Here is a 113,538-nt window from a genome sequence, read left to right as displayed (position 1 = left end):
ATCGACTCCGGCCCCACCCTCATCGGCGAGATCTGGACCCACAAGCCCGGCGACGAGGTCACCCTCACCTACGAGCGGGACGGCAAGGAACGCACCACCGAACTCACCCTGGGCGCCCGCGTCGGCGACAGCTGACCTCACCCCGCCCGCACCGACCCGTTACCCTGGTCCCCGCGCCGCCGATCACCGGCCGGCGCGGGGAGGTGTGCCCGAGCGGCCGAAGGGAACGGTCTTGAAAACCGTCGTGGCAGCGATGTCACCGTGGGTTCAAATCCCACCGCCTCCGCTTGATGAGCAGTGAGAACGGCCCCTGACCTGGGTTGATGGTCGGGGGCCGCTTCTGCATCCGGCTGCCGCGACTTCCTGGTGTTCCCCTCTGTTTCCCGCCCGATCGGGCACGGATAGGGCACGGCCCTCAGGTCTTGGGCCGGGTGCCGACGGCGCCGCAGCTCGGCGAGCGCGGCAAGGAGGGGCGTTGCCATACGTGGCTTCTGTCTGCCTCGTTGACCGATGTTCGGGCACCCTCAACTACCCTTCTCAGGTAGGGTTTTATCCACGTTTGCTGACCTCAGGGGGGCTCCATGATCGAGATTGCTGCCGCCTTAATCGGCGGGGTTTGCCTGCTCGGCGGTGCTGCGATCACTGCTCGATGGACACGCGCTCGATCCACCGCAAACCAGGACTCTGTCTCTTTGCCTCCCGGGAGCAACCCGCAGCCGGACGGTGGCACCAACGCTTCCCACCCTCCTCGCAGTGCGGGGGGAGGCAGCATCACCGTCAACGGGCAATACATTGACACGAACAATGGCACCGTGTCGCAGAACAACTACCGAGATGGAAAGCAGTGAAGCTTCCCTCCGTCAATGATGTGGGATGGCTGGGGATAGCTTATTACGCGTTCGGTGCTGTCCTGGCCGTCCTGCTTACGTTGGCGGGCATCGAAGCGATCAATGAATACTTCCCCTATGTGTTGCCGACTCTTGAATGGTTTCTCGGGCGGCTGGTCCAACTATCCTCCGACGATTACGTCGGGGCATTCGTGCGGGATCGGCTACTTGTATTCGCCGCAATTGGTGCGGTCTTCGTCTTGTGGGTCACACACAAGTGGCCCACCTTGGTCAAGACGGTCGGTCAGGCGCTAAACCCGTTGGCGCGAATTGGAGTGGCCACAGTCTCGGCTGTTGCTGCGGTCTTGATCGCACTCATACTGGCTGGACCGCTCGGTCAGTCCAAAAGCGAAGGGCAGTGCTCCTCATCCTTCCAGCTGAGCCTGGACAGCGCTCCTTCGCTGGTCAGTAAAACGACGTGTGAGGTGGGGAAGCGTGACCGGGACGGCAATTGATCAGTATATTCAGACCAACAATGGCAGCGTTTTTCAGACGATCATCAACAATGAGTCGATCGACGAGGCGACGAAGCAAAACGTAAGAAAACTGGCGGTTGCCTCCCCTCAGATGCTGGCCAAGATCGATGAAATGCTGAAGGAATCGGGTGACGCGAAGGCGGCTGCCGCGCTTGTGCGGGATGCGAGTGACATCCTGTCCGGGAAGACACACTTGGTGACCCAATTCACACACGCGGGCGATGACCCAATGTTTCCCGGAAAGGGTGAACGAGAACTCCGTAAAGCGATTGCCATTCCATTTCTCCTTCTCGTCGTGCTCGTCGCCCTCATCCTCTGGTTGTAAACGGCTCCGGTAGCCACTTGGCCTTACCCGCCATTCACCCCAGCTCCCCTCCCGTCTGCCGTCGGCCCGTACACCGTGGAGCCGGCGTGTTTCAGGGGCCCTGCCGGGCTCCGAGGCGGGCGCCGGCTGGGCTACCCGGCCACCCGGCGCCGTGCGGCTGCTGCGCCCGCCGCTCACCCGGGCCGCGAAACGGCGCGGAACAGCCGCAGTTGGCCGATTTCCGCGACGTTCTTCATCAGCTCCGCGTTGGCCCAGGCGAGCATGTCGGCCACGCTGTGGGCCGGGTCGTCCGGCCAGGGGAACGGGGCCGTGGCGTCGAGGTCGGTGTCGGTGAGGCGGGCGAGGGCGGTCAGCCATTCCGTGCGCAGGGTGCGGAGCCACTGGAGGGTCGGGGCGCCCTCGCCGGGCCAGACGATGTCGGCCCGCTCGCGGGGCGGGCGGCCGTCGAGGTGGTCGAGGGTGACGCTCCACCACCATCCGAGGTGCCAGGTCAGCCAGGCGATGGTGGGTACCGGGACCGGGTCGGGCTCGGTCTCCGCCCAGTCGGGCACCCAGGTTCCGTCGGCCGTGCGGTGCAGGGTCCAGCTGGGGGCGGCAGGCTCCCACAAGAAGTCCTCCGGCTCCAGCCGTTCCAGGTGGTACTCGAACAGGGACCAGGTGAGCTCGAACTGCCCTGTCAGCAGGTCGCGACGAGAGGGAGCGGGGTGGGCGGCGCCGGGGACGGTGGCGTTCATGAGGGGGTTTCGGCTTTCTGTGGGGGCGGGGCGGGGCGGGGCGGGGCGGGGCGCGGGAGAGGGCTGGTCCGGGGCCTCCCAGGTCCTGCGTGCCGCTCCCTTCTGTGGCTTCAGAGTTCCTCGTCCTGCGCCAGCTGCTCCCACGCCATCTCCCGCAGGCCGGACTCCGCCTCGCAGCCCGAGGGCACGAGTGACGTCGGCTGGAACCAGACGACGGTGAGGCGTGAGCGGTGGAGGACGCGGTCCGGGGCGATCGCCTCGGAGCTGAAGGCACCGACGCAGCTGACGGCGGGGAGCACCTCGACCGGGCCGAAGGCTCCCGCGTACTGGTCGGGACGGTCGCGCGGTGGCGTGATCAGGTGGACCGGGGCGCCGGGGAAGGACTGGGCGGCGGAGCGCACCAACCTCTCGATCCGCATGTCGTTGAGCGGTTTGCAGGGGTAGCCCTCGAGCACTCCGCCGTACGTCGACGACAGGTGCAGCTCGGACAGTTCCACGGTGCGGCCGGAGGTGAGGGCGACACGGGCGAGCGACATGGTCGGCACTCTAGAGCGGTGGTGCATCGGGCTCTTCCGGTTTTCGGGCGGCCGGTGCCGGCGGTCGGTGGGGGTCAGGGGAGGTGGCCGGTCATGCGGGCCGCCGAGGCGATGGTCGCGCGGGCCTCCCGTTCGGTCAGGCCCGTGCCGGTGGCGGCGCGGACCAGGGGGTCGACGAGTGCGGGGCCGATGCCGTCCTCGTAGGCGCGGCAGGCCGCCCAGAACAGGCGGGTGTTGCGCTGCCCCTGGTGTGCGGCGAGGACGAACTGCACGAGTCCCTGGCCGTGTCCGCCGGCCGACGGGGGCGTGGGGTGGTGCGCCCTGGGCGGTGGCACGAGGATCCGGAGGAGGGCCGGCGGGCAGGCCGCCGGAGGCAGGTGTGCGGTGCCGGGTGCGGCGGTGTAGGTGCCGCGGTCGGTACGGGAGCCGGGGCCCACGAGGTAACCGCCGGCGCCCCGGATGTCGATGCCGGGGGCGAGCCGGCCCGCGGAGTTGGGGACGACGACGTCGGGCGGGCCGCTCAGCCACAGGTGGCGTCCGCCGCTGGGGGTCAGGACCACCACGGTGGCGGGGATGGTGAACAGGTGGCGCAGTGCCAGCTCGCGCAGGGCGGCCGGGGCGTCGGTCCCGGTCTTGGTGTCCAGGTCGACGCCGATGAGGTGGTGCGGGGGCAGGCCGCAGGCGATGCCGTAGCCGGTGGCGCGGGGCGCGGCGGCGAACATCCGGCGGATGCGGACGGGATCGGTGGACGCGTCGTGGACCCCGTGGCCGAAGCGTCCGCAGGCGCCGTGGCAGCGCGTGGGGGTGGCGGGGTCGTCGCGGTGGGGGGATCGCAGGGCCGGGAGCTTCGTCCGGGACAGGGGGATGACGGCCAGTCCGCGTTCGGCGGCTGACAGGGCGTGTGCGAGGGCCAGGGTCGTGGCCTGCCGGTCGGTGGTGGCCATGGAGCTATTTTCGTATGCGTGTTCGAAAAAGGAAAGAGGGTGTGGGTGCGGTCCGTCGTCCGCGAGGGGGTTGCCGCGGTCATGCCGTAACGCTTCGGCTCTTGCGGGGCTTGGGGTGATGTGCCCGGTCGGAGAAGAGATGGCAGGTGTGTCAGGGAAAAGGGTTTATCGACATGTCCTCACGCTTGCGTGCGAATGAGGGTCTACGGGGTGGTTCCGGCCGAGGTGATGGGCAACTGTGATCACGCGACGTCGTGCACAGCGGATCAGGGCGGTCGGCCGGCCTCCCCGACGGAAGACGTACATCACGCACGGAGGCCATCTTCGGCCGGTGCGTCCTTGGTTCTGGAGGGAACACAACATGGCAAGCATCCGTACCGCCCGCGTCATCGCCGCGGTCTCCGCCCTGCCGCTCGCGGCCGCCCTCTTCACCGGCGTCGCGGCGGCGGACAACGGCGCCGTCGCGGACAACGGATCGAGCGCGACGGCGGCGAGTGCCGCGGCCGGGGTCGTGGGGAGCGGTGTGGGCGGCGACAACTTCGGCAACTCCGCCACCACGCAGCAGCAGGCCGTGGGCTCCGGGGCCTCGAACCAGAGCAACACCGCGCAGGTCAACGGATCCGCCTTCACGGCGCTGAACCAGGGCAACGACAACGTGGCCATCGGCTTCACACCGCTCTGGCGGTGAGGTGACGGGGCCGGCCGCGGCCCCGGACGTGGGGGTGTGCTTCCAAGGGTGCGAGGCGTCTGCGTGACGGTGCTCCGGTGCCGTCGCGCAGACGTGTGCGGGGTGTCCGGACGGGGCGACGGGGGCGGGGCATGGGGAATCGGGGGGACGGGGCTTCGGGTGCGGGTGAGCGCGGGTGCCCACATCGGAGGCTGGGGGCCGGGGGGCGGGGGCCGGGGCGGCAGCATGGGGTGATCGGGGCGAACGGGGCCGGGGGCTCGGGGCTTTCGGGGTGGACGGGGTCGGGACCGGCGTCGGAGTCGGAGGGCGGTCGGAGCCGGTCGTGGTGGTCGACTGCCGGGACGGGGCCGGCCTGTGCGGTCAACTGCCGGGACGAGGCCGACGTCTCCTCAGGAAAGTGGGAGGAGGGAAAGGGGAACCCGTTCGGCGCGAGCGGTGTATCAGAAGTGTCAGGGCAGGACGGGCACGGAACACGAGGAGGTCGGATGAACCCGGCGCAGGAGATGAACCCGGCGCGGCACGTGCGGGAGGAGCCCTCTCGGCCCTCTCGGCCCTCTCGGCTCTGCCCGTCCTCCGGCCCGGGCGCCCGTGACCGCCCCCTCCCGATCATCGGGGGCCCGCCAGGCCGCAGTCCGGTCCCTGCAGCCGGCGCATCACGGCTGCCCGCCCGGCCCGCGCCCAGTGGCCGTCGGGCGCGACCGCCGGCCGACCCGGGAGCTGTCCTCGACCCTCGCCCGGACCCGTGTGGAGGGGCCCCGCCGGGGCAGGGCCCTCCGGGAAGAACCCTCAGGGGCTCTCCTCCTCACGTCCACCTACAGGAGGTGGGGCAGTCCCCACCCCTACAACCTGAGGGGGACGCGGCTTCGGGACCTCCGGGCGATCCGCCGGGCGGCCGTCGCTCATAGCGTTGAGCCATGACCACACCCGTCTGCACCCGCGCTTCGAACGCCGCTGCTCCGCCGGCGCAGACCCTCGTGTATCCGTCGTTCTCGTCGTACATGAGGGCTCGCCAGCCGGCACTGCTGCGGACCGCCCGGTCGCTGACCGGCAATCCGAGCGATGCGGAGGACCTGCTGCAGACCGCCCTCGCCAAGACGTACGTGGCGTGGGAGCGGATCGAGGACCACCGCGCGCTCGACGGATACGTACGCAGAGCGCTGCTGAACACCCGGACGTCCCAGTGGCGCAAGCGCAAGGTCGACGAGTTCGCCTGCGACGAGCTGCCCGAGCCGGACCCGGTGACCGGTGGCGACGATCCGGCCGAACGGCAGGCACTGCGCGACGCCATGTGGCGGGCGATCATGCGGCTGCCGGCCCGGCAGCGGGCGATGGTCGTCCTGCGGTACTACGAGGACCTCAGCGAGGTGCAGACGGCCGAGGTGCTGGGTGTGTCGGTGGGGACCGTGAAGTCGGCCGTCTCGCGGGCGCTCGGGAAGCTGCGCGACGATCCTGAGCTGGGGTTTGTTCGCTTCTGAGACGAAGTGTCGGGTGCTGTGGGGTGATCGATCACCGCTCCCCTAGTGACATACCGCGTGGTATGTGCGCAGAATCAGCGCAACTCTTACCCGCGCGTAGGCAATGTCGCCAGGAGGACTCCGTGCTGAGCACCATGCAGGACGTACCGCTGCTGATCTCGAGGATCCTCGCCCACGGGTCGACGATCCACGGCACATCGCAGGTCATCACCTGGACGGGCGAGGGCGAGCCGCAGCGCCGCTCCTACGCGGAGATCGGCGCCCGTGCGGCCCAGCTGGCGCATGCCCTGCGCGACGATCTCGGGGTCACCGGCGACGAACGCGTCGCGACCCTGATGTGGAACAACGCGGAGCACGTGGAGGCGTACTTCGCGATCCCGTCGATGGGCGCCGTGCTGCACACGCTCAACCTCCGTCTCCCCCCGGAGCAGCTCGCCTGGATCGTCAACCACGCCGCGGACCGGGTGGTCGTCGTCAACGGTTCGCTGATTCCGCTCCTCGCCCCGTTGCTGCCCCACCTGAAGACCGTGGAGCACGTCGTCGTCTCCGGCCCCGGTGACCGTTCCCCGCTGGCGGACGTCTCCGTGCAGGTGCACGAGTACGAGGACCTGCTCGCCGGGAAGCCCGTCGCCTACGACTGGCCCGAGCTGGACGAGCGCTCCGCCGCGGCCATGTGCTACACCTCCGGCACCACCGGCGACCCCAAGGGCGTGGTGTACAGCCACCGTTCGATCTACCTGCACTCGATGCAGGTCAACATGGCCCAGTCGATGGGCCTGACCGACGAGGACACCTCCCTCGTCGTCGTCCCCCAGTTCCACGTCAACGCGTGGGGCCTGCCGCACGCCACCTTCATGACCGGCGTCAACATGCTGATGCCGGACCGTTTCCTCCAGCCCGCACCGCTCGCCCGGATGATCGAGAGCGTGCGGCCGACCCACGCGGCGGCCGTGCCCACCATCTGGCAGGGCCTGCTCGCCGAACTCACCGCCAACCCGCGGGACGTGTCGGCCCTCACCCAGGTCACCATCGGCGGTTCGGCCTGCCCGCCCTCCCTGATGGAGGCGTTCGACCAGCTCGGCATGCGGGTCTGCCACGCCTGGGGAATGACGGAGACCTCACCGCTCGGCACGGTCGCCCGCCCGCCGGCGCACGCCGTGGGCACCGACGAGGAGTTCGCGTACCGGCTGACCCAGGGCCGCTTCCCGGCCGGTGTCGAGGCCCGGCTGACCGGCCCCGGCGGCGAGCGCCTCCCTTGGGACGGCGAGTCCGCGGGTGAGCTGGAGGTGCGCGGCCCGTGGATCGCCGGCGCCTACTACAACGGACCGGGCGAGGAACCGCTGCGCCCCGCCGACAAGTTCAGCGAGGACGGCTGGCTCAAGACCGGCGACGTCGGCATCATCAGCCCCGACGGTTTCCTCACCCTGACCGACCGGGCCAAGGACGTCATCAAGTCCGGCGGCGAGTGGATCTCCTCCGTGGAGCTGGAGAACGCCCTCATGGCCCACCCGGACGTGGCCGAGGCCGCCGTGGTCGCCGTACCGGACGACAAGTGGGGCGAGCGCCCGCTGGCCACCGTCGTCCTCAAGGAGGGGGCCACCGCCGACTTCACCACCCTGCGCGCCTTCCTCCAGGAGGAGGGCGGGATCGCCAAGTGGCAGCTCCCGGAGCGCTGGTCGGTGATCGAGACGGTGCCGAAGACGAGTGTCGGCAAGTTCGACAAGAAGGTGCTGCGCAAGCAGTACGCCGAGGGCTCGCTGGACGTCACGCAGATCTGACGCCCGAGTGACACACCCCCCGTTCTGTGGGGGATCCGCCGAGTCCCGCGGGCAGTCCCAGGCCCGCGGGGGGAGTCCGATTCCCGCGGGGAGAGTCCGCCTCCCGGGGCGTCCGTCCCCCTCCGGTAGTCTGAGTCCCGGCGGGGAATCGACCGTGGGCCGGCCGCGCCGGGCAGGGGACCGGAGAACGGTTTCCTTGCCCGGCGCGGCCGTTGTCGGCCGTTGTCCGGGGGCGTGTGCGACCAACCGAGGGGCGCGGCCGGGCCCCTGGGGCAGTCGGTCCGGTGGGCCCGGCCGCATCCGGGGTTTCTGCCCCGGGGCGGGCTGGCGGGCGGCCGGGCATGGCTCATGCGCAGAGAGCAGCGCCCTGTACCGCACCCGGGCCGCCATCCGGCCCTCGCATGCCCGAAGTGCCCGAAGTGCCCGAAGTGCCCGGAGTGCTCAGGGTGCTCGGCGCTCCCGTCAGGCACCCGCTGCGTCCGGCCTGTCGGCCGGTTCGGCGGTCAGTTCGTGCCGACGCGGGCGAGCAGGTCGACGATGCGTTCCTGCACCTCGGAGCTGGTGGACCGCTCGGCGAGGAACAGCACGGTCTCACCGGAGGCCAGCCGGGGCAGGTCCGCCGGCTCCACGGCGGCGGTGTAGACGACGAGCGGGGTGCGGTTCAGCAGGCCGTTCGCGCGCAGCCAGTCCACGATCCCGGCCTGGCGCCGGTGGACCTGCATCAGGTCCATCACCACCAGGTTGGGCCGGAACTGGCCCGCCAGCGACACCGCGTCGGCGTCGCTCGCGGCCCGCGCCACCTGCATCCCGCGCCGCTCCAGCGTGCCCGTCAGGGCCAGCGCGATCTCCGCGTGCTCCTCGATCAGCAGCACCCGCGGCGGGTGCTGCTCGCTGTCGCGTGGCGCGAGCGCCTTCAACAGCACGGCCGGGTCGGCACCGTATGCGGCGTCGCGCGACGCCTGCCCCAGTCCGGCGGTGACGAGGACGGGAACCTCCGCCGCCACGGCTGCCTGCCGCAGCGACTGCAGCGCCGTGCGGGTGATCGGCCCGGTCAGCGGGTCCACGAACAGGGCCGCCGGGAAGGCGGCGATCTGGGCGTCGACCTCCTCGCGGGAGTTCACGATCACCGGGCGGTAGCCGCGGTCGCTGAGCGCCTGCTGGGTGGAGACGTCCGGCGCCGGCCACACCAGCAGCCGACGGGGGTTGTCCAGCGGCTCCGGCGGCATCTCGTCGTCCATCGGCTGCGGCCGGGGCGGATCGGCCACCTCGACGGCCCCGCCCGGACCGTCCAGCGGCTCCGGGCCCTCGGCGGCGTCCGCGTCCGGCGCGCCTATCGCGTACGAGCGTCCGGTGCCCTCCGCGGCCGGCGCGAGGCGCGACTGACCGGCGAGCGAGTGCTGAGGCTGGGCGGCCTGCGGCTGCCCCGGCGCGGGCGGCTGCGGCCGGGCAGCGGTCGGTTCCGCCTGCGGCGGGTGCGGGCGGGCGGCCTGCTCATCGACGTCGGCGGCGAGGTCGTTGCGCGTTCCCAGCTTGCGCCGGCGGCCCGAACCGCCGGGCTGGTGGGGAGGCGGGGTGGCCGTCGGCAGCGGCTGCTGCACCTGGGCGGCCTGCCGGGTGAACGGCACGCCCTGCCCCAGCGTGCGCACGCTGATGGACCGCCCCTGGGTGGAATGCGGGTCCACGGGCGCGGCGGCCTCCGCGGGCAGCGGCTGGGCGGCCCGCTGTCCGGTCGTCGCGCCCTCGGCGGCGACCTGCCCGGTCTGCCCACCGGCCTGGTCGGGCGGTACGGGTGCTTGGCCGGGCGGTACGGGGGCCTGACCGACCGGGACGGAAGCCGGCGCGGCGGGAGTGCCGACGGCGCCGGTGTCACCGACGGCGGGCCACATCTGGGCGGCCGGTGTGCCCTCCGCCGGGGTGGGCTGCCCCGGGGCGGCTTCGGCGGGCAGCGGCTGGGCGGCGGCAGGCTGCGCCGGACCAGCCTGTGCCGGACCTACTTGCGCCGGACCTGCCTGTGCCGGACCTGCCTGTGCCGGGACTGCCTGCTGCGGCGCGGCCGGAGGCGCAGCGGCCTGCGGCTGCTGCGGCGCGGCGGCGGGCGGAACAACGGAAGGCGAGGCCGCGGAAGCCGGTGCAACGGCAGCCGGTGCAACGGCAGGCGGTGCGAAGGCAGGCGGGGCAGGCTGAGCGGCGGCTTGCGGCATCTCGGCCCGCTGCGGTGTCCCGGCGGCCTGGGCGGTGGCGTCGTCCGGGGGAGGCAGAGGCTGACCGACGGCCTGCGGCTGCACCTGCGGTTGCGGGTGCTGGGCCACCGGGGCGGCCATCTGCGGGGGCACCGGGGGCGCACCCTGCGCCGTGACCGGCATCCCCTGGGGCGGGACGGGGCCGCCCGGGTCAGCCGTGGGAACTGCTCCCTGGACGGGCACCGGCCCACTCCGGGCCGGCACCGGAACCTGGGGGGAGGGCAGCGGAGCGCCCTGGGAGGCGACCGTGCCGCTCGTCGGGTCCACCGGGCCGCCGTGCGGCGGCGCGGCCGGCACCGGAGCGGCGCCCTGCGGCGGCACCGGGGCAGCTTGCTGCGGCGTTCCGGCGGGTCCGGGCAGCTGCCCCCCGGCGACGGCCTGCGGTCCGGCGCCGGTCACCGGCATCGGCTGTCCGGCGGCGGGCTGGGGCGGCACCGGAGCACCCGGCGGAACCGCTCCCTGGGGTGCGCCTCCGTGCTGCGCCACTGCCTGGGGCGGCACCGTCTGCGCGGCGACCTGCCCGGCGTCGGCCGGCAGGGCCGCGGGGTCGGCCGGCGGTGCGGCGACGCGCCTGCGGCGGCCGGTGGGTGCGCTGGTGGGGTGCGGCTGCGGCGGGGTGTGGTCGCCGGACTGGTCGTGGGGAACGGCGTCGTGGCGGCCCTCGTCAGCAGGCACCATCCCCGGAGCCGGAGCCGGAGCCGGAGCCGGAGCCGGAGCCCCTGGAGCCGCCGGAGCCCCTGGAGCCGCCGGAGCCGCCGGGGCAGGCAGCGCCGCCGTGGCGCTCACCGGGGACGGCTGCGGCTGCCCGTCGGGAGCGGCCTGCCCGACCACCTCGGCCTGGTGCGCACCGGCAGCGGTGGCCGTGCCGGCCTCGGCCGCCTGGTCGCCGTCGGCCGGCGGAAGCGCGAACACCGTGCGGGGCGCCGCCTGCTGGGCCGCGGCCCGCTCGGTCGCGGCCGCCAGCGCGCGCCGACGGCGCCCCGTCGGCTGCTGCTGCGGCTGCTGTGGCTGCTGCGGTCCCGCCTGGCCGTCGGCGGTGGCGCCGTCCGGGCCGGTGGAGCCGTGGGCGCCGTGCGGGCTGTCCGGAGCAGGGGGGCCGGACGGCGCGGGCAGCGCCGGGGGCAGCGCGTGCTGCTCGCCGACGGCACGCCGGGCCCGGCGGCCGGAGGGTGCGGGGACGCCCTGGGGCGGCACGGTCCCGCCCAGTCCGGTGTTCGCCGCGGCGGCACCCGCCGCGTGCTCGGCGGCCGTCATCACCGCGCCCTCGGAGACGCCGTCGGCGTCCCCGGCCCTGGCGACCACGGCACCCGTGCCGGCGCCCGTGTCCGTGTCCTCGGCCGGACGGCCGCGCCGCCGGCCTGTCCCCGTGGAGACGGGGCCCTCGCCGGTGGCCTGCGCCGGGAGCGGGGCGGCCTCGGCGGGCGCAGCCCGTCGCCTGCGCCGACCGGTGGGCGGCGCGCTCTCCGGCCCCGGGCCGCCGTCGCCGGCCGCCGCACCGTTCGGGACGTCGGACTCCGGCGTCCCGCTCTCCAGGAAGGCGTCGACGGAGGCCCGGCGCGCCCGCCGGCGTCCGCCGGACGGCCGCCGGCCCGCGACGTCCTGGCCGGTGGCGGCCTCGGCCGGGGGCGGCCCGGCGAGCTCCACCTCGGCGGCCGGGACGGCCCCGGCACCGGCTCCGATCGGCACCTCCAGGACGAACGCGCTGCCGCTCATCCCGGGCACCTCGTGGGTCTGCAGCACACCGCCGTGCGCCCGCACGATGCCCCGCACGATCGGCTCGTGCACCGGGTCGCCCCCGCTGTACGGGCCACGGACCTCGATGCGCACGACCTCGCCGCGCTGCGCGGCGGCGACGACCACGGTGTTGTCCAGGTAACCGCCGGTCGCCACGGGACTGTTGCCGGTCGCGTCCACCCCGGCCACGTCGGCGACGAGGTGCGCGAGGGCGGTGGCGAGCAGTCGGGGATCGACCTCGGCCTCGATGCGCGGCGCGTGCACGGCGAACTGCACCCGGCCCGGCCCGATGAGCTCCACCGCCCCGTCCACGCCGGCCGCGACGACGGCGTCCAGCAGCACCTTGGTGCGGGCCACCTGCTCGGTGCCCGTGTCGAGCCGCTGGTAGCCGAGGACGTTGTCGATGAGGGTGGTGATGCGCGCGTAGCCGGCCGACAGGTGGTGCAGCACCTGGTTCGCCTCGGGCCACAACTGCCCGGCGTCGTCCGCCGCCAGGGCGGACAGCTCGCGGCGGAGTTCGTCCAACGGGCCGCGGAGCGACTGCCCGAGCAGGGTGAGCAGCTGGTCGTAGCGGGCGGTGAGCGCCTCGTAGCGGTCCTTCTCCCGTTCACCGAGCGCCGCGTACCGCTCCTCGTTGGCGGCGAGCTCCTCGGCGTGCCGTTCGGTGAGCTTCTCCAGCTCGGTGACGTGGCTCTGGCGCAGGGCGGTCAGCTCGGAGGCGTGTTCCTCGGCGAGCCGCTCCAGCTCCTCGGCGTGCCGCTGCGCCGCGTCCTCCTTCTCCGTGAGGAGCGCGTCGTACGGGCGCCGGTCGGTGAACGTCATCACCGCGCCGACCAGCTGGTCGCCGTCCCGTACGGGAGCGGTCGTCAGGTCGACCGGCAGCTGGTCCCCGTTCTTGGCGTACAGGACCTGCCCGCGCACCCGGTGCTTGCGTCCGGAGCGCAGGGTGTCGGCCAGCGGCGACTCGTCGTAGGGGAAGGGGGAGCCGTCGGCGCGCGAGTGCAGGACGAGGGTGTGCAGCTCGCGTCCGCCGAGGTCACTGGCCCGGTAGCCCAGTATCTGGGCGGCGGCCGGGTTGACCAGGACGATCCGTCCGTCGGTGTCGGTACCGACGACGCCCTCGGAGGCGGCCCGCAGGATCATCTCGGTCTGCCGCTGCGAGCGCGCCAGCTCCGCCTCGGTGTCCACGGTGCCGGACAGGTCGCGCACGACGAGCATGAGCAGTTCGTCGCCTGTGTAGCCGTACGTGTCGTAGGCCTGCTGACCGGTCTCCAGGTTGGCGCTGGTCACCTCGACGGGGAACTCCGACCCGTCGGTCCGCCGGGCCGTCATCCGGGTCGGCTTGGTGCGGGCCCGCGGGTCGATGTGGTCCGGGCGGCGCATGGAACCGGGGATGAGCTTGGAGTCGAACTCCGGCAGCAGATCCAGCAGTCCGCGCCCCACCAGCGCCGTGCCCGGCGTCTCGAACGCCTCCAGGGCGATGGTGTTCGCGTTGACGACGGTTCCGTTGGCGTTGACCAGGACGAGGGCGTCCGGAAGCGCGTCCAGTATGGCTGCGAGGCGAGCAGCGCCTCGGGATGGCCTGCTGCTCACGAGACGCTTCCTCCCTGTTACCGCGACGTGCCGACCGTTCGGGCCATCTTGCCAACCTGCCCGCAACGTGTCACGCGAGGGAGTCTAAGGGCTGGGGTTGCGGCCGCGGCGCCGGATGAGAGGGAGGTCGCACGACGAAGTGACGGCGATCCGATGCCCGGATCGCGCAGAACACGTGACGGCCTGCGGCGACGCCGCCACGCCCCGCACCGGCCCCTTACGTACCGTGCGCCCCGGTTTCCCGGCTTCGTTATCAAGGTGTCGCGGAACCCGTCGCCGAACCTGTCGCCGAACCTGTCGCGGAACCCGTCGCAGATGCCGCCCAGGGGCGGGCCGCGGGACCCGCCGCGGGCAGCAGCGGCACCAGGGCGTCCCACCGGTCGATCGCGCACCCGTTCCCGCCGGTCGTACGTCGCGTCGACGGGACGCCCGGCCCAGGTGCCGGTGACGCGGGCGGTGGCGGGGCCGCCGTACTGCATGGTGCACAGGGCGTCCTGCCGCGGCGGGGCGAAGGCGTCCCGCCCCCGGTCGGCGTTCCGCTCGACGGCGGCACAGGCCCCCTCCGGGTCGGGGTGGCTGCCGCGGCCCGGTCGGCAGGTCACCTCGTACGTGCCGTCGACGCCGCTGCCCGCACCACTCACGGTGACGGTGAGACGGTCCTCGCCCCGCCGCGCGGACGCCGGGTGCTCGACGGACGCCACGGACGCCACGGATGCCACGGCTGTGACGGGTGTGACCGGTGTGGCGTGCTCGGAGGACGTGGCAGACGCAGCGGCAGGCGCCGCGGACACCGTGGCGAGGACGGCGGAGACGACGACGGCGGCGGTGGCGAGTCCCCGCAGCGCGGTACGGCCGGCCGGGCGAGGGCCGGGGACGGCGGCGCACCCCTGCCCGTGAGCGGGCGGAGTGGGTACCGGCGAGGACGCGGCGGCCGGGACCGGGGCGGGGACCGGGGCGGGGACCGGGGCGGGGACCGGGAAGGGGCCCGGTGCGGACGGGAGCGGGGTGATGCCCCGGGCGACGGTGACCTGCGACATGCCCTGACCAACGCGTGAGCGCGCGGGACGTTGCGCCCGGCGGCGTGCCGTCCGAAAGAGCTTTGCCCTGCGGCCTGCCTGCCTAGTACCGTAGGCCTCGATTGGTGGCAGCCCGCGCGGCTGTGTCATCATCGGCACGCACCACCGGCTCGCGCTCGCGCGCGGAAGGTTGTGCGGGGAGGCGTCGCCTAGTCCGGTCTATGGCGCCGCACTGCTAATGCGGTTTGGGCCTTAAAGCCCATCGAGGGTTCAAATCCCTCCGCCTCCGCCCCATCGAGAAGCCCCGGTCCCCAGCGGCCGGGGCTTCGTCGTGATGGCCGGCCCAAAGTGCTGTTTCCGCACGTCACAAGGGGTGGGGTCAATGGATTTCACATGGCGGCGGCAGTCATGTAATGTTCTTCCTGTCGCCGCGACGGGCCGGAGAGCCCGGAAGCGGCGAGAAAACTGAAGAAGCGCACACGCACTCGTAGCTTAACGGATAGAGCATCTGACTACGGATCAGAAGGTTGCAGGTTCGAATCCTGCCGAGTGCACACAGGTGAGAGGCCCCGGAGAGATCCGGGGCCTCTGACGTTTCCGCTTACAACGTGGGCGAAGTCCGCGCAGTCCTGCCTGCCTACCTACCTGACTGTCACGGACTCAGTGGCCGGCCTACGTCTGACCGTCTACGTCTCACCGCCTACGGCTCGCATCTTCCTGCGGAGGGTGATCGCCCGGTGGGCGGTCTGAGCGGCCAGGAGCGCGAACCAGGTTCTTCCGACGCACGGCCCGAGAAGGGCCCACCAGTCCACGACAGGCTCCGTGACCATGCCAACGACCCACCAGACGTTGTAGATCAGGATGCCGGTCAGCGGCACAGCCAGGAGAGCCGTCGTCGCCGCATCGCTGGTCCAGTCGTATTCTCCGCCAATTCTCTCCAACTCGAGCACTCGGTAGCTCAGCCAGGAACCCGCATACGCGGTCAACGCCGTCGCACTCGGTGTCCGTGACGGGTGCCGTGGTGCGCGAGCACGGACACCTCTGGCGCTCCGACGCGCGGAGAACCGAACACGGGAACTCCCGGGCCGGGGCCGCGACTCTTCGGTTCCCCGGAGGACGGCGCGCGCAGCCCGTGAAGTCTGCGAAGAGACCGGTATCCACGCCGAGGTCGACGGGCTCATCGGGGCCCACGGAACACGACGCGCGGCTTCGTCGCTCTGGTGTCCCGGTGCAAGCCGTCGGGACGCGCTGCGCGGACGTCCTCGGACTCGACAGCCGCCGACTGGCTCACGCCCCGAGGTGGCCGAGCACCTGAGCGGGGTCTTCGCGGTGCGGCGGCTCGATGCCCTGGACGGCCTCGGGCCCCACCTGTGGAGTGGAGCCGTGACCGCCTGATGCCTGAGGTGGGCCCGGACAACAGCGCACGCAGACCTTGTCGGGGGCAGCGCGCTGGTCACCACGACCGGTCGTGCAGTCGGGGAGGACGGTCCGGCGTGAAGCGGACCATCGAGGTTTCGGGGTCGTCCAGCGGGGCCGAGAAGCGGGCCGGCCACCGGTCCTCGGGGCCGAGGTAGCGGGTCAGCTTCCGGATCGCCCTGGCCCGGTCCAGGGGGACGACCTCGGCCTCGCCGCGGCACGTCACGGAGAACACCGCTCCCGCCGCCAGGTCGCACGTGTCGACGACCAGCGCGACGCGCGCGTCCTCGGCGAGCAGTCGCTCCAGGCGGGAGTAGGAGCCGGTGAGCCACCAGAAGGCCCCGTCCTCCCAGAGGAACCACACGGGCCGGACCTCCGGGCCCCTCGTCGCCACGCGGGCGACCAGCGGCTGGGACAGGAACTCGCTGACGTCCATGCGGAGAAGGCTGCTGTACGGCGCCCAAGATCGGCAACCCCCCGCGACCGGTGGCCCTCCTCGCGCGGGTGCCGTGCGGCGGTTCAGCCGTCGCCCGGCACCCGCGGAGGCCGACGGTGTTCGAGGTGGGTGCGCAGGTAGCGGGTCAGGGCGGTGGCCGAGGCGGTGAGGAAGATGAAGGTGTAGAGGATCTGGAGGATGGTCACCAGGCGGGCGGACTGCCCGTGCGGGGTGATGTCGCCGTAGCCGATGGTGGCCAGCGTGACGAGGGTGAAGTAGAGGCTGTCGAGCCGGGTTTCGAGGCCCTCGATCTCTCCCGGGTGCTGCGCCAGGCCCTGGTAGGCGGTCGCGAAGACCAGGATGGACAGGCAGATCAGCAGGGGGATGACGAGCCCCGGCCGGGCCCTGGGGTGGTCGAGCAGGACGTGGACGACCTGTTTGAGCAGCAGGCCGGCCACCAGCGCCAGGGCGAAGCCGAAGAGGAACCAGCTGATCACCGGGCGGCGCGGGCCGAGGCCGTCGAGGGGGAGCAGGAAGAAGGCGGTGAGCATGACGGTCACGGCGACGAGCTGGACGAGCATCGGCCAGAGCGCCTGCCACACCGTGTGCCGCGGAGAGCGCTCGTGCCGCATGCCGGCCGCCGGTGCGGAGCGGTGGGACGGCGGGTGCCCGGCACCCGGCCTTGCGCCCGGCCCTATGCCCTGACCTCGCGGCGCGGAGCGCACAGGGCCCAGATGATGAAGCCGTCGATCACGATGAGGACGATCGACCACACCGGGGCATGGGGCAGCCACACGAAGTTGGCGACCATGCTCAGTCCGGCGAGGGCGACACCCACCACGCGGGCCCAGGTCGCCCCGCGGAACAGCGAGATGCCGGCCAGCATCACCAGGACGCCGAGGACGAGGTGCACCCAGCCCCAGCCGGTGAGGTTGAAGGCGTAGGCGAAGTTGTCGGTGACCACGAAGACGTCGTCGTTGGCGATGGCGGCGGCGCCCTGGAAGATCGCCATGATGCCGCCGAAGGTCATCAGGACCGCCGCTGCTGCGGTCCAGCCGGTTGCCCAGGCGCTCTCCGGTTCCCAAGCGGTCCGGTGGTGCTGCGTGTTGCCGACGTTGGTGGCCATGTGCTCGCCCTTCCGTCTCCCGAATGGTCCCCGAGTGGGCCCCGAGCGGTCCGCCCCCCTCACTCAGGTTGGCACCAGGGGGCGGACGCGGCACCTCGAACGGTCCTTCCCGGCTTGCGGTGACGGTCGGAGCGGGCACGGGGACGGAGCGGGTGGGGAGCGGGGCCGTGCCCAGGGCCGGGTGCCGGGTGACCGGGGAAGCGGGAGCGGGGGTCCGGGGAGCAGGCGGGGGGCGAACCGTGGGGACGCGTGATCAGGGGGCCGCACCGCCGGGGGCGGACGGATCTGCGCGAGGGCCGGACGGTGGAGGGACGGACAGGGAGGCGGGGAGACAGCGCGGCGCGGCGACGGCCGGGCGGCAGGCGCGGGGCGTTGTCAGTGGTGCCCTCTAGTCTCGGCAGAGATGGCACAGGCGTGGAGATGTGCGGGGCTGGGGTGGTCGGCGGACGGTCCCGTGCTGGTCTGGGACGGAGGTCGGCGCAGTGCGCTGACCTGGGGGAAACGGGTGGCCTTCGCGGTCGCGGAAGGAGGTGGGCGGACCTGCGTGGGGGCGCGGGGGCACAGGTGTCCGCGGGGTGCCGCGGTTTCGGCGCGCAGTACGGGGGCGCGGTGCGAGGAGTGCGCGCGGCTGGACCGGGCTCACTCCGTGGCCGCCGACACCCTGGCCGACGACCCGCGGCCGTACCGGGTCTACGTGGCGTGGTTCGGGCCCGGCATGGTCAAGGTGGGGATCACCGCTGCGGCGCGGGGACCGGCGCGTCTTCTGGAGCAGGGGGCGGTCTGCTTCAGCTGGCTGGGCACCGGCCCGTTGATGGCGGCCCGGCGCACCGAGGAACTGCTGCGTGCGGCGCTCCGTGTGCCGGACCGCATCCCCTACGCGGCCAAGCGGGCGGTACGAGGTGCGCTCCCGGCCACGGAGCAGGAGCGGGCGGCCGAGCTGGCCGACCTGCACGGGCGGGCGTCCGGTCTGGCCGGGTGGCCGGAGTCGCTCGACCGTGAGCCGTTCCGTCCGGTCGACCACGCCGGGGTCTTCGGGCTGCCGGGTACGCCGGGTGCGGTCGGCGAGGTGACGGAACTGGTCGCCGGGGGAGCGGTGGCCGGGACGCTGGTGGCCGCTGCCGGGCCGGACCTGCACCTCGCGCCGGCCGACGGGGCGGGCGCGGTGGTGCTGGACACCCGGTTGCTGACGGGCTGGGGGCTGGTGCCGGGCGGAGGGAGGACGTTCGACGTACCGGTACGGGACCTGCGGGGTAACGGGACGGGGGAAGGGGCGGGCATGCAGGACGGGTTGTTCTGAGGCTGGGTGCGGAGGGAGCCGGGGGTGTGGACCCGGGGCGCGGTCCCGGGTGATCGTGGCGGCATGAGCGATCACCTCACCACCGCCGCCGAGGCCGCGAACGTCCGGCGATTCTGGGAAGGGCTGGGGCTGCCCGGGCTGGTCGACGTGCACACGCACTTCATGCCGGAGCGGGTGCTGGCCAAGGTGTGGGCCTACTTCGACGCCCTCGGTCCGCTGACCGGCGGGGTCGAGTGGCCGATCACCTACCGCCAGGAGGAGGGTGAACGGGCCGCGCTGCTGGGTGCCTTCGGGGTGCGGGCCTTCACCTCGATGCTCTACCCGCACAAGCCGGGCATGGCCGCGTGGCTGAACGGCTGGGCGGCCGGCTTCGCCCGCCGCACGCCCGGCTGCCTGCACACCTCCACCTTGTTCCCCGAGCCGGGCGTCGAAGGCTACGTCCGCGAGGCGGTCGAGGCCGGGGCGCGGGTCTTCAAGGCCCACGTGCAGGTGGGGGCGTACGACCCGGCCGACGCCGCGCTCGACGGTGCCTGGGGCCTGCTCGCCGAGGCGGGGGTGCCGGTGGTCATCCACTGCGGTTCCGGACCGGCGCCGGGGAAACACACGGGGCCGGAGCCCGTCGCCCGGGTACTGGCCCGGCATCCCCGGCTGCGGCTGATCGTGGCGCACCTCGGGATGCCGGAGTACGAGGACTTCCTCGACCTGGCCGAGCGGTACGACGAGGTGCGCCTGGACACCACCATGGCGTTCACCGACTTCAGTGAGCGGCTGGCACCGTTCCCTCGGCGGGCCCTGCCCCGGCTGGCCGGACTCGGTGACCGGGTGCTGCTCGGCACGGACTTCCCCAACATCCCGTACCCCTACCTCCACCAGTTGCGGGCGCTGGAACGGCTGGACCTCGGGCCGGACTGGCTGAGGGCGGTCTGCCACGACAACGCGGCCCGGTTGTTCGGGCTGCCGGGGCCGCCCTCCGGGGGGGGTGACGGGGCCGCCCTCCGAGGGGTGACGGGATAGCCCTCCGACGGCTCACCGGGTGGCGTCGCCCTGGTGGCCTGCCTGCCGGTCGGGCCTGCCGGTCGGGCCTGCAGGTCGGGCCGGTCGGCAGACGGACAGGCAGGCCGGTGAAGGCCGTGAGGGACGGTGGAGGACGGCGTGGGACGGTGGAGGACGGTGGAGGCGGCTGCTCGGATGGCCGCCCCGCGGGGACCCGGTCGCCCCGCCGGCCGGTTGAGGAGTCTCGGGCACCGCATGGATGCGGCGAGCCGCGCGGTTTCTCAGGAAAAACACAGAAGGCCGAAAGGGCGCTCTCAGACGCCCCGGACACGCTGTCCGGTATGACCACGACCTCGCCCCAGGGGCGCACCATCGAACCACCGACGACGGACGGGCCGCCCGTCCGCGTGCTCGTGGTGGACGACGAGCAGTCGGTCACCACGTTGCTCTCCACGGCCCTGCGCTGCGAGGGCTGGCACATCCGCAGCGCGGCCGACGGACGGGACGCCGTGCGGGCCGTGCGGGAGTTCCGACCGGACGCCGTCGTGATGGACACGGTGCTGCCGGACATGGACGGCCCGGAGGTCCTCGGGTGGCTGCGCCGGGAACTGCCGGACGTCCCCGTGCTGTTCCTGACCCCCGGGGACGGGGCCGGCCGGCGGGTCGCGGGACTGACCGCGGGCGGGGACGACCACGTCACCAAGCCGTTCGGGGTGGAAGACGTCGTCGCCCGGCTGCGCGGGCTGATCCGGCGCTCCGCGGGGGACGACGGACGGGCGGAGTCGCTGCTGGTCGTCGGTGACCTCACCCTCGACGAGGACAGTCACGAGGTCACGCGGGCGGGCCAGAGCATCCACCTCACGGCGACCGAGTTCGAGCTGCTGCGCTACCTGATGCGCAACCCCCGGCGCGTGCTCAGCAAGGCCCAGATCCTGGACCGGGTGTGGTCGTACGACTTCGGTGGGAAGGCCAACATCGTCGAGCTGTACATCTCCTACCTGCGCCGGAAGATCGACGCCGGCCGCGAGCCGATGATCCACACCCGCCGCGGCGCGGGGTATCTGCTCCGTCCGGCCACGCCCCGAGCGTCCTGAGCACCCCCGGGCGCACTCCTGGCTCTGTGATCGTCCCCGCCGCCTTCCCGACTCGCTCGCTCGTCACGCCCTGCCCGCCTCCTACGCCCACGTCCTCTCCTCCTCCCCCTCCCCTCCCTCCTCTCCTCTCTGTTCACCTTCGTCTTGTACACCGTATGGGAGTGTTCTACGGTGTAGAACATGACCACTTCGTCCTCCCGGGAACCCGGCCACGAGGCCCCCGGTCGGCTCGCGGATCCGGCTGCTGTCCCCGTCTCCGTCGGGGGGCACCCGCAACGCTGGCTGATCCTCGGGGTCATCTGCCTGGCGCAGCTCACCGTGCTGCTCGACAACACCGTCCTGAACGTCGCGATCCCCTCGCTCACCCGCGAGATGGACGCGTCGACCTCGGACATCCAGTGGATGATCAACGCGTACTCCCTGGTGCAGTCGGGCCTGCTGCTGAGCGCGGGCAACGCCGCCGACCTCCCCCACGCCTGAAGGGCGCGGGGGGACCCCCATCGGGCGGAAGAAGATGCTGATCGCGGGCCTCGCCCTGTTCGGCGTCGGCTCGCTCGTGGCCGGACTGGCGGACAGCTCGGGCCGGCTGATCGCCGCGCGGGCCGGAATGGGCGTCGGCGGGGCGCTGCTGCTGACCACGACGCTGGCCGTGGCGATGCAGATCTTCACGCTCGAGGAGCAGCCGAGGGCGATCGGCGTCTGGAGCGCCGTGAACGCCCTCGGCTTCGCGGCCGGGCCCCTGGTCGGCGGTTTCATGCTGGACCACTTCTGGTGGGGGGCGATCTTCCTGATCAACCTGCCGGTCGTGGTCCTCGGCCTGGTCGCCGTGGTCGCCCTGGTGCCGGAGTCCCGGAACCGGCAGGGCGACCGCCCCGACCTGCTCGGGGCCCTGCTGTCCACCATCGGCATGTCGGCCCTGGTGTACGCGATCATCTCCGGACCCGAGTACGGCTGGTCCTCGGGCCGGGTGCTCGCGACGGCGACGGCCGCGGTGCTCGTGCTGGGGGTCTTCGCCTACTGGGAGAGCCGGATCCCGTATCCCATGCTCGATCCGCAGTTCTTCCGCAACCGCCGGTTCACGGGCGCGGTGGCGGGAGCCGTGCTGATCACCTTCGGCATGGGCGGTGCCCTCTTCCTGCTCACCCAGCACCTCCAATTCGTGCTCGGCTACGGGCCGTTGGAGGCCGGGCTGCGCACGGCGCCGCTGGCCCTGACCGTCGTCGCCCTCAACTTCACCGGCCTGTCCGCGAAGTGGACGCTGAAGCTGGGCACGCCGGTCTCGATCGCCCTGGGCATGGTCATGATGGCCGCCGGGCTGGCGTCCATCGCCACCCTCACCGGGCACGGGTACGCCGGCACGCTGCTCGGCCTCGTCCTGATCGGCCTCGGCTGTGCGATCGCCAACCCGGCGATGGCGCACGCCATCATGAGTTCCATCCCCCGGGAGAAGGCGGGTGTGGGCGCCGGGATCAACGGCACGCTGGCCGAGTTCGGCAACGGGCTCGGTGTCGCCGTTCTCGGCGCGGTGCTCAACGCGCGCTTCGCGGCGCTCATCCCGGTGGCGGCGACGTCCCTCCCGGCGGCACTGGCCGCGGCGGACTCCCCGGGCGAACGGGGGAGGATCACCGACGCGTTCTCCTCGGGCCTGGAGACCAGCCAACTGGTGGGCGCCGTCGCCGTCCTGCTCGGCGGGCTGCTCGCCGCGGCCTTGCTGCGGCGAGCGGAGCGGGCGGACGCCACGCAGTCGCCCTGAGCCGCCCCCCGGTCCGCGGGGCAGCGGTGCGCCGCGCAGGGGCCGGGGGCCGGAACCGCACCCCCCGGCCGCGGCCCGGAACGCGGCGCCCCGCGCCCGGTGCCTGCGCCCGGCGCCCGAGCCCGACGGCAGTCGCCGGGTGCGGGCCCGCCGGTCGGGTGTCCGGCACCGCCTAGCATGAGGGGAGCGGTACGTCGAGAAAGGTGCGCCATGGCGAGGGCAGCCCAGCGGTCCGGGCGGGCGGCGCGCCCCAGCGTCTGGCTGGCGGGCGGGGAGCCCCGCCGCAGCGGGCGCGGCGGCGGGGGGCAGCCGTCCGGGCTCGACCGGGAGCGGATCACCGAGGTCACCGTCCGGCTCCTGGACGCCGAGGGCCTGGCCAAGTTCTCCATGCGCCGCCTGGCCGCCGAGCTGAACGTGACGGCGATGTCCGTCTACTGGTACGTGGACACCAAGGACGATCTGCTCGAACTCGCCCTGGACGCCGCCTTCGGCGAACTCGTGCTGCCCGACCCGGCGGCCGACGAGGACTGGCGCGAGCAACTGCGCGCCCTGGCGAAGGAGTACCGCGGGCTGCTGGCCCGGCACCCCTGGCTGTCGCCACTGGCCGGGAGCTTCCTCAACATCGGGCCCAACGCGCTGGCGTTCTCCGGGGCGGTCCAGCAGGTCATCCGCAGGACCGGGCTCCCCGCGGACGGCGTCACCGGCGCGATCGCGGCCGTCTTCCAGTTCGTGTACGGGTTCGGCACGATCGAGGGCCACTTCCTCGACCGGGTCGCCGGTACGGGGATGACCCCGGACGAGTACCACCGCAACGCCCTCAGCGCGGTCACGGAGTCGTCGGACGTCCCCGACGTCATCCAGGAGTCGACGCGCATCATGGACGCCCGGGGCGGCGACACGGTCGAGGAGATGATGGAGCGGGACTTCGCCTTCGCGCTGGATCTGCTGGTCGCGGGGATCGAGGCGATGGTGGCCCGCAGCCGGGGATGACCGCCCGGGCCTCCTCCCGCCCGCGCCGTGCCCGACCTGCACCCACGGCCCGTTCCAGTCGTCGCTGAGGACGATCAGGGAGACCCGCGGGTCCCGCCTGGCGTTGCGCGTCCTGGCGCGCTCCGGGTACGTGGAGACCACGATCCGGCCGGGGCCGTCGACCCCGCAGGTCAGCGGCGAGCCCTGGGGGCCGCTGTCGGCGCGGCGGGTGAGCAGGACCGCTCGGTGCCGGGGACGGACGAACGAATCGCAGCAACTCGGCCGGGGACACACGGGTGTTCGTCGGCACCTGGGGTGCCATGGGCCGACTTCAGGACGGCACCGCCGCTCCCACGGCCTCCGCCGCGTTGTCGTACACGGGCACGTCGCGCCGCAGCCCCGTCAGCTCCAGGAGGCGGCCCACCACGCCGCCGGGGGTGGCGACGAGGTGCAGTCGGACACCGGGAGGCAGCCCGCGGCGGACCTGGTTGATGAGACGGATGCCCTGCGAGTCCATGAAGCGGGTGCGCGTGAGGTCGAGGACGAGGGTTCGCGACGCGTGGGAGAGGGTGCCGGCGCCTGCCATGATCAGCGGCAGGAGTTCGAAGGCGTTGGCGACGTCGACCTCCTCGGGCAGGGGGAGGAGCACGTACTCGGGAGGTCCGGTGGAGGCGGGAGGGTGCGAGGAATAGGACACGGTGCTCACCTGGCAGTCGTTCGTCCGGCTTTCCGTACGGCCACTTCCTGACCCGGACGTCCATTGCACCATGCCCCGGGCGCGGGGCGGAAGCCGTGGTTCACCGCTGTCCTCCGGCTCCGGGGCGCAGGTCCGGGAGTCACCTCCTGGCAACCGAGCAGTTAGAGTTGCCTGCGTCCTGTGCTCGCAGTCAGGAATGTGCTGCGGAGCTCTCCTGCGCACGGCCGGTGGCCGTGCATGCCGAAGAGGTTCGTGGTGGTTGCGTCCCGGTTTCCTGAATTGCCCCGATTTCCGGATGGTTTCGACCTGGCCGAGGCGCTCACCGGCGCGGCTCGGCGACTGCACGAGACCTCCACCCCGCACAGCGCCCTGGACACGGCGGTCCGGCTCGCGGTGGAGCTGATGCCCGGTGCCGAGCACGCGGGGATCTGCGACATGGAACGGGACAGCCGGCGCCGCACCCTCGCCCGGACCGACGACATCGTGCGGCTCGCCGAGGAACAGCCGGACACCGGCCTCTCCGACACCGGGCTCTCGGAGGACGACGGCCTCCCCGAGGGCGAAGTCCCCGAGGTTGGGGTCCCCGGGGAACGGGGACGGCCGCACTGGGACCGGCTGTGGCACGCCCCGGTGGCAGAGGTGACCGACAGCACCCGGGACGCGTCCGGGCGCGTCCTGTCCGACCTGGGTCTGCGGTCCGCGCTGTCCCTGCGGCTGCGCGCCGAACGCCGCCGGCTCACCGTGCTCACCGTCTACGCCCGCAAGCCGCACGCCTTCGACGAGGCCACCCGGCGGGTGGGCCGGCTGCTCACCGCCCACGTGGGCATCGCCCTCGACTCCGCCACCGTGCGCGAGCAGCTCACCGAGGCCATGCGCACCCGTGACCTGATCGGCCAGGCCACCGGCATCCTCATGGAACGCATGGGCATGGACGCGTCCGCCGCCTTCGACAGCCTGGTGCGCGCATCGCAGCGGGAGAACACCAAGCTGCGCGACCTCGCCCGCCGTATCGTCGACTCGCTCAACAGCCCTGAGGGCAGCCGCTGACCCGGCCGGCCCGCACACCGTCCGCCACCGCGCCACCGAGTCGGCACGCACACCGTCGCCCGCCCGCACCGAGTGGGCACGCACACCGTCGCCCGCCCGCACCGAGTGGGCACGCACACCGTCCCCCACCCGCCACCGACCGGGCGGGCGGCCGGCGCTGCCGCCCTGAAAGAGCGCGCCGTTCACGGTCGTCGCCCTTCGCCCGCTCCGCCGGGGATCCTCCGGCACCCGTCCGGACATCCGCCCGACACCACGCCGGGGATGGCGCCCTCGCACGCGGCGTGCCCGCTCCATCGGCGCCCGGCCCCCGCCCGACGGACCGCCGCCCCGCCCGCCACGGCAGCTGATCCCCGCCCGCCGGGACGGCCGTCGCCGTGCGGGAAGGGGTGGAGAGCCGACCAGCCGGGGCCGCCAGCCCTGTTCGCGGACGGCCGCCGACCCTGCTTGGGAACGGCCGTCGGGCCGGTCCCGGGACGGCCGTCGACCGGAACCGGTGGCGTCAACGGCTGCCGACGGGATATCCGTACGGTCATGACATCCGAGACTCCCGACACGCTGGACCACGCGATGGCCCGCAGCAGCGGTCTCGACACTCTGCTGCGCGACCTCACGGACCGCGCGGTGGAGGAGGTACGCGGTACCTCCGCATGCAGCATCACGGTGCGCCGGGCCGACCGGCTGCTGACCCTGGCGGGCAGCGACGGTCTGCCGAGCGGACTGGACCAGCGTCAGTACGAGAACGGCTCCGGCCCGTGCGTGGAAGCGGCCGAGACGGGCCGTGAGCAGTACTCCCCCGACCTGACCGTGGAGTCCCGCTGGCCCGAGTACACCCGGTACGCGCTGTCGGCCGGGGTGCGGAGTGTGCTGGCCATGCCGCTGGACGTGACGAACGGCCGCGGCGCCGCGCTCAACCTCTACGCCGAGCAGCCCGGGGCGCTCGAACGCGGGCGGGACCGGGCCCGCGTCTTCGCGGCCAGGGCGGCGGACGCCGTCAGTACCGCCCTGCACATCGAGGACCGTGAGCACACCGCCGCGGACGTGCGCACCGCCCTGCTCTCGCGCAGCGTCATCGACCAGGCGATCGGCATCCTCATGGCGCGCGAGCGGATCGACGCCGAACGCGCGCTGGAGCGGCTGCGCCGCGTGTCGCAGGACCGGAACATCAAGCTCCGTGACCTGTGCGGCCAGTTGGTGTCGCGTACGGCGGAAGGGTTCTCGCCGGGCCGCAACTGAGGCGGCCCCACTCGTCTGACCGAGCGTGCCCATCGGGTCGACCGAGCCTCCCCGTCGGGCTGCTTGCGCGGACCCACCCGGCCGACCAGCCCTGCCTGCCTGCCCGGCTGCCCGGCTGCCCGGCTGCCCAATTGACCGAGCTGATCGAGCGCTCCCGCCCGGCCGGAGCCGACGGTGGCTGCCCCGGGCCGGAACCGGGGCTGCTCAACCCGGTCGGGAGGGACGTTCCCCCGAACCCGAACCGCCTGGACGTCCAGCTCCACCCGCAGCGTGGGGCCGACGGCCGCGATGCCGGCCGGACGACGTGGTGGTAGCGCATCGCGAAGTCCTCGCGCCGCAGTTCGGCCGGCGCCGCAGGTCGGCCGTGGCACGGAACGCCTCCCGGGCGCCGCCCCAGGGGTCCGGTCCGGTGCCGAGGTGGGTCGGATCCAGGTCGACGGGCCGCCGGATGCCGTGCAGCGTCAGGTCGCCGTGGACGGCACAGTGGTCGGGGCCCGCCGGGGTGAGGCCGGTGGACCAGTAGGTGATGCCCGGGCCGGTCGGCGTCCCGCCCAGGAAGTCCGCCGACCGGAGGTGGGTGTCGCGCGGGTCGTTGCCCGTGTCGATCGAGGCGGCCCGGATCCCCGCCGCCACCCGGGACGCGGTGACGCCGACCGCTATCCGGACCCGGCGGCCCCGGACCCTGCGGCCCCGGACCCGGGGGCACCGGCCGAGGCGGCCCCCGACCCTGCGGTCCCGGCCGAGGCGTCCGGCGCAGCAGCGTCCACGGCGGCAGGGGCGACGGGCGTGGACTCGGCGGCCTGGGCGAGGGCGCCGGACGTGCGCAGCGGGACCTCCTTGATGAACAGGGTCACCACCAGGGCCAGGAGCGCGATCGGCGCGACGTACAGGAAGATGTCGGCGATGCCGTGGCCGTAGGCACTCTCCAGCCAGGTGCGGATGCCGGGCGGCAGCAGGTCCATGTCGGGGATGGCGCCGCTGCCGGCGGACTCGGCGGCCGCTGCCCGCTCCTGCGGGGCGAGCGTGCCGATCGTGTCGGTGGCGTAGTGGCTGATCCGGGAGGCCATGACGGAGCCGAGCACCGAGACGCCCACCGCGCCGCCGAGGGACCGGAAGAAGGTGACGACCGAGGACGCGGCACCGAGGTCGTGCGGGGCGACCTGGTTCTGCGTGCAGAGCACCAGGTTCTGCATCATCATGCCGACGCCGAGTCCCATGAGGCCCATGAACAGGGCGATGCGCCAGTACGGGGTGTCGTAGCGCATGGTGCCCATCAGGCCCAGACCCGCCGTGAGCAGCGCACCGCCGACGACCAGCCAGCTCTTCCACCGGCCGGTGCGGGTGATGATCAGACCGGAGACGGTGGACGACACGAACAGTCCGCCGATCATCGGGATCGTCATGACGCCCGACATGGTCGGGGACTGTCCCCGCGCCAGCTGGAAGTACTGGCTGAAGTAGACCGTGCCCGCGAACATCGCGATGCCGACGAACAGCGAGGCGAGGGACGCCAGCGTGATGGTGCTGTTGCGGAACAGGCGCAGGGGGATGATCGGCTCGGCCGCCCGGGTCTCGACGAACAGGAAGACCAGCGTGAGCGCGATCGATCCGCCGACCATCACATAGGTCTGCCAGGACAGCCAGGCGTACTTGTCGTCGGCGAAGGTGACCCAGACGAGCAGCAGGCAGACGGCGGCGGTGACGAAGAAGGCGCCGGCCCAGTCGACCTTGACCTCGCGCTTGACCACCGGCAGGTTCAGCGTCTTCTGCAGGACGAGCAGCGCGATGACGGCGAACGGCACGCCGACGTAGAGGCACCAGCGCCAGCCGAGCCAGCTGGTGTCCGTGATGACACCGCCGAGCAGCGGTCCGCCGACGGTCGCGACGGCGAACGTGGCGCCCAGGTAGCCGGAGTAACGCCCGCGCTCACGCGGGGAGATCATCGCGGCCATGATGATCTGCGCCAGGGCGGACAGCCCGCCGGCGCCCAGGCCCTGGATGACGCGCGCCGTGATCAGGGTGCCGGGGTTGTGCGCCATGCCCGCCACCACGGACCCGATGACGAAGACCACCAGGGCTATCTGGACCAGGGCCTTCTTGCTGATCAGGTCGGCCAGCTTGCCCCAGAGCGGGGTGGACGCGGTCATCGCCAGCAGGGAGGCGGTGACCACCCAGGTGTAGGCGCTCTGGCCGCCGCCGAGGTCGGCGACGATCTCGGGCAGGGCGTTGGTGACGATGGTGGAGGACAGGATCGCGGCGAACATGCCGAGCAGCAGGCCCGACAAGGCCTCCATGATCTGCCGGTGCGTCATCGGAGCCTGGTTCTCGGAGGAGCCTCCCCCGTGCTTGGCATGAGCCCGCACACCGGATGGTGTGGTCGTTGCCATGGACGTCCTTCTTCAGGTGCTTGCGGGTGTACGGGTGGTCTGTGCGGAGCCGGGAGCCGCCGGCCGGGGCAGGGACGCCGCGGGGCGGGAGCCGGTGCGGCAGTCGTCGAAGCTGTCCCTCAGGCGGGCCATGAGGTGGGCGAGCAGGGTGACGTCGTCGTCGGACCAGTCGGCGAGGCGTTCGGCGAGCAGGCGGGTGGTGTGCCGGAACAGCTCGTCCAGCTGGGCGCGGCCGGAGGGGGTCAGGCGCAGGATGCGCGAGCGCTTGTCGGCGGGGTCGGGCAGGCGTTCCAGCCAGCCGCGGTCGGCCGCCCGGGCGACGTGGCGGCTGGTCACCGACATGTCCACGGCCAGCAGCTCCGCCATCCTGCCCATGCGCATGTCGCCGTGCCGTCCGAGCAGGGCCAGCACGGAGGCCGACCCACTGGGCCACTCGGGCAGGGTGAGCCGCCGCATCTCGCGTTTCACCGCGCCGAAGGCGCTGAACTGCCTGACCAGCTCCTCGTACTGGGCCTGCGCGGCCATGGCATCTCCCCACTTCGTTGCTCGGAGCAACCATGCAGGTAGATGATTGCTACAGGCAAATAAAAACCGGGGAAGCGGCCTCAAAACTTGGCAAAGGCATGTATGGCGCCAGTAAACGCCCAGCTCAGAGCGGTGCCGGGCGAAGGGCGACGGTGACGGGTGAAGGCTGAAGGGCGACGGAGGGGAGGCCGCGTCAGCACGGGGTGCGGCGGGCGCAGGGCTCTCGACAGCGCGGAGTCCGCGCCCTCGCCCGCCCCCTTTCCGCCCCCCTCCCCTTCCTTTCCCGCCCCTTCCCGCCCCGTCCCTGTTCTCTCCCCCCTGCCCGGTGCACCGAACGGCTCCCGCCCGTCCCGGTACGGCCGTTCGGGCGCCGCCCCCGGTTGGGGTGGCCGTACCGGATTCGCTAGGGTCTCGGGCCATGGCTAACACCCAGGGCCCCCAGGGCAACCACGACCCCGCTGGCAGCACCCAGATGTTCCGTGCGTTCGTCGACGAGGCCCCTCAGGGCCGGCAGGCCGCCGCGTCGAGCGGCGGGCCCCGGATCGGCCTGATCGTCGGTGTCGTCGTCGCCGTGGCCGTCGTCGCGGCGGTGGCCTGGCTGGCGCTGAAGTAGCCGACATGTGCGGAGGCCGCCGGTTCCACCCTCGGGGGTGCACCGGCGGCCGTTGACGCACGTGGGGACCTGTCGGCGGACCGCGGTGGTCCGTCCGCCCGGCCGACAGGTCTTCTTCTGCCCCGGGCTGCGGCCGGGCGTGCCACGCTGCGCCGGGCCCGGTGTTACCGCCGGGCCCAGGCCCCGCGACAACACCGGGTCTACGCCCTGGAGCCCTCGTTCGACCGCCCGTCAGATGCCTGTGTCCGCTGCTCAGTCGGAGATGAGGCCCTCGCGCAGCTGGGACAGGGTCCGCGTGAGCAGGCGCGAGACGTGCATCTGGGAGATGCCGACCTCCTCGCCGATCTGCGACTGGGTCATGTTGGCGAAGAAGCGCAGCATGATGATGCGCCGTTCGCGCGGCGGCAGTTTGGCGAGCAGCGGCTTGAGCGACTCCCGGTACTCCACGCCCTCCAGGGCCGCGTCCTCGTAGCCCAGACGGTCCGCGAGGGAGCCCTCGCCGCCGTCGTCCTCGGGGGCCGGGGAGTCCAGCGACGACGCCGTGTACGCGTTGCCGACCGCGAGACCGTCGACGACGTCCTCCTCCGACACCCCCAGCACGGCCGCGAGTTCGGGCACCGTCGGCGAGCGGTCCAGCTTCTGGGAGAGCTCGTCGCTGGCCTTGGTGAGCGCCAGGCGCAGCTCCTGCAGCCGGCGCGGCACCCGCACCGACCACGACGTGTCGCGGAAGAACCGCTTGATCTCGCCGACGACCGTCGGCATCGCGAACGTCGGGAACTCGACGCCCCGTTCGCAGTCGAAGCGGTCGATGGCCTTGATCAGGCCGATGGTGCCGACCTGGACGATGTCCTCCATCGGCTCGTTGCGCGAGCGGAAGCGCGCCGCGGCGTACCGCACGAGCGGGAGGTTGAGTTCGATCAGGGTGTCCCGGACGTAGGCGCGCTCGGGGCTGTTCTCGTCCAGCGCGGCGAGCCGCAGGAACAGGGAGCGGGACAGGGTGCGGGTGTCGATGGCCGCCGGGTCCGGGAGGCCGGGCGCCGGCTCGGCCGGGAGGGCCGGTGCGTCATCGATGGGGCCGAGTGCGTCGAGAGCATGGGGAGCTGCTGACTCGCTCTCCGTGGGCGTGAGCACCTTCGAGCTGCCCTGTTCTACGGACATGCCACCCCCTTTGGGTCGCGGGACGGTCGCGGCCGGCGTTCCCCGGAGCGAGGAACGCAGCCTTCACCTGAATACCGGAGCCGGAGCTCCGGCAAACGCTCTTCCCGCAGAATGTCACATGTCGGCAACGCTCTGAAGTGACAAGTCGACATCTGAGACGCGAATCGGCCCTGGAAACACGGGTTCTGACGGGTTTTCGGGGGTCGAGACCAGGAATGGGCACTGATGAGCGAATCGCGCTCGTGAGGGTTACGCGTCGATCCGGTTCGCGGACCGCAGCCGCTGGAAACTGCGCGCCAGCAGCCGGGACACGTGCATCTGCGAGACGCCCAGCTCCGCACTGATCTGTGACTGGGTGAGGTTGCTGTAGTACCGCAGCAGCAGGATCCGCTGCTCGCGCTCGGGCAGCTGGACCAGGAGGTGGCGGACGAGGTCGCGGTGCTCCACGCCGTCCAGCGCGGGATCCTCGTAGCCGAGCCGGTCCAGCAGGCCGGGCATCCCGTCGCCCTCCTGGGCCGCCTCCAGCGAGGTGGCGTGGTAGGACCGCCCCGCCTCGATGCAGGAGAGCACTTCCTCCTCGGTGATGCGCAGCCGTTCGGCGATCTCCGCGGTCGACGGGGACCGTCCGAACGCGGTCGTCAGGTCCTCGGTCGCGCTGCTGACCTGCACCCACAGCTCGTGCAGCCGGCGCGGTACGTGCACGGTGCGGACGTTGTCGCGGAAGTACCGCTTGATCTCGCCGACGACCGTCGGCATCGCGAACGTCGGGAACTGCACGCCCCGTTCCGGATCGAACCGGTCGATGGCGTTGATCAGCCCGATGGTGCCGACCTGGACGACGTCCTCCATCGGCTCGTTGCGGGAGCGGAAGCGGGCCGCGGCGTAACGCACCAGGGGCAGGTTGGCCTCGATGAGCGCGGCGCGCACCCGGGTGTGCTCGGGGGTGCCCGGTTCCAGGTCCTTGAGCTGGCCGAAGAGCACCTGGGTCAGGGCCCTGGTGTCCGCGCCCCGGCGCTTCGCCGGGGTGGGCTCCGCCCCGGCCTCGCGGGTCTCCGCCGAGGGGGGCCGGAAGCCGACGGGGGCGCGTGTGCCGGGCGCGGAGTGGGTGCCGCCGGTGGACTGCGTGCCTCCCCCGCCGCTGGGAGCGGCCGTACCGCCCGGCGTCGCCATACCGCCCGGCGTCGCCATACCGTCCGGAGCAGTCGTACCGCCCGGAGTCGCCGTGCCGTCCGGAGCCCCCGGGCCGTCCGCGCCGCCGGGGGCCCGCGAGCCGCCCGGGGGCTGCGTACTGCCCGTGCCGGCCGCGTTGCCCGGACCCTGCGGGCTGCCCGCCGAGCCGGTGGGCCGGGTGCCGGCGGACGGCTGCGAGCCCGAGGAGGACGGGGTGGCCGGTGCCGGGACGGGGTCCGGGGAGCGGGCCGGAGCCGGAGCCTGGGCGGACACCTGGTCCTGGGGCGGCGCAGTACTGGCCGACACGGTCAACGCCACCTCTTCATCGGTCAAACGTCCGTCAACTCATCCGTCAAAAGCGGTCATAGCATCACAAGACAGACTCACTGTGTGCAAGCACCGGCATATTCCGTGTTGACGGTGAAAAGCCATGTATCCGAACGTGTCCGACGCGCAGGAGCCCCCCGCCGGGACGGCGGAGGGCTCCGGACGGGGCGGGAGTCGGGTCAGAACTCGTAGTCGGCGATCACCCACGTGGCGAACTCGCGCCACAGCGCGACGCCCGCCTCGTGGTCCGGGTGCGTCAGGTACCGGCGCAGGGCGTCCTCGTCGTCGAAGGCCGAGTTGATGGCGAAGTCGTAGGCGATCGGCCGGTCGGTGATGTTCCAGGCGCACTCCCAGAAGCGCACCTCGGGGATCCTCTTCCCGAGCGCCCGGAACGCCTCGACGCCCTTCACGACCCTCGGGTCGTCCCGCCGCACGCCCTCGTCGAGCCGGAAGAGCACCAGGTGACGGATCATCACTTGCCTCCGTTGGCGAGCCAGGTCATGAAGTCGCCGATCGCGGACGCCGCGTCCGATATGCCCTCGAAGCCGACCAGGACGTAGTCCGCGGCCGTCTCCGGATCCGTGATGATCACATACAGCGCGAAGGCAACCAGCGCGTAGACGGCGACCTTCTTCGCGTTCACCGCCATCGCGGCCCTCCCTAGTCCCAGTGCTGTGCCGGTGTCGCACATGCCGAGCGGGCCCATGATCGCACGAAGGGCCCCGTCTGACGACGAGGCCCTTCACCAGCGGTAGCGGTGGGATTTGAACCCACGGTGACTTGCGCCACACTCGCTTTCGAGGCGAGCTCCTTCGGCCGCTCGGACACGCTACCGAGGGAGACCTTACAGCACGGTGGGGGATGCTCCGAAATCGGTTTTCAGCGGTTCCGGAAGAACTCCGTGAGCAGCGCGGAGCACTCCTCGGCCAGCACGCCCTCGATCACCTCGGGCCGGTGGTTCAGGCGCCGGTCGCGGACGACGTCCCACAGGGACCCGACCGCGCCGGCCTTCTCGTCGCGGGCGCCGTAGACGACCCGGTCCACCCGGGACTGCTGCACCGCGCCCCCGCACATCGTGCAGGGCTCCAGCGTCACCACGAGGGTGCAGCCGGTGAGCCGCCACTCGCCCAGCCGGGCGGCGGCCCGGCGCAGGGCGAGCACCTCGGCGTGCGCGGTGGGGTCCCCGGCGGCCTCGCGTTCGTTGTGGGCGGTGGCCAGCACGGTGGTGCCGTCCGGGCCGAGCAGGACGGCACCGACGGGCACGTCGCCGCCCCGGACGGCGCGTTCGGCCTCGTCCAGGGCGCGGCGCATCGCGGGCCGCCAGGGGTCCCGGACCGGGTCCGGCGGTCTGTCGGTGGTCGGCACGGTCAGCGGACGGTCTCCAGGACCTCCGAGGCGCCCAGCACCTCGGCGATCTCGTTGAGGGCGTCCGAGGTCATCGAGCGCAGCTCCTTCTCGCTGACCCCCAGGTCCTCCAGGACCTGGGCGTCGCCGACCGGGCCGTGCGGAACGGCGTCGGCGGACGCCGCCGCGGCGGGGCCGTCGGCGTCCTCGTCGTCGTCCGGCTCACCGTCCTCGGTGCCGTCGAGATCGAGGGCGTCCAGGTCGGTGCCGTCGTCGCCGGGTTCCCGGCCGAGCAGCTCGTCGGTGAGGAGGATCTCGCCGTAGCTGCTGCGGGCGGCGGCAGCGGCGTCGGACACGTAGATGCGAGGGTCCTCCTCGCCGTCCACGCGGACGACCCCGAACCAGCCGTCCTCCTGCTCGATCAGCACGAGCACCGTGTCCTCGTCGGGAGAGGCGTCCCGGGCCAGGTCGGCCAGATCCGACAGGGTCTCCACATCGTCGAGCTCCGTGTCGCTCGCTTCCCACCCGTCTTCGGTGCGCGCGAGCAGTGCGGTGAAGTACACCGTGACTCTCCCACTGGTCAGAGGCGTGCCGGTCGGGGGTTCCCCCGGCGGAGGTTGTGGGCGTGGAGTGCTCGAGAGCCCCGCCCACTCGGAATCGTGGCAGAAACAAGGCCGTCAGGGGATGTCTTCGACTCCCTGTGTCCCGCGGTTTTGATCGCATGTCGCCCGACGCGCCCCGGTCACCGGCGCACCGGTGAAGGCCACCGGTGGCACGCAGCCGCCGCGTGTGGCTTCACGCTCCGGATGGTACGCGGCCGGACCGCCCCCGTGCGCGGGTCCCGCGGGCGAGCCCCCGCGGCGTCCCGCCGCCTCGGCCCTGCGCCCCGGTGACCGACGGGCCGAAGGGTTCCGACTACCAGCGGAACGTCCGCATCCGCATCGCGTGTCGCAGCCGGGCCGCCTTGGCTCGGCGCGGCTGGACCCGGTCGCGCAGGGCTCGGGCCTCCGCCAGTTCCCGCAGGAACAGGGCACGTCGTCTGCGCCGTTCGGCCTCCGTCTCGGCGGCCCGTTCCGCGGCGGTGCGCGGGCCCGTGCGGAACACCGCCCCGGGGGCCTCTCCGGGTGTCTCCCCGGGGGCCGCGCCGACGGCTTCGCCGACGCCCTCGCCGGGGGCCGTGCGCCTCGACGGATCGCGTCGGGCATCCTGCTCTGGCATCGTTCACCACCCCAGTCCGTCCCTCCCACCTTCCCCCGGACGTGGGGTTTGACGCCAGTGATCGGGTGGTGATGCCGCAGGTGGCTTGCCCTGCGGGGGGACTCCGGGCCTCCGGCGCCCGGTTAGTGTGGGGGCATGCGTCTCCACGTCGTCGACCACCCGCTGGTCGCCCACAAGCTCACCACGCTGCGCGACCGGCGCACCGACTCCGCGACCTTCCGCCGTCTCGCCGACGAGCTGGTCACCCTGCTCGCCTACGAGGCCACGCGCGACGTGCGCACGGAGCAGGTCGACATCCAGACGCCGGTCGAGCGGACCACGGGCGTCAAGCTGTCCCACCCGCGCCCGCTGGTGGTGCCGATCCTGCGGGCCGGTCTCGGCATGCTCGACGGCATGGTCCGGCTGCTGCCGACCGCCGAGGTCGGTTTCCTCGGCATGATCCGCAACGAGGAGACGCTCCAGGCGTCCACCTACGCGACCCGGATGCCGGAGGACCTCTCCGGACGCCAGGTGTACGTGCTGGACCCGATGCTCGCCACCGGCGGCACGCTGGTCGCCGCGATCCAGGAGCTGATCGAGCGGGGCGCCGACGACGTGACCGCCGTGGTCCTGCTGGCCGCGCCCGAGGGCGTGGAGGTCATGGAGCGCGAGCTGGCCGGCACGCCGGTGACGGTGGTGACCGCCTCGGTCGACCAGCGGCTCAACGAGCACGGCTACATCGTGCCGGGCCTGGGGGACGCGGGGGACCGCATGTACGGAGCAGCTGAATAGCCGAGCCGCCGAGCCGCCGAGTAGCTGAGTAGCCGAGTGGCCGCGTCACCCCGAGTACTGAGGAGCCGGCCGGCCGCGCAGGAGGCGGGTGCGCGCTGCGCACGCGCGGGCGGGGCGGCGTCGGCCGGGCCGAGAGCGGCGGACGGTTCCGTGCGGTGTCTGGACGGCACTGTGGCGGGGGCGGCGCCCGGGGCGCCGGTGCGGGCCGACTCACTCGCCGCGCGTCGCCCCGGTTGCTTCCCGGCGCGCATGGACCGCCTTCCGGGGGCTACCGGCCGTCTTCCCTGGCTAGCCGCCCCGGTTCAGCACTTCTTCCCGGTGGGTGCCGGCTCGGGCTTCGCCAGTGCGGTCAGGGCCCGGTCGGCGGCGGCCTTGTCCGTCAGCCGGGTGAAGCCGTCACCGATGATGAGGTCGACCTCGGTGCCCTTGCGGGCGGCGTCGGTGCGCGGCTGGGCCCCGGAGAGATGGGTGCCGAGCACCGGCAGCGTGGTGTTGAGGGCGGAGGTGGGACCGAGCAGCACCCCGGCGCCCTTGACCTTCTTGTCGTACTCCTTGGTCGCGTTGCCGACCTCGCCGATCTTGAAGCCCCGCTTCTTCAGCTCGTCCGCGGTCTTCTTCGCCAGACCCGTACGGGTGGTGGCGTTGAGTACGTTGACGGTGATCCCGCTCGGCCGGGGGAGTACCCGCGGGCTGGGCGAAGGGCTCGCCTTGGCGACGCACGCCGCCTTGGTGCCGACCGCGGAGGCCGAGTCGCCGCCGCCGGTGAAGACGTCGATGAGCTGCAGGGTCCCCCAGCCGCCCACGCCGAGCACGGCGACGGAGGCGGTGCCCAGGAGTACGAGTCGGCCGCGGCGCCGGGGACGGCGCATCCGCGGGTACTTGTCACCCCTGATCCGGTACTGGCCGCCCATGCCCGGGGGAGTCAGCATGCTCATGAGCGCAGCGTAGTGCGCTCCGGCGGCAATGCCTACCAGATGATCATTCGACTGCGCGCGCGGGCATACGAAAGAACCCGAAAGGGCCAAACGGTCCTTCGGGCGAGGGGTGTGGAGGGGTGCGGCGGGCTCGGTCAGCCGCGGGGGGTGGCCTGCGGGCCCAGGTGTGGTCGCGGCCGGAGGGCGGTGCGCGGTCGGCCCGCAGTCCGTCGGTCGGGGCTCCGTGTCCGTCGATGCCCGGTAGGGGTGCCACGTCGCTCGATGACGGCGGGGCTCCCCGCAGCCCGATGCCCGGTGGAGGTTCCGTGCCGCTCGATGCCGGGCCGTGGCTTCGTCGGCGGAGGTCCGGTCGGGTGACGGTCAGTCCAGTTCGAGGACGCGGGCGTGCAGGACCTGGCGCTGCTGCAGCGCCGCGCGCACCGCGCGGTGCAGGCCGTCCTCCAGGTACAGGTCGCCCTGCCACTTCACGACGTGCGCGAAGAGGTCGCCGTAGAAGGTGGAGTCCTCGGCCAGCAGGGTCTCGAGGTCGAGTTGCTGCTTGGTCGTCACGAGCTGATCGAGGCGGACCGGGCGCGGCGCCACGTCCGCCCACTGCCGGGTGCTTTCCCGGCCGTGGTCGGGGTACGGCCGGCCGTTTCCGATGCGCTTGAAGATCACACGGAAAGCCTACCGGTCAAGAGCTTCCCGGCGCAGCCTTGGCGCCGCAGTGCCGCGCGGGAAATGACATCCGAAAGCGGGGCGTACCGGAAACCGGGGCCCGTCGTGGGCGAGGGCGGGGCGGCGCGGCCGGGGGGACGGCGGGGCAGCGCGGCCGAGAGTTGCTCCCGGCGCCCCCGGCGGTGCTCCTGCGCGTCCCCGGCGGTGCTCCTGCCCCCGCGGCCCGGTGCGCCCTGCGTCCGCCGGCCCGGGGTGTGGGGCGTGAGGGGCGGCGGGTTCTCGGTTGCCCAGCCCCCGAGGGCGGGCCTGGTGGCGCTGCGGGGCCTGCCCCGGCGGTGTTCCCCGCCCCCGCGCCCCGGCGCGCCCTGCATCCGCCGGGGCCCCGCCCCGTCGGCCGGACCGTCCGGGACTTTGGCGAGCCTGCCCGCGCTGCCTGCCCGCCGGGATCCGCCCTCCCCGCACTTGTGCACAGGCTGTGGATCGCGCGGAGGGGGCAGCCGGGGGCGCGGCCGGCGCGCCCTGTGGCGGCCGTCCGGCCAGTGCCCCGAGACGCGTCTGCCCGTCAAGGAGCGGCGTCCGGTGCGAGTGCGTGCATGGCCGGCGCACGGCAGACGGCAATGTGACGACGGGACCCGGTGCCCCGACGGGCAGACCTTGCCTGCCGCCGCCCCGGCTAGCCCTTCGGGGCCTTGGACCCCTTCGGGGTCGCGGTGGCCCTCTCCGCCTTGGCGGCCTTGGCGGCGGCCTTCATCTCCTGCTTGTGGGCCCTGACCTTGGCCAGCGAGTCCGGGCCGGTGATGTCGGCGACGGAGCGGAAGGACTTCTCCTCACCGTAGGAGCCGGCCGCCTCGCGCCAGCCCGTGGGGCGCACGCCGAGCTGTTTGCCCAGCAGGGCCAGGAAGATCTGGGCCTTCTGCTTGCCGAAGCCGGGCAGCTCCTGGAGCCGCTTCAGCAGCTCGCCACCGGTGCCCACGTCGCGCCAGACGGCCTCGGCGTCCCCGTCGTAGTGCTCGACGAGGTACTGGCACAGCTGCTGGATGCGGCCCGCCATGGACCCCGGGTAGCGGTGCACCGCTGGCTTCTCGGAGAGCAGGGCGGCGAACGCCTCGGGATCGTGGGCGGCGATCTCGTGCGCGTCCAGGTCGTCCGAACCGAGCCGCCGGGCGATCGTCGCCGGGCCCTTGAACGCCCACTCCATCGGGACCTGCTGGTCCAGCAGCATCCCGGTCAGCGCGGCGAGCGGGCTGCGGCCGAGCAGCGCGTCGGCCTCGGGGTCCTGGGCGAGGTGCAGTGTGACGTCCATGCCCCGATGGTCGCGCGTCCCCGCCCGGCCCGCGCGCGGTGGGCGTCCGGTGCCGCGGGCGGGCCGCCGGGCAGCCGCGCCCGCCGCGGTGGACGGACCCGCTGCCGGGGCGGTCGGCTCAGCCGGGGCGCCAGTAGCCCAGGGCCTGCATCCGCTGCTTGGGCACGCCCAGCTCCTTGCGGGCGAAGGCGGACAGGGTGCGCGTGGTCGCCGTGTCGCAGGCGATCCAGACGTACGGGTCCGGGGTGGCCCGCAGCAGGTCGGGCAGCTCGGCCCGCACGCGCTCCACCAGGGCGGCGCCCGCGTCGCGGCGCGGGACCTCGCGCACCTCGTGCCGTGCCGGGTCCGCCGCCGACGGCAGGCCGTCCAGGGTGCCCTCGAACCAGATGGTGGCCGGTGCCGAACCCAGCGCTTCCAGCAGGGAGTTGATGGCCGGCAGCGAGGCGGGGTCGCCGACCGCGAGGACGTGCGAGGGGGCGGGCTCGGGAGGGTCGAAACTTGTGCCCTGGAGGGTGGCCTCGATGGTGTCACCGGGCTTCGCGGCCCGCGCCCAGTCGCTGGCGCACCCTTCGTGCAGTGCGAACTCCAGGGCGAAGGTGCCCGCCGCGGGGTCCGGTTCGACCAGGGTGTAGGCCCGCTGGTGCGGCTTGCCCGCGTTGTCGAACCACAGTCGCGCCCACATCGTCGGGTGGACGCCGGCCGTGGCCAGTAGTCCTCCGTCCGTGAACCGCAGCCGCCGGTAGTCGTCGGTGACGTCCTCGGTGTCCGTCACGGTGAACGTGAAGTCCTTCGCGCGCAGCAGTTTGAGGACCGCGCCCTCCCAACCCCGCCCCTGCCCCATCGCGTGTACACCCTTCGCGTACGATCCCGTCACGCTTACTTAGGCGAGCCTAACCTAAAGGGAATGAGGGGCACAGTGGCCGGCGAGATCTTCCGCGACGCCTGGGGCATCCCGCACCTGCGCGCGGGCGGTGTGCACGAACTCGCCCGTCTCCAGGGCCGGGTGACCGCCCTCGACCGGGCCTGGCAGCTGGAGGTCGAGCGGCACCGGGCGCAGGGCACGTCGGCGTCCTTCCTCGGCCCGGAGGCCCTGCCGTGGGACCGGCTGGCCCGGCGGGCCCGGCTGGCGGACACGGCCCGGCGCTGCTTCACCGCCCTCGAACGGCAGGACCCGGAGACCGCGGACTGGGTGCGCGCGTACGTGGACGGCGTGAACGAGGGCCTGGAGGCGGTGCGGGCCGGCGAACACGGAGGCTTGGCACCGGAGTTCACCCGCGTCGGACTGAGCCCCGGCCGCTGGGAACCGTGGACGCCGCTGGGCCTCTGGCTCGCCACCCACATCCTCTTCGCGGGCTTCCCCGCCAAGCTGTGGCGCGCCCACGTCGCCGAACACCTCGGCCCGGACGCGGTCGGCCTGTTCGCCGCCGACGGCCCCGGCACCTCCGGCAGCAACGGCTGGCTCGTCTCCGGGGACCGCACCGTCACCGGACGGGCCGTCATCGCCGGGGACCCGCACCGCTTCATCGAGGACCCCGGCGTCTACCAGCAGATCCACCTGTCCTGCCCGGAGTTCGACGTCGTCGGCCTCGCCGTGCCCGGCGTCCCGGGCATCGCCCACTTCGGCCACACCGGCACCGTCGCCTGGGCGATCACCAACGCCATGGCCGACTACCAGGACCTCTACCGCGAGCGGCTGCGGCGCACCGGCGCGGGCGTGGAGGCGCTCGGCCCGGACGGCACGTGGCGGCGAGCGGCCCGGCACACCGAGTCCGTCGAGGTGGCCGGGCAGGAACCGGTCACGGTCGAGGTCATCGAGACCGACCGCGGCCCGGTCGTCATCGGCGGCCCCGAGGGGCTGGAGGACGGCGGCACCGCCGCCGCGGCACCCCCGGTCGCCCTCGCCCTGCGCTACCCGCCCCGGGTCACCGCCGACCTGGGCTTCTCCGCCCTGCTGCCCCTGCTGCGGGCCCGCCGGGTCGAGGATGTGGACCGGGCCGCCGACCGGTGGGCCGAGCCGGTCAACGTGCTCCAGGCCGCCGACACCGAGGGCGGCACCCTGCACCGGGTGGCCGGCCGGGTGCCGCTGCGCGCCGAGGCCAACGGGCGGGGGCCGGTGCCCGCCTGGGAGCCCGGCCACGAGTGGCGGGGCTGGCACGAGCCGCCGCGCGCGGGACTCGCCGACGGCGTCGCGGTGATGGCCAACCAGCGCGGCCCGTCCGCCCCGCTCGGCGTCGAGTTCGCCCCACCCCACCGCGCCGACCGCATCACCGCGCTGCTGGCCGGACGGCGGCAGTGGTCCGCCGACGGCATGCCCGCGATCCACATGGACACCCACCTCGCCTCCGCCGCCCCCCTCCTGGACCTCCTCGCCGCACTCCCCGGAGACACCGGCGGTGACGGCGGTGACGGCGCGCCCCTCAGCGCCCCGGCCACCGCCCTGCGCGACCGCCTGCTGCGCTGGAACCGCCGGATGGACGCCGACAGCGCCGACGCGGCGGCGTTCGCGGCCGTGCGGGGCGCGCTGGTACGACGCCTCGCGGCGGAGCCGGTGTTCGCCCCGCTGGCCACCCCGCCCGCGTACCCCGAGGTGTACCTGCCCTGGCTGGCCCCGGTGCCGCGGATCGGGCACGCTCTCGAACACCTCCTCGCCGCCGACGACCTGTTCGGCATCGACCGTCCTGCCGCCGCCCGGGCCGCCCTGGAGGAGGTGGCCGCCCGGCCGCCGGCCGGCACCTGGGGCGACACCCACCGCCTCGTCCCCTGGCGGGCCCTGCCGCCCGCACAGCCCGTCGACGAGCCGGGCCTCTCCGGCGACCACGACTGCGTGCTCTGCACCTCCCCGGTGCCCGGTCTCACCGACCTCGCCGCCCGCGGGCCGGCCGCCCGCTACGTCTGGGACCTGGCCCGCCGCGAGGACAGCCGCTGGGTGGTGCCGTTCGGCGCGTCCGGCACCCCCGGCTCACCCCACCACCGCGACCAGCAGCCGCTGTGGCTCGCGGGAGACCTCGTCCCGGTCGTCACGGACTGGGCCCAGCTGCACAAGGAGAGCGATGTCTGACCTGCCCGACCCGTACGCCGCCCGCCCGGCCGTCCACGAACAACGCGTCGACGGCTTCGGATCGGTGCGCATCCTGCCGGTGGACCCGTCCGCCGACGCGCCCCTGCTGCACCGCTGGGTCAGTGCGGAACGCGCCTCCTTCTGGGGCATGAACGGCCTCACCGAGGAGCAGGTCGCCGGGATCTACGCCCACATGGACACTCTCGACACCCATCACGCGTTCCTCGTCCTCAAGGACGGCACCCCCGCCGCGCTGCTCCAGACGTACGAGCCCGGGGCGGACCGGGTCGGCGACTGCTACCCCGTCCGGCCGGGCGACATCGGCATCCACCTGCTGGTCGCCCCCGCCGACGGCGGCCGGGTCTCACCCGGCTGGACCGGCGGACTGCTCCGGGCCGTCGCCACGTACGCACTGGTGGGGCTGGACCGCGAGCGGGTCGTCATCGACCCCGACCCGGCGAACGAGAAGGCCGTGGCGCGCTTCCGCAGGCAGGGTTTCGAGACGGGACCCGTGGTCGTCCTCCCGGAAGTCGACCTGCCCGACGTGTACCTGCCGGAGAAGCGGGCCCAACTGGCCTTCCTCAGCCGCGAGGTAGCCTTCGGCGGGTGACTCCCGACGAACTCGTCGACCACTACGCACTGGAACCGATCCCGCGCGAGGGCGGCCTCTTCCGGCGGACCTGGACCGGTCCGGCGCGGCCCGACGGCCGTCCGGAGGGCACCGCGATCATCGCCCTCCTGACCGCCGGACCCGACGACTTCTCCGCCCTGCACCGCCTGCCCGGCGACGAGGTCTGGCACTACTACCTCGGCGACCCGCTGCGGCTGCTGCTCCTCGCCCCCGACGGCAGCACCCGCACACCGGTGCTGGGCCCGGACGTCCTCGGCGGCCAGCACGTCCAGCTCACGGTGCCGGCCGGCACCTGGATGGGGGCCCGGGTGGCCCCGGGGGGCGCCTGGACCCTGTTCGGCTGCACGATGGCCCCCGGCTTCACCTACGAGGACTACGAGCACGGTGCCGCCGGGAACCTGACGGCGCGCTACCCGGACCAGGCGGCCCGGATCGTGGAACTGTGCCGCCCATGAGACGACGAGGACCGGAGGGCGGGCCGGGGCCGACGGATCGGATCCCGCCGGACCGGAACCCGCAGGACCGGGGCCCGCAGGAGCGCGCCGGGGCGGCGGAGCGGGAGGCGGTGGGGCCCGGAGGGCCGGAACGGCGTCCGCCCGCATCGCCCCGGCCCGGCCACGGCCTGCTGACCGGTCAGGTCGCGCTGGTCACGGGCGCGGGCGGAGGCATCGGCCGGGGCATCGCCCTGCGGTTCGCCGAGGAGGGCGCCGCGGTGGCACTGCACTGCCGCACGGCGGAGGCACCCGCGCGCGAGGTCGCCGCCCGCATCCGGGAGGCCGGGGGTGCCGCCGTGGTCCTGCGGGCCGACCTGACCGACGAGGACGCCTGCCGGCGGCTGGTGCGCGAGGCGGCCGAGTGGGGCGGCGGCCGGCTGACCGCGCTGGTCAACAACGCGGGGGTGCAACCGCTCCGCCCCCTCGCCGACATGACGGCCGCCGAGTGGCGGGAGGTCGTCGACACCAACACCACCGGCGTCTTCGCCTGCACGCGCGAGGCGGCGCTGCTGATGCGCGACGGGGGCGGTGGCTCCGTCACCCACATCGCCTCGGTGGAGGCCCGCCACCCGGCCCCCGCCCACGCCCACTACGGCGCCTCGAAGGCCGCGGTGGTGATGCACGCCCGCTCGGCGGCCCAGGAGTACGGACCCTGGGGCGTCCGCGTCAACACCGTCTCGCCCGGCCTTGTCGGACGGGAGGGCCTGGAGGACGACTGGCCGGAGGGCGTACGGCGCTGGCGCGAGGCGTCCGCCGTGGGCCGGCTCGGCCGCCCCGAGGACGTGGGCGACGCCTGCGTCTTCCTCGCCTCTCCCCTGGCCTCCTGGGTGACGGGCCACGACCTGGTGGTCGACGGGGGTGCGACGGCCCGGCCGACGTGGTGAACGCGGGCGGGGCGGGGCGTGGGCCGGGCGGGACGGAGACGGAACCGCGCGGCGGCACGCGTCGCGGCGCGGCCGGTGGTCTCGTGGGCATGAAAGGACCGATGGGCTTCTGGGCGGGTGGAACCGGTGGGACAACGGGTGCCCCCGGCCGGTGGAACCGCCCGGGGCGGGCCGGCGATACGACCCGGGGACGGGCCGACGGCACCTTCCGGACGGGCCCGTGGAGACGACGAGCGGCCGACGACGGGGCTGACGATGGGGCCGATAGAGCGGCCGACCGAGCGGCCGACGAAGGGACCGGCGAAGCGGCCGACCGAGCGGCCGGCCCCGGCCCGGTGTCGCGGCGGGTGAGCAGACCGCGCCCGCCATCCGTACCCCCTCCGGAGCCGGAAGGCCGGGAGGCGGTACGACGTGGAACAACGGCGCAGCGAGTCGGTGGGCGGCGGCGGCAGGAACCGGGCCCCGCGCGGGGCCCGGTGGAGGCCGGACGGTCCGGGCCCCCGGCGGCTGCGGGCCCTGGTGCTGCTGGGCGGTGTCCTCGTGCTGCTCCTGCTCGGCAGCGCGGGCCCGGCCTCCGCCCACGCGGCGCTGCGCGGCTCCGACCCCCAGGACGGCAGCGTCGCCAAGACGGTGCCCGAGCAGGTCACCCTGACCTTCACCGAGTCCGTCGGCTTGATGGACGACTCGGTCCGCATCTACGGCCCCGACAACCGCCGGGTGCACGTCGAGGAGCCCCGGCACGCCGAGGGCGCCTCCGACACCGCCGTGGTCGAACTGCCGGACGACCTGGCCGAGGGCACCTACACGATCGCCTGGCGGGTGATCTCCGCCGACAGCCACCCCTCCTCCGGCGCCTTCACCTTCTCCATCGGCAAGCCCTCGCCCACCCCTCCCGCCGCTCCCACCGACCCGGGCGAGCACCCGGTGACGGCGAGCCTCTACAACACCGCGCGCTACCTCGCGTACGTCGCCGCCGTCCTGCTCATCGGCGCGGCGGCGTTCGTGGCCCTGTGCCGCCCGACGGACACCACCCCGCTGCGGCTGCCCCTGCTCACCGGCTGGTGGACCCTGCTCGGCTCCACCCTGGTCCTGCTGGTGCTGCGGGCACCGTTCGAGTCCGCGGCACCGCCGTCCGGCGTCTTCGACACGGAGGCCGTCAGCCGGGCGTTCGGCGGACGCCCCGCCTGGGCCCTGCTGGCCCGGCTGGCCCTGACCCTGCTGGCCGGGCTGTTCCTGCTCCGCCTCGCCCGTCGCCGGGGGGAGGACGGGCACCGCCCCACCGTCGCGCACCTCGCGGCGGGCGGCGCCCTGTCGGTCGGGTTCGCGCTGACCTGGGCGGCGGCGGAGCACGCCTCCGCCGGCATCCAGGTCCCCGTGGCGATGACGTCGTCCGTCGTGCACCTGCTGGCGACGGCGTGCTGGCTGGGCGGTCTCGTGTCCCTGCTCGTGATCCTGGTCCGGGCGGAGACCCCGCCGCCCACCGCCACCGTCACGCGCTTCTCCCGCGTCGCCTTCCTCTCGGTGGTCGTCCTCGCCGTCACCGGCGTCTACCAGTCCTGGCGCGGTCTCGGCTCCTGGGCGGCGCTGACCGGCACCCCGTACGGCAGGACCCTGACCGCCAAGCTGGTCGCGGTCGCCGTGCTGCTGCTGGTGGCCGGCCTCTCCCGCCGCTGGACGGCACGACTGGCCCAGGGGCGGGCCCGGGAAACGGAGGCGGCGCCCGTGCCGGACCGCGTGCCGGAACTGGTGACCGTCGGCGGCGACACCCGCCCGGCGCCGGCGGCGACGTCCCCGGCCGAACCGTCAGCGGGCGCCGCCCGCGCGACCGCGCCCCTCGGCGACGACGCGCCGGACTCCGAGGACACCCCGGACGCCTCCGCCGCGTCGGACACCGGGAACCGGCCCGCCCCCTCCGCCTCCGACGCCCCCCGGGGACCGGAGCCGCACGACCCCACGGACGCCGACGCCCGCCCCGCGGACTCCCCGGAGGACCTGCACCGGCGCGCCCTGCGCCTGTCGGTCCTGGTCGAGGTCGCGGTGGCCGTCGTGGTCCTGCTCATCACCACGGTGCTGACCAGCACCCTCCCGGCCCGCGCCCAGGCCGAGGCGGAGGCGTCCGGCCCGCCCCAGGTGGCCGGCCTCCCCGCGGCGACGTCCGTGACCATCCCCTACGACATCGGCTCCGGGAAGAACGGCATGGTGCAACTCACCCTGGACCCGGGCCGGGTGGGGGAGAACAGCGTCCAGGCGGTCACCTTCGGCCCGACCGGGGCGCTGGCCATCGTCCCGGAGGTGCGCCTCTCCTTCACCCTGGAGGCGAAGGACATCGGACCCATCGACGCGCGGCTCACCGACCGAGGCGGCTACTGGGCCACCAGTGACCTCGTCCTCCCGATCGAGGGCACCTGGACGATGAAGACGACCGTCCGCGTGTCCGAGGTGGACCAAGTCACCGAGACCCGCCGGATCCGGATCACCCGCTGACGGGCGCTCCCGCGCGGGAGCGCTGGTGGCTCGACGCGGGCCCGGCCCGCCCGGACGCACCGAGCCGCACCGGACGCACTGAGCGGTGCCGATCCGAGCCGTGCCGACCGGGTCCGACCGCCCTGCCGTGCCGCCGTGCCGCCCGCCCAGCGCGCCCCACAGGGCGGCGGCGGTCTCACCCGTCGACCCGGGTGCGGCCGAGCAGCCGGGACATGTCCTCCGCCGCGCGCACGGCCGCGTCACCGCAGCAGTTGTTGAACAGCACGTGCACCTGGTCCGTACGCCCGGCCAGTTCCCTCAAGCGCGGTATCCACCCGGTGAGTTCGTCCTCCTGGTACCGGTGCCGGAACCGGTCCTCCTTGCTGCCCCGGCCCCACGCGGTGCTGCGCCCGTGGAAGCGCACCACGGACAGCCGGGACGAGGTCACCGGCGCGACCGGCGGGATGGACGACGGCAGCGACTGCGCCATGTCGATCCCCACGGCGGCCACTCCCCAGCGGGTGAGCAGGTGGGACGTCCGGTCCGCGCGTCCCTCCTCCCACCACGACGGGTGCCGGAACTCCACGGCCACCGGCCAGCCCCGCGCCCGGCGCGCGCACTCCTCCACGAAGTCCTCGCCGCGTGCCCCCGCGCGCACCCACGGCGGGAACTGGAACAGCACGGCGCCCAGCCGCCCGCCGTCCCGCAGCGGGGTGATCCCCTCGGCGAACCGTTCCCACACCGCGTCCCGCACCCGCGGGTCCCGGCCGTCCGGCGGCAGCCCGGGCGGCATCACCGCGCCACGGGTCGGGTGCCCGGTCAGCAGCGAGAACGCCTTGACGTCGAACACGAAGTCCTCCGGCGTCCGTTCCACCCAGAGCCGGCTGTTCCGCGCGGAGGGCAGCGCGTAGTAGGACGCGTCGACCTCGACCACCGGGAACCGTTCCGCGTAGTACCGCAACCGCCCTTCGGCGTCCCGTCGGCCCGGCGGATACCACCCGCTGCCGATCAGCGCCCGGTCGGTCCACGAACACGTCCCCACGAGAATGTCACCCATGGCCCCCCGGTTACCCGCCAACGGCCGCGGTGCGCCGCCGCGTTCGGGACGCAGCGTTCGGGACGCAGCGGGCATGTGTCGGACCCTCCCTAGGGATGCTCGTGTCTCGGGGTGCGCAACGCCAGGAGGGCGACGTCGTCGTGGCCCGGCGGCCGGACCCGGCGCAGGAGCTGGTCGGTGAGGGACGGCAGGGGGCGGTGGGCGAGGGCGGCGGCGTGCTGGCGCAGCCGGTGCATGCCCTCGTCGAGGGTGTGGCCGGGCGCTTCCACGAGGCCGTCCGTGTAGAACAGCAGGGTGCTGTGCGGGGGGAGCCGGACCGTGGCGTCGGTGCGGGGCGTGTCCACCCCGGTGCCCAGCAGGATGCCGTGCCCGCCGGTGAGGTACTCGGCCAGGCCCTCCCGGGTGATGAGCAGGGGCGGCGGGTGGCCGGCGTTGGTCCAGGTCAGCTGCCACTGGCCGTCGTCCGTCCGGGTCAGCCGGGCGAAGACCAGGGTGGCCATCGTGACGTCGGTGATCGGCATGATGGCCGCGTCCAGCCGCTCGACGACCCGGCTGGGGGGCTCCTGCTGGGCCCAGCCGTAGGCGCGGAGCATGTTCCGCAGCTGCGCCATGCCGGCGGCGGCCTCCAGGTCGTGGCCGACGACGTCGCCGATGGCCAGGGCCGTGGTGCCGTCCGCGAGGTCGAAGACGTCGTACCAGTCGCCGCCGACGTGCGAGGCGTCCGGGGCGGGCAGGTAGCGCACCGTCAGCGTGAGGCCGGGCACCTGCGGGAGGTGCGGCAGCAGGTGGTTCTGCATCGTCTCGGCGACCTTGCGCTGACGCTGGTAGAGGCGCGCGTTGTCCAGGGCGAGGCCGGCGCGGCGGGCGATGTCCTCCAGCAGGGGCAGGTCCGCGGAGGTGAAGGCGCCCCGCTTCGAACGGCCCAGGGTGACGGCGCCCAGGACGGCCCGGTTGCTGCGCAGCGGGGCCATGACCGCCGAGTGGATGCCCGCCGTCTCGAACAGGTGCCGCTGCTCGACCATGATCCCGGAGTCCGGCTCGGTGCCCCGGTAGGTGTCGGCGCCGGCCAGCGCCGACGCCACGCCGCGCAGCGCCCTGGACAGCGGCATGAGCGACTCCTCCGGCACCGGCGGCATGGGCCCCTCCAGCTCCTCGTGACGCACCAGGCTGTCGCCGTCCGCCTGCACCACGAGCGTGCGCCACACCTCGTCCCGCTCGGCGATCAGGTCCATGACCGCCCAGTCCGCCAGCCGGGGCAGGACCAGCCGGACCAGCCGGTCCAACGCCTCGTCGACGTCCAGGGTGGACGTCAGCCGGGTCGTGGTCTCCGCGAGCAGGGCGAGGCGCTCGTAGTCGGTGAGCGTCTCGGCGGGACGCCGCGTGGTCAGGCCCGCGTCGGCCGCCTGCCCGGCCGCGTGGAAGACGACGAGGGTCCCGGCCCCCGCGTCGCCGAGCGCATACGGCGTCAGCGTCCAGGACACGAGGACCAGGGAGCCGTCGCCGCGCTCGAAGTGTTCACCGCTGCCCTGGGCCGGACTCCCGGAGTGGAACGCCTGGCGCATGGCGCACTGGGTCGTCAGCAGCCGCTCTCCCTGCGGTCCGCGATGCAGCAGGTCGTGGGCGTCCTGCCCGGTGAGTTCGGCGGAGGTGCGGCCCAGCAGGCGTTCGGCGTGGCTGTTGACGGCGGCGATCCGCCCCTGTTCGTCCACCACGTAGGCGCCCGCCCCGATCGCCTCCAACGCCGGGACGAGGTGGGGGAGGGCCCCTGCCGCGGACTGCCCCTGTTCGGCCTGCGTCCTCTCCTGTCCCACCATTTCCTCGCCTTCCTGGCAGTGGGCTCGTCCCCCACAACACGGTGACACGTGCACCCCCCGTGTGCGCGCCTTCTCCGTCCCTATGCCCCGATGCGGAGGTTGTCGGCCGCGATCCCGGTCACTGCCTGCGGCGGACGGACGCGCCAGGGGGGCGCGAGGCGGGCGGTACGAGCACCGGGGCGACGGCGCGCCGGGCGGGGGAGCGCGGTCGGGGCCGGGGTCCACGGGGGCGCGGTGCCGTTGGGCCAGGGGGTCCGTCCCGTTAAGGAGGCGTCGCCGTGGACGGGGAGCAGGAGGACCCGGACGCGGGCTCCGGCGGACCCGGTCCGCACCTGCCCCGGCGTCACTTTCCGTTGCCGTGTAGCCGTTCTGAGCAACATCTGAGCCGGAAGTGCGGCCTCCGTCACAGTGGGGCGGACTCCGAAGTTGATCACATGGGTGCCGACCAGACCGGGCGCAGCGTTCCCCGCGGAACACGGGGTTGGGGGCGCGGCGCGCCCGGGCGCATGTTCCGGAACGGAGTAACCGTGCAGCACCGCACCACCCGATTCACCCTGTCCACCCGCACCTCCGCCATGCTCGTGGCGGCCGTGACCGCCGGTGCCGTCCTGGCCACCACGGGCGCCGCGCACGCGGCGGACCTCCCGGGCCCGGCCCGATCCGCCTCCGGCCCGGTCGCGTCGGCCGACGGCGGAGCCGGGCTCGACGGCATCGGCACGGAGGACGAGGTCCTGACGGGGATCGAAGAGGCGCTCACCGTCCTGACGGACATCCCCGACGAGGTGCTCGCCCAGGGCGACGAAGCCACCGTGCGGTACCTCCAGAAGCGGATGCCGGCCGAGACCGGTGGCGGGATCCAGGTCATGAAGTTCAGCGCGGCCGGATGCGCGCGGGGCATCCTGCTGGCCATCGGTTCCAACATCTTCGCCGCCGCCAAGATCTACAAGATGAAGAAGGCCATCGACAAGCTCGGTGGCATCAAGAAGGTGGTCGCGAAGATCCGGTCGAAGAAGAAGGCGGGCAAGACCTTCAAGAAGGGCATCACGGAGGTCTTCGAGGAGGCCGGCGCCGGCATCGGGGGGATGGCCGCCGGCATCCTCGGCGTCGACGGCGTGATCAAGCACTGCTGGTGAACGGCGTACTTGAGGGGATGGGAGGTTGACCATGGATCTCGTGGCCGGTGTCCTGCGCTGGGGCTTCGTCGGCGGCGCGGCCCTGCTCCTGGGTGCCTTCGCCGTGGCAGCCGTGCGGGAACGCCGCTCCGGCGCCGCCTACGGAGAGCTCGCGGACCTGATGGAACGCGAGTGGTTCAGCGCGGGGAAGGTCTTCTTCACCGTCCTCGTCGGCCTGGCCGGTTCCTGGGCCGCGGCGTACGTGGGAGGAACACGCAGCGGACTGTCCGAGTCCGTGCCGATCCTGTTCCCGCTGGGTGTCGTCGCCGCCTTCGCCGCCTGCCGCTGGGCCGCCGTCGACGACCGGCATCCGCTGCGCGTGAAGATCGTGGCGCTGGTGGCCGCACCGTTGGCGCTCGGCACCGTCATGACGGGCTGGTAGAGGCACCCACCGTCATGACGGGCTGATGGAGGAGTCGGTGACACCGCTGCCGTCGGCCGTGCGCCGGCCGACGGCAGCGGGCACCGGCTCCGGTGCTGTCGTCGTCGCGCACCGACCATGGCGAGCCGACGGGCGTCGCCGTACGGCAGGCGTTTCGCCAAGTGGCGAACCAACCGGACGGGGCCTTCCGCTTGTTCGTCCAGGGGTTCGTGCGCGTACGGCAACGACCCGACCTGCGGCGGGAGTGGGGCATCGGCGGAGGTGGACGGTCCTGGACGGGGGCGAATGAGACCGGAACTGAGACCAGGCGGCCGCGTCATACCTTCTTGACGACGATGGTGTCCGGGAGGAGCTTCTCCAGGTCGTCCGCGTCCGAGGTGAAGACGGTGACCTGCCCCTTCTGACGGCGTGCGATGACAGCCAGCACGGCATCGATCGCGTACGTGTGACCGTGCAGCTCGGCGTCAGCCAGGAGGCGCCGGGCCTGGCGTGCCTCGTCCTTTCCGATGTCGGCGACCTTGAGCCGGGAGAGCACCCAGTCCCAGCGCTGTTCGGTTGTTCTGCCGTCGTACGCCTCGACCAGCGTCAGTGGGGACGTCACCACCTCGGCTTCACCCCGGGCCGCGAGGTCGAGCCAGGCGATCATCCTCCGGTCGCCGCGCACGGCCAGGGACAGGGCTTCGCAGTCGAGCACGAAGGCGCGCAGGGGACGCTGGCTGTGCTCACCGGCGCGCTACTTCACGCGGCCTCTCCAGCGTTGTTCCCTCCGGTGATGCGGCGGCGCTCGTGCTCGGCGTCGAGATCTTCCAGCTCCGCGAGTGCCGCCTCGTGCTCGTCCTCGGTGACCGGGCCGTGCTCCTTCTGCAGCCAGTCGACCAGCTCCAGCAGCCGGTCCCGATCGCGCTTGATGCGCAGTGCGTCGGCGACATACGCCGAAAGCCCCCGCTCAGCCGCATCAGCGCGGATCTCGTCGAGGAGATCTTCGGGGATCGTCACAGTGACCTTTTTCGTCCCCATACAAGAAACCGTACTCCTTGTGTAAGCGCCCATACCAGGGTCGCCGAGCCAGTCAGGTTCGGTCGCATTTACGGAAGCGATCGGCCAGATGGCGCGGAAGCCCCCCCGGGTGGCGCCTCTCGGCGCGGCACGGGGCGACGGCAGGTGATGGCAGCCGCCAAGGGGGCCACCTCAGCGGTGCGTGCGGCAGGGCTGGGATCGGTGGTGACGTGACGACCGCGACCCGAACTGCGACCCACGACGCCGAAGGGCCCCACCGCGAACGGTGGGGCCCTTCGACATCGTGCCCGGTGAGGCACTGGCGGAGGATACGAGATTCGAACTCGTGAGGGGTTGCCCCCAACACGCTTTCCAAGCGTGCGCCCTAGGCCTCTAGGCGAATCCTCCGCCAGGAACATTACATGACCGAGGGGAGTGCTCGCGAACTCGTTCCCGGCCCTCGGGATGGGGTAGCCTTTGCGCAGCCCCTCACGCGGCGCTATCTGACTGAACTCCCCCAGGGCCGGAAGGCAGCAAGGGTAGGTTGGCTCTGGCGGGTGCGTGGGGGGCGCTTGCGTGTGCGGGGCCGGATCGCGGTGGCGCGGCGGCTGCGGCCCGCTGAGGTCTCCCCGCTCCGGTGGGCCGGGCCGGATGTCGGTGGGCGCCTATAACCTCGTAGGCGTGTCGTCTCTCGCGCTGTACCGCCGCTATCGCCCGGAGTCGTTCGCCGAGGTCATCGGGCAGGAGCATGTCACCGACCCGCTGCAGCAGGCGCTGCGGAACAACCGGGTCAATCACGCGTACCTGTTCAGCGGTCCCCGCGGATGCGGCAAGACGACCAGTGCCCGGATCCTCGCCCGGTGCCTGAACTGCGAGCAGGGGCCGACGCCGACGCCGTGCGGTGCGTGTCAGTCGTGTCAGGACCTCGCCCGCAACGGGCCCGGTTCCATCGACGTCATCGAGATCGACGCCGCGTCCCACGGTGGTGTGGACGACGCCCGTGACCTGCGGGAGAAGGCGTTCTTCGGGCCCGCGCACAGCCGGTACAAGATCTACATCATCGACGAGGCCCACATGGTCTCCCCGCAGGGCTTCAACGCCCTGCTGAAGGTCGTGGAGGAGCCGCCGGAGCACCTGAAGTTCATCTTCGCCACCACCGAGCCGGAGAAGGTCATCGGGACCATCCGGTCGCGCACCCACCACTACCCGTTCCGGCTCGTGCCCCCCGGCACGCTCCGCGACTACCTCGGGGACGTGTGCGGCAGGGAGGGCATCGCGGTCGAGGACGGCGTGCTGCCGCTCGTGGTGCGGGCCGGGGCCGGGTCCGTGCGTGACTCGATGTCCGTCATGGACCAGCTCCTCGCCGGTGCCGGTGAGGAGGGTGTGACGTACGCCATGGCGACGTCCCTCCTCGGCTACACCGACGGCTCGCTGCTCGACTCCGTCGTGGAGGCCTTCGCCACCGGTGACGGGGCGGCGGCGTTCGAGGTCGTGGACCGGGTGATCGAGGGCGGCAACGACCCGCGGCGCTTCGTCACGGACCTGCTGGAGCGGCTGCGCGACCTGGTGATCCTCGCCGCCGTGCCCGACGCGGCCGACAAGGGGCTCATCGACGCCCCCGCCGACGTCCTGGAGCGGATGCAGGCCCAGGCCGGCACCTTCGGCGCCGCCGAGCTGAGCCGCGCGGCCGACCTGGTCAACGAGGGGCTGACCGAGATGCGCGGTGCCGCGTCGCCGCGCCTCCAACTGGAGCTGATCTGCGCCCGCGTGCTGCTCCCCGCCGCCTACGGGGACGAGCGGTCGGTGATGGCCCGCCTCGACCGGATCGAGCGGGGCGTGAACTTCTCCGCCGGGAGCGGTGCCGCCGGGATGCCCGCGATGGGCTACGTGCCGGGACCCGAGGGCCACGGGGCCGCTCCCGCACAGCACCACGGAGCCGACGCGGCGCCCGTGCCGCCCGTGCCGCCCGGGGGCGGTCCGGCCGCCGCCCGGGCCGCGGTACGGGGGCCGGGAGCCGGCGCGCCTCCGGCCGCCGCCGAACAGCCCCCGGCGCCGTCCGCCCCCGCGGCGCCCCCGCCCCCGGCGGCCGCCGCGGCTCCCGCGCCTCCGGAAGCCCCCGCGCCGACACCGGCCCCGCCCCCCGCCGCGCCTCAGGGCGGCTCCGACGCGCCCGGCGCCTGGCCCACCGCGGCCTCCGCCGGTGGCGGTGCCGGCGGCCGACGGCCCGGCGGCTGGCCCACGGCCACCCCCGCGGGCGGCGGCGCCCGGCCGCCCGCGCCGTCGTCACCCTCGGCCGCTCCCGCTGCCTCGGCGGCCCCCGCCGCACCCGCAGGGCCTCCCGGGGCGCCGGCGCCGTCGGCTCCGCCCCCGGCGCCGTCCGGCGGGGGCGGGCTCGACCCGCGGGTGCTCTGGCCGAACATCCTGGAGGCGGTGAAGAACCGCCGCCGGTTCACCTGGATCCTGCTCAGCCAGAACGCCCAGGTGACCGGCTTCGACGGCGCCACCCTCCAGGTCGGCTTCGTCAACGCGGGCGCCCGCGACAACTTCCTGAGCAGCGGCAGTGAGGACGTGCTGCGGCAGGCGCTCGGGGAACAGTTCGGGGTGCAGTGGAGGATCGAGGCGGTCGTCGACCCCTCCGGGGGCGGTGGCGTGCCTCCCGGCCCGTCCGGTCCGTCCGGCGGCCACAGCGGTGGCGGTTTCGGCGGTGCCGGCCAGGGTCCCGGCGCCGGGTACGGGGGCGGGGGCGCACCGCGCCCTGCCGCCACGCGTCCGGCCGCGGCACCGTCCGGGCCCGGAGGCGACGGGCCCGTGCGGTCCGCCGCCGCCCCGGCGGCCCCTCCTGCCGGCCACGGCTCCCCGGCCCCCGCGCCGAGACCCGCTGCCGCTCCGGAACCGCCGCCGGTGTCCCCCGAGGACGACATCCCCGAGGACGACGACCCGGATCTGGACGAATCCGCCCTGTCCGGAAAGGAGTTGATCGTCCGGGAGCTGGGCGCGACGGTGGTCGAGGAGATCAGCAACGACTGACCGGGACGGCGAGAGCCGGCGACCGACGGCGGTGGACTGGAGGAACGTACGAACGCGGGCGGTGGGCTTCCTCGGAAGCCCGCACAAAGGATGTCCGCGTTCTGCCGTTAGGCTGATGCCGTGAAGGTCCTCGTCATCGGCAGCGGCGCCCGCGAACACGCCCTGTGCCGCTCCCTGTCCCTCGATCCCGCCGTCACCGCGCTGCACTGTGCCCCGGGCAACGCCGGCATCGCCGAGGTCGCCGAGCTGCACCAGGTCGACGCCCTGGACGGCACGGCCGTCTCCGCCCTGGCCACCCGGCTCGGCGCGGACCTCGTGGTGGTCGGCCCGGAGGCGCCGCTCGTCGCCGGGGTCTCCGACGCCGTGCGCGCGGCGGGCATCCCCGTCTTCGGCCCCTCCCGGGAGGCCGCGCTGCTCGAGGGCTCCAAGGCCTTCGCCAAGGACGTGATGGCGGCGGCGGGCGTGCCCACCGCCCGGTCGTACGTCTGCACAACCCCCGAGGAGGCGAGCGCCGCCCTCGACGCCTTCGGCGCCCCCTACGTCGTCAAGGACGACGGGCTCGCCGCGGGCAAGGGCGTCGTCGTCACCGAGGACCTCGGCCTGGCCGCCGCGCACGCCGGGTCCTGCGGGCGGGTGGTGATCGAGGAGTACCTCGACGGCCCCGAGGTCTCCCTCTTCGCCATCACCGACGGCGAGACCGTCGTCCCGCTCCAGCCCGCCCAGGACTTCAAGCGCGCCCTGGACGGAGACGAGGGGCCGAACACCGGGGGCATGGGCGCCTACTCGCCCCTCCCGTGGGCGGACCCGAAGCTGGTCGACGAGGTCACGGAGACGGTGCTGCAGCCGACCGTGGACGAACTGCGGCGCCGCGGCACCCCGTTCTCCGGTCTGCTCTACGCCGGTCTCGCCATCACCTCGCGCGGGGTCCGCGTGATCGAGTTCAACGCCCGCTTCGGCGACCCCGAGACGCAGGTCGTCCTGGCCCGGCTGCAGACCCCGCTGGCCGGGGTGCTGATGGCCGCGGCCACCGGTGGCCTCGCCGACCTGGAGCCGCTGCGCTGGAGCGACGACGCCGCGGTCACCGTGGTCGTCGCCTCGCACAACTACCCGGACACCCCCCGCACCGGTGACCCGATCACCGGGCTCGACGAGGTCGTCGCCCAGGACGCCCCGGGCGCGTACGTGCTGCACGCCGGGACGCGGAGCGAGAACGGCGTGGTCGTCAGTGCCGGGGGCCGCGTGCTGTCCGTCACGGCCGTCGGCAAGGACCTCGCAGAGGCCCGGGACCGTGCCTACCGCGCGGTCGGGCGCATCCGGCTCGACGGCGGGCAGCACCGCACCGACATCGCGGCGAAGGCGGCCCAGGCCGTCGACGCGGTGCGCACGGCGCAGGTCGCGGCCGAGGCGGTGGCCGAGGCGGCCACGCGCACGCCGTAACAGCGCCCTCCTCGCCGACCCGTGGCTCCGGCCACGGCCACCTGCTGTGGCCGGGGCGTGGGGCCGGGAGTGCTTTCGCGTCGGCGTGTGCGGCTGGGTGGGCGTCGGGGTCCGTGTCCGCGCCCGGGTTTGCGTACGTGTCCGCGTCGGTGCGTTTGCGGCCGTGTCCGCGTCGGTGTCTGCGGCTGTGTCTCGCCGGAGGGAGCGGGGGCGCCGCGTTCTGCCGTCTGTGCGGTGTGCGGTCTGCCGTCCAGGGCGGTGCGCGGTCTGACGTCCGTGCGGTGCGCGTGCGGGCGGAAGCGCTGGGCACGGTGGCGTTCTGCTGTGCGGGCGAGGGTTCGGCGCCCTCCCGTCTGTGCGGTGTGCGCGCGGATGTCCGTACGTGCGCGCTGGTGCCGGTGCCCGGCCGTCCGTGCGGTGCGCGGGGCCGGCGTCCGGGCAGCGTGCGTCCGGGCAGCTTGCGTGCGGCGTCCGTCCGGGCCGACGGAGTGCCGCTCCTGCGGACCTGTGGGCCCGTGGCCCACACCTCTCCCCGCCGAGGACATGGCTGTGGTGACCCCATGACCGGATGGCCGCGGCAGGCCTCGCGTCCACCCGCGGCTTTCGGACACCCGGGCAACCCGTCGGGCTCCGCAGCCGTCTCAGGACGCGGCACCTCGTCTCGGTCTCGGGTGCGGGACTCGACGTCCGTACGGAGCTGGGGCCCTTGGCATGCCAACGTCAGCCACCTTTGCCCAAAGCCATTCCATCGGGTGAGCGATCCGCCATCCGGCTGACGAGGGCCGGGGCCCCAACTATGGTGCCGCGCATGTGTTCCGGCACTTGGCCCACCGGCATTGCGATGTCAGTGCCGGGTGCCACAGTGGGGGAGTGAGCAACGCCAGGACAGCCGCAGTGCCGACGGGAGGGGTCAGGGCCGGACCATGAGCGGAAGCGGGATGGGTGTGGAGGCGGGCGTGCATGCCGCGCGCTCCCGGGCGGTGGCCGTACTGCGGGTGCGCAGTCGGGCGCTGGCCGTCGCGCTCCTCCCGGCCGCAGCCGCCGTCATCCTGCTCGCCGGGGTGCCCACCGCCCACTTCGTGGGCCCGGGCTGGGACGCGGCCCGTCTGGTGCTCGTCCCCGCCGCGGTGCTCGCCCTGCTCGCCGCCGCCGGTGTCGCCCTGCTGGTCGCCCGCGCGCGCCCGGCCATGAGCCCCACCGTGCCGGTCCCCGAGGACGCCGCCCCCGATCTCTACCGGATGGTGCGCGACCTCGCCGAGCGCCTCGGCGTGCCCGCCCCGTCCGCGATAGCGCTCACCCCCGACTGCGACAGCTGGCTGGAGGACCGCACGCACCGGGCCCACGGCCTGCCCCCGGCCGAGGAGCACGACGACATAGCCGGCGGGGGACGGTATCCGGCGCGCCGGTCGGGTGCCGCGCCGGTGCTGGTCATCGGCTCGCCGTTCCTGTGGTGGATGCGGGTGGGGGAGCTGCGCGCGGTGCTGGCCCCGGTCGTCGCGGGTACGGGGCCGTCGGCGCACCCGGACATAGCCGCCGCCCGCCGCTTCGTGCGCGGGCTGGACGCCGCGGTCGCCGTGACCTCGGCGCCGCACCGCGGGCCGGTGTTCCGCGGGGTGCTGGCGGGCGTCGCCTGGGTGGCGCGGGCCCTGCTGCGCGGCTGCCGGGTGCACGCCGCCGAGATGGAGCGCTGCGTGGCGGCCGCGGCCGCCGAACGAGCCCAGGCGGTGGACTACGGCCTGCGGATCGTCGCCCAGGAGCAGGTGGGGCTCGCCTACGCGGGCTGGGACCGGCTGCTCACCCGGGTCGCACTGCCCGCCTGGCGGATGGGCCGCTGGCCCTGCCACCTCAGCGCCGGCGTGGTGGCCGCCCTGACGGAGCTGTCCCGTCGGGACCGTCTCGCGGAGGGTTTCGCCGCCCGCCTCGGTGAGCGTCCGGCCTGTGACCTGCTGGAGGAGCCGGGCGCGGTGGACGAGGCCGTCTCGCTGCTCGCCGCCCGCCTCTTCCACGGCGGCCCGGCGCACACCGGGCCGGACTGGGCGCCCGTCCACTGGAGCGACTATCCGGAAGAGGTGGTGGACCGCACGTGGCGCACCGACGCGGCCCGCCTCCACCGGGTGCTGGACGCGCTCGGCGTGCGTCTCGCCACCGGGGGCGGCTCCCCCGGCACCGACGGTCCCACCCTCGCCCGCATCCTGGACCACCTGTCGGCCCCGCAGCAGTCACCGACCCCGGGCTTCCCCGATCCCGCCGGGTTCGCCCTTCCGGGCTCCGCCGACTCCGCCGAGCCGCCCTCGCGGGGCCGTCCGCCCGCCCCCGCCGAGGATCCCGTGGTCGACGCGGACGAGGAGGGCCTCGCCGGCGCCACCGCCCGCAGCGCGGCCCTGGCCGCCCGGCTCAGCGCCGAACTGGCCCGCGAGGAGGCCGCTGCCACGGCTGCCCTGGCCACCGCGGGGCCCACGACCGCCCCGGGCGCCCACGCCCCGGCGGGGACGGCACCCGTCGGCTCCGCTTCCGCGGGAACGTCGGATGCGGCCCCCTACTGGGACGACCGCTCGCTCCCCCTGCTCCCGCTCCAGCCGCCGCGTTCCGGGCGCGAGTTGCTCTCGGACCACATCACGGCGATGGTCTGCTGCGCGGCCATGGACACCGCGGGCGCGACCCCCGGACTCGACTGGCTCGACGGACCGGTCCTGCTGGTCGGCGGAGCGCGGGCCGCGGACCTGTCGGACCACGTGCTGAGCCTCATCGAGGACGGCGACCCCACGGCACTGCGCGACTGGCTGTGTCGACAGGGCATCCGTCCGGAGAAGCCGGTCCGCCTGGTGTGAGCGGCCGGTCGCGCCACGCCTGCCGCGACCGGACCACGCCTGCCCCGACCGCACTGCGCCTCGGCCGGGCGGTGCGTCGGCCCCCGAGCCCTTTCGGCCTGCCGACGTCCCGGCCTGCCGATGTCTCCGCCGGCCGATGTCTCCGTCGGCCGGTCGTCCTGGCCCCGGCCCGCTCAGTCCGGCGCGGGCCCGCTCCGTCGCCCTGTGGGCGAGGGGCCGCACCACCCGCCGCACGCCCCGTACACCACCTCGCGCCCCGGAGGTCAACCTTCCGCTTTCGGTCAATTCACAACGACCGGTGACGGGGTGCGTGCGTTATGTGATGTGCTGGGACCGTTCACACGCTCGTTGGCAAGAGCTTGCGACATACGACAAGCACATAGAGGGCGGGCCGGGTGCGCGAGGAGGGGAGCCACCATGGGTGCGGATCGGAACCGCCGCGGGACGCCGGGTGCGGGGGCACACACCGTCGACGACGCCTTCGCCCGGGGCAACCCCGGGACCCTTCCGTGGTTACGCGGGGGTGAGCAGCAGGACGGCGGTGCCGGCGTCCCCGCGCCCTGGTACCTGGCGCCACCGGCAGCAAGCCCCGGCGCCGCCGACGCCCGTGCCGGGAACCTCGGCACGGTGGGGCCCCGGGTGGCCGACGACGTGCACCGGCAGATCAAGGGCTTCGCGTCGGCCGGCGGCGTCGCACCCGGCGAGTCGATCGACTTCCACATCACGGTCGACCCGCCCCAGGAGTTCGCCGTCGACGTGTACCGCATCGGCCACTACAACGGTCACGGCGGCACGAAGATCACGTCGAGTCCGCGCCTGTCGGGCATCGTGCAGCCTCCGCCGCTCACCGCGGACCGTACGGTCTCCTGCCACCACTGGTGGCTGTCCTGGCGGCTCCCGGTCCCGTCGTACTGGAGCGTCGGCGCGTACGTGGCCGTGCTCACCACCGCCGACGGGTACCGCTCGCACATCCCGTTCACGGTCCGCGACGACCGCCCGGCCGACCTGCTCCTCGTCCTGCCGGACGTGACCTGGCAGGCGTACAACCTCTACCCCGGTGACGGCCGCACGGGCGCCAGTTTCCACCACGCCTGGGACGAGGAGGGCCGGCTCCTCGGCGAGGCCGACGCCGCGACCACCGTCTCCTTCGACCGCCCCTACGCGGGGGACGGTTTCCCGCCGCACATCGGGCACGCCTACGACGTCATCCGCTGGGCCGAGCGCTACGGCTACGACCTCGGTTACGCCGACGCCCGCGACCTGCACGCCGGCCGCGTCGACCCGGCCCGTCACCGGGGCCTGATCTTCCCAGGCCACGACGCGTACTGGTCGAAGCCCATGCGGCGCACCGTGGAACGCGCCCGCGACCAGGGCACGTCGCTGGTGTTCCTCTCCGCCGGAAGCCTGTACCGGCAGGTGGAGCTGGGACCCTCACCGTCCGGTGTTCCCGACCGCCTGCTGACCTGCCGCCGACGCCGGAGCCCGGGCAGGCCGTTGCTGTGGCGGGAGAGTGACCGTGCGGAACAGCACGTGCTCGGCATCCAGTACGGGGGCCCGGTGCCGGAGCCGCACCCGCTGGTGGTGCGCAACGCGGACCACTGGCTGTGGGAGGCGACCGGCGCCGGGGACGGGGACCCGGTCGGAGGGCTGGTCGCGGGCGGGGCCGACCGCTACTTCCCGCGCGCCCCGCTGCCCGCACACGACGAACGCGTGCTGCTCGCCCACTCCCCGTACACCGACGGCGAGGGAGTGCGGCGGCACCAGGACACCTCGCTGTACCGGGCGCCGTCCGGCGCGTGGGTGTTCGCCTCGGGAACCTGCGCCTGGTCGCCGGCCCTCGACCGGACCGGTCACGTCGACCCCCGGATCCAGCGCGCCACGGCCAACCTCCTGGACCGGATCTGCAAACGGGACTGAGGACCGACCGTCCCCCTTCCCGGCCGTGAGAGGACCGACCGTCCGGGAAGGGGGACGCGGCCGTCCTCGCCCGTGCCCGGTCGACCCACCGTGCCTCCGGGCTCCTCCCGGCCGTCCCCGCCCATCGCCCCACCGCTCACCACCCACCACCCGTCACCCACCACCCGCGGCCGGAACGCATCCCCGCGTGCGGGAGAATCGAGCCATAGGACAGAACCACGGGGAGGCACCGTGTCCGGATTCGTAGAAAAGCCCGAGCCGACGCAGGTTCCGGGCCTGGTGCACCTGCACACCGGCAAGGTGCGCGAGCTGTACCGCAACGAGGCGGGCGACCTCGTGATGGTCGCCAGTGACCGCATCTCCGCCTACGACTGGGTGCTGCCGACCGAGATCCCCGACAAGGGCCGCGTCCTCACGCAGCTGTCCCTGTGGTGGTTCGACCAGCTCTCCGACCTTGTCCCGCACCACGTCCTGAGCACCGAGCTGCCCGAGGGCGCCCCCGCCGACTGGGCGGGCCGCACCCTGGTCTGCAAGTCCCTGCGCATGGTCCCGGTGGAGTGCGTGGCCCGCGGCTACCTGACCGGTTCCGGGCTGGCCGAGTACCGGCAGACGCGCACCGTCTGCGGCCTCGCCCTCCCCGAGGGCCTGGTGGACGGCTCGGAGCTGCCCGCGCCGATCTTCACCCCGGCCACCAAGGCGGCCGTCGGGGAGCACGACGAGAATGTCTCCTACGAGGAGGTCGTCCGCCAGGTCGGCGCGGACACCGCCGCCCGGCTGCGCCAGGCGACCCTGGCGGCGTACTCCCGCGCCCGGGACATCGCCCGTGAGCGGGGGATCGTCCTCGCGGACACCAAGTTCGAGTTCGGGTTCGACGGCGACACCCTGGTCGTCGCGGACGAGGTGCTGACCCCGGACTCCTCCCGTTTCTGGCCCGCCGACCAGTGGGAGCCGGGCCGTTCGCAGCCGTCGTACGACAAGCAGTACGTGCGGGACTGGCTGACGTCCGCGGAGTCCGGCTGGGACCGCGCGGCCGAGCAGCCCCCGCCGCCGCTGCCGCAGCATGTCGTGGAGGCGACCCGGGCCAAGTACGTGGAGGCGTACGAGCGGCTCACCGGCCTCAGCTGGGACTGAGGCGAGCCGACGCCCACGCCCACGGCTGCGGGTGCGCCCTCGGGCGGACCGGGAGTCCACCCGCAGCCCACCCCGTCGCCGAGCCCACCCCGTCGCCCAGCCACCCCGCGACGCAGGAAGACCCCGTCGCGACGCAGGAAGACCCCGGTCCCTGGGGGACCGGGGTCTTCCTCTCGGAGCGGACGACGAGGTTCGAACTCGCGACCTCAACCTTGGCAAGGTTGCGCTCTACCAACTGAGCTACGTCCGCGTGCGCCGTGGCGCGAGAGCAACTATACCCAACCGCGCTCGCGGGCGAGGCGCACCGCCGCATGACGGTTCTCCGCCCCGAGCTTGCTCACGGCCGACGACAGGTAGTTGCGCACCGTCCCCTGGGAGAGCGCGGCGCGCTCCGCGATCTCCGCCACCGGTGCCCCGTCGGCCGCCAGCTCCAGGACCTCCGCCTCACGCACGGTCAGCGGGGAGTCGCCGGCGGCGATCGCGTCGGCGGCCAACTCGGGATCCACGTAACGGTTTCCGGCGTGCACGGTGCGGATGATCTCGGCCAGCCGCTGGGCGCTGACGGTCTTGGGGACGAACCCGCGCACCCCCGCCGCGAGCGCGCGCTTGAGGTGTCCCGGCCGGCCGTGCCCGGTCACGATCAGCACCCGGCAGCCCGGGACCTCCGTGCGCAGGGATGTGGCGACCTTCACACCGTCGGCGCCGGGCATCTGCAGGTCGAGGACGGCGACGTCGGGCGCGTGTGCCCGGGCCATGGCCAGCGCCTCCGGGCCGGTGGCCGCCTCGGCGACCACCCGGAGGTCGTCCTCCAGGGCGAGCAGTGCGGCCAGGGCGCCGCGGATCAGGTGCTCGTCGTCGGCGAGCAGCACCCGTACGACCGCGGTCACGAGGCGTCCTCCGCCGGGTGGCCGCCGGCGGCCAGCGGCACCTCGGCGGTGAGCCGGAACCGGTCACCGTCGATGTGGCCCGCCGCCAGGCGGCCGTCCACCGCGGCCAGCCGTTCACGCAGCCCGGCCAGCCCGGAACCGCCGGACGGCGGAGCCCCGGCGGTCCCACCGATCCCGGCGGCTCCACCGACCCCGGCGGCCCCACCGATCCCGGCGGCCCCACCGATCCCGGCGGTCCCACCGATCCCGGCAGTTTCGTCGGAGGCGCGGGTGTCGCCGGCGGAGGTACTCCGGCCGTCCGGCGGCGCGTCGCCGCGGCCCGCACCCTCCGTGCCGGCCCCGTCGTTCTCCACCGTCAGCACCACGCGTCCCTCCACCGTCCGTACCGTCACCGCGCACCAGGTCGCGTTCCCGTGCCGCAGCACGTTCGTGGTCGCCTCCCGCACCACCCAGCCGAGCGCGGACTGCACCCGGGCGGGCAGTCCGGTCGGCCGGCCGGTCACCTCGCAGTCGATGCCCGCGGCGGCCAGGACGCCGCGGGCGCCGGCCAGTTCCGCCTCCAGGTCGGCCTCCCGGTAGCCGCGGACGACATCGCGGACCTCCCGTTGGGACGCGTGCGCGATGCGCTGCACCTCGACCATCTGCTCCACCGCCTCCGGCCGCTCGCGCCGGGCCAGTTGCACCGCGAGCTCGCTCTTGAGGGCGATCACGGCCAGGTTGCGTCCCAGTACGTCGTGCAGGTCCCGGCCGAACCGCAGCCGTTCCTCGGCCACCGCGAGCCGGGCCCGGGTCTCACGGGCCTCGTCGAGCGCGAACACCGCGTTCAGCAACCAGCCGGAGAACATCGAGGTGAAGGCGAGGAGGGCGGCGCCGACGAGGATCCAGGCGGCCATGAAGAAGGCGGCCCTCGTGGGCATGCCCACCAGCACCGCCACGCAGCCCGCGCCGAGGGAGAACCCGATGACGAGCGCTCCCACCTCGCGCCGGCTGCGCACGCCGAGGGCCAGGAACCCGGTACCGAAGATCAGCACGGTGCCGGCCACCGAGACGCCGGCCCCCGCGAGGTCCGAGCCGCGGGGCTCGCGCGCGGTGACCGCGAGGGCCGCCACCGCCACCGCGGCGGACAGGGCGCCCAGCGCCCACAGCAGGCGTACCGGCCGGGGACGGCGGCCGAGCATCCAGTCCACCGCGCGGGAGGCGGTCAGCATGCTCAGGGCGCCGTGCGCGCAGACCGCGGTCAGGAACAGGGGCACGGGCGCGGAGCCGGCCAGGCTGACGATGGCCAGTCCCACGGTGGCGATCTCGATGACCCCGAAGAAGTGGAACGACCACCGGGTGTACGTCTCGACCTTCGCCGGTGTGCTCTTGCGCCGCCACCAGCCGCCCGGCCTGCGCATGGTCCGCTCGCCCCGCTTCCGTCGCTTCGCGCCGTCGCTCAGCGCCGGGGCTCCCAGCGGAACCACCGTCGTACAGCAAACACCGACAGGGCGGTCCAGGCCACCGCCAGTCCCAGGGCGGACAGAGTGTCGGAGGCCGACAGGTCGCCGCTCCAGCCGCCCCGGAGCAGCGTGACGACCGGGGTCAGCGGCAGCAGCTCGCAGAAGGCGGCGATGCGGTCGGGCAGCACCTCCAGGGGCACGGTCATCCCGGAGCCGAGCATCGACACGATGAGCATCGGCATCGGCGTGACCTGGGCGCTCTCGGTGGTCCGGGTGAAACTGGCGGTCACCGCGCCGAGGGCGACGCAGATCACCACACCGAACAGCAGCCCGGCGACGATCAGGTGCGGCGCGGACGGCGCGGACATGTCGAGCAGCAGCGCGCAGCCGGTCATCAGCAGCAGGCTCTGCACGAGTCCCGTGGCGGTGGCGGGCAGGGCGGACCCGGCGAGGATCTCGGCGTCCCGCAGTTCCCCGGTGCGCAGCCGCTTGAGGACGAGCTCCTCGCGCCGGGTGACGAAGATGCCGACGAGCGCGGAGTAGACCGCGAACAGCAGGGCGAAGCCGATCGCGGCGGGGAGCACGACGGTGCCCAGGGTCAGCCCGGCGCCCTCGAGGTCCATCTCGTCGGCGGCCTGGGCCACGCTGACGGGCAGCACCAGGGGCACGAACAGGGCGGCGAACAGCGTGCCCTTGCTCCGCCCGTACATGGTCAGCTCGGCGCGGGCGAGGGCGGCCATCCGGCTCGCGGGGGTGGTGGCGGGCCGCCGGGCGGCGGTCGGCCGGGTGACGGTCGGCTGGGCGCCGCTCATGCCACGGTCTCCTTCGTCGTGTCCGTACCGGAGGTCTGCGGACCGGAGGGCTGCGCCCCGCCGGTCAGGGCCCCGGAGGTGGGCGATCCGGCGGACGCCTCCTTGGCGATGCCGAGGAACGCCTCCTCCAGGGACGCCGACCGCACGTCCAGGCGGCGCAGTTCGACGCCGGTCCGGTCGGCCCACACCAGCAGGGCGGTGGCGGCGCGCTGGAGTTCCCGGGTGCGCAGCCGGACCGTCCGGCCGTCGGTCTCGTGCTCGCTCACGCCGAGTTCCGCGAGCGGCGGCAGGTCGCCGACGAAGTAGCCGTCGGGCAGGTCGAAGGAGATCCGGGACGGCTGGGCGGCGGTCACCTCGGCCGGGGTGCCGGCGGCGGCGATGCGTCCCTGGTGCAGGATGGCGAGCCGGTCGGCGAGGCTCTCCGCCTCCTCCAGGTAGTGCGTGGTGAGGAGCACGGTGGTGCCCTGGTCGCGCAGGGCGCGCACCAACTCCCAGGTGGCCTGGCGGCCTTCGGCGTCCAGGCCGGTGGTGGGCTCGTCCAGGAAGAGCACCTCGGGGTCACCGAGCAGGGCGAGCGCGAGGTCCAGGCGGCGCCGTTCGCCGCCGGACAGCTGCTTGACGCGCACGCCCGTCTTGCTCTGCAGGCCGACCGTGGCCAGCGCCTCGTCCACGGGGCGCGCGCCGCTGACGCAGCCCGCCCACATCCGCGCGGTCTCGGCGACGGTCAGTTCCGAGGGGAAGCCGCCCTCCTGCAGCATCACGCCGGTGCGGGGACGGACGACGGCCCGCTCGGTGTAGGGATCGTGTCCGAGGATCCGGATGCGGCCGTCGGCCGGGGCGGCGAGCCCTTCCAGCAGTTCGACGGTGGAGGTCTTGCCGGCACCGTTGGTGCCCAGCAGGGCGAAGACCTCCCCGCGGCGCACGGAGAAGTCGATCCCGCGCACCGCCTCGAACCCGTCCCCGTACACCCGTCGCAACCCTGTGACCTCGATCACGTGGTCGTGCTCGTGCTCCATACCTGAACCTGACATGCCCCCATCCTCACTGTCCGGTCGGGCACATGACAGTGCGGGGTGTCACGGGCCGGCATGACAAATGTCAGACGGCGCGCACGACGAGGACGGGACGGGAGTCCTGCCGGAGCCGGAGGGCGGGCGGCAGGCCCGGGCGGCGGAGGGTGCCGGCCGTCCGGGCCACGGCGCACGCGCAGGCGCCACCGGACACGAGAACAGCACATGAGAACGACACACGAGAAGACCCCGGTCCCTGAGGGGCCGGGGTCTTCTTCCCGAGCGGACGACGAGGTTCGAACTCGCGACCTCAACCTTGGCAAGGTTGCGCTCTACCAACTGAGCTACGTCCGCATGGCTCCCGACCAGCTTTCACCGGTCGGTGCGAACACCAGCCTACCTGATCCACAAGGGCACTCGGTGGCGGTGCAGAGCGGGTGACAGGAATTGCACACTGCGCCTTCCCCCTGGAAGGGGGATGTTCTACTACTGAACTACACCCGCATGTACTCCGTGAGCCGGGCTTTTCGGCCCTGCCCTTCGGCGTGCTCCAGACTCTAGCTGATCACCAGGGGTGCTGCGCAAGTCGGTTGACGCGGACCCCCGCTGACCGGCCGTCGGAGCGGGCGGGCGGGGCGGCCCGGTGCCCCGACGGGGTGACGGCGGCGCCGCCTCCGGCGGCCGGTGCGCCGACGGTCCCCGCGGGGCGGGCGGGCCGCCCGGGGTGCGTGGGGCGGAGCCGCCCGTGGTCAGCGGGCGGCGGCGAACGCCTCGTAGACCCGCTTGGGGATGCGGCCGCGGGCCGGGACCTCCATGCGGTGCGCCTGCGCCCAGGCCCGCACGGCCGCCGGGTCCGGAGCGACCTCGGTCTGCCGGTACGCCCTGCCGGAGCGGGACCGCTTGCGGCCGGCCTCGACGTAGGGGGCGAGCGCCCTGCGCAGTTCGCCGGCATGGGCTTCGTTCAGGTCGATCTCGTACGACGTGCCGTCCAGGCCGAAGGCGATCGTCTCCGCCGCTTCCGAGCCGTCGATGTCGTCAAAGAGAGTGACCACGACCTTCTGCGCCACGAATATCGGTCCCTTCGTGCGACACCTCGGGTGACGCCTGTCGGTGACATCACCGATGACGTGCCGGGACGTCACCTGGATGTCGGCTGTCGGCCCTGTAATAGGGCAAAGCATCCGCTGATGACAATTCATTTGTACAGTGCCGGGCAATGCAATGGGAAGCCCGACTAAATCTGCCCGCGTGTCCGGTGCGCAATAGCGCGGCATGCGAGAGCGGAGATCTTTCCCGGATCTTTTCCCGGACGTCTCCCCGTGATGCCGAATCGTGATCGGGGTCACGTAGATTCCTCCAACTCTACTCGCGTAGAAATTTTGTACGGGTAGTCTGAAGGAACCTGCTCAGCACCACACACCGGGAGTGCCAGTGGCACGCGTCGTAGTCGACGTCATGCTCAAGCCGGAGATCCTCGACCCCCAGGGCCAGGCGGTGCAGCGCGCACTGCCGCGTCTGGGATTCGACGGGATCTCGGACGTCCGTCAGGGAAAGCGATTCGAACTGGAAGTTGACGGGCCGGTCGACGAGGCCGCGCTCGCCCGCATCCGCGATCTTGCGGAATCCTTCCTCGCCAACACCGTCATCGAGGACTTCACCGTCCGTGTCGAGGAAGTCGCGGAGGCCGTGAAGTGACCGCTCGTATTGGCGTCGTCACTTTCCCGGGCAGTCTCGACGACCGGGACAGCGAGCGCGCGATCCGCCTCGCCGGTGCCGAACCGGTGTCGCTCTGGCACAAGGACAAGGACCTCAAGCAGGTCGACGCCGTGGTGCTGTGCGGTGGTTTCTCCTACGGCGACTACCTGCGGGCCGGGGCCATCGCCCGGTTCTCGCCGGTCATGGACAGCGTTATCGAGCAGGCGAAGGCGGGCCTGCCCGTCCTCGGCATCTGCAACGGCTTCCAGATCCTCACCGAGGCCCACCTGCTGCCCGGCGGCATGCTCGGCAACAACCACCGGCACTTCATCTGCCGCGACCAGAAGCTGCGGGTGGAGAACGCGGGGACCGCCTGGACCGCCGACTACACGGCCGGCCAGGAGATCCACATCCCGCTGAAGAACATGGACGGCCGCTACGTGGCCGACCGGCGGACGCTGGACGAGCTGGAGGCCGAGGGCCGGGTCGTCTTCCGCTACCTCGACTTCAACCCCAACGGCTCGCTCAACGACATCGCCGGCATCTCCAACGCCGCGGGCAACGTCGTCGGCCTGATGCCGCACCCCGAACACGCCGTCGAGCCGCTGATCGGCACGGGCCGCACCGACGGCCTGCCGTTCTTCACGTCGATCCTCAAGAAGCTGGTCAACGCATGAGCCGGACGCCTCTGGACACGGTCGAACACGCGGCCGCGACCCCCGACGTCGAGCTGCCCTGGGCCGAACTCGGCCTGAAGAAGGACGAGTTCGAACGGATCGTCGAGATCCTCGGCCGCCGCCCGACCGGGGCGGAGCTGGCCATGTACTCGGTGATGTGGTCCGAGCACTGCTCGTACAAGAGCAGCAAGGTCCACCTGCGCCAGTTCGGCGAGAAGGCCCCCGAGTCCGACGCCATGCTGGTCGGCATCGGCGAGAACGCCGGCGTCGTCGACGTCGGCCAGGGCTACGCGGTCACCTTCAAGGTCGAGTCGCACAACCACCCCTCCTACGTCGAGCCCTACCAGGGTGCGGCCACCGGTGTCGGCGGCATCGTCCGCGACATCATCGCCATGGGCGCCCGCCCGGTCGCCGTCGTGGACCCGCTGCGCTTCGGCGCCGCGGACCACCCGGACACCAAGCGCGTGCTGCCCGGCGTGGTGGCCGGCATCGGCGGCTACGGCAACTGCCTGGGTCTGCCCAACATCGGCGGCGAGGTCGTCTTCGACGCCTGCTACCAGGGCAACCCGCTGGTCAACGCCGGCGCGATCGGCGTCATGCGGCACGAGGACATCCACCTCGCCAAGGCGTCCGGCGCGGGCAACAAGGTCATCCTCTACGGCGCCCGCACCGGCGGCGACGGCATCGGCGGCGCCTCGATCCTCGCCTCCGAGACATTCGACGACGCGAAGCCGTCGAAGCGGCCCGCCGTCCAGGTCGGCGACCCCTTCCAGGAGAAGCTCCTCATCGAGTGCACCCTGGAGGCGTTCCAGGAGAAGCTGGTCGTCGGCATCCAGGATCTCGGCGCGGCCGGCCTGTCCTGCGCCACCTCCGAACTGGCCTCCAACGGCTCCGGCGGCATGCGCGTCACCCTCGACGACGTCCCGTTGCGCGACTCGACGCTCTCCCCCGAGGAGATCCTGATGAGCGAGTCGCAGGAGCGCATGTGCGCGGTCGTGGAGCCCGACAAGGTCGACCGGTTCCTGGAGATCTGCGAGAAGTGGGACGTCATCGCCACCGTCATCGGTGAGGTGACCGACGGCGACCGCCTGGAGATCTACTGGCACGGCGGCAAGATCGTCGACGTCGACCCGCGCACCGTCGCCCACGACGGCCCGGTCTACGAGCGCCCCTACGCCCGCCCCGAGTGGCAGGACGCGCTCCAGGCCGACGACGCCAACAAGCTGCCCCGCCCGGAGACCGGCGAGGAGCTGAAGGACCAGGTCCTGAAGCTGGTCGGCTCGCCGAACCAGGCGTCGAAGCAGTGGATCACCCAGCAGTACGACCACTTCGTGCAGGGCAACACGGTGCTGGCCATGCCGGAGGACTCCGGCATGATCCGGGTCGACGAGAAGACCGGGCTCGGTGTCGCCATCGCCACCGACGGCAACGGCCGGTACGCCAAGCTGGACCCCTACACGGGCGCCCAGCTGGCCCTCGCCGAGGCCTACCGCAACGTGGCGACCACCGGCGCCAAGCCGCTCGCCGTCTCCGACTGCCTGAACTTCGGCTCGCCGGAGGACCCGGCGGTCATGTGGCAGTTCGCCGAGGCCGTGCGCGGTCTGGCGGACGGCTGCCGGCAGCTCGGCACCCCGGTGACCGGCGGCAACGTCTCGCTCTACAACCAGACCGGCGAGGCCGCCATCCACCCGACCCCGGTGGTCGCGGTCCTCGGCGTCATCGACGACGTGGCCCGCCGCACCCCGGCCGCCTTCCGCGAGGAGGGTCAGCTGATCCACCTCCTCGGCGACACCCGCGAGGAGTTCGGCGGCTCGGCCTGGTCCCAGGTCGTCCACGACCACCTCGGCGGTCTGCCCCCGGCGGTCGACCTGGAGCGGGAGCGCCTGCTCGCCGAGATCCTGATCTCCGCCTCGCGCGACGGCATGATCGACGCCGCGCACGACCTGTCCGACGGCGGTCTGATCCAGGCGGTCGTGGAGTCGGCGCTGCTCGGCGGGAAGGGTGCGCGTCTGATCGTCCCGGACGGCCTGGACGCCTTCACCTTCCTGTTCTCCGAGTCGGCCGGCCGCGCGATCGTCGCCGTCCCGCGCTCGGAGGAGCTGCGCTTCACCGACATGTGCGGCGCCCGCGGCCTGCCCACCACCCGCATCGGTGTCGTCGACGGCGACACGGTGGAGGTGCAGGGCCAGTTCACGCTGACCCTGGCCGAGCTCCGCGAGATCCACGAGGCGACGATCCCCGCGCTGCTCGCGTAGGGTCCGCCGCCTCACGAAGCCCCCGCCCGGTCCGCCGGGCGGGGGCTTCGCGCGTTCCCGTGCACCGGTGCCGACCGCGCGGGCTTCGCGCGTCCCCGTGGGGCGGGGCGGCCGGGCGCTGTGGTCGGGGGCTTCGGGCGTCCTCGGGCGGGGGCCGGTGCCGGCCGCGCGGCGGGCCGGAAGGGTTCGGGCCGCTCGACCTCTTGCACGTAATTACGTAGTTCCGTAATCTCTGGGTGTGGAACTCGAAGAGCGGGTCACCGACCTCGAACGAAGGCTGGCCGCGCTGGAGAACGCGCAGGCGCGGCGCACCGCGCCCCGCATCGGCGACGACGACTTCTGGGCCCTGCAGGGGTTCAAGGAGCAGCTCGCCGGGCTGGGCGCGACCGACGGCGGGGTGCTGTTCACCGGGGCGGTCCGGCTGCCCACCGGGAAGCAGTACGAGTGGCAGCACGGGGCCCTCACCGCCGGGCTCCTGGACGCCGACTGGCAGGAGGCCGCCGAGGCGTTCGCCGCGCTCGGACACCCCGTGCGGCTGCGGTTGCTACGGGAGATCACCGGTGGCCGCCGCACCGCGGCCGAGCTGGCCGAACTGGACGGGGTCGGCACCACCGGCCAGATCTACCACCACCTGCGCCAGCTCACGGCCGCCGGCTGGCTGCACACCACCGGCCGCGGACGCCACGAGGTCCCGCCGGGCCGGGTCGTGCCGCTGCTGGTGGCACTGTCGGCGGCCCGTCCCTGACGCCCGCGATTCCCCACCACCGCGCTTCCCCGACGACCGCGCTTCCCTGACCACCGCACCGACGAGGACACGGGGGACCCATGTCCGCACGCAAGATCGCCATGACGGCCTTCCGGGGCCTGCAGCTGAGCTGCGTCGCCCTGGTGACCGCCCACATCTGCCTCGGCTGGGACCACCCGGTGTGGTGGAACCTCCTCCCGCTCGCCCTGGCCTACGTCCTGATCACCGTGGTCAACCGCTGGGGCGGTACACCCGACGCCCCCGGCACCGCCCGGCCGCCCGTCGAGGTCGCCCCGCCGGTGACCGGCCGCTGGTCCGCGCTGAACAGCCCGGCCGACCGCACGCCGAGCCACGGGATCCACGCCTACGGCCAGACCTACGCCATCGACCTCCTCGCCGAACCGGAGCCGGGCTCCCGCCCCGGCTTCTCGGCGCTGTGGCCGCTCACCCGCCGCCCCGAGGAGTACCCGGCGTACGGCGCCCCGCTGCTCGCGGTGGCCGACGCCACGGTCGTACGGGCCGACGACGGTCAGCGCGACCACCGCAGCCGCAGCTCCGTGCCCGCGCTGCTGTACCTGATGCTGGCCGAGGGCTCGGTGCGCGAGATGACGGGCGTCCGCCGGATCCTGGGCAACCACCTCGTGCTGGACCTCGGGGACGGCACCTACGCCGCCTACGCCCACGTGCGGCGCGGCTCCTTCACGGTCCGCGAGGGCGACACCGTGCGCGCCGGCCAGGTGGTCGCCCGGTGCGGCAACTCCGGCAACTCCACCGAGCCCCACCTGCACTTCCAGCTCATGGACGGCCCCGACCCGGACACCGCGCGCGGGGTCCCGTTCCGCTGGCACGGCCTCGGCGTCCCGCGCAACGGCGAGGTGTTCGACGCCCCGGCCACCGCTCCGGCCGGGTCCGCCTGACGCCGCCTCCGGCAGGCCGTCGGGGCAGGGCGGGCCACCGGACCGGACCGCCGGGGCGCGGCGCTGCCGGGCCGGGCGACGCCGGGACGCAGTGGGCCGGTGGGCGGGACGCCGGGACCCGGCCCTTCGGGAGGCACCGCCGGGGCCCGCCCCCTCCCGCCCCGCATAGGCTTCTCGCCATGCCACCGGCCAAGAAGCGCGCCCGTTCCTACGACCCCGTCAGGACCCGCACCGCGGTGCTGGCCCAGTTCGCCGCCGTGCGCTCCGCGGTCCGCGGCCTGACCCCGGAGCAGCTCGCCGGGCCCACCCGGCTCGGCGACTGGACCGTACGGGAGCTGATCGCGCACATCGGTGCGGCCCTGTCCGCCGTGGACCGGCTGCTGGCCGAGCCCGAACCCGCGCGGCAGGACGGGCAGCTGCTCGACTGGCCCTCCGCGATCGTCGCCGACGCGGACGCCATCGCCGCGACCGCCCGTGCGGTGGCCGCCGGGCACCCGGACCTGGACGCCCACCTCGCCGACGTCGAGGAACGCTTCACCGCCCACCTGGACACGCACCCCGGGACCCGGCTCCTGCCCACCTCCGCCGGGGCGCTGCCGCTGGCGGACTACCTGGTCACCCGCACCGTGGAACTCGTCGTCCACACCGACGACCTGAACGCCGCCGTGCCGGGCCTGGACATCTCCCACGACCGGCGGGCCGTGGCCACCGCCACCCGTCTGCTGGCCGACGCCCTCGCCGCGAAGGCCCCCGGCGGGTCGACGGAGGTGCGGATCCCGCCCCATGCGGTGGTGCAGTGCGTGGCGGGTCCCCGGCACACCCGGGGGACGCCGCCGAACGTCGTGGAGACCGACCCCCTGACCTGGCTCCGACTGGCCACCGGGCGGACCGGCTGGCCGGAGGCCGTCGCGGCCGGAGCCGTCCGGGCGAGCGGGGAGCGCGCCGACCTGGCGCCCTACCTGCCGTTGACCGGGTGAGCCCGGCGCCGTCCCCGTCGCCGGCCGGGTGAGCCGGGGCAGGGGGGAACGGGGGCAGGGGGAACCGGCCGTTCCCCGGCTCCGTCGAACGGACATGGACGCACCGAGGCGCCGGCACCGAGCGCTCACGACGGCCGCCGTCGCCGTGCTCCTCCCGTTCGCCGCGGCCTGCGGCGGCGAACAGGCGGGCCCGGGCGGCAGCGACAGCGTGCGGGCCGCGCCGCCGCTGACCGGCGTGCGCTGGAGCGTGGACAGCGTGACGGAGGGCGGCCGCACCCTGCGCGCGCCCGCCGACGCCCACCTGACGGTCGAGGAGGGCGGCCGGGCCGAGGGCAGCTACGGGTGCAACCGGTTCCGGGGCGACGCCGGCTTCGAGGGGGACCGGATCCGGTTGCGGACCGAGTCCACCGCGCAGGCGTGCCCCGAGCCGCTGAGGGAGTTCGAGCGCCGTCTCGGCGCCGTGCTGGAGCGGGGCCCGCTCGGCATACGCGTCCGTGGTGACCAGCTGACCCTCACCACGGAGGACGGCACGTCCGTCCGGCTCAGCCGGGCCGGGCACGCACCGCTGCACGGCACGAAGTGGAGCCTCGCGCTCCCCGGCGCCGACGGCCGGGCCCACCTCACCTTCGACCGGGAGGAGGGCACCGTCTCCGGCAGCGCGGGGTGCAACCACGTGAGCGCCGACGCCACGGTGCGCGACGGCCATATCACCCTCGGCGCCCCGTCCACGACCCGAATGATGTGCGAAGGCTCACTCATGGACGTCGAGGAGCGGGTGCTGAGGCTCTTCGACGGCCGCGCCGCCTACCGGATCGAGTACCGGAACCTCACGCTGACCAGCGACGACGGCGTCGAGGTGCCGGCCTTCGCCACCGGGTGACCCACCGCACGTCCAGGATCCCCAATTCGGACCAGTGGTCGACCTCGCCTACACTCGGTTCCGTGCCACGTGGTGACGGACGACTCAACCACGACCTGCTCCCCGGAGAGAAGGGCCCCCAGGACGCCTGCGGCGTCTTCGGTGTCTGGGCTCCGGGCGAAGAGGTCGCCAAGCTCACGTACTTCGGGCTCTACGCCCTCCAGCATCGGGGCCAGGAATCCGCGGGAATCGCGGTCAGCAACGGCTCCCAGATCCTCGTCTTCAAGGACATGGGCCTGGTCTCCCAGGTCTTCGACGAGACCTCCCTCGGCTCCCTCCAGGGCCACATCGCGGTCGGACACGCCCGCTACTCGACCACCGGTGCCTCGGTGTGGGAGAACGCCCAGCCGACCTTCCGCGCCACCGCGCACGGATCGATCGCGCTCGGCCACAACGGCAACCTGGTCAACACGGCGGAGCTCGCCGAGCTGGTCGCGGAGCTGCCCAAGGAGAACGGCCGCGCCCCCAAGGTGGCGGCCACCAACGACACCGACCTGATCACCGCCCTGTTGGCGGGCCAGCGCGCCGCCGACGGCGAGCCGGTGACCGTGGAGCAGGCGGCGCACGTCGTCCTCCCGCAGGTCAAGGGCGCCTTCAGCCTCGTCTTCATGGACGAGGGCACCCTCTACGCGGCCCGCGACCCGCAGGGCATCCGACCGCTGGTGCTCGGCCGGCTGGAGCGCGGCTGGGTGGTGGCCTCCGAGTCCGCCGCCCTGGACATCTGCGGCGCCAGCTACGTCCGGGAGATCGAGCCGGGCGAGTTCGTCGCCATCGACGAGAACGGCCTCCGCAGTTCGCGATTCGCTGACGCAAAGCCGAAGGGCTGTGTCTTCGAGTACGTGTACCTGGCCCGCCCGGACACCGACATCGCCGGCCGGAACGTCTATCTGTCGCGCGTCGAGATGGGCCGCCGCCTGGCCGCCGAGGCACCCGCCGAGGCCGACCTGGTGATACCGACCCCGGAGTCCGGCACCCCGGCCGCCATCGGCTACGCGGAGGCGTCGGGCATCCCGTTCGGCGCCGGACTGGTGAAGAACGCCTACGTCGGACGGACGTTCATCCAGCCGTCGCAGACGATCCGGCAGCTCGGCATTCGCTTGAAGCTGAATCCGCTCAAGGAAGTGATCAAGGGCAAGCGGCTGGTCGTGGTCGACGACTCGATCGTCCGCGGCAACACCCAGCGCGCCCTGGTCCGCATGCTCCGCGAGGCCGGCGCGGCCGAGGTCCACATCCGGATCTCCTCGCCGCCCGTGAAGTGGCCCTGCTTCTTCGGCATCGACTTCGCCACCCGCGCCGAGCTCATCGCCAACGGCATGACGATCGACGAGATCGGCACCTCCCTGGGCGCCGACTCCCTGGCGTACATCTCCATCGACGGCATGATCGAGGCGACCACCATCGCCAAGCCGAACCTGTGCCGTGCCTGCTTCGACGGCGAGTACCCGATGGACCTGCCCGACCCGGAGCTCCTCGGCAAGCAGCTGCTGGAGACGGAGCTGGCCGCCGGTACGGCCGCCCCGGCCGCGGTCGACGCGATCCGCCGCCCGTAAGCCCTGCCGTACGACACGAAAGCTCTCACCTCCATGTCCGAGACATCCCTTGCCGGGGGCGGCGCTAGTTACGCGGCCGCAGGCGTCGACATCGAAGCCGGCGACCGCGCGGTCGACCTGATGAAGGAGTGGGTGAAGAAGGCCCAGCGCCCCGAGGTCCTCGGCGGCCTCGGCGGTTTCGCCGGCCTCTTCGACGCCTCCGCCCTCAAGCGGTTCGACCGCCCCCTGCTGGCCTCCGCCACCGACGGTGTGGGCACCAAGGTCGACATCGCCCGCCGGATGGGCGTCTACGACACCATCGGCCACGACCTGGTCGCCATGGTGATGGACGACATCGTGGTGTGCGGCGCCGAGCCGCTGTTCATGACCGACTACATCTGCGTCGGCAAGGTCCACCCCGAGCGGGTCGCCGCGATCGTCAAGGGCATCGCCGAGGGCTGCGTGCTTGCCGGCTGCGCCCTGGTCGGCGGCGAGACCGCCGAGCACCCGGGCCTGCTGGGCGAGGACGACTTCGACGTCGCCGGGGCCGGCACGGGCGTGGTGGAGGCCGACCGGATGCTCGGCGCCGACCGCATCCGTTCGGGTGACGCGGTGATCGCCATGGCCGCCTCCGGACTCCACTCCAACGGGTACTCCCTGGTCCGGCACGTGCTGCTGAACCAGGCCGGCCTGGCCCTGGAGAGCCGGATCGAGGAGTTCGGCCGCACCCTCGGCGAGGAACTGCTGGAGCCGACCAAGATCTACTCGCTGGACTGCCTGGCGCTGCTGCGCACCACCGAGGTGCACGCCTTCAGCCACGTCACCGGCGGCGGGCTCGCGGCCAACCTGGCCCGGGTCGTGCCGGACGGGCTGCACGCGGTGGTCGACCGTTCGACCTGGACGCCCGGCCCGGTGTTCGACCTGGTCGGCCGGACCGGATCGGTCGAGCGCCTGGAACTGGAGAAGACGCTGAACATGGGCGTCGGCATGATCGCGATCGTGCCCCAGGAGTCCACCGAGGTGGCCCTGGCGACACTGGGCGACCGCGGCGTGGACGCCTGGGTCGCCGGCGAGATCACCGAACGGGGCGACCGCCCGACGGGCGCCGCCCTGGTGAGTGACTACGCGACCTGAGCACCCGGGCGGGCTGCCCGCACGGACGGTGCGGGCAGCCCGAACCCGGGTAGCACAGAAGCCGGCCGGTGACTTCCGTCACCGACCGGTCTGCTGCTCAGTGCAAGGTCAAGCGCCGCGACGTTGCTGCGAGGACTGGCCGTCCTCGTCCTGCGCGTCGTCCTCATAGAGGTCGGCGTACCGTGCGTACAGGTCGTCGTCATGCTCATCGGCCTCGAAGTGATCACCGTTGGTCGGTGATGTGTTCGATGTCGATGCGCCCAGCTCCTCGGCCAGGCGTGTGAGGTCAGTCCCACCGCTGTTGTACTTCAGCTGGCGGGCGACCTTCGTCTGCTTGGCCTTGGCCCGGCCGCGCCCCATGGCTCGACCCCCTCAACGACGGGGCTCGACGGCCCCAGAGTCTTGACACGCGTTCATGGTCCGGAACGGACTCTCCTCGGAGAGACCGGTCCGTAGTGGCTTCCACGGTACCTGAGCCCGCGCCCATCCGGTACGTCGCCCGCATGACGTGCCCGTGCCCAGGACCTCCGAGGGCCCTCGTCCTCGCTGGTCAAACGCGATTTTAGCCACTTATCGGCGCTCGACCCGCCGGGAGAAGTGAGAGTTCTCTCGAAGTGCGTCCCGGCGGGTACCGGTCAGACGTGCGAGACGGGTGCGGACGGCCGCCCCGCACGTCCCGCCTCACCGTCCCGCGCGTGCCTCCGCCATCCGCTGCTCGGCGATCCGGTCGGCCGCCGCGGCCGGCGGAATGCCGTCCGACTTCGCACGTGCGAATATCGCGAGCGTGGTGTCGAAGATCTTCGACGCCTTCTCCTTGCACCGGTCGAAGTCGAAGCCGTGGAGCTCGTCGGCGACCTGGATGACCCCGCCCGCGTTCACCACGTAGTCCGGCGCGTAGAGGATCCCGCGGTCGGCGAGGTCCTTCTCCACGCCCGGGTGGGCGAGCTGGTTGTTGGCCGCGCCGCAGACCACCTTGGCGGTCAGGACGGGCACGGTGTCGTCGTCCAGCGCGCCGCCGAGCGCGCACGGGGCGTAGATGTCCAGGCCCTCGGTCCGGATCAGCTCCGCCGTGTCGGCCACGGCGGTGACGCCCTGCGGGTGCCGGTCCAGGACCCGGCGCACCGCGTCCTCGCGCACGTCCGTGATCACGACCTCGGCGCCCTCCGCGCGCAGGTGCTCCACCAGGTGGTGACCGACCTTGCCGACGCCGGCGACCCCGACCTTGCGGTCCCGCAGCGAGGGGTCGCCCCACAGGTGCTGGGCCGAGGCCCGCATGCCCTGGTAGACGCCGAAGGAGGTGAGCACGGAGGAGTCGCCCGCGCCGCCGTTCTCGGGGGAGCGCCCGGTCGTCCAGCGGCACTCCCGCGCGACGACGTCCATGTCCGACACGTAGGTGCCGACGTCGCACGCGGTGACGTACCGGCCGCCCAGCGAGGCCACGAACCGGCCGTAGGCCAGCAGCAGTTCCTCGCTCTTCAGCTGCTCCGGGTCGCCGATGATCACGGCCTTGCCGCCGCCGTGTTCGAGCCCGGCCATGGCGTTCTTGTACGACATCCCGCGCGCGAGGTTCAGCGCGTCGGCGACGGCCTCCGCCTCGGAGGCGTACGGGTAGAAGCGCGTACCGCCCAGGGCGGGGCCCAGGGCGGTGGAGTGGATGGCGATGACGGCCTTGAGGCCGCTGGCACGGTCCTGACAGAGCACGACTTGCTCATGACCCCCCTGGTCCGAACGGAACAGGGTGTGCAGGACGCCGTCAGATACGTCGGTCACGGTGGTGACTCCTGAGTAAGTAGCGGCGGGTGGGACGGGACTCCCTGGGGTCCCCCCTTGCTTGTGGCAGCGGGGAGGCGGCGGGGGTCGTGAGCATGAGGTTAGAGCCTGTCGGGCGGTTCGGCGGCACCGTGGCGGGGATCACCTCCGACCGGAGTACCGCCGTGCGACGATTTGCCGGGTTTCCCGGCTGCGGAGGTGTCGTGTCCGAAGGTTTTCGACGCAGTGCGCGGGGGAGGGACCAGGCGTGCCCAAGGTGACCTCGGTGATCGTCCCCTACGCGACCTACCTGCGCGTCTACGAACCGCTGGCCGCCTTCCCGGAGCCGGAACGCGGCCACTGGACCCGCTACGCCCGCCGCCCCGACCGCCCCTCCTGCCAGGACGAGCTGCGCCGGGCGCTGACCGACCTCGTCCCGACGCCCCCGGTGCCGGTTCCCGTTCACGAGAGCGACGACGCGTTCGTGCTCGAGGAGGACGGCGAGATCCGGGTCTGCCCGTGGCGCACCCGGCTGCGCGGCTGGCAGGCCCTGGGCGAACTCGCCGAGGACTTCCCGCTGCCGGTCCTGGACGCCCTGCTGCCCCCGGTGGTCCGCCACCAGGCGGTGCGCGACTACGAGCGCTGGCTCACCGAGCACCCGGACGCCCGGCCCTGGATCCGCACGGCGACCTGGCAGGTGCCGATCAACTGGTTCGTGCTGGTCTCCGACGAGGAGCGCGAGTACACCAAGGGCACGGCCGACGAGGCACCGGTACTGCGCTACCGGACGCCGATGGTGGAGGCCCGGCGCCGGGTCGCCCGGGGACTGCGGGCGCTGAAGGACGCCGTGGACGAGGGGCCGCTGATCGACGGGCTGGTCGACATCGGGCGCTGGCTGGAGGAGTTCCACCCCCGCTCGCTGGTCGAGCTGGACTACGGCGGACTGGTGCACGCCCTGCCGGCGGGGACGCTGGAGGCGGACCACTCGGCGGCGGACGTGGCCGAGGGCATCGCGGCGCTCCGCCGCGGCGACGGGGAGCGGGCCGGGGCCGCGTACGCGCGGCTGGTGGAGCGGTGGCGGTCGGTGCGCGATCTGCGGTCCGCGAACTGACGTTTGACCTGACGCCCGTCTTGGTGTTCTGTCATCGCCCTGAGGTGACGCGTCGTCGGTCCGGTGGACTCCGACGCGGATCCGACAACGGACGTAGAGGCCGATCCGGGCGTACATCCCAAGCGTGTCAAGCGTGACGGACCGCACGTACGGGACCCTTGCGCCGGTTGCCCACCCTCATGCCAAAATAGGACAAGGAGTCCGGGGAGGACTCCTCCGTCCTGCTGTGCTCCATCATGGGCGGATTCTCAGCATTGCACGCTTTGGGGGGTCTGGTGACTCCTGATCGTCCTGTGACTGATCGTCACAGCGGCGTGACTGTCCGCTATGGCATGGTCCATCGGCTTCCGCGGCTGATGAACACCTGGGAGGGCAATTCCATCGGTTTGGCCGACGCGGCTGGACAGATGGTGTAGTTGTAGTGCCGAGGACAAGCCGTTCGTCCTATAACCGACTCGACTCGCGTCCGCCATTTCGGGCAACGCGGGTCAAGGTGCAGAATTTAAAGGAAAGAACCGAGAAGGTTCGGTTCTCCCGAGGAGGCCGCTCATGACCGCTCGCACCCCTGATGCCGAGCCGCTGCTGACCCCGGCTGAGGTCGCCACCATGTTCCGCGTCGACCCCAAGACGGTCACGCGCTGGGCGAAGGCCGGCAAGCTCACGTCGATCCGCACGCTCGGCGGGCACCGCCGCTACCGCGAAGCCGAGGTCCGCGCCCTGCTCGCGGGCATTCCGCAGCAGCGCAGCGAGGCCTGAACAACTGATTGACCTGGGCAAACCGGCTGGTCCCCAAACCCGCCGAAGCGCCCGGAACCACAGCTCCAAGCGACGCGGGGACTGCCCCAACAGTCCCCTCGCCCAAGCCCTCCAGGGCTTCCCAGGCAACTGAACACGGGTGCGTCGTCGATCGCGCTGGACTCCCGCCGGGTCCAGCGCGATCTTTTTTGTGCGCTCCCGCGCGGGTGTGTGCGGAGCGGGGGCGGAGCCCAACCGGCCCTCGCGGGGCGGTTCGTGGGCTCGGCGGCCGAGGTGGCCGCCGGGTGGAGGGGCGGGGGTGCGGGCCCCGCCGCAGGGCTCTCCGGGTGCCGGTGAGGCCCTCCGGGGCGCGGGTGCGCCCGGCCCTCCGGTGACGGAGCGGAGTCATGACTCCCGTGCTCCGGGTAGTGCAATTGCACATATTAAATCGACCCGTTGTAGGGCGAGGGTAAGTGCCACACTTCCCAAAACTCATACGGTGACACCCGTCACATACCGACTGGCTTGTCGGGCCGCTGGCATATGCGCTATCAGGGCCGGGTCTTGGGCTCGGTGGGCGCCAACTCGGCCTCGGCAGAGGCGGAACGGTCCGCCTCCGGTTCAGTCGTCGCCGCGTGCGCCGGAGGGCCGGCGGAGCGGGGTGCGGAGTCCATCGCCAGCCGCAGCAGGCGATGACAGATCGGGCAGTGGCGGGTGACGTGCCGGTACCCCGACGCGGCCGACAGGTGCGCGCGGAGCAGCGCCCGCGTCTCGTGCCTCGCCGAAGCCGCCATGCGCCACCTCCAGAGGGCCGCACGGAAAGCGGTCCCTGCCTTCTGGACTACCGAGCGGAAGAGGTCCCGTCAAGACGCCCAGAGGGCCGTACGCGGGCGCCACGGGGCCGGGTGGCCGGTCGGGCGGCGGTCGGTGGGCCTGGGGGCGCCCAGGGTGGTGTCACGTCGGACGTGGCAGCGGGAGCGAGGGGTGGTGAAGGGGGAGCGTAGGGCGGTCTAGCCGTGCTCGGCGGCGCTTCTGACGGGGCGTGGGGTGGGAAGGGCGGGAGAGGGGCGGGGGAGGGGTGGAGGGGGTGGAGAAAGGCGGGGAGTTGCCTCCGTGCCCCGGGTGCCCTGCGTGCGGAGGCGACCGGGCCGGGAGGCGTCGGGGTGCTGAGTGCGCGGTGCGCGGTGCGCGGTGCACGGTGTGTGTGGAGTGTGCGGAGTGAGGAGTTCCGGGCCGGCAGGGTCACGGCGTGCGGGATCGCCGGCGTTCGGGATCGCCGGGCGCTGACGTCGGCACCGGTGCTGGAGGGGCGGTGTGGGGTGTGGGGTGCGGCGGCCACGGCGACGCCGACCGGCGGTGGCCGCGGGGGTACTCGCACCGGCCGGATGCGGGCCACGGTGGTCCCGCACGGGCGCCCTCCCGGTGCCGGACTCGGGCCGGACGCGGGCCGGACCCGGCCGAACGCGGCTGCGGGCGATGGGCGCGGGAGGCGCGGAAGGCGCGGGAGATGGGCGGACAGCGCCGGCGCCCCAAGCCGAAGGACGGTCCGGCCGAGGAGCGGTCAAGCCGAGGGACGGTCCGGGGCGGACACGCGGAAGGCCCGCGTCCCTCACGGGCGCGGGCCTTCTCGGTGATGCGGTCCTGACGGGATTTGAACCCGCGGCCTCCACCTTGACAGGGTGGCGAGCACTCCAAACTGCTCCACAGGACCAGGTGTGCGGCGCGTTCACCTCTCTGCGCTGCGAAAAGAGACTGTACAGGAGGGTGGCCGCCTGGTCGAACTCACCCTGGGTGGCCGCATCGTCACGGTGCCAGCGCGTCGATCGCCTTGATGATCCGCTTGTCCGAGACGGGGTGCGCGGTGCCCAGCGCGTGCGCGAAGTAGCTGACCCGCAGCTCCTCGATCATCCACCGGACGTCCCGCACCTGCTGCGGAACCGGGCGGCCCTGGGGCATCTGCTCCAGCAGCCACGCGTACTCGTCCTGCATCTCCCGGACCTTCTCCATACGGGTGGTGTCCCGCTGGACGTTGGCCGGCATCTGCTGGAGACGCCGGTCGGCGGCCACCAGATAGCGCATCAGGTCCGGCAGCCTGCGCAGGCCGGCGGACGTCACGAAGCCCGGCCGCACCAACGCGTCCAACTGCTCCCGCACGTCCCGCAGGTTCGCCAGGAGCGCCGGGCTGCGGACCGACTTCAGCCGTCGCTCGCACGCCTGCCAGGCGGCCAGCACCTGCTGCACCTGCCCCACCGCCCGGACGGTGGTGTCCACGATCTCGGCGCGCACCCGGTCGAACAGCTTGCGGTAGGACTCCTCGTCCCACACCGGCCCGCCGAAGTCGGCGATCAGCCGGTCCGCCGCCGCCATGGCGCAGTCGTCGAACAGCGCCTGCATCGAACCGTGCGGATTCGCGGACAGCGCCAGCTTCTGCTGGTTCGTCAGCTTTTCGGATGCGAACTTCGCGGGGTTGACCGGGATGTTGCGCAGGATGAGGCGGCGGGTGCCCTTCCACATCGCCTCCTGCTGCTCGGCCTCGGTGTCGAACAGCCGCACCGACACGGTGTCGCCGTCGTCCACCAGCGCCGGGTATGCCTTGACCGGCTGGCCGGCCCGGCGGGTCTCGAAGACCCGGGTGAGCGTGCCGAGGGTCCAGTCGGTCAGCCCCGAGCGTTCCAGGGACTCGCCGCCGCTGCGTTCGGCGGTGGCCGCGGCGGCGCGGCTCAGCGCCTTGCGGGCGCGCGGCTTGAGCCGCAGGCGCAGCGCCTCCAGGTCCTTGTCCTCGGCGAGCGTCCGGCGCCGTTCGTCGACGATCCGGAAGGTGATCCGCAGGTGGTCGGGGACCCGCGACCAGTCGAAGTCCTCGGCGTCGAAGGGGACGCCCACCATGCGCTTCAGCTCGCGGGCCATCGTCACGGTCAGCGGTTCCTGGAGCGGGACCGCCCGCTCCAGGAACGCCTTGGCGTAGTTGGGCGCCGGGACGTAGTGCCGGCGCACCGGCTTGGGCAGGGAGCGGATCAGCTCCGTGACGACCTGTTCGCGCAGGCCGGGGATCTGCCAGTCGAAGCCCTCGTCGGTGACCTGGTTCAGCACCTGGAGCGGGATGTGCACGGTCACGCCGTCGGCGTCGGCGCCGGGCTCGAACTGGTACGTCACCCGGAACTTCAGCGGACCCTGCCGCCAGGTGTCCGGGTAGTCGGCCTTGGTGACGGCCTCCGCCGACTCCCGGATGAGCATCTCCCGCTCGAAGTCCAGGTAGTCGGGCTGTTCGTGCCGCTTGTGCTTCCACCAGGAGTCGAAGTGGGCGCCGGAGACGACGTGTTCGGGGACCCGCTGCTCGTAGAAGTCGAAGAGGGTCTCGTCGTCGACCAGGATGTCCCGCCGGCGGGCCCGGTGCTCCAGTTCCTCGACCTCGGTCAGCAGCCGGCGGTTGTCGGCGAAGAACTTGTGGTGCGTGCGCCAGTCGCCCTCCACCAGGGCGTGGCGGATGAACAGCTCGCGGGAGGCCTCCGGGTCGATCCGGCCGTAGTTCACCTTGCGGTGCGCCACGATCGGCACCCCGTACAGGGTGACCTTCTCGTAGGCCATCACCGCCGCCTGGTCCTTCTCCCAGTGCGGCTCGCTGTAGGTGCGCTTGAGCAGGTGCTCCGCGAGCGGCTCCACCCACTCCGGCTCGATCTTCGCGTTGACCCGCGCCCACAGCCGGGACGTCTCGACCAGCTCCGCCGACATCACGAACCGCGGCGGCTTCTTGAACAGGGCGGAGCCCGGGAAGATCGCGAACTTGGCGTTGCGGGCGCCGATGTACTCGCCGCGCCCGCCGTCCTTGCGGCCGGCCGGGGCGGAGTCCTTGGACTCCTTGACGTCCTTCATGCCGATGTGGGACAGCAGCCCCGCCAGCAGCGAGACGTGGATCCGGTCGGCGGGGGCGTCCTGGTCGTTGAGGTGGATGCCCATCTGCTTGGCGACCGTGCGCAGCTGGGTGTAGATGTCCTGCCACTCGCGGATGCGCAGGAAGTTGAGGTACTCCTGCTTGCACATGCGGCGGAACGAGGAGGAGCCCCGTTCCTTCTGCTGCTCGCGCACGTAGCGCCACAGGTTCAGGTAGGCGAGGAAGTCGCTGGTCTCGTCGCGGAAGCGGGCGTGCTGCTGGTCGGCCTGGGTCTGCTTGTCGGCCGGGCGTTCGCGCGGGTCCTGGATGGACAGGGCGGCGGCGATGACCATGACCTCGCGGACGCAGCCGTTGCGGTCGGCCTCCAGCACCATGCGGGCCAACCGCGGGTCCACCGGCAGCTGGGCCAGCTTGCGGCCGGTCTGCGTGAGCCGCTTGCGCGGGTCCTTCTGCGACGCGTCCAGCGCGCCCAGTTCCTGGAGCAGCTGCACGCCGTCGCGGATGTTGCGGTGGTCGGGCGGGTCGATGAAGGGGAACTTCTCGATGTCGCCGAGTCCGGCCGCGGTCATCTGCAGGATGACCGAGGCCAGGTTGGTGCGGAGGATCTCCGCGTCCGTGAACTCCGGACGGGACAGGAAGTCGTCCTCGCTGTACAGCCGGATGCAGATGCCGTCGGAGGTCCGGCCGCACCGGCCCTTGCGCTGGTTGGCGCTGGCCTGCGAGACGGGCTCGATGGGCAGCCGCTGCACCTTGGTGCGGTGGCTGTAGCGGGAGATGCGGGCGAAGCCCGGGTCGATGACGTACTTGATGCCCGGCACGGTCAGGGAGGTCTCGGCCACGTTGGTGGCCAGAACGATCCTGCGGCCGCTGTGCTGCTGGAACACGCGGTGCTGCTCGGCATGGGAGAGCCGCGCGTACAGCGGCAGCACCTCGGTCGACCGGTACCGCTTCTTCGTCAGCGCGTCGGCGGTGTCGCGGATCTCGCGCTCGCCGGACAGGAAGACCAGGATGTCCCCGGGCCCCTCGGCCATCAGCTCCTCGACCGCGTCCGTGATCGCGGTGATCTGGTCGCGGTCCGCGTCCTCGGAGTCCTCCTCCAGCAGCGGGCGGTAGCGCACCTCCACCGGGTAGGTCCGGCCGCTGACCTCGATGATCGGGGCGTCGCCGAAGTGCCGGGAGAAGCGTTCCGGGTCGATGGTCGCCGAGGTGATGACGACCTTGAGGTCCGGACGCTTCGGCAGCAGCTGGGCGAGGTAGCCGAGCAGGAAGTCGATGTTCAGGGACCGCTCGTGCGCCTCGTCGATGATGATCGTGTCGTAGGCGCGCAGCTCGCGGTCGGTCTGGATCTCCGCGAGCAGGATGCCGTCGGTCATCAGCTTGATGAAGGTGGCGTCGGGGTTCACCTGGTCGGTGAAGCGGACCTTCCAGCCGACGGTCTCCCCGAGCGGGGAGTCGAGCTCGTCGGCCACCCGCTCGGCCACCGTGCGGGCCGCGATCCGCCGGGGCTGGGTGTGCCCGATCATGCCCCGTACGCCGCGGCCCAGTTCCAGGCAGATCTTCGGGATCTGCGTGGTCTTCCCGGACCCCGTCTCGCCCGCGACGATCACCACCTGGTGATCGCGGATCGCCTCGGCGATCTCGTCCTTCTTCTGGCTGACCGGCAGCTGCTCCGGATACCGCACCTCGGGCACGCGCGAGCGGCGCGTGGCCATGCGCTCCTCGGCCCCGGTGACCTCCGTCTCGATCTCCGCGAGCACGGCGGCACGGGCCTCGGGCTTGCGGATCTTGCGGGCGCCCTCCAGCCGCCGGCCGAGCCGGTGCGCGTCGCGCAGCGACAGGTCGGCGAGGCGGGAGGCGAGGGAACCGAGAGCGGGGGCAGGGTGCGTAGACATACGGATTCCAGGATCTCATCCCGCGGAAATACGCGGCCAACGGTTTTGCCGGGGAGCCGGGCCGCAGGACCCGGGGGACGCAACAAGGCCCCGATCGGTGATCGGGGCCTTTGCTGTGGCTGGGGCCGGGGTCGAACCGGCGACCTTCCGCTTTTCAGGCGGACGCTCGTACCAACTGAGCTACCCAGCCGCGATGTTTCACGTGAAACACCAGCGGTCCTGACGGGATTTGAACCCGCGGCCTCCACCTTGACAGGGTGGCGAGCACTCCAAACTGCTCCACAGGACCAAGCGTGTCGTACGACAGTGTCGCACAGGGTGGTGCGTGCCCCCAACGGGATTCGAACCCGTGCTACCGCCTTGAAAGGGCGGCGTCCTAGGCCGCTAGACGATGAGGGCTATCGGCCCGCCTGGGCGCTTCTCAGCGCGTCGGGGACGTGAGAAGCATATGGGATGGCGGGACCTATCGCCAAAACGGTTTACGGGGTGGCCGTCGGGCGGGTCGCGGGCGGGGACGGACGGGACGGCGAGGGCGCCGGGGTGGGGGCCGGTGAGGGGGTGGACGAGGGGGAGGCCGAGGGTGAGCCCGACGGAGACGGGGAGTCCGCACCCGGCTGGTTCTCCTCGGGCAGATGGCGGCTCACCTCGGCCGTCGTCAGACCGAGCCCGCCCAACTTGATGGAGTCCCACGCCTGCAGCCGGCGGGTGTCCCGGTCGAAGTAGAGGATCGACGTCTCGATCGGGTCCGGGTGCTCGCCCTCGACGGCGCGCAGTCCGCTGCCGCCGGTCGACCCCTCGATCCGCAGCCGGGTGCCGTACTTCATGACCTCCATGTCCTGACGGTGGTAGTGGCCGGCGAGGACCAGCGGCACGGTGCCGTCCACCTCGCGTGCCGCGGTCGGTTCGTGGGCGAGGGCCACGTCCACCGGCGTGCCGGCCGCCGCCTGGTCGCGCAGCGCGGAGGCGAGACGGGCCCCGGCCAGCTCCTGGGACTCCTCGGCGCCCTTGGTCTTGGAACGGTCGGGGGTGAACTGCGGGTCGCCGATGCCGGCGAAGCGCAGGCCGGCGATGGACTCGGCCCGGCCGTCGTCCAGGACGTGCACGTTCTTCAGGTCCTCCAGATAGCTCTGGGTGACCCGGGAGTCGTGGTTGCCGCGGACCCAGACGTAGGGGGCGCCGAGGTTCTCGATGGGGTCGAGGAAGCCGTTCTCGGCGGCGGTGCCGTGGTCCATGGTGTCGCCGGTGTCGACGATGACGTCCACCCGGTACTGCTTCACCAGCGAGCCGATGATCGCCCAGCTCGCCGGGTTGAGGTGGATGTCGGAGACGTGCAGCACCCGGATGGTGGTCGGGTCGGGCTGGTAGGTGGGCAGGGTGGACGTGGCGTCGTAGAGCTTGGTCACGTTGGTGACCAGGCGGGCCAGCTCCTGCTGGTAGACGTCGAACTCGGTGACGATGCTGCGCGCGTCGCCGACCAGCGACGGGGCGGACGACAGCAGGCCCGAGAACCGCGGCTCCAGGACGGAGTCCGGGTTCCAGGTGGCGTAGGCGGTCCCGCCGGAGGCCGCCAGCAGGGCGAACGCCAGCCCTCCGGCGGCCAGGGCCCTGCGCGGACGGCGGTAGACGATCAGGCCCAGGGCGGTGGCACCCGTCACCACGGCGATGCAGGAGCGCACGGCGAGGTCGGCCGTGCCGGTGCTGACGTCCCGGGTCACCTCGTCCTGGAGCCCGGAGATGCGCTCGGGGTGGTCGACGAGGGCCTGGGCGCGCTCCGGGTCCAGCTGGTCCACGTTGACGTCGAGACGCACGGGAGCGGTGTGGCTGTCGAGCTGCAGCGCGCCCAGCGGCGAGACGTTGATCTTCGTGCCGCCGGTGAAGGAGGGGCGCAGGGTCATGGTCGTGTCCATGGGCCCGACGGGCACCCGCACATTGCCCACCACGAGGAGCCCGAGCCAGGCCCCCACCAGCACCACCGCCACGAGGCCCAGGGCCCGCGCCCAGGGGTGCCGGCGGGGGGCGAGCTCCACCGCGGCCGCGGAGCGGCGGCGTCGGGAACGGCGGAGGAGGGAGCGTGGCGCGCTCCGGGCGCGGCGGAGCACGGTCGACACGGCGGCGGGAACGCGGGCCATTGATGCCGTATGCCCATGTCGGCCGACGGATATGCGAGGTGCGGGTGTGACTCGCACGGACGGGGCGTGGACGACAATGGCGGTGTGCTGGAGATGACACGCGAGGAGTTCGAGGAGCTGGTCGCCGAGGCGTTGGACCGGATCCCGCCGGAGCTGACGCGGCTGATGGACAACGTGGCGGTGTTCGTCGAGGACGAGCCACCGGCGGACGACCCGGAGCTGCTCGGCCTGTACGAGGGCACGCCCCTCACCGAACGCGGGGAGTGGTACGCCGGAGTGCTGCCGGACCGCATCACCATCTACCGGATGCCGACGCTGCGGATGTGCGAGTCCCGGGAGGACGTGGTCGCCGAGGCGGAGATCACCGTGGTGCACGAGATCGCGCACCACTTCGGGATCGACGACGCCCGGCTGCACGCCCTCGGCTACGGATAGGTCACTTGTGCGCCCCGCGCGTGTCCTCCTGCGGGTGCCGGGAGTTGGGCCTGTCGACCCAGAACTCCCCACGGAGGTGGCCCCGTGCGCCGCTTGTACGTACCCGCCCGTCTGGCCGCCACGCTGGTCGCCGTCGCCGCTGCCGCCGGCTGCATGAGTGTCGGCGCCGACGGGGCCGACGGGAGCGCCGGACCGTCCCGGTCGGCCGGGCAGCGGGGCGACGACGCTCCGGGCGAGGGGCGGGCGGTGTCGGGCGGCGGTCCCGCCGGGCACGGCGCGGCGTCGGGCGACGGGACCCGCGGGAGCGGCGGGGACGGGAAGGGCAAGGGTGGCAAGGACAAGAAGCGCAAGGACGGCGAGTCCCCCGGCGCCGGCGCCTCGCCGTCGGCGTCGGCGAGCAGGCCGGAGCCCGGGGACACCGGCCCCGGCGGGCCGGCGCGGCCCCCTGCGGACGGCCCGGCGCAGCCCGCCCCGTCCCGCAGCCCGGACGCGCAGCCGACCGACCCGGCGCCCGAACCGCCCCCGCCGGCGGAACCGACGGCCGCGGAGCCCTCCTCGTCGGCGCACGAACCGCCGGACACCCAGCTGGAGCAGCGGGAACCGGCACCGCGGGCGGGCGCGCCGGCGTAGGGGGACGGCATCAGCGGGGACGGCGTCAGCGGGGACGGCCGGAGCGCCGAGGGCGGCGGGCGGACCGTGGCGGGCGCGGCGGGCGCGCGGGCGCGTCGGGCGCGGTGGGCGCGTCGGGACGGGGATCGTGGTGTGGCACGGCACGGTGCGGCCTGCCGAGGTGACATGGAGGCGCCGCCCCGTACGAGGGATCCGGGCCCCCGTCAGGTTGACGGCCTGACCTGCGATTCCTTTCCGCACGGGGGAAGCGGTTTGCTTTGAGGGGGGCCGGGTGCGTATGGTGGCAGATCGTTTGATCCTATTTGCCCGGCGCCATCGCAGAGCGCGCCGTGTGGCGCGTACTCTCCTTTGCCGTGGTGGACCGCATCGAGGCGGTCGTAATTTGCGAAGCAGCGAATCACGGAGTTGACGGGCGCGTGCCGAAGAGACTCCGGAAGGTTTCGCATTCGTATGCCCATCGCCAGTACTGATCACGTCGTCGTGCCCGAGAACGCCGAGAGCGTCGTGGACCTCGACACCCTCGACACCCTCGCGACCGTCGAGGACACCGGCACCGACACCGACGCGGTCACCGGCACCGACGACACCACCGACTCCGCCGACGAGGCCCCCGAGATCACCTTCGCGGATCTCGGCCTCCCCGAGGGCGTCGTGCGCAAGCTCGCCCAGAACGGCGTGACCAGCCCCTTCCCCATCCAGGCCGCGACCATCCCGGACGCCCTGGCCGGCAAGGACATCCTCGGCCGGGGCCGCACCGGTTCCGGCAAGACCCTCTCCTTCGGCCTGCCGACGCTGGCCACCCTGACCGGCGGCCGCACCGAGAAGCACAAGCCGCGCGCCGTCATCCTGACGCCGACGCGTGAACTGGCGATGCAGGTCGCCGACGCGCTCCAGCCGTACGGCGACGTGCTCAACCTGCGCATGAAGGTCGTCTGCGGCGGCACCTCGATGGGCAACCAGATCTACGCCCTGGAACGCGGCGTCGACATCCTGGTCGCCACCCCGGGCCGCCTGCGCGACATCATCAACCGCGGCGCGTGCTCCCTGGAGAACGTGCAGATCGCCGTCCTCGACGAGGCCGATCAGATGTCCGACCTGGGCTTCCTGCCCGAGGTCACCGAGCTCCTCGACCAGGTGCCCGCGGGCGGCCAGCGGATGCTGTTCTCCGCGACCATGGAGAACGAGATCAAGACCCTCGTCGACCGCTACCTCAAGGACCCGGTGTCCCACGAGGTCGACGCGGCGCAGGGCGCGGTGACGACCATGTCGCACCACATCCTCGTCGTGAAGCCCAAGGACAAGGCACCGGTCACCGCGGCCATCGCGTCCCGCAAGGGCCGCACCATCATCTTCGTCCGCACCCAGCTGGGCGCCGACCGCGTAGCCGACCAGCTGCGCGAGGCGGGCGTGAAAGCGGACGCCCTGCACGGCGGCATGACGCAGGGCGCGCGGACCCGGACCCTGGCCGACTTCAAGGACGGGTACGTCAACGTCCTGGTCGCCACGGACGTCGCGGCCCGCGGCATCCACGTCGACGGCATCGACCTCGTCCTGAACGTCGACCCGGCCGGCGACCACAAGGACTACCTGCACCGTGCGGGCCGCACCGCGCGTGCGGGCCGGACCGGCACCGTCGTCTCCCTCTCCCTGCCGCACCAGCGGCGCCAGATCTTCCGGCTGATGGAGGACGCGGGCGTCGACGCCACGCGCCACATCATCCAGGGCGGCGCCGCCTTCGACCCGGACGTCGCCGAGATCACCGGCGCCCGGTCCATGACCGAGGTGCAGGCGGAGTCCGCCGGCAACGCGGCCCAGCAGGCCGAGCGCGAGGTCGCCCAGCTCACCAAGGAGCTGGAGCGGGCCCAGCGGCGTGCTACCGAGCTGCGCGAGGAGTCCGACCGGCTGCTGGCGCGGGCCGCCCGGGAGCGGGGCGAGGACCCGGCCGTCGCCGTGGCCGAGGCCGCCGCCCAGGCCCAGGCCGAGGCCGAGGCCGCAGTGGTCCTGCCGGAGCAGCCGACCGCGCGGGACGTCGAGCGCGGCGAGCGCACCGAATCGTCCGCCCCGTACGAGCGGCGCGAGCGCCGTGACGACCGCCGGGACGGCGACCGTGGCGGCTTCCGCCGCGACGACCGCGGTGACCGGGGTGGCCGTTCCTTCAAGCGCCGCGACGACCGGGGCGGCTTCAACCGCGACCGTGACCGTGACCGGGGCGACCGTGGCGGCTTCCGCCGTGACGACCGGGGCGACCGCGGTGACCGTGGCGGCCGTTCGTACGACCGCCGGGACGGCGACCGTGGCGGCTTCCGCCGTGACGACCGGGGCGACCGTGGCGAGCGCGGCGGTTTCCGCCGTGACGACCGCCCTGCCCGGTCCTTCGACCGTGACCGCGACCGCGACCGCGGTGGCCGTTCCTTCGAGCGCCGTGACGACCGCGGCGGCTTCAACCGCGACCGTGACCGTGACCGCGGCGACCGTGGCGGCTTCCGCCGTGACGACCGTGGCGGCCACCGCGGCAGCGACCGCCCGTTCAACCGCGACCGCCAGGGCGACCGCCCCGGTTACCGCTCCAGCGGCCACGACCGCCCGCACGGCCGTCGTGACGACCACCGCGGCGGCGGCAGCTTCGGCCGCCGCGAGGACAAGCCGCGCTGGAAGCGCAACGGCTGACCCGCCCCACCGAGCTGAACCCGTGAGGGCCCGCACGACTTCGGTCGCGCGGGCCCTCCGCTTTCCCGCGGCACATCTCACGCCCCGCCGGGGGCAATACCCGATCGGAGAGGCGGTCACGTCCCGCTATGCTCGGGGAGGCAACATCGCCAAGGGCCCTTAGCTCAATTGGCAGAGCAGTGGACTTTTAATCCATTGGTTGTGGGTTCGAGTCCCACAGGGCCTACCGGGCAGAAGCTGTCCGACCTGCGGCGGAAGCCGGAAGTTGGAGCTTGCCCCTCTCTGGGTGACGTCTCGGTGATCGTTTGCCCGTCCGATGCTCGCCCGAAGTGCGGGGCGACCAGTACGTGAAGCGGCCCCGGTCGACGACGGGTGAACGTCGGCCGGGGCCGCAGACTTCAGCCTGAACGCGTGTCAGGGATCGCGAGGAAGGACGAACCCTCGCACGGGCCGCGGTTCCTGCGGGTTGCGGGACTCCGGCTGCTGCGCGCGCTTCCACGCCGCCGCCAGCTCCGCGTACCGCGGGTCGATCCACTCGGACATAGCCACCTCCGCGCTCAGGCTACGGGGTTACCCGACAGGAGGTTCGGGCTTCGGCATCGGCCGGATCGTGCACTCGGGCGCGTGCTGGCACTTCGCCGCCACGGAGACGAGTGTCTCGTCCGATGGCGGTCCCCACAGCTCGGGATCCGCGACGACACCGGGGGCGTCATACCGGCGACGTGCGGGGCGTCATTTCGGTGTCGTTCCGTGCCGGGTGGGTCTACCGTCGACGACATGGCCACTCCGAACGGAACCCTCCGAGCGGTCCGTATGGGCCTGCTCATGTCGCAGGGCGACTTCGCTCGCGCGATCCGCCAGGCCGGCGACCTGGCGGGCGCCCCCAACGACGCCTCCAAGCGCCTCGTACAGCGCTGGGAATCCGGCACCACCACCGCGCCCCGGCCCGTGTACGCGCGCGCCCTGGAGGCCGTCACAGGGCTGCCCATCGAGTCCCTGGGCTTCCCCGCGCCCACTGTCGCCCGGATCGCCGACGATGGGCATGGCGGCCACGACCTCCAGGACTCGCCCCTCGGAGTCCCCGTGGCGGACGGCGCACCCACCGCCCAGGCCGCGGCCCCCCGGGGGAACTACTCGGGGGTCTGGCTCAGCGCCTACGAGTACGTCTCGAGCGGGCGCGGGAACCAGGTCCTCACCGGCAAGCACCATGTCGTCCTGCTCCAGCACGGCAACCGGCTCACCGGGCGCAGCTTGCCCGGTGCCTCCCTGCACCCGGACAGCCCGCTCACCCTCGACCTCCAGATCGAGGGAGGCACGGTCACCGGCACCTGGACGGAGCAGACGGCTGGCGAGGGCTACTACCGGGGCGCCCGGTACTTCGGCGCCATCCAGATGCTCGCCGAGCCCACAGGCCGGCGCATGGCCGGCAAGTGGGTCGGATTCGGCAAGGACTTCGACGTGAACACCGGCCCATGGGAACTGCGCCTGCTGGACTCCTCGACGGACAAGGCCACCCTGGCGGCCCACAACCGACCGCCCGAGTAGAGCCGGATACGGCGAAGCGGCCCCGCCCTCCCACCAGGGAGAGCGGGGCCGCGGTCAATAACCGCGATCCGGCGGGTCGATCAGCCTTCGGGCACGCACCACGTCTTGCGCAGTCCCGGGAGGTAGGACCGCATGAACGACTCGATGTCGGCGTGGCGCCGGGCCAGGGCGTCCTTGCCCTCGACGTCGCTCAGGAGTTGGATGCTGAGCACCAGATGGGTGTATGGCTGGTCGGGCACGGCTTCCTGTGGATGACCGGGCAGTGGCCTGCACGGCAGCCAGACTTTTCCGCCGTCGTCAGCCACGCCCGCACTGGTCACCTCGACACTGCCGGTCATCGAGATGGGGCGGTAGTTCTTGAGGTCGTTGTACGCGGCCTCCTCCGCCTCGGCGCTGAACCCGGTGTCGCGCAGGATCCGCAGCTTGAGCGCCACCTCGTCGTCGACGATCATCCGGCAGAGGTGGTAGCTGTAGTCGGTGGTCTGGTTCTGCGCATACCTGGCGCTCTTGCCGTCGGGGAGCAGCGGCCTGAGGTCGGACGTGTCGGTCCTGATGCCGCACATCTGCCGAGGGAGCGAGTAGTCGCGTCCCGGCTCGTCGCCGGAGCACGCGGTGACGAGGAGAGCGGCAGCGCCGAGGACACTGAGGAGTCGGCGGTTCACTACCCCTCACCTGCCAGGTCATCAGCTGTGTCGCCGCCGTCATTCACCGTGCCGTTGATCCTCGAGAGCATGGTGTCCTCTGAAACGTCGTCGTCCGGGTTCGCCGCCTTCCACAGTTTTGCCAGGGCCAGCACGCGGTTCTCCTGATCGATTGCGGCTTCCCGGTTCGCGTGGGTCAACCCTGCGTTGATGCGGTTCGTCTCGTCCTCGAGCCACTTGGAGGTCAGGACGTCCACACCCCGCTGCGCTGCATCGCCCGCGTAGGGGACGAAGTTCACCACCCCGCCCCAGGTGTGATAGTCCATCTTCGCCTCCCAGGTCGCCTTGCTCTTCGCGTCGTCGGCGTCCACGGCCAGGCCCTGATAGCGGGCCTCCTCCAGGAAGCCGATGGTGTGCCCGGCCGCTCTCCAGCTCCACTCCGCCCCTCCCTCCCGCGTGTTGATGTCGTGGACGATCTCGCGGTTGATGGAGTCCTGCAGCGTCAGGTAGGAGAACCGGTCGCGGGAGACCTGCTTCGCCACCTCGAGGACGTCGGTGCGGCTCAGGGGGCTGTTGGCGTTGCTCTGGGCGCTCGTCGTGTCGTGGACCGCGTCCCCGTGGTTTCCCATGATCACGGCCATGGGGGTACGCAGGCTGGGCGGGAAGTCGTTGCCCTCCGCGGCCAGGTGCTTCAGGGAGTCCTTGAAGACGCGGTTGTTGGCGTCGGAGTGCTCGACGTAACCGCCGTCCGCACGGTTCGGGTCGATGCCCGTGGTACCCGCGATCAGTGCCGCGCCGAGACCGGCCCTGGTCTGTGCGTCCTCGATGTCGTACTGCCGCAGGGCGTCCCCCATGATGCTGTCGGTGCCGGCCGGGCTGCGCATGGTGGGGTGGCCGTCGACGATGTCCCAGTCCCGTTTCCGGAGCAGGTACTCGAGCCGGTCGTTGCCGTCCTTCTTGCCGTTGTCCGGGTGCGGGTCGGACTGGGGGTCGAGGAAGGACGCCGCGGCCTCCGGGTCCTTGCTCATCACGCCGAGGAGCCCGTCCAGCGGATCGTTGGCGAACCACTCGTCCCGGGGCCCGACGAAACGCTTGGGGAGGTCCCAGTCGTCCTTGCCCTTGTCGGCCTTCTCGGCAGCGATGAGATCGTCGCCGAGGTCGTGCAGGAACCGGTCCGAGTAGCCCTCGCCGTGCTGCATCAGCGTCACCAGGGACTGGTATCCCCGGACCTTCTCGCCCTGCCAGTCGTACCGCTTCATCCCGGCTTCCTTCAGGCCGGCGTGGAAGTCCTTGTAGAACCGGGACGTCGGGTCCTGCGTCGCCGTGGCCAGCGCGTTGGCGAGTCCGCGCTCGGATCCCAGGTAGTGCTGCCTGTTGCCGGTGTCGGAGTCGTAGGCGAAGGTGTTGAGCTGGTTCGTCAGCTTGATGGTGCCCTCGGGGCCCAGATGGTTGAGGACGGTGCGGCTGAACCCCTCGTCGCCGGCGTTGTCCCGCATCAGCCGCGCCCATTCCTCGGGATCGGAGGGCTTCTCGCCGGCGAGGATCTCGTCCGCGTACTTCTGGGCCTCGCGCGCCTCCACGGTCTCGATGTCGCCGACCGCGTCGGCGTTGAAGTCGTGCTGGGTGCCGCTGATGGCGTCGACCATCTCCTCGACGAGGCTCTTGATTCCGGCCGCGTCCCGCAGGGCCAGCTTCGCACCCTGATCGGCGTCGTCGACGGCCTGCACGGCCGCCGCGATGGCGGCGGTCCAACTGGCCTCCGTCAGGGCCCGCTGCGTGGCGTCCCCCAGGGGGCCGCCCCGGGCGGCGCCGACGGCCGGCTGCTTGCTCGTGTCGACGTGGGCTCTGCCTTTGGTGTCGATGTGGATGTCGGCTTTCTTGGCCTCCTCCACCAGGTTCTTCACGGCCTGGATGCGCTCGGTGAACTGTGCGTGGATGTCCCGAAGGATGGAGGCGACCGCCCTGGCCTCGACCGCGGCGGCACTGAACTGCTTCCTGGTCGCGGTGAAACGCTTCTTGGCGGCGTCGGCGCTCATGCCGACCCACTGGCCGTCCGAGGCCACGGCCTGGACCGAGGAGCCGTACGCCTCGCCGAGGTCGTCGAAGCCGTCGGCCATCTTGGTCCAGGAACGGGCCGCCGTGGTCAGCGGACCGAGCCGGATGGTGATGACGTCCTGGTAGGTGAGCATGCGTACTTCCTTGGTTCCGGCGCCGGGTCGGCCTGTGGCCCCGACGACCGTGGGAGGCGGTATCAGGCGTTGCGGAGCGGGTCCGGGCCGGGCGTACTGATGCGCCGCAGGGAGCTCTCCACCTCGTGCTCGACGTACTGGAAGTCCCGCCGCGTCCTGGTGAGATCCGCCTGGTCCCGGGCCAGCCGCGCCTTGAGACTCCTGACCTGAAGGGCCCACTCCGCGTGCGCGTCCTTGAGCCCGGCGCCCGTCGCCCACCCCGCGAACTCCCGCTCGGCGGCGTCGGTGTCCTCGTCGGCGTGGATGGCGACCTTGTCGAGACCAGGAAGGATCGTGTCGATCAGTGCCTTGACCGCTCCGCCCTTGCCCTGGGTGTTCGTCCTCAGATCGGGCGCGGCGCCCCCGTTGTTTCCGGTGCCGTTGAGCTGCACGGAGCTGCCCTGCCGCTCGGCGACCTCGGCCTTGATCTGTTCCCACTCGTCCCAAGCCACTGCTGTCGTCCCCCGTGGTCGACCTCGTCTACCGAGTGCGCTGCCGCACCAACTTTCATACTAATCCCGGGAGTCCCGCCCTTCCCAGGAGCAACTGCTCCGGCCCGGCCGTCACGTTCGGCGCAGTGCAGCGTCGCGCGCAGGAGTGAATGCGGTGGGTCCTCGGGTGGCTGGAAGGGGCCGCCGGAACGACGGAAAGGTGCTGGAGCGGCCGGAGCCGGGTGACGTGGTGGCTCGTGACCAATGCTTTCTGCACGCCTGCGCATGTGCGACTTTCAGCCATGTACCCGATTAACTGGGACATATAGCTTTCGGGGCCTCGCAGGTCGGCCGGTGGGCTCTTGAGGCGCGCCATGAGCAGGGGAGAGAACAAGTGAAGAAGGCTCTGCTGGCGACCGGGTTCGCCGGTTGCCTGGTCGTGGGGGCGGCCGGTGCGACCGTGGCCGTCTCGGACACGGGGACGACCTCGCTGCCTGGTACCGGCGCCAAGATCCAGGTGAATGCCTGGCACTGCAACGTCTACGCCGACAAGTGCTCCTTCAAGACGTCGACCAAGACCGTGAAGGGATCGACGCGATACCGGGTCAGCAAGATCACGAACACGGCCACCGTGAAGGCCAACGGCTGGCAGGCCACCTTGTCCCTGAGCCCCAGCGGTACCTACGTGAGCGAGGACACGCGTCGGGTCAGCTGGACGAACAAGAACACCTGGATCGCCGACATCAGCGGTATCGCGGACCCCGGAGGGTCGCTCAACACGAGCATCACCACGTGCTCGGACGGCGGAGCCTTCAAGGCCGGCGTCAAGGCGTTCGCCTCCGCCTGCGCCAACGACTGATCCCGGCTGTCGTGGTGCTGACCAACCGCAAGAGGAACCGTCCCGGCCGAGAGGGGCCCCGGGCGCGCGGGCCCGTGGTGGCCGCCGTCGTGGCGGTGGCCGCCGTCACCGTGGGCGTCACGCTCCTCGGGGGCGAACCCGTGGAGCGGCCCGGCCGTCCTGGTGGGCAGCTCGCCGAACAACTCGACGCCCTGCGCGGGGAGAACGACCTGGTGCGGTCCACACGCGCCGACGTCGGCCGGGACCCGGCGCTGTATCCCACCGCGTACGGACGCCTGGAGGCCGGCCTGGCCGCGCGTCAGGGGGGCGGTGAGCCCGTACCGCGGGTGCGTCCGGATGCCCTGGCGGACCTCGCGCGGACGGATGCCCTGGACACCCCCGCCTGGCGCGCGCACTACGTGTGCCTGTCGGTGGGCGGGGCGAACGGTGCGTCCGCGTCCGGGGCCGCGACGGTACTGCAGCGGGCCGGGATCAGGGAGAAGGCGGAGCGCGAGGCCCTCGACTACCTGCGTCATCCGGAGCAGGACGGGGATGACCCCGCGACGTCCCTCGCCTCCCGGGCCGCTTTCCTCCAGACGTTGACGTGTCTGGACCGGGACGACGACGTCCCTCGTGAAGCTCTCACCCGCCTCGCGGCGGACGCCGCCCGCGCGACCGAGCCCGTGCCGGTGCTGTACGCGATCGAGGCATTGCGGGAAGCGGGGGTGAAGGCCCGCGCCACACGGGTTCTGCGGGACGTCGACGCGGTCCTGGAGGAGGACTGCGATGAGGCCGAGCCCCTGGACCGGGCCGCGTCGGCCCTGCTGCGGGGCCGGGTGACGGAACCGGCTCGCACGTGTCTGCGGTCGGCGCTCGGCGACCGTGACACCCAGACCCGCTGGCTGGTCCGGCGGGCCCTCGCTCTGGGCCCGGCGTCGTCCTCCGCCCCACGAGGCTCCTCCGGTGCTGCCGCGTCCCCCGTGCCGCCGCCCTCCCTGGCGGACGTCCGGCCGGACGGGCTGGTCGCCAAGTCGCCGGCCCAGATGGGCACACTCACCGCCACCTATCACGCGGCGCGCGCCCTCACCGCGGCTGCCCGACAGGGCGACGTTCCGGACTGGTTGACGAAGCGGCTGAAGGAACTGGGTTCCGACCCCCGGCTCGATCCGTCGGACCGGGTGCCGCTCGCCATGACGTGCCACCGGCTGGACCTGGCCTGCGGACCGCAGGACGAGCGGGGGCGGCGGGAAGCCGCGGGGCGGAAGGTACCGGCCCGTTTGACGGCCGCGAACGAGCGTGGCTGGTACGGCGCCATGGCGGTCCGCGCCGAGTTCGCCCTGGGGTGCCCGCGCACCGCGGTCGGACTCCCCGACGCCGGTTCCCGGACCCTGTCCCCCCGGTCCCTGCGCGTGGTCACGGTGCTCGCCGACGCGGGATGTGCCGCCCAGGCCGAACGGCTCACCCGGGGCACCGATCTGGTGTCCCAGACACGCGAGCTGCTGCGCGAGGGGGAGCTGGTGTCGGCCTCCGCCGCGGTCCAGGCGGCGCTCGCCTCCGAGCAGACGGTGCCGCAGGCCCTGTGGGAGGAGATTCCCCGCCTCCTGGAACGGCACAGGGATGCCGCGCACCCGGACCTCTACGCCCCGACTCCCGGAGGCACGGCCACCGCCGAGGCCACCCGGGCCGCCTACTACCTCCTGGCCTGAGCCGGGCGTCTGCCCGGCGAGCGGCACACACGCCCGAAGCCCTCACCGCCGGCACGGTCCCGCGCCGGTCCCGTCCCCCACCCGAAGGACACCCACCCATGGACATCCACCCCATGGACACCCACCCCATGAACACCGCGTCTCCCCCCGCCGTCGTGGCCGAAGGGCTGGCCTTCTCCTACCCCTCCGGGGGAGGGCTGCGCCGTGCCGACCTCGTGCTCCGGGCGGGGAGCGTGGCCGCCGTTCAGGGGCCCTCGGGGGCGGGCAAGAGCACGCTGCTCGCCGTCCTCGGTCTGATCCTCTCCCCGGACGACGGGACTCTGCACATCGGCGGCACCGACACCCGGGCGCTGTCGGCCGGGGAGCGGGACGTGCTGCGGCGGCGGTCGATCGGGATCGTGCTGCAGGACCTGGGGTTGCTGCCGTTCCTGAACGCCTGGGAGAACGTCGCCGCCGCCTTCGGGCCCCGGCTGGCCCGGCACCGTGATGTGGCCCGGGATCTGCTCGGCGGGCTCGGCATGGGGGAGTGGGCCGACGCGCCGGTCACCGAGCTGTCCGGGGGGCAGCGGCAGCGCGTCGCCGTGGCCCGGGCCGCGGTGAAGCAGCCGGTGCTGGTGCTCGCGGACGAGCCGACGTCCGGGCTCGACCCGGCGGCCGCGAACGCCGTGCTCGGAGCCCTGCGTTCGTGCGCGGAGGGGGGTGCCGCCGTCGTCGTGGTGACGCACGACGCGGCCGTCACCGGGGCCTGCGAGAGGCGGTACGTGCTCGACGGCGGTGTCCTGTCGGAGGCCGGTACCCGGGAAGGGGAACTCGCGTGAGCCTGTGGAGTCTTCACACCTGGCGGCGGGACCGCCGGTCGTTGCGCCGGGTGGTGCCCACGCTCACCGTGCTCGCCGCGCTGCTGACCCTGGCCGCCGGGGTGGCGGGCGGTGCGTCGGGCGCCGTCGAGCGGGATGTGCTGGGCTCCGGGGGCCTGACGCAGATCGAGCTGTCCTCCTTCGAGGGCGACTCCTCGGTCCGGCCGCTCACCACCGCCGCGTTGCGGGAGGCCGGGGAGGTGGCGGGCGTCCGCCAGGTGGTCGCCGACTATCCCGCCGTGCTCTACGCCGAGGAGGAGGGGACGTACGACCTGACCAGCCGCACGCTCACCCCCGGCGACGACGTGCCGGTCACCGCGGGGACCGTGCCCGCGGTGCTCGGGCCGCGGGACGTCGTGCTCCCGGCCCGGGCCCAGGGAACCGACTTCGGCCCGCTGCTCGGGCGGACCGTCGCCTTCGGGCACACCAGAGCCACCGGCGACGGGTCCGGTACCACCGCCGTGATCGAGCTGCGGGTCGCCGCGCTGTACGACCCGGCGTGGCAGGTCGACGGTCCGGACGTCGCCTACCTGTCGGAGGACACCGCCGCCCTGCTGGCCGCCGCGCGGGCCGGGCTGGACGCCGAGACCTACCGGGCGAAGGAGGGGGCCCGGTCGGCCGTCGTGGTGGCCGAGCACCGGGACCGGGTGGCGGCGGTCGCCGCGGCCCTGCGTGCCGAGGGGTTCTCGGCGTCCCCGGTGTCGGACCGGGTGCGCCGGCTGCCCGGGCTGTTCGGCGCGGCGGACCTCGCGGTGCGCGCCGGGGTGCTGGTGCTGGCCCTGGCCGCGCTGGGGCTCGGCGCGGTCCGGGCGGCGGACAGTGCGCGGGCCCGGCTCGGGGAGTTCGCCGTGCTGCGGATCCTCGGGTCCGGCCGGCCGGAGCTGCGGCGGATCCTGTGGGGTGAGGCGCTGCTGTCCGGTGGGGTGGCCGGGGTGGCCGGCGCGTTCGCCGGTACGGCTCTCTCGGTGGCCCTGGCCGGTCCGCTGAGCGGGGTGCTCGGGCTGCCGATCTCGGTGGCGGACGCCCTGCCTGGGCCGTTGTGGGCCGGGGCGGCGCTGGTGCTCCCCGCTGTCGGGCTGGCCGTGGGCACCCTGCTCGGCAGCCGTGAGGTGCTGCGCCGGGACCCGTATCTCACGGCGCGCGCCCACGGGTGAGCGCGCCGCCCGGCACGCCCCGGGGGCGGGCCCGGCGTCCTCGGGTCTGCCCTTCTGAGGGCCCGCCGTCCTCGGGCACGCCCCCCGGGGGCCCGCCGTCTTCGGGTCCGGCCTCGTCGTCCGACCGTCCGGGTTCACGACTCCGCCCGGTCCAGCTCCTCGTCGAGGGCCAGGGCGGCGGTGATGAGGGCGAGGTGGGTGAACGCCTGGGGGAAGTTGCCCAGTTGCTCCCCTGTGGGACCGATCTCCTCCGCGAAGAGGCCGACGTGGTTGGCGTAGGTGAGCATCTTGTCGAAGGCGTACCGGGCCTGGCCGGGGCGGCCCGCGCGGGCCAGGGCGTCGACGTAGAGGAAGCTGCACAGCGAGAAGGTGCCCTCGTCGCCGCGCAGGCCGTCGGGGGAGGCGGCGGGGTCGTAGCGGTAGACGAGGCTGTCGGAGACGAGTTCGGCCTCCATGGCGTCGAGGGTGGACAGCCAGCGCGGGTCGCGCGGGGCGACGAAGCCGACGGCGGGCATCAGCAGCAGGGAGGCGTCGAGGACGTCGGTGTCGTAGTGCTGGACGAACGCCCGCCGCGTCGGGCTCCAGCCGCGCTCCATGATCTGGTGGAAGACGGCGTCGCGGGCGGTCGTCCAGGCGTCGACGTCGGCGGGCCGGGAGAGGTCGCGGGCGAGCCGGATGCCGTGGTCGAAGGCGGCCCAGCACATCAGGCGGCTGTAGGTGAAGTCCCTGCGCCCACCGCGGGTCTCCCAGATGCCCTCGTCGGGGCGGTCCCAGTGTCCGGTGAGCCAGTCCAGGACGCCGGACAGCGCGAGCCAGCTGTCGTAACCCGCCCGGTGGACCGGGTCCCGGGCCTGTGAGAGGGCGTGTACGGCCTCGCCGTAGATGTCGAGCTGGAGCTGGCCGGCGGCACCGTTGCCGATGCGGACGGGGGCCGAGCCGCGGTAGCCCTCCAGGTGGTCCAGGGTCTCCTCGGTGAGGTGGGGGTCCCCGTCGACCCGGTACATGATCTGCAGGGGCTCACCGGTGACGGTGTGGTCCTGGGTGAGGCGGTCGCCGAGCCAGTCGCGGAAGGCGCGGGCCTCCTCGGTGAAGCCGAGGCCGAGCAGGGCGTGCACGGAGAGGGAGGCGTCGCGTACCCAGGTGTAGCGGTAGTCCCAGTTCCGTTCGCCGCCGAGCTGTTCGGGCAGGCCGGCGGTGGCCGCGGCGACCGGGGCCCCGGTGGGCGCGTAGGTGAGGAGTTTGAGGGTGATGGCCGAGCGGTTGACGGTCTCCTGCCAGCGGCCCCGGTAGCGGCTGCGGCGGATCCAGCGGTGCCAGAAGGCCCAGGTGGCGTCGAAGTCGGCGCGGACGGACTCCGGGGTGGGCGGGGCGGGGGCCGCGGATCCGGCGGCGCAGACGGTGAGGAGGGCGGCGGCCCGTTCGCCCTGGGCCAGGTCCACGGTGGCCCGGACGTCGTCGCCGTCGCTGTCGCTGTCGCCGTCGCGTTCCAGGGCGACGGGGCCGAGGCACTGGAGGTGGGCGTCGGTGCCGGGGCCTGCGAAGTGCGCGCTCGACGAGCCGGCGCGCAGGTGGAGGCGGTGCGGGGCGCGGGCGTAGTCGAAGCGGGGGCGGCAGGTGAGGCGGAAGCGCACCCGGCCGCGGGTCACCCGCAGCACGCGGATCAGGCGGTGGCGGTCCGTCGCGGTCTCCGGCTGTTCGACGGGCATGAAGTCGACGACCTCACCGACGCCGTCCGGGGTGAGGAAGCGGGTGACGAGGACGGCCGTGTCGGCCAGGTACAGCTGCCGGGTCGTCACGTCCGGGCCGTCCACGGTGACGGCGAAGTGGCCGCCCCGGTCGTGGTCGAGCAGGGCGGCGAAGAGGCTGGGCGAGTCGAAGCGGGGGGCGCACCACCAGTCGACGACGCCGTCGGAGGAGATCAGCGCCGCGGTCTGGAGGTCGCCCACCAGCCCGTGGTCGGCGATGGGAGGGTAGCGCCGCATGGGGTCCGCCTTGTGGTGACGCCGAGGGTGTTGACGGATCGTCGGTGGGGCGTGGGGATCGTGGCCGGAGGTCGCGCGGGTGTGGGCGAGGCGCCCGGTCGTGGGGCGTGCAGTGGCGGAGGGTGCCCGCGGTCGGGACTGGTCGCGCGGGGCGTGGGTGGGTGGGCTCGTGGACGGGGCGTGCGCCCGTGGGTGCGGCGTGCGCTCGTGGATGGGACATGCGCCCGTGGGTGGGGCGTGGAGGTCTTGCCCGGGGGCGCGCGGGTCACTCCGGGGGCGCGCTGCCGGGGACGGCGTTCGCCAGGGACCAGATGACGAAGAGGTTGATCGCCATCATGATCACCGACCAGACGGGTGCGTACGGCAGGAACAGGAACTGCGCCACCAGGCTCAGTGACGCGAGCGCGATGCCCGTCGCCCTGGCCCACTCGCGACCGGAGAGGATCCCCCAGCCGACGACGGCGGCGACGACGCCGAGGACGAGGAGGATCCACCCCCAGCCGATGAGGCTGACCTTGTAGACGTAGTCGCCGATCCGGGCGTACACGTCGTCCTCGACGATGGCGGCGATGCCCTGGAACATGGCCAGGACGCCGTTCAGCAGGAGCAGGACCCCGGCGAACGTCGCGCCGCCGGCCGCCCAGGCGGCGCCTTGCGGGGACACCGGGGGGCGGTAGCCGCCCTCGGAGGGGCCGGAGTGTGGCTGTGCGGTCATGGAACGCACCCCGTTTCTCGTGGCGCGGTGGTGGGGCCACCACCCGTCGGCCCCTCCGACCCTCCGCCCGGACGGCGCCGCCGACCACAGGGGCTGGACCGAACGAGTGAGGGCGCCCGCCCGCGGCAGAAGTGCCGGGAGCGGTTTGCCGGGGCCCGGTGTGACCACGCCCCTGCTCTGCCCGCGCCGGGAATCGGCTCGGCCCTGCCCGGGGCCGGTTCAGCCACGCCCTCGTGCGGCCCGGGACCGGACCCGGGCGGGTGCCGTCAGCGGAGCCGTCCGTGGCCCGGGTCGTCCCACCCGGCCGTCGCGGTCAGCCGGTGGTACGCCGCGCGGGCGTGGGCGAGCCGCGAGACGGTCGTGCCGACCAGGGCGGCGCCCAGCAGGCAGCCCAGCCAGACGGTGTCACGGGGACCGGCCCAGCTGAGGGTGCCCGCCGGCGGTATGCCGAAGCCGTTGAGGAACAGCCAGCACAGCAGCGCCGTCCCCGGTGCCGCGGCGAACCGGGCGCACCCGCCGAGGACCGCGGCGAGCAGGGACAGGGCGGCCAGGGCGGGGCCGTGACCGTGGGGTCCGGACAGCGTGTTCACCAGCGCCACCAGCAGCGGCGCACCTGCGAAGGCCCCGGCCCACACCAGCGGGGTCGCCACCGGGCGGGGCACCGGTCGCGGTCCGGTGTGCAGCGTCACCCACTCGACCATGCCGGCGCTCCCCTTCCGGTACGGGTCCCGGCCGGTGCCGGCCACGCGTGGGTGGCCGGCCGCCCGGACGGGCGGGACGTGCGTCCCGGTCGGATTTTTCCACCGCCCGGCCGACGACGGGGGCCGCGTGCCGGCCGGTGGCTGAAGGCGTGCGCCCACCGGTCCTGCGGTGGCCGGCCGCCCACCGGCGTGCGCCGGTGCCGTTCGTGGGTGTGCGGCTGCTGGTCCTGCGGTGGCCGGTCACCCACCGGCGTGGACCGGTGCCGTCTGCTCGGCCGGCGTGTCGGTGCCCTGCGGACCGCCCGGGGGCCGCCGGGTGAGTCGGCGGGCCAGCGGCTCGGTCCAGCGGGCGGCGAGCGGGCCGACGACGACCAGGATCAGTACGTACGCCGTGGCCAGCGGGCCGATGCGCGGCTCGGTGCCGACGGCGAGCCCGGCGATGACGATGGAGAACTCGCCGCGTGCCACCAGCGTGCCGCCGGCCCGCCAGCGGCCGGCCACCGAGACGCCCGCGCGGCGGGCCGCCCAGTACCCTGTGCCGATCTTCGTGAAGACGGTGACGACGGCCAGGGCCAGCGCCGGGACCAGGACGTGGGGGATGTTCGACGGGTCCGTGTGCAGGCCGAAGAAGACGAAGAACACGGCGGCGAACAGGTCCCGCAGCGGGGACAGCAGGTTGTGCGCGCCGTCGGCGACCTCCTTGGACAGCGCGATGCCGACGAGGAAGGCGCCGACCGCGGCCGAGACCTGGAGGTGCTGTGCGACCCCGGCGACCAGCAGCGTCAGCCCGAGCACCACCAGCAGCAGCATCTCCGGGTTGTCGGAGGAGACGGCCCGGCTGACGAGCCGCCCGTGCCGCAGGGCGATGTAGAGGACGGCGCCGACGGTGCCCAGGGAGATCAGCAGGGTGAGGCTGCCGCCCGCGAGGCTCACCCCGGCCAGCAGGGCGGTGAGGATGGGCAGGTAGACGGCCATGGCGAGGTCTTCGAGGACCAGGACGCCGAGCACCACCGGGGTCTCCCGGTTGCCGACCCTGCCGAGGTCGCCGAGCACCTTGGCGATGACACCCGAGGACGAGATCCACGTGACCCCGGCCAGGGCGATGGCGCCCACCGGGCCCCAGCCGAGGATCAGGGCGGCGACGGCGCCGGGCGCGGCGTTGAGCACGAAGTCGACCGCGCCGGAGGGGTACTGCGTCTTGAGCGTGGTGACGAGGTCGGAGGCGCTGTACTCCAGGCCGAGCATGAGCAGCAGCAGGATGACGCCGATCTCCGCACCGGTGGCGACGAACTCCTCGCTGGCCTGCAGGGGCAGGATGCCGCCGTGGCCGAAGGCCAGTCCGGCGAGCAGGTAGAGGGGTATCGGCGAGAAGCCGACCCGGCCGGCGAGACGGCCCAGCAGGCCGAGGGCGAGGATGATCGCGCCTAGTTCGATGAGCATGGCCGTGGTGTTGTGCACGGGCGTCTGTCCTCCGTGGGGTGGATGCGGTGGCGGCGTCTCGGCCCGGGGCGGCGCCGGTCGCCTGCCTGGGCGGCGGCGGCCGGTCCTGCCGGTCGTGGGCGGGTGGGCGGTCGGACGGGGCGTCACGGGGCGGGGCGTCACGGGTGTGCGGCGCGCGGAGGGAGCGCGGACGGGCCGGGGCCCGTTCGCGGGGTCGGCTCGATCGAGGAGCTTCGGTGCGCTGGTCGCTGTCGCGGTGCCGGGTGGGTGCGGGAGGCGGGAGCGGTGAGGGAAGCGTCCGGGGCGACCCGTAGGGGCCGGCGCCGCGGTGCGGGTGACGAGGGTCAGCGCCGTGCGCGGCCGGTGCGGTGGCGGGCGGCGCTGCCGGTATCGGGGAGACGGTCGCGGGCGGCGTTGTCGACACGTATGGGGATCACTCGACCCATGTCATGCCCCCCTGCCCATGTCTCACCGGCGTGGCCGGTCGTCCACCGAACGTCGTCAGCCGGCCGTCGACCGACCGGACAGCGCCGGTCGACGACGACCGGCCCCGCACCCACTGCCCCCGGCGCCGACAACCCGGCGCTTCCGGAGGAACGCGCTCAACGCTCGACGAACGAGCGGAACGCGGCTCAACGGAGCGTAAGCGCTTGGCAAAAATTTTAGCGCACCCCATATCGGGATGCGCCAGGGCAAACATTCACATATGCGAAGAAAAGTGCGGCGGATCGCGTCGAAGCATCGGCCACATCGCGTATCCGGGAAGGACGGCGTTCGTACCCGGAACCCTCACGCGCGACCTGCGCCGCACGCGACGGACGGACCGCACGCGCACGCGCCGCGAGATCCACGTGCACCACGCGATCCGCCCGCCTCGTCCGTCAGTGGGCGGACCGCCCGCCTCCGTCGCCCCCGGTGCCGCCGCCGACTCCGTCGTCGCGCTTGCGCGGCGGGTACGGGTCGAAGAGCTGGACGCCGATGCCGCTGAGCACCAGGCCCGCCGCGATGAGGAGCCCGTCGGGCACGATCAGGCCCGCGATCAGCAGGAGCAGCCCGATGCCGAGCACCCACCAGGCACGTGTACGCCGGTACTCCCGGGGCAGGGCCGGCCGGCCGCTGGACAGGGAGCGGGCGAAGCGGGGGTCGTCCCGCTCGAGTCGGGCCGCGAGATCGACGAGGCGCTGGTCATCGGACGTGGGCACGTCTCCTCCTTCCCGAAGCGGAGGCAGCCCCGCGCTACCGGGCCACCACCTCTGAGAGACCGCCGGGCATCGGTCCCGCGACGCCGGGCGCAAGCTGAAGGGCCGGCCCGCGACATCGGGCCGACACTGGGGGTGCCCGTGGGCCGGGTGGTCATCCGCTTCGGTGGGGTGGGGCGAAGCCGGGCTTTCCCTCGGCTTCCAGGGTCTCGCGCGCGGGCCCTCGTCCACCATCAGGTCCGACCCTCATCTTCCGGGGGGCGCACCCTGCACACCGGCTGTCGCCTACAGGTTCGGGAGGGGTGAAAATGGGGACTGTCACGGATGGCGCACCGCGGGAACAGCACTCACGCTGGGACGTGTCGGCCCGCGCCCGTGTCCCGCCGGTCCGTGGTCCGGCGGCGGCTTCCGTCGGACGTCCGACGGCCTGTCCAGCTCCCTCGGCCGGGGGAGTCACCGGGAGCCTACGACACACGGCCCGCGGTGGGCAGGGCGAGGAGAGGGTAACGGGTGCCACTGTTCTGGCGGATCTTCCTGCTGAACGCGATCGTGCTGATCACCGCCACCGCCCTGCTGCTCGGCCCGGTCACCGTGTCCACTCCGGTACTGCTCACCGAGGCCGCGGTGCTCACCGTGGGACTCGCCGCCATGCTCGGTGCCAACGCCCTCCTGCTGCGCGTCGGCCTCGCCCCGCTGGACCGCCTCACCCGTGCCATGACCACCACCGACCTGCTCCGCCCCGGCCGCCGCCCCGAGGTCTCCGGGGGCGGGGAGATCGCCGAACTGATCAGCACGTACAACACGATGCTGGACCGGTTGGAGGACGAGCGCGCCACGAGCAGTGCCCGCGCCCTGTCCGCGCAGGAGGGCGAACGCCGTCGCATCGCCCAGGAGCTGCACGACGAGGTCGGGCAGAGCCTCACCGCCGTGCTGCTGCAGCTGAAGCGGGTCACCGACCACGCCCCGCCCGAACTGCGCGACGAGCTGCGCCTGGTGCAGGAGACCACGCGCAGCAGCCTGGACGAGATCCGGCGCATCGCCCGCCGGCTGCGCCCCGGTGTGCTCGACGAACTGGGCCTGGCCAGCGCCCTGAAGTCGTTCGCCACGGAGTTCGGCGGCGAGGGACTCGGCGTCCAGACCCGGCTCGACGCGGACCTGCCCGACCTGGGCCCCGAGGCCGAGCTGGTCCTCTACCGGGTGGCGCAGGAAGGGCTCACCAACGTCGTCCGCCACGCCCGCGCCCGCCGCGCGGAGATCGTCCTGCGGCGCATGCCCGGCGGCGTGGAGCTGCTGGTCCGCGACGACGGGCGCGGCATCGTCGACGCGGCCGAGGGGGCGGGCATCCGCGGCATGCGCGAACGCGCCCTGCTCATCGGCGCCGACCTGAGCGTGGGCCCGGCCGCCGGCGGCGGCACCCTGGTACGCCTGGCCGTCCCCGTCCCCGTACGGGGACCCGCACCGACGTGGACTCCCGTGATCGACGCCCCCGACCGGAAACTCTGAACCATGACCGACGAGGCCCCCGCCCCCACCCGCATCCTCCTCGCCGACGACCACGCGCTGGTCCGGCGAGGGGTCCGTCTGATCCTCGACGGCGAACCGGACCTGACCGTCGTCGCCGAGGCGGACGACGGTGCCGAAGCCGTCGAGCAGGCCCGCGCCCACCGCCCCGACCTGGCCATCCTCGACATCGCCATGCCCCGCCTGACCGGCATCCAGGCGGCCCGCGAGCTGGCCCGCGCGGTGCCGGAGACGCGGATACTCATCCTGACCATGTACGACAACGAGCAGTTCTTCTTCGAGGCGCTCGGAGCCGGGGCGTCCGGCTACGTGCTCAAGTCCGTCGCCGACCGGGACCTCGTCGAGGCGTGCCGCGCCACCATGCGGGGCGAGCCGTTCCTCTACCCGGGAGCGGTCAACGCCCTGATCCGCAACTACCTGGACCTCACCCGGGACAGCCGGAACGTGCCGACCAAAGCGATCACGGACCGGGAGGAGGAGATCCTGAAGCTGGTCGCGGAGGGCCACACCTCCCAGCAGATCGCCGACCTGCTCACCATCAGCCCCAAGACGGTGGAGCGGCACCGGGCCAACCTGTTGTCCAAGCTCGGCCTCAAAGACCGCCTGGAACTCACCCGGTACGCGATCCGGGTGGGACTGATCGAGCCCTGACCGAGCCCGGATCGAGCCCTGACCGAGCCCGGATCGAGCTTCGACCGGCCCCGGATCGAGCTTTGACCGACCCGGATCGCCGCTTTGACCGAGCCCCGACCGACCCCTGACCGGGCCCTGACCGGGCTGTGTGGCCGGGGAGTGTGGCTCGCGGCCCCTGACGCACGACCGGTGAACCGTCCGTCCCCACGCGTGGGCCGACTCGACGAGGAGAGCCACTGGCCCGGCTTCACGGCGGGAGCCCGTGACCGGTCCTCACGACGGGGGCCGTGATCACCCCTGACCCGTGCCCCCTGCCCGTGCCCTCTGACCCTCGGCCCCGTGACCGGTGCGGCCCGGCCGGTTGCCACACTGGCCCGGGCCGCACCGTCCCGGTCACCGGCCGCCGCGCACGCACCCTCCCGGCCCCCGGCCGGCCCGCACCGCTTGGAGTCCGCCGATGCCCCACCCGTACGTCCTGCTGTCCGCCGCCGTCTCCCTCGACGGCTACCTGGACGACACCGGACCCGAGCGGCTCCTGCTGTCCAGCCCGGCCGACTTCGACCGGGTCGACGAGGTGCGGGCCTCGGTGGACGCGGTGCTGGTCGGCGCGGGCACCCTGCGGGCCGACAACCCGCGGCTGCTGGTCAACTCGCCCGAGCGGCGCGCCGCCCGGGTCGCCGAGGGCCTGCCGGAGTACCCGCTGAAGGTCACCGTCAGCGGCTCCGGCGACCTGGACCCCGCGGCCCGCTTCTGGCACACCGGGGGTGACAAGCTCCTGTACACGACGGACGAGGGGGCCGAACGCGCCCGCACGCTCGGCCTGGCCACCGACATCGTGCCGCTCGGCGCCACGCTGGACTGGCGGCGCCTGCTGGAGCACCTGCACGACGTCCGGGGCGTGCGACGGCTCATGGTGGAGGGGGGCGGCCTCATCCACACCCAGCTGGTCACCCAGGGCCTCGCCGACGAACTCCAGCTGGTCCTGGCCCCGTTGTTCGTCGGCGACCCGGACGCGCCCCGCCTCTTCGGCCCCGGCTCCTACCAGGGCGGGCGGCTGCGGCTGCTGGAGACCCGGCAGATCGGTGACGTCGTCCTGATGCGCTACGAGCCCACCGCGCCCGGAACCGGCGAGCTCCCCCACGCCGCCGACCTCCACTGGCTCGCCGTCGCCTGCGACCTGGCGGCCCGGTGCACGCCCTCGGACACGGCGTTCAGCGTGGGGGCGGTCGTGGTCGCGGCCGACGGGACGGAGCTGGCGCGCGGTCACTCCCGCGAGGGCGGGGACCCGTTGGTCCACGCGGAGGAGGCGGCGCTCGCCAAGGCCGACCCCACCGACCCCCGGCTCGCCACCGCCACGGTGTACTCCAGCCTGGAGCCCTGTGCCCGCCGCGCCTCCCGGCCCGCGTCCTGCGCCCGGCTCCTGCTGGAGGCGGGAGTGCGACGGGTGGTCACGGCCTGGCGCGAGCCCGGCACCTTCGTCGAGGACGCCGACGGCAGCGGTGTGCTGACGGCCGGCGGTGCCACGGTGGTCGTCGTACCGGAGCTGGAGGAACGTGCCAAGGCGCCGAACGCACACCTGATCGGCCGCTGACACCCTGGGGGCGGCCCGGGGAAGGCTCGGGGAAGGCCCGGGGAAGGCCCGGGGGAACGGTGCGGTGCGGAGGGGGCGGGTGACGGGTGACGGGTGAGCAGGGAGGGGCCGGAGAAAGGGGTGTGCGGAGCGTTCCGCGCATGCCGTACACTGGTGTCATACCGACGCGGGGTGGAGCAGCTCGGTAGCTCGCTGGGCTCATAACCCAGAGGTCGCAGGTTCAAATCCTGTCCCCGCTACTGAAGGCCGAGGGCCGGAATCTACAAGGTTCCGGCCCTCGGTGCGTTCTGCCGCCGGGCGTGCGCCGCGCAAGTGCGGCTCCGGCCGGTCGCCCTCCCGCGGCTCTCCCTCCCACGGTCCCCTCGTGAGCACCGCGTGGGCTCTCCCCCAAGCTCACCCTCTGTGGTCACCGCGCGTGTCCGGACGGCTTTCCTCGGGTAACAATTGACGTACCGTCAGAAAATCTCGGCCTTTCGAGGGCGAGTCAACTCGTCCGGTTTCACCTGCTGGTGGCCGGTAAGTCCGTACGGAATTCGTTAACGATCAAGAGGAACCGCTTGGAATCCGGCCCCGAGGTCTATTAACGTTCGATAACGCAGCGCGGTCGTCCCAGCCGTCACACGAGTCGGCTCCGTGCGCACGCGCCGAATCCCGCAAGGGAACCGGGGAACCACCACCTTGGGGTGAATCGCGTGGATGCCCCCGTGGAGACACGGGCGGTATACGCGCGTAGGAGACCTTCCTGCTCCGAACCCGTCAGCTAACCCGGTAGGCGGAGAAGGAAGGAAAGGAGTACGCCCACGTGGCGTCGAACCGGTCTGCCCCCGAGGCCCCTCTCATCCCGAGCCAGCGCGACGGCGACACCTTCGTCTACGGCGGTGCCCGTCCCGACGAGGGACCCTTCGAGGAGTGGAACCCCACCGCGGAGTCCGTCCGCCCGGTGCGCGGTCGGCATCGCGTCAGCAAGCAGCGCGGCGGAGGACTCGCCCGCAGCTCCACCGTCCTGGGCGTCGGTGTCATAGCCGCCGTCGGCGCCGGCGGCATGGCCAGCGCCCAGACCGGCAAGCCGCCGGTCTCGATCTCCATGCCCGATCTCCCCAACGTGGGTTCCCTCATCTCCGACGAGGAAACGCCCGAGGGTTCCGCGACCCCGCTCAGCAGCATCGGCACCGCGGGCGCCGATTCCGAGCAGGGCGCCGGCGAGGCGCTGCGCAGCCGGATCATGGCGCAGGTCGAGCAGCAGCAGGACCAGGCCGAGGCCAAGGCCGCCGCCGCTGCCGCCGAGGCCGCCGAGAAGGAGGCCGCCGAGGCCGCCGCCAAGGCCGAGAAGGAGGCCGAGGCCAAGGCCGCGGCCGCCAAGAAGAAGGCCGAGGAGGAGGCGGCGAAGAAGGCGGAGGCCGAGCGCCTCGCCAAGCTGGCCACCCAGTACGCGCTGCCGACCTCCTCGTACACGCTCACCTCGACCTTCGGTCAGGCCGGCGCCTACTGGTCCTCCGGCCAGCACACCGGCCTGGACTTCGCCGCCCCCAGCGGGACGCTGATCAAGGCGGTCCACACCGGCACGATCACCTCCGCCGGCTGGGACGGCTCCTACGGCTACAAGACGGTGCTGACCCTCGACGACGGCACCGAGATCTGGTACGCCCACCAGTCCTCCATCAGCGTCAGCGTGGGGCAGAAGGTCACCACCGGCGAGGTCATCGGGCGGGTCGGCTCCACCGGCAACTCCACCGGCGCGCACCTGCACCTGGAAGTCCACCCCTCGGGTTCGGGCTCCGGCATCGACCCCCTGGCCTGGCTGCGGAGCAAGGGCCTCAACCCGTAACGAGGCGGTTCCCCCCTCCCCGTTATGTTTTCCGCGGTCCTGCAAGAGGGCCGCTGGCCTCCGGGCCCGGCATGACTGTGTCCCCCTGTCGATGGGATGACCTGGGGGGTGG

At 73.0% G+C, this 113,538-nt stretch carries 94 protein-coding genes, 14 tRNA genes, 1 other RNA gene, 5 pseudogenes and 1 riboswitch (1 of these 115 only partly in view); of the genes and pseudogenes, 57 read left to right on the top strand and 57 right to left on the bottom strand.

Annotation, left to right across the window (positions count from 1 at the left end):
• From AB0F01_RS13415 to AB0F01_RS13400, 4 genes are all read left to right on the top strand, one after another.
• Positions 1-135: the 3' portion of a trypsin-like peptidase domain-containing protein gene (locus AB0F01_RS13415; protein WP_362093813.1), read on the top strand. The gene continues 1,404 nt to the left of window position 1, outside the view; the window shows 135 of its 1,539 coding nt (coding positions 1,405-1,539); its start codon lies beyond the left edge, outside the window; its stop codon occupies positions 133-135.
• A 64-nt stretch (positions 136-199) separates the two neighbouring features.
• A tRNA-Ser gene (locus AB0F01_RS13410) sits at positions 200-286 on the top strand.
• A 558-nt stretch (positions 287-844) separates the two neighbouring features.
• Positions 845-1,342, top strand: coding sequence for a hypothetical protein (locus tag AB0F01_RS13405; protein ID WP_362093810.1), 498 nt, complete (start codon positions 845-847; stop codon positions 1,340-1,342).
• Positions 1,323-1,688, top strand: coding sequence for a hypothetical protein (locus tag AB0F01_RS13400; protein ID WP_362093807.1), 366 nt, complete (start codon positions 1,323-1,325; stop codon positions 1,686-1,688). Before AB0F01_RS13405 ends, AB0F01_RS13400 begins: the two co-directional genes overlap by 20 nt.
• Before the next feature lie 173 nt (positions 1,689-1,861).
• Here AB0F01_RS13400 and AB0F01_RS13395 read toward each other — a convergent pair whose 3' ends face one another.
• The 3 genes from AB0F01_RS13395 to AB0F01_RS13385 form a co-directional block, all read right to left on the bottom strand.
• Entirely contained in the window at positions 1,862-2,422 is a 561-nt protein-coding gene (locus AB0F01_RS13395) for a DinB family protein (protein WP_362093804.1), read from the bottom strand.
• A gap of 110 nt (positions 2,423-2,532) precedes the next feature.
• Positions 2,533-2,958: a hypothetical protein gene (locus AB0F01_RS13390; RefSeq protein ID WP_362093801.1), complete on the bottom strand. Its 426-nt coding sequence runs from the start codon at positions 2,956-2,958 to the stop codon at positions 2,533-2,535.
• A gap of 74 nt (positions 2,959-3,032) precedes the next feature.
• Positions 3,033-3,902, bottom strand: coding sequence for a bifunctional DNA primase/polymerase (locus tag AB0F01_RS13385; protein ID WP_362093798.1), 870 nt, complete (start codon positions 3,900-3,902; stop codon positions 3,033-3,035).
• A gap of 361 nt (positions 3,903-4,263) precedes the next feature.
• Here AB0F01_RS13385 and AB0F01_RS13380 point away from each other — a divergent pair, with 361 nt between their 5' ends.
• The 3 genes from AB0F01_RS13380 (at position 4,264) to AB0F01_RS13370 (ending at position 7,843) form a co-directional block, all read left to right on the top strand.
• A complete protein-coding gene (locus tag AB0F01_RS13380) occupies positions 4,264-4,590 on the top strand; it encodes a hypothetical protein (protein ID WP_362093795.1) in 327 nt (108 codons plus the stop codon).
• Between the two features lie 914 nt (positions 4,591-5,504).
• Positions 5,505-6,065: a SigE family RNA polymerase sigma factor gene (locus AB0F01_RS13375; RefSeq protein ID WP_362093792.1), complete on the top strand. Its 561-nt coding sequence runs from the start codon at positions 5,505-5,507 to the stop codon at positions 6,063-6,065.
• Positions 6,066-6,187: 122 nt separating this feature from the next.
• Positions 6,188-7,843, top strand: coding sequence for a long-chain fatty acid--CoA ligase (locus tag AB0F01_RS13370; RefSeq protein WP_362093790.1), 1,656 nt, complete (start codon positions 6,188-6,190; stop codon positions 7,841-7,843).
• Between the two features lie 503 nt (positions 7,844-8,346).
• Here AB0F01_RS13370 and AB0F01_RS13365 read toward each other — a convergent pair.
• Both AB0F01_RS13365 and AB0F01_RS13360 read right to left on the bottom strand, forming a co-directional pair.
• Complete coding sequence (locus AB0F01_RS13365) at positions 8,347-13,410, bottom strand: PAS domain-containing protein (protein WP_362093787.1); 5,064 nt, start codon at positions 13,408-13,410, stop codon at positions 8,347-8,349.
• Positions 13,411-13,759: 349 nt separating this feature from the next.
• Positions 13,760-14,252 (bottom strand): annotated as a pseudogene (locus AB0F01_RS13360) (SSI family serine proteinase inhibitor); the annotation flags it as partial.
• 372 nt (positions 14,253-14,624) lie between these two features.
• On the opposite strand from AB0F01_RS13360, the gene AB0F01_RS13355 reads away from it, so the two are divergent.
• Both AB0F01_RS13355 and AB0F01_RS13350 read left to right on the top strand, forming a co-directional pair.
• Positions 14,625-14,715 (top strand) — tRNA-Ser (locus tag AB0F01_RS13355).
• A gap of 192 nt (positions 14,716-14,907) precedes the next feature.
• Positions 14,908-14,980, top strand: a tRNA-Arg gene (locus AB0F01_RS13350).
• 132 nt (positions 14,981-15,112) lie between these two features.
• On the opposite strand, the gene AB0F01_RS13345 is transcribed toward AB0F01_RS13350, so the two are convergent.
• A complete protein-coding gene (locus AB0F01_RS13345; protein WP_362093785.1) occupies positions 15,113-15,376 on the bottom strand; it encodes a hypothetical protein in 264 nt (87 codons plus the stop codon).
• A gap of 50 nt (positions 15,377-15,426) precedes the next feature.
• On the opposite strand from AB0F01_RS13345, the pseudogene AB0F01_RS13340 reads away from it, so the two are divergent.
• Positions 15,427-15,821: pseudogene (locus AB0F01_RS13340) on the top strand (NUDIX domain-containing protein).
• A 58-nt stretch (positions 15,822-15,879) separates the two neighbouring features.
• On the opposite strand, the gene AB0F01_RS13335 reads toward AB0F01_RS13340, so the two are convergent.
• From AB0F01_RS13335 to AB0F01_RS13325, 3 genes are all read right to left on the bottom strand, one after another.
• Positions 15,880-16,278 carry a pyridoxamine 5'-phosphate oxidase family protein gene (locus tag AB0F01_RS13335; protein WP_362093782.1) on the bottom strand — a complete coding sequence of 133 codons (399 nt, stop codon included), beginning with the start codon at positions 16,276-16,278 and terminating at the stop codon, positions 15,880-15,882.
• Between the two features lie 83 nt (positions 16,279-16,361).
• On the bottom strand, positions 16,362-16,859 hold the full coding sequence (locus AB0F01_RS13330; protein WP_362094398.1) for a potassium channel family protein: 498 nt from the start codon (positions 16,857-16,859) through the stop codon (positions 16,362-16,364).
• A gap of 113 nt (positions 16,860-16,972) precedes the next feature.
• Positions 16,973-17,404 (bottom strand): hypothetical protein, encoded by a 432-nt coding sequence (locus AB0F01_RS13325; protein WP_362093779.1) that lies wholly within the window; start codon positions 17,402-17,404, stop codon positions 16,973-16,975.
• A gap of 403 nt (positions 17,405-17,807) precedes the next feature.
• Here AB0F01_RS13325 and AB0F01_RS13320 point away from each other — a divergent pair, with 403 nt between their 5' ends.
• The 5 genes and pseudogenes from AB0F01_RS13320 (at position 17,808) to AB0F01_RS13300 (ending at position 23,531) form a co-directional block, all read left to right on the top strand.
• Entirely contained in the window at positions 17,808-18,701 is an 894-nt protein-coding gene (locus AB0F01_RS13320; protein WP_362093776.1) for a DUF2797 domain-containing protein, read from the top strand.
• A 63-nt stretch (positions 18,702-18,764) separates the two neighbouring features.
• Complete coding sequence (locus AB0F01_RS13315) at positions 18,765-19,715, top strand: amidohydrolase family protein (RefSeq protein ID WP_362093774.1); 951 nt, start codon at positions 18,765-18,767, stop codon at positions 19,713-19,715.
• A 320-nt stretch (positions 19,716-20,035) separates the two neighbouring features.
• Positions 20,036-20,788: a response regulator transcription factor gene (locus AB0F01_RS13310; protein ID WP_362093771.1), complete on the top strand. Its 753-nt coding sequence runs from the start codon at positions 20,036-20,038 to the stop codon at positions 20,786-20,788.
• 282 nt (positions 20,789-21,070) lie between these two features.
• Positions 21,071-22,541, top strand: a pseudogene (locus AB0F01_RS13305) (MFS transporter).
• 210 nt (positions 22,542-22,751) lie between these two features.
• Positions 22,752-23,531, top strand: a complete 780-nt coding sequence (locus AB0F01_RS13300; protein ID WP_362093768.1) for a TetR/AcrR family transcriptional regulator — start codon at positions 22,752-22,754, stop codon at positions 23,529-23,531.
• A gap of 33 nt (positions 23,532-23,564) precedes the next feature.
• Here AB0F01_RS13300 and AB0F01_RS13295 read toward each other — a convergent pair.
• Positions 23,565-23,832: pseudogene (locus AB0F01_RS13295) on the bottom strand (pyridoxamine 5'-phosphate oxidase family protein); the annotation flags it as partial.
• A 9-nt stretch (positions 23,833-23,841) separates the two neighbouring features.
• Positions 23,842-24,207, bottom strand: coding sequence for an STAS domain-containing protein (locus AB0F01_RS13290; RefSeq protein ID WP_362093765.1), 366 nt, complete (start codon positions 24,205-24,207; stop codon positions 23,842-23,844).
• A gap of 237 nt (positions 24,208-24,444) precedes the next feature.
• Here AB0F01_RS13290 and AB0F01_RS13285 point away from each other — a divergent pair, with 237 nt between their 5' ends.
• Both AB0F01_RS13285 and AB0F01_RS13280 read left to right on the top strand, forming a co-directional pair.
• A complete protein-coding gene (locus AB0F01_RS13285; protein ID WP_362093763.1) occupies positions 24,445-25,254 on the top strand; it encodes an ANTAR domain-containing protein in 810 nt (269 codons plus the stop codon).
• A gap of 531 nt (positions 25,255-25,785) precedes the next feature.
• On the top strand, positions 25,786-26,487 hold the full coding sequence (locus tag AB0F01_RS13280; RefSeq protein WP_362093761.1) for a GAF and ANTAR domain-containing protein: 702 nt from the start codon (positions 25,786-25,788) through the stop codon (positions 26,485-26,487).
• A 242-nt stretch (positions 26,488-26,729) separates the two neighbouring features.
• Here the strand turns inward: AB0F01_RS13280 and AB0F01_RS13275 are convergent.
• From AB0F01_RS13275 to AB0F01_RS13265, 3 genes and pseudogenes are all read right to left on the bottom strand, one after another.
• Positions 26,730-27,156: pseudogene (locus AB0F01_RS13275) on the bottom strand (YceI family protein); the annotation flags it as partial.
• Complete coding sequence (locus tag AB0F01_RS13270) at positions 27,144-28,874, bottom strand: MDR family MFS transporter (RefSeq protein WP_362093758.1); 1,731 nt, start codon at positions 28,872-28,874, stop codon at positions 27,144-27,146. The gene AB0F01_RS13270 and the pseudogene AB0F01_RS13275, both read right to left, overlap by 13 nt.
• Before the next feature lie 12 nt (positions 28,875-28,886).
• Complete coding sequence (locus AB0F01_RS13265) at positions 28,887-29,399, bottom strand: MarR family transcriptional regulator (RefSeq protein ID WP_362093756.1); 513 nt, start codon at positions 29,397-29,399, stop codon at positions 28,887-28,889.
• Positions 29,400-29,817: 418 nt separating this feature from the next.
• Here AB0F01_RS13265 and AB0F01_RS13260 point away from each other — a divergent pair, with 418 nt between their 5' ends.
• On the top strand, positions 29,818-30,012 hold the full coding sequence (locus AB0F01_RS13260) for a hypothetical protein (protein ID WP_362093753.1): 195 nt from the start codon (positions 29,818-29,820) through the stop codon (positions 30,010-30,012).
• A 252-nt stretch (positions 30,013-30,264) separates the two neighbouring features.
• On the opposite strand, the gene AB0F01_RS13255 is transcribed toward AB0F01_RS13260, so the two are convergent.
• From AB0F01_RS13255 to AB0F01_RS13220, 8 genes are all read right to left on the bottom strand, one after another.
• Positions 30,265-31,170, bottom strand: a complete 906-nt coding sequence (locus tag AB0F01_RS13255; RefSeq protein WP_362093750.1) for an RNA polymerase sigma factor SigF — start codon at positions 31,168-31,170, stop codon at positions 30,265-30,267.
• Positions 31,171-31,419: 249 nt separating this feature from the next.
• The gene (locus AB0F01_RS13250; RefSeq protein WP_362094396.1) at positions 31,420-32,358 is read right to left on the bottom strand and encodes an RNA polymerase sigma factor SigF; all 939 of its coding nucleotides are present in this window, start codon (positions 32,356-32,358) and stop codon (positions 31,420-31,422) included.
• Between the two features lie 488 nt (positions 32,359-32,846).
• The gene (locus tag AB0F01_RS13245; protein ID WP_362093747.1) at positions 32,847-33,140 is read right to left on the bottom strand and encodes a Dabb family protein; all 294 of its coding nucleotides are present in this window, start codon (positions 33,138-33,140) and stop codon (positions 32,847-32,849) included.
• On the bottom strand, positions 33,140-33,316 hold the full coding sequence (locus tag AB0F01_RS13240) for a hypothetical protein (protein WP_362093744.1): 177 nt from the start codon (positions 33,314-33,316) through the stop codon (positions 33,140-33,142). The genes AB0F01_RS13245 and AB0F01_RS13240 overlap by 1 nt, the downstream gene beginning before the upstream one ends.
• Positions 33,317-33,416: 100 nt before the next feature.
• A tRNA-Ser gene (locus AB0F01_RS13235) sits at positions 33,417-33,501 on the bottom strand.
• Positions 33,502-33,546: 45 nt separating this feature from the next.
• Positions 33,547-33,978: a tRNA adenosine(34) deaminase TadA gene (tadA, locus tag AB0F01_RS13230; protein WP_362094393.1), complete on the bottom strand. Its 432-nt coding sequence runs from the start codon at positions 33,976-33,978 to the stop codon at positions 33,547-33,549.
• 56 nt (positions 33,979-34,034) lie between these two features.
• A complete protein-coding gene (locus AB0F01_RS13225) occupies positions 34,035-34,574 on the bottom strand; it encodes a hypothetical protein (RefSeq protein ID WP_362093742.1) in 540 nt (179 codons plus the stop codon).
• Between the two features lie 352 nt (positions 34,575-34,926).
• Entirely contained in the window at positions 34,927-35,115 is a 189-nt protein-coding gene (locus tag AB0F01_RS13220) for a hypothetical protein (RefSeq protein ID WP_362094390.1), read from the bottom strand.
• Positions 35,116-35,364: 249 nt separating this feature from the next.
• On the opposite strand from AB0F01_RS13220, the gene upp reads away from it, so the two are divergent.
• Positions 35,365-36,000: a uracil phosphoribosyltransferase gene (gene upp / locus AB0F01_RS13215; protein WP_362093739.1), complete on the top strand. Its 636-nt coding sequence runs from the start codon at positions 35,365-35,367 to the stop codon at positions 35,998-36,000.
• A gap of 302 nt (positions 36,001-36,302) precedes the next feature.
• Here upp and AB0F01_RS13210 read toward each other — a convergent pair whose 3' ends face one another.
• The 4 genes from AB0F01_RS13210 to AB0F01_RS13195 all read right to left on the bottom strand — a co-directional run bounded on the left by AB0F01_RS13210 (position 36,303) and on the right by AB0F01_RS13195 (position 39,736).
• On the bottom strand, positions 36,303-36,911 hold the full coding sequence (locus AB0F01_RS13210; RefSeq protein ID WP_362094387.1) for a LytR C-terminal domain-containing protein: 609 nt from the start codon (positions 36,909-36,911) through the stop codon (positions 36,303-36,305).
• 384 nt (positions 36,912-37,295) lie between these two features.
• Positions 37,296-37,592 (bottom strand): type II toxin-antitoxin system VapB family antitoxin, encoded by a 297-nt coding sequence (locus AB0F01_RS13205; protein ID WP_004943146.1) that lies wholly within the window; start codon positions 37,590-37,592, stop codon positions 37,296-37,298.
• A 673-nt stretch (positions 37,593-38,265) separates the two neighbouring features.
• On the bottom strand, positions 38,266-38,895 hold the full coding sequence (locus tag AB0F01_RS13200; protein WP_362093736.1) for an HhH-GPD-type base excision DNA repair protein: 630 nt from the start codon (positions 38,893-38,895) through the stop codon (positions 38,266-38,268).
• 118 nt (positions 38,896-39,013) lie between these two features.
• Positions 39,014-39,736 carry a siderophore-interacting protein gene (locus tag AB0F01_RS13195; RefSeq protein ID WP_362093733.1) on the bottom strand — a complete coding sequence of 241 codons (723 nt, stop codon included), beginning with the start codon at positions 39,734-39,736 and terminating at the stop codon, positions 39,014-39,016.
• A gap of 75 nt (positions 39,737-39,811) precedes the next feature.
• On the opposite strand from AB0F01_RS13195, the gene AB0F01_RS13190 reads away from it, so the two are divergent.
• The 5 genes from AB0F01_RS13190 to AB0F01_RS13170 all read left to right on the top strand — a co-directional run bounded on the left by AB0F01_RS13190 (position 39,812) and on the right by AB0F01_RS13170 (position 46,446).
• Positions 39,812-41,953 carry a penicillin acylase family protein gene (locus AB0F01_RS13190; protein WP_362094384.1) on the top strand — a complete coding sequence of 714 codons (2,142 nt, stop codon included), beginning with the start codon at positions 39,812-39,814 and terminating at the stop codon, positions 41,951-41,953.
• A gap of 1 nt (position 41,954) precedes the next feature.
• Complete coding sequence (locus AB0F01_RS13185) at positions 41,955-42,563, top strand: GNAT family N-acetyltransferase (RefSeq protein ID WP_362094381.1); 609 nt, start codon at positions 41,955-41,957, stop codon at positions 42,561-42,563.
• Positions 42,560-43,039 (top strand): cupin domain-containing protein, encoded by a 480-nt coding sequence (locus tag AB0F01_RS13180; protein WP_362093730.1) that lies wholly within the window; start codon positions 42,560-42,562, stop codon positions 43,037-43,039. The genes AB0F01_RS13185 and AB0F01_RS13180 overlap by 4 nt, the downstream gene beginning before the upstream one ends.
• Positions 43,036-43,962, top strand: coding sequence for a glucose 1-dehydrogenase (locus AB0F01_RS13175; RefSeq protein ID WP_362093728.1), 927 nt, complete (start codon positions 43,036-43,038; stop codon positions 43,960-43,962). The genes AB0F01_RS13180 and AB0F01_RS13175 overlap by 4 nt, the downstream gene beginning before the upstream one ends.
• Before the next feature lie 519 nt (positions 43,963-44,481).
• Entirely contained in the window at positions 44,482-46,446 is a 1,965-nt protein-coding gene (locus AB0F01_RS13170; protein WP_362094379.1) for a copper resistance protein CopC, read from the top strand.
• A 175-nt stretch (positions 46,447-46,621) separates the two neighbouring features.
• Here the strand turns inward: AB0F01_RS13170 and AB0F01_RS13165 are convergent, their stop codons facing one another.
• Together AB0F01_RS13165 and AB0F01_RS13160 are read right to left on the bottom strand one after the other, a co-directional pair.
• Entirely contained in the window at positions 46,622-47,482 is an 861-nt protein-coding gene (locus AB0F01_RS13165) for a DUF72 domain-containing protein (RefSeq protein ID WP_362093725.1), read from the bottom strand.
• A gap of 89 nt (positions 47,483-47,571) precedes the next feature.
• Positions 47,572-49,296, bottom strand: a complete 1,725-nt coding sequence (locus AB0F01_RS13160) for a SpoIIE family protein phosphatase (protein ID WP_362093722.1) — start codon at positions 49,294-49,296, stop codon at positions 47,572-47,574.
• Between the two features lie 527 nt (positions 49,297-49,823).
• Between AB0F01_RS13160 and AB0F01_RS13155 the strand changes: the two genes are divergently transcribed.
• Both AB0F01_RS13155 and AB0F01_RS13150 read left to right on the top strand, forming a co-directional pair.
• A complete protein-coding gene (locus AB0F01_RS13155; RefSeq protein ID WP_362093720.1) occupies positions 49,824-50,429 on the top strand; it encodes a hypothetical protein in 606 nt (201 codons plus the stop codon).
• Positions 50,430-50,460: 31 nt separating this feature from the next.
• Positions 50,461-50,850: a hypothetical protein gene (locus tag AB0F01_RS13150; protein ID WP_362093718.1), complete on the top strand. Its 390-nt coding sequence runs from the start codon at positions 50,461-50,463 to the stop codon at positions 50,848-50,850.
• A 316-nt stretch (positions 50,851-51,166) separates the two neighbouring features.
• Here AB0F01_RS13150 and AB0F01_RS13145 read toward each other — a convergent pair whose 3' ends face one another.
• The 3 genes from AB0F01_RS13145 to AB0F01_RS13135 form a co-directional block, all read right to left on the bottom strand.
• Complete coding sequence (locus AB0F01_RS13145; protein ID WP_362094376.1) at positions 51,167-51,556, bottom strand: PIN domain-containing protein; 390 nt, start codon at positions 51,554-51,556, stop codon at positions 51,167-51,169.
• Positions 51,557-51,588: 32 nt separating this feature from the next.
• On the bottom strand, positions 51,589-51,867 hold the full coding sequence (locus AB0F01_RS13140; RefSeq protein ID WP_362093715.1) for a CopG family transcriptional regulator: 279 nt from the start codon (positions 51,865-51,867) through the stop codon (positions 51,589-51,591).
• A 299-nt stretch (positions 51,868-52,166) separates the two neighbouring features.
• Positions 52,167-52,254, bottom strand: a tRNA-Ser gene (locus AB0F01_RS13135).
• Between the two features lie 72 nt (positions 52,255-52,326).
• On the opposite strand from AB0F01_RS13135, the gene ffs reads away from it, so the two are divergent.
• From ffs to AB0F01_RS13105, 6 genes are all read left to right on the top strand, one after another.
• An RNA gene (gene ffs / locus AB0F01_RS13130) (signal recognition particle sRNA small type) lies at positions 52,327-52,425 on the top strand.
• A 102-nt stretch (positions 52,426-52,527) separates the two neighbouring features.
• On the top strand, positions 52,528-54,873 hold the full coding sequence (locus tag AB0F01_RS13125) for a DNA polymerase III subunit gamma and tau (protein WP_362093713.1): 2,346 nt from the start codon (positions 52,528-52,530) through the stop codon (positions 54,871-54,873).
• Positions 54,874-54,993: 120 nt separating this feature from the next.
• Positions 54,994-56,310: a phosphoribosylamine--glycine ligase gene (gene purD, locus AB0F01_RS13120; RefSeq protein ID WP_362093710.1), complete on the top strand. Its 1,317-nt coding sequence runs from the start codon at positions 54,994-54,996 to the stop codon at positions 56,308-56,310.
• Positions 56,311-57,233: 923 nt separating this feature from the next.
• A complete protein-coding gene (locus AB0F01_RS13115; protein ID WP_362093707.1) occupies positions 57,234-59,138 on the top strand; it encodes a hypothetical protein in 1,905 nt (634 codons plus the stop codon).
• 417 nt (positions 59,139-59,555) lie between these two features.
• Positions 59,556-61,055 carry a N,N-dimethylformamidase beta subunit family domain-containing protein gene (locus AB0F01_RS13110; protein ID WP_362093705.1) on the top strand — a complete coding sequence of 500 codons (1,500 nt, stop codon included), beginning with the start codon at positions 59,556-59,558 and terminating at the stop codon, positions 61,053-61,055.
• 231 nt (positions 61,056-61,286) lie between these two features.
• Positions 61,287-62,186, top strand: a complete 900-nt coding sequence (locus AB0F01_RS13105; RefSeq protein WP_362093703.1) for a phosphoribosylaminoimidazolesuccinocarboxamide synthase — start codon at positions 61,287-61,289, stop codon at positions 62,184-62,186.
• Positions 62,187-62,363: 177 nt separating this feature from the next.
• Here the strand turns inward: AB0F01_RS13105 and AB0F01_RS13100 are convergent.
• From AB0F01_RS13100 to AB0F01_RS13065, 8 genes are all read right to left on the bottom strand, one after another.
• Positions 62,364-62,436 (bottom strand) — tRNA-Gly (locus AB0F01_RS13100).
• 22 nt (positions 62,437-62,458) lie between these two features.
• Positions 62,459-63,073 carry a response regulator transcription factor gene (locus AB0F01_RS13095; protein ID WP_362093701.1) on the bottom strand — a complete coding sequence of 205 codons (615 nt, stop codon included), beginning with the start codon at positions 63,071-63,073 and terminating at the stop codon, positions 62,459-62,461.
• Complete coding sequence (locus AB0F01_RS13090; protein WP_362094374.1) at positions 63,070-64,470, bottom strand: histidine kinase; 1,401 nt, start codon at positions 64,468-64,470, stop codon at positions 63,070-63,072. The genes AB0F01_RS13095 and AB0F01_RS13090 overlap by 4 nt, the downstream gene beginning before the upstream one ends.
• Before the next feature lie 38 nt (positions 64,471-64,508).
• Positions 64,509-65,324, bottom strand: coding sequence for an ABC transporter permease (locus tag AB0F01_RS13085; protein WP_362093698.1), 816 nt, complete (start codon positions 65,322-65,324; stop codon positions 64,509-64,511).
• Complete coding sequence (locus AB0F01_RS13080; RefSeq protein WP_362094371.1) at positions 65,321-66,340, bottom strand: ABC transporter ATP-binding protein; 1,020 nt, start codon at positions 66,338-66,340, stop codon at positions 65,321-65,323. The genes AB0F01_RS13085 and AB0F01_RS13080 overlap by 4 nt, the downstream gene beginning before the upstream one ends.
• Positions 66,341-66,615: 275 nt before the next feature.
• Positions 66,616-66,688 (bottom strand) — tRNA-Gly (locus AB0F01_RS13075).
• A 78-nt stretch (positions 66,689-66,766) separates the two neighbouring features.
• Positions 66,767-66,838 (bottom strand) — tRNA-Gly (locus tag AB0F01_RS13070).
• Positions 66,839-67,083: 245 nt separating this feature from the next.
• A complete protein-coding gene (locus AB0F01_RS13065) occupies positions 67,084-67,401 on the bottom strand; it encodes an Lsr2 family protein (protein ID WP_362093695.1) in 318 nt (105 codons plus the stop codon).
• A gap of 364 nt (positions 67,402-67,765) precedes the next feature.
• On the opposite strand from AB0F01_RS13065, the gene purS reads away from it, so the two are divergent.
• From purS to purM, 9 genes are all read left to right on the top strand, one after another.
• On the top strand, positions 67,766-68,029 hold the full coding sequence (gene purS / locus AB0F01_RS13060) for a phosphoribosylformylglycinamidine synthase subunit PurS (RefSeq protein ID WP_362093692.1): 264 nt from the start codon (positions 67,766-67,768) through the stop codon (positions 68,027-68,029).
• On the top strand, positions 68,026-68,706 hold the full coding sequence (purQ, locus tag AB0F01_RS13055) for a phosphoribosylformylglycinamidine synthase subunit PurQ (RefSeq protein WP_362093690.1): 681 nt from the start codon (positions 68,026-68,028) through the stop codon (positions 68,704-68,706). Before purS ends, purQ begins: the two co-directional genes overlap by 4 nt.
• Positions 68,703-70,961, top strand: a complete 2,259-nt coding sequence (gene purL / locus AB0F01_RS13050; protein ID WP_362093688.1) for a phosphoribosylformylglycinamidine synthase subunit PurL — start codon at positions 68,703-68,705, stop codon at positions 70,959-70,961. The genes purQ and purL overlap by 4 nt, the downstream gene beginning before the upstream one ends.
• Before the next feature lie 238 nt (positions 70,962-71,199).
• Complete coding sequence (locus tag AB0F01_RS13045) at positions 71,200-71,706, top strand: winged helix-turn-helix domain-containing protein (protein WP_362093685.1); 507 nt, start codon at positions 71,200-71,202, stop codon at positions 71,704-71,706.
• A gap of 80 nt (positions 71,707-71,786) precedes the next feature.
• The gene (locus tag AB0F01_RS13040) at positions 71,787-72,623 is read left to right on the top strand and encodes a M23 family metallopeptidase (protein ID WP_362093682.1); all 837 of its coding nucleotides are present in this window, start codon (positions 71,787-71,789) and stop codon (positions 72,621-72,623) included.
• Positions 72,624-72,802: 179 nt separating this feature from the next.
• A complete protein-coding gene (locus AB0F01_RS13035) occupies positions 72,803-73,600 on the top strand; it encodes a sterol carrier family protein (protein WP_362093681.1) in 798 nt (265 codons plus the stop codon).
• Between the two features lie 94 nt (positions 73,601-73,694).
• Positions 73,695-74,480 carry an META domain-containing protein gene (locus AB0F01_RS13030; RefSeq protein WP_362093679.1) on the top strand — a complete coding sequence of 262 codons (786 nt, stop codon included), beginning with the start codon at positions 73,695-73,697 and terminating at the stop codon, positions 74,478-74,480.
• A 62-nt stretch (positions 74,481-74,542) separates the two neighbouring features.
• A complete protein-coding gene (gene purF / locus AB0F01_RS13025; protein ID WP_362093676.1) occupies positions 74,543-76,069 on the top strand; it encodes an amidophosphoribosyltransferase in 1,527 nt (508 codons plus the stop codon).
• 33 nt (positions 76,070-76,102) lie between these two features.
• Complete coding sequence (gene purM, locus AB0F01_RS13020; protein WP_362093674.1) at positions 76,103-77,182, top strand: phosphoribosylformylglycinamidine cyclo-ligase; 1,080 nt, start codon at positions 76,103-76,105, stop codon at positions 77,180-77,182.
• 108 nt (positions 77,183-77,290) lie between these two features.
• On the opposite strand, the gene AB0F01_RS13015 is transcribed toward purM, so the two are convergent.
• Both AB0F01_RS13015 and AB0F01_RS13010 read right to left on the bottom strand, forming a co-directional pair.
• Complete coding sequence (locus AB0F01_RS13015) at positions 77,291-77,542, bottom strand: DUF3073 domain-containing protein (RefSeq protein WP_362093672.1); 252 nt, start codon at positions 77,540-77,542, stop codon at positions 77,291-77,293.
• Positions 77,543-77,863: 321 nt separating this feature from the next.
• Positions 77,864-78,952 (bottom strand): Glu/Leu/Phe/Val dehydrogenase dimerization domain-containing protein, encoded by a 1,089-nt coding sequence (locus AB0F01_RS13010; protein ID WP_362093669.1) that lies wholly within the window; start codon positions 78,950-78,952, stop codon positions 77,864-77,866.
• A gap of 247 nt (positions 78,953-79,199) precedes the next feature.
• Between AB0F01_RS13010 and AB0F01_RS13005 the strand changes: the two genes are divergently transcribed.
• Positions 79,200-80,042, top strand: coding sequence for a hypothetical protein (locus AB0F01_RS13005; RefSeq protein WP_362093667.1), 843 nt, complete (start codon positions 79,200-79,202; stop codon positions 80,040-80,042).
• A gap of 549 nt (positions 80,043-80,591) precedes the next feature.
• Positions 80,592-80,798, top strand: a complete 207-nt coding sequence (gene bldC, locus AB0F01_RS13000) for a developmental transcriptional regulator BldC (protein WP_003949541.1) — start codon at positions 80,592-80,594, stop codon at positions 80,796-80,798.
• Between the two features lie 530 nt (positions 80,799-81,328).
• On the opposite strand, the gene AB0F01_RS12995 is transcribed toward bldC, so the two are convergent.
• The 7 genes from AB0F01_RS12995 to AB0F01_RS12965 form a co-directional block, all read right to left on the bottom strand.
• Positions 81,329-81,571: a DUF6274 family protein gene (locus AB0F01_RS12995; protein WP_362093664.1), complete on the bottom strand. Its 243-nt coding sequence runs from the start codon at positions 81,569-81,571 to the stop codon at positions 81,329-81,331.
• 842 nt (positions 81,572-82,413) lie between these two features.
• A tRNA-Asp gene (locus AB0F01_RS12990) sits at positions 82,414-82,488 on the bottom strand.
• 92 nt (positions 82,489-82,580) lie between these two features.
• The gene (gene hrpA, locus AB0F01_RS12985) at positions 82,581-86,558 is read right to left on the bottom strand and encodes an ATP-dependent RNA helicase HrpA (protein WP_362093661.1); all 3,978 of its coding nucleotides are present in this window, start codon (positions 86,556-86,558) and stop codon (positions 82,581-82,583) included.
• Positions 86,559-86,674: 116 nt separating this feature from the next.
• A tRNA-Phe gene (locus AB0F01_RS12980) sits at positions 86,675-86,748 on the bottom strand.
• Between the two features lie 24 nt (positions 86,749-86,772).
• A tRNA-Asp gene (locus AB0F01_RS12975) sits at positions 86,773-86,847 on the bottom strand.
• Between the two features lie 37 nt (positions 86,848-86,884).
• Positions 86,885-86,957: transfer RNA gene (locus tag AB0F01_RS12970), tRNA-Glu, on the bottom strand.
• 80 nt (positions 86,958-87,037) lie between these two features.
• Complete coding sequence (locus tag AB0F01_RS12965; protein WP_362093659.1) at positions 87,038-88,687, bottom strand: metallophosphoesterase; 1,650 nt, start codon at positions 88,685-88,687, stop codon at positions 87,038-87,040.
• 84 nt (positions 88,688-88,771) lie between these two features.
• On the opposite strand from AB0F01_RS12965, the gene AB0F01_RS12960 reads away from it, so the two are divergent.
• The 4 genes from AB0F01_RS12960 (at position 88,772) to AB0F01_RS12945 (ending at position 92,645) form a co-directional block, all read left to right on the top strand.
• On the top strand, positions 88,772-89,122 hold the full coding sequence (locus tag AB0F01_RS12960) for a metallopeptidase family protein (protein WP_362093656.1): 351 nt from the start codon (positions 88,772-88,774) through the stop codon (positions 89,120-89,122).
• Positions 89,123-89,206: 84 nt separating this feature from the next.
• Positions 89,207-89,752: a hypothetical protein gene (locus tag AB0F01_RS12955; RefSeq protein ID WP_362093653.1), complete on the top strand. Its 546-nt coding sequence runs from the start codon at positions 89,207-89,209 to the stop codon at positions 89,750-89,752.
• A 450-nt stretch (positions 89,753-90,202) separates the two neighbouring features.
• Complete coding sequence (locus AB0F01_RS12950) at positions 90,203-92,419, top strand: DEAD/DEAH box helicase (protein ID WP_362093650.1); 2,217 nt, start codon at positions 90,203-90,205, stop codon at positions 92,417-92,419.
• A gap of 153 nt (positions 92,420-92,572) precedes the next feature.
• Positions 92,573-92,645 (top strand) — tRNA-Lys (locus tag AB0F01_RS12945).
• A 188-nt stretch (positions 92,646-92,833) separates the two neighbouring features.
• Here AB0F01_RS12945 and AB0F01_RS12940 read toward each other — a convergent pair.
• The gene (locus AB0F01_RS12940) at positions 92,834-92,962 is read right to left on the bottom strand and encodes a hypothetical protein (protein ID WP_362093647.1); all 129 of its coding nucleotides are present in this window, start codon (positions 92,960-92,962) and stop codon (positions 92,834-92,836) included.
• A 234-nt stretch (positions 92,963-93,196) separates the two neighbouring features.
• Between AB0F01_RS12940 and AB0F01_RS12935 the strand changes: the two genes are divergently transcribed.
• Entirely contained in the window at positions 93,197-93,964 is a 768-nt protein-coding gene (locus tag AB0F01_RS12935) for an XRE family transcriptional regulator (protein WP_362093644.1), read from the top strand.
• An 80-nt stretch (positions 93,965-94,044) separates the two neighbouring features.
• Here the strand turns inward: AB0F01_RS12935 and AB0F01_RS12930 are convergent, their stop codons facing one another.
• From AB0F01_RS12930 to AB0F01_RS12920, 3 genes are all read right to left on the bottom strand, one after another.
• A complete protein-coding gene (locus tag AB0F01_RS12930) occupies positions 94,045-94,626 on the bottom strand; it encodes a hypothetical protein (protein WP_362093642.1) in 582 nt (193 codons plus the stop codon).
• Positions 94,626-96,794 carry a DUF6571 family protein gene (locus tag AB0F01_RS12925; protein WP_362093640.1) on the bottom strand — a complete coding sequence of 723 codons (2,169 nt, stop codon included), beginning with the start codon at positions 96,792-96,794 and terminating at the stop codon, positions 94,626-94,628. Before AB0F01_RS12925 ends, AB0F01_RS12930 begins: the two co-directional genes overlap by 1 nt.
• 62 nt (positions 96,795-96,856) lie before the next feature.
• Entirely contained in the window at positions 96,857-97,285 is a 429-nt protein-coding gene (locus AB0F01_RS12920; protein ID WP_362093637.1) for a hypothetical protein, read from the bottom strand.
• A gap of 373 nt (positions 97,286-97,658) precedes the next feature.
• Here AB0F01_RS12920 and AB0F01_RS12915 point away from each other — a divergent pair, with 373 nt between their 5' ends.
• From AB0F01_RS12915 to AB0F01_RS12900, 4 genes are all read left to right on the top strand, one after another.
• On the top strand, positions 97,659-98,123 hold the full coding sequence (locus tag AB0F01_RS12915; protein ID WP_362093634.1) for a hypothetical protein: 465 nt from the start codon (positions 97,659-97,661) through the stop codon (positions 98,121-98,123).
• An 11-nt stretch (positions 98,124-98,134) separates the two neighbouring features.
• Complete coding sequence (locus AB0F01_RS12910) at positions 98,135-99,808, top strand: hypothetical protein (RefSeq protein WP_362093631.1); 1,674 nt, start codon at positions 98,135-98,137, stop codon at positions 99,806-99,808.
• A 98-nt stretch (positions 99,809-99,906) separates the two neighbouring features.
• The gene (locus AB0F01_RS12905) at positions 99,907-100,626 is read left to right on the top strand and encodes an ATP-binding cassette domain-containing protein (protein ID WP_362093629.1); all 720 of its coding nucleotides are present in this window, start codon (positions 99,907-99,909) and stop codon (positions 100,624-100,626) included.
• Positions 100,623-101,819 carry an FtsX-like permease family protein gene (locus tag AB0F01_RS12900; RefSeq protein ID WP_362093627.1) on the top strand — a complete coding sequence of 399 codons (1,197 nt, stop codon included), beginning with the start codon at positions 100,623-100,625 and terminating at the stop codon, positions 101,817-101,819. The genes AB0F01_RS12905 and AB0F01_RS12900 overlap by 4 nt, the downstream gene beginning before the upstream one ends.
• Before the next feature lie 134 nt (positions 101,820-101,953).
• Here the strand turns inward: AB0F01_RS12900 and AB0F01_RS12895 are convergent, their stop codons facing one another.
• The 5 genes from AB0F01_RS12895 to AB0F01_RS12875 form a co-directional block, all read right to left on the bottom strand.
• Complete coding sequence (locus AB0F01_RS12895) at positions 101,954-103,801, bottom strand: glycoside hydrolase family 15 protein (protein ID WP_362093625.1); 1,848 nt, start codon at positions 103,799-103,801, stop codon at positions 101,954-101,956.
• A gap of 265 nt (positions 103,802-104,066) precedes the next feature.
• Positions 104,067-104,516 carry a hypothetical protein gene (locus AB0F01_RS12890; RefSeq protein WP_362093623.1) on the bottom strand — a complete coding sequence of 150 codons (450 nt, stop codon included), beginning with the start codon at positions 104,514-104,516 and terminating at the stop codon, positions 104,067-104,069.
• Positions 104,517-104,782: 266 nt separating this feature from the next.
• Positions 104,783-105,217: a hypothetical protein gene (locus tag AB0F01_RS12885; RefSeq protein ID WP_362093621.1), complete on the bottom strand. Its 435-nt coding sequence runs from the start codon at positions 105,215-105,217 to the stop codon at positions 104,783-104,785.
• 240 nt (positions 105,218-105,457) lie between these two features.
• The gene (locus tag AB0F01_RS12880; RefSeq protein ID WP_362093619.1) at positions 105,458-106,675 is read right to left on the bottom strand and encodes a cation:proton antiporter; all 1,218 of its coding nucleotides are present in this window, start codon (positions 106,673-106,675) and stop codon (positions 105,458-105,460) included.
• Positions 106,676-107,538: 863 nt separating this feature from the next.
• The gene (locus AB0F01_RS12875; protein WP_362093617.1) at positions 107,539-107,859 is read right to left on the bottom strand and encodes a DUF3040 domain-containing protein; all 321 of its coding nucleotides are present in this window, start codon (positions 107,857-107,859) and stop codon (positions 107,539-107,541) included.
• Between the two features lie 507 nt (positions 107,860-108,366).
• On the opposite strand from AB0F01_RS12875, the gene AB0F01_RS12870 reads away from it, so the two are divergent.
• The 5 genes from AB0F01_RS12870 to AB0F01_RS12850 all read left to right on the top strand — a co-directional run bounded on the left by AB0F01_RS12870 (position 108,367) and on the right by AB0F01_RS12850 (position 113,426).
• On the top strand, positions 108,367-109,359 hold the full coding sequence (locus AB0F01_RS12870) for a HAMP domain-containing sensor histidine kinase (RefSeq protein ID WP_362093614.1): 993 nt from the start codon (positions 108,367-108,369) through the stop codon (positions 109,357-109,359).
• Positions 109,360-109,362: 3 nt separating this feature from the next.
• Positions 109,363-110,028, top strand: a complete 666-nt coding sequence (locus AB0F01_RS12865; protein WP_362093611.1) for a response regulator transcription factor — start codon at positions 109,363-109,365, stop codon at positions 110,026-110,028.
• A 439-nt stretch (positions 110,029-110,467) separates the two neighbouring features.
• Entirely contained in the window at positions 110,468-111,601 is a 1,134-nt protein-coding gene (locus AB0F01_RS12860; protein WP_362093608.1) for a dihydrofolate reductase family protein, read from the top strand.
• A 165-nt stretch (positions 111,602-111,766) separates the two neighbouring features.
• A tRNA-Met gene (locus AB0F01_RS12855) sits at positions 111,767-111,840 on the top strand.
• A 393-nt stretch (positions 111,841-112,233) separates the two neighbouring features.
• A riboswitch (cyclic di-AMP (ydaO/yuaA leader) is annotated at positions 112,234-112,391 on the top strand.
• Positions 112,392-112,403: 12 nt separating this feature from the next.
• Entirely contained in the window at positions 112,404-113,426 is a 1,023-nt protein-coding gene (locus tag AB0F01_RS12850) for a M23 family metallopeptidase (protein ID WP_362093605.1), read from the top strand.
• Positions 113,427-113,538 lie beyond the last annotated feature (112 nt).

The organism is Streptomyces sp. NPDC029526 (genome assembly GCF_040637405.1).
Classification (GTDB): domain Bacteria; phylum Actinomycetota; class Actinomycetes; order Streptomycetales; family Streptomycetaceae; genus Streptomyces.
The sequence above is the reverse complement of the archived record's forward strand: the minus strand, read 5'-3'. Positions and strand labels throughout refer to the sequence as shown.

Bases quoted from the DNA above. Each gene is read 5' to 3' on its own strand.
- AB0F01_RS13195 (WP_362093733.1), bottom strand. From the start codon at position 39,736: ATGGGGCAGGGGCGGGGTTGGGAGGGCGCGGTCCTCAAACTGCTGCGC.
- AB0F01_RS12860 (WP_362093608.1), top strand. From the start codon at position 110,468: ATGCCCCACCCGTACGTCCTGCTGTCCGCCGCCGTCTCCCTCGACGGC.
- AB0F01_RS13395 (WP_362093804.1), bottom strand. From the start codon at position 2,422: ATGAACGCCACCGTCCCCGGCGCCGCCCACCCCGCTCCCTCTCGTCGC.
- AB0F01_RS13335 (WP_362093782.1), bottom strand. From the start codon at position 16,278: ATGGACGTCAGCGAGTTCCTGTCCCAGCCGCTGGTCGCCCGCGTGGCG.
- AB0F01_RS13385 (WP_362093798.1), bottom strand. From the start codon at position 3,902: ATGGCCACCACCGACCGGCAGGCCACGACCCTGGCCCTCGCACACGCC.
- AB0F01_RS13080 (WP_362094371.1), bottom strand. From the start codon at position 66,340: ATGGAGCACGAGCACGACCACGTGATCGAGGTCACAGGGTTGCGACGG.
- AB0F01_RS13165 (WP_362093725.1), bottom strand. From the start codon at position 47,482: ATGGGTGACATTCTCGTGGGGACGTGTTCGTGGACCGACCGGGCGCTG.
- AB0F01_RS12885 (WP_362093621.1), bottom strand. From the start codon at position 105,217: ATGGTCGAGTGGGTGACGCTGCACACCGGACCGCGACCGGTGCCCCGC.
- AB0F01_RS13150 (WP_362093718.1), top strand. From the start codon at position 50,461: ATGGATCTCGTGGCCGGTGTCCTGCGCTGGGGCTTCGTCGGCGGCGCG.
- AB0F01_RS13330 (WP_362094398.1), bottom strand. From the start codon at position 16,859: ATGCTCGTCCAGCTCGTCGCCGTGACCGTCATGCTCACCGCCTTCTTC.
- AB0F01_RS13315 (WP_362093774.1), top strand. From the start codon at position 18,765: ATGAGCGATCACCTCACCACCGCCGCCGAGGCCGCGAACGTCCGGCGA.
- purL (WP_362093688.1), top strand. From the start codon at position 68,703: ATGAGCCGGACGCCTCTGGACACGGTCGAACACGCGGCCGCGACCCCC.
- AB0F01_RS13030 (WP_362093679.1), top strand. From the start codon at position 73,695: ATGGACGCACCGAGGCGCCGGCACCGAGCGCTCACGACGGCCGCCGTC.
- AB0F01_RS13300 (WP_362093768.1), top strand. From the start codon at position 22,752: ATGGCGAGGGCAGCCCAGCGGTCCGGGCGGGCGGCGCGCCCCAGCGTC.
- bldC (WP_003949541.1), top strand. From the start codon at position 80,592: ATGACCGCTCGCACCCCTGATGCCGAGCCGCTGCTGACCCCGGCTGAG.
- AB0F01_RS13255 (WP_362093750.1), bottom strand. From the start codon at position 31,170: ATGTCCGTAGAACAGGGCAGCTCGAAGGTGCTCACGCCCACGGAGAGC.
- AB0F01_RS12940 (WP_362093647.1), bottom strand. From the start codon at position 92,962: ATGTCCGAGTGGATCGACCCGCGGTACGCGGAGCTGGCGGCGGCGTGG.
- AB0F01_RS13250 (WP_362094396.1), bottom strand. From the start codon at position 32,358: ATGGCGACGCCGGGCGGTATGGCGACGCCGGGCGGTACGGCCGCTCCC.
- AB0F01_RS13245 (WP_362093747.1), bottom strand. From the start codon at position 33,140: ATGATCCGTCACCTGGTGCTCTTCCGGCTCGACGAGGGCGTGCGGCGG.
- AB0F01_RS13110 (WP_362093705.1), top strand. From the start codon at position 59,556: ATGGGTGCGGATCGGAACCGCCGCGGGACGCCGGGTGCGGGGGCACAC.
- AB0F01_RS13390 (WP_362093801.1), bottom strand. From the start codon at position 2,958: ATGTCGCTCGCCCGTGTCGCCCTCACCTCCGGCCGCACCGTGGAACTG.
- AB0F01_RS13175 (WP_362093728.1), top strand. From the start codon at position 43,036: ATGAGACGACGAGGACCGGAGGGCGGGCCGGGGCCGACGGATCGGATC.
- AB0F01_RS12950 (WP_362093650.1), top strand. From the start codon at position 90,203: ATGCCCATCGCCAGTACTGATCACGTCGTCGTGCCCGAGAACGCCGAG.
- AB0F01_RS13090 (WP_362094374.1), bottom strand. From the start codon at position 64,470: ATGCGCAGGCCGGGCGGCTGGTGGCGGCGCAAGAGCACACCGGCGAAG.
- AB0F01_RS12995 (WP_362093664.1), bottom strand. From the start codon at position 81,571: ATGGCGGCTTCGGCGAGGCACGAGACGCGGGCGCTGCTCCGCGCGCAC.
- AB0F01_RS13325 (WP_362093779.1), bottom strand. From the start codon at position 17,404: ATGGCCACCAACGTCGGCAACACGCAGCACCACCGGACCGCTTGGGAA.
- AB0F01_RS13015 (WP_362093672.1), bottom strand. From the start codon at position 77,542: ATGGGGCGCGGCCGGGCCAAGGCCAAGCAGACGAAGGTCGCCCGCCAG.
- AB0F01_RS13210 (WP_362094387.1), bottom strand. From the start codon at position 36,911: ATGGGCGGCCAGTACCGGATCAGGGGTGACAAGTACCCGCGGATGCGC.
- AB0F01_RS13380 (WP_362093795.1), top strand. From the start codon at position 4,264: ATGGCAAGCATCCGTACCGCCCGCGTCATCGCCGCGGTCTCCGCCCTG.
- AB0F01_RS12925 (WP_362093640.1), bottom strand. From the start codon at position 96,794: ATGCTCACCTACCAGGACGTCATCACCATCCGGCTCGGTCCGCTGACC.
- AB0F01_RS13310 (WP_362093771.1), top strand. From the start codon at position 20,036: ATGACCACGACCTCGCCCCAGGGGCGCACCATCGAACCACCGACGACG.
- AB0F01_RS13240 (WP_362093744.1), bottom strand. From the start codon at position 33,316: ATGGCGGTGAACGCGAAGAAGGTCGCCGTCTACGCGCTGGTTGCCTTC.
- AB0F01_RS13270 (WP_362093758.1), bottom strand. From the start codon at position 28,874: ATGGCAACGACCACACCATCCGGTGTGCGGGCTCATGCCAAGCACGGG.
- AB0F01_RS13160 (WP_362093722.1), bottom strand. From the start codon at position 49,296: ATGGTGGGACAGGAGAGGACGCAGGCCGAACAGGGGCAGTCCGCGGCA.
- AB0F01_RS12905 (WP_362093629.1), top strand. From the start codon at position 99,907: ATGGACATCCACCCCATGGACACCCACCCCATGAACACCGCGTCTCCC.
- AB0F01_RS13260 (WP_362093753.1), top strand. From the start codon at position 29,818: ATGGCTAACACCCAGGGCCCCCAGGGCAACCACGACCCCGCTGGCAGC.
- AB0F01_RS13280 (WP_362093761.1), top strand. From the start codon at position 25,786: ATGACATCCGAGACTCCCGACACGCTGGACCACGCGATGGCCCGCAGC.
- AB0F01_RS12965 (WP_362093659.1), bottom strand. From the start codon at position 88,687: ATGGCCCGCGTTCCCGCCGCCGTGTCGACCGTGCTCCGCCGCGCCCGG.
- AB0F01_RS12935 (WP_362093644.1), top strand. From the start codon at position 93,197: ATGGCCACTCCGAACGGAACCCTCCGAGCGGTCCGTATGGGCCTGCTC.
- AB0F01_RS13140 (WP_362093715.1), bottom strand. From the start codon at position 51,867: ATGGGGACGAAAAAGGTCACTGTGACGATCCCCGAAGATCTCCTCGAC.
- AB0F01_RS13115 (WP_362093707.1), top strand. From the start codon at position 57,234: ATGAGCGGAAGCGGGATGGGTGTGGAGGCGGGCGTGCATGCCGCGCGC.
- AB0F01_RS13200 (WP_362093736.1), bottom strand. From the start codon at position 38,895: ATGGACGTCACACTGCACCTCGCCCAGGACCCCGAGGCCGACGCGCTG.
- AB0F01_RS13085 (WP_362093698.1), bottom strand. From the start codon at position 65,324: ATGAGCGGCGCCCAGCCGACCGTCACCCGGCCGACCGCCGCCCGGCGG.
- AB0F01_RS13285 (WP_362093763.1), top strand. From the start codon at position 24,445: ATGCCGAAGAGGTTCGTGGTGGTTGCGTCCCGGTTTCCTGAATTGCCC.
- AB0F01_RS12895 (WP_362093625.1), bottom strand. From the start codon at position 103,801: ATGCGGCGCTACCCTCCCATCGCCGACCACGGGCTGGTGGGCGACCTC.
- AB0F01_RS13035 (WP_362093681.1), top strand. From the start codon at position 72,803: ATGCCACCGGCCAAGAAGCGCGCCCGTTCCTACGACCCCGTCAGGACC.
- tadA (WP_362094393.1), bottom strand. From the start codon at position 33,978: ATGCGCCGCGCCCTGGACGAGGCCGAACGCGCCGTCCGGGGCGGCGAC.
- AB0F01_RS12890 (WP_362093623.1), bottom strand. From the start codon at position 104,516: ATGACCGCACAGCCACACTCCGGCCCCTCCGAGGGCGGCTACCGCCCC.
- AB0F01_RS12865 (WP_362093611.1), top strand. From the start codon at position 109,363: ATGACCGACGAGGCCCCCGCCCCCACCCGCATCCTCCTCGCCGACGAC.
- AB0F01_RS13265 (WP_362093756.1), bottom strand. From the start codon at position 29,399: ATGGCCGCGCAGGCCCAGTACGAGGAGCTGGTCAGGCAGTTCAGCGCC.
- AB0F01_RS13375 (WP_362093792.1), top strand. From the start codon at position 5,505: ATGACCACACCCGTCTGCACCCGCGCTTCGAACGCCGCTGCTCCGCCG.
- upp (WP_362093739.1), top strand. From the start codon at position 35,365: ATGCGTCTCCACGTCGTCGACCACCCGCTGGTCGCCCACAAGCTCACC.
- AB0F01_RS13320 (WP_362093776.1), top strand. From the start codon at position 17,808: ATGGCACAGGCGTGGAGATGTGCGGGGCTGGGGTGGTCGGCGGACGGT.
- hrpA (WP_362093661.1), bottom strand. From the start codon at position 86,558: ATGTCTACGCACCCTGCCCCCGCTCTCGGTTCCCTCGCCTCCCGCCTC.
- AB0F01_RS13040 (WP_362093682.1), top strand. From the start codon at position 71,787: ATGTCCGCACGCAAGATCGCCATGACGGCCTTCCGGGGCCTGCAGCTG.
- purM (WP_362093674.1), top strand. From the start codon at position 76,103: ATGTCCGAGACATCCCTTGCCGGGGGCGGCGCTAGTTACGCGGCCGCA.